Genomic DNA, 113,589 nt, shown 5'->3' on the forward strand with positions numbered 1-113,589 from the left:
AAACCAAAGTACCGTACAAACAGTGAAGCTGACACTCCATCATCGGCCGAAGCCTAAGAGCGCGATATACAGACGTCCGTTCGCCGAAACAAACCAAACCGCCCGCATATCTCTTCAGATATTAGCAATGTCAAAGAGCAACCCAGAAGACAAACAACCAGACCAGTGCGCCCTAAACTACCGGCGCGCCCGCCCTGATATACCCCCGAATTATCCGCCTCGTCTGCGCCAGCCTCTCAACCAACCGCCCCGTCTCGCGTCCCAACATCCGCCTCAGCAGCGCCGGTGAAGGGGTATTTAGAGTCGACGCCAAAGGTCCGCAAGAGGAAAAAACCAGGAAAACGGAAAATTTGTCATAATTCCGTTAACTCGCTGAATTTAAATGATTTAAATCCCAAACATATCAGGGTACGATCGCCTTGCACCCGTCTGCCCCAATGTCCTGTGACGTACCTCGGACCTTATCCACAGGCTTACCCACACATGCCCCTGCGTCACCTTGAGGCCAGCGTGCGAGTCACCGCCCTTTCCAGACCGGATCGCGCTTTTCAGCGAACGCGCGCGCGCCCTCCATCTGATCTTCAGACGCGTACAGCACATCAACACTCGCCAATTGCCGTTTGGTGATCCGGTTCATCATGTCCTGAAACGCCGTATCCTCGGACTCGCGCACGATGTCCTTTATGGCGGCGTAGACAAGCGGCGGCCCCGATGCCAACAGCGTTGCCATTTTGCGCGCTTCGACCATGAGTTCCGCTGCGGGATGGATATGGTTGACGAACCCCCAACGCGCCGCCTCTTCGACGTCAAGCCAGCGACCGGTCAACAACATCTCCATCGCGATGTGATAGGGAATGCGCTTGGGCAGTTTCACCGAGGCCGCATCTGCCACGGTGCCAGACCTGATCTCGGGCAGTGCAAAGCTCGCGTGGTCGGCGGCAAGGATGATATCGGCACTCAGCGCCAACTCCAAACCGCCACCGCAACAGATACCATTCACAGCGGCAATCACCGGTTTGTTCAGATCCCGGAGCTCTTGCAGGCCGCCAAAGCCACCAACCCCGTAATCGCCATCTACCGCGTCGCCTTCGGACGCCGCCTTGAGATCCCACCCCGGGCAGAAGAATTTGTCCCCTGCCCCAGTGATGATCGCCACACGCAAGTCGGGATCATCGCGGAACTCGCGGAACACCTCGCCCATCGCCCGGCTGGTCATCAGATCGATCGCGTTGGCTTTGGGACGGTTCAGCACCACTTCGAGCACATGGCCGTCCCGTGTCACGTGTAAAGGACTGTCCATCATCGCTCCTCCCGGATCAGTGCATCTGCCACCACCGCGCGGGTCGCGGTGACGATCAGCGGATTGATTTCAATTTCGGCGACCCGGCCTTCTTGCGCAACCACGTAGTCTTGCACGCTCATGATCGCCGCAATCAGTGCCGCGCGGTTGCCGGCTGGTTTGCCGCGGTAGCCGTGAAGCAGCGGCGCGATACGCAACCCGTCCAGCGCGGCACCGATCTCGGTCTTGGTGGCAGGAACCAACAGATGACACGTGTCCCGCCACAGCTCGGTCAACACGCCCCCTGCCCCAAGGGTCAGCACATAGCCATGTGCCGGATCGGCGACGATGCCCACCAGAATTTCGACGACACCGTCAGATATCATCTCTTCCATATAGTAGGTGTCACATGGCATCGCAGACGCAGCCTTTCTGACCGCGTCCGCACTATGCAGGTTCAGCATGACGCCACCGACATCCGATTTGTGCGCCACGCCCCGCGCTTTCAGCACCACAGGCAGCATGGGCTCGGCCAGACGTCCCGCTTCTTCGGGTGAGGTCGCAAGCGCATGGTGCGGTACGTCCAGACCGCAAAGCGCCAGGATGGCTTTCGCTTCGGCCTCGTCACGCATGGTTGTATCGGTGTGCGACGCGGGTTGTGGGATCGCACGGTCTGTGTCGGCGGTTTGGCCTGGTTGGTAGAGTCCCGCCAACGCATCAAGCGCAGCATCCATACCGTGCAACGGAAGGATACCTGCCTGCATAAGCCGCGCGGACTTATCTTCGGGTAAGGATTCAGACAACGATGTGAGAAGTGCGATCCGTTTGCCGGTTCGCTGGCGCGCCATGATCGCAGCCTCCTCGACACAGTCCCATGCATCGGTCTGGCACCGATCCTGTCTGGGGAAATCCACGACAATCACCGTGAGCGTCGCAGGACCGGAAGCCATAATCGCGTAGACCTCGGCCATCTTGGCCGCGTCGTTCCAGATGAAGGTGTGATAGTCGAGCGGATTGGCGCGGGTGACCAACGGGCCGAGCACCGCTTCAAGTGCGCAATCCTGCGCCTTGGTCAGTGGCGCAAAGGTCAGCCCGCGAGCATCGCCGCCATCGGCCATCAGACTCGCCTCGCCACCAGAGCAGGACAAAGACGCAATGGCCCCCGGCGTGGTTGGCCCATAAAGATGTGCGTGTTTCAGCGCTTCGATCAGCGCATCGAGCGACCGCACTCGCAGAATGCCCAAGCGGTCGAACAAGGCACTGGCCCCGACATCAGACCCGGACAGCGACGCCGTGTGCGACAGCGCGGCGGTTTGTGCGGCCTCCGACCGCCCGGATTTGAGCGCGACAACGGGTTTGCCAAGAAGGTGCGCTTCTTGCATCAGAGATTGCAGCGCCGTGAGATCACCCACCCCTTCGATATGCAGACCAAGAGCAGTGATCCTTGGGTCTTGGATCAGGGATTGCGCGATCTGGCTCAAACCCGTCTGGGCTTGATTTCCGGCTGTACCGACGAATGCGATGGGCAAGCCGCGCCGTTGCATCGACAGATTCAACGCAATGTTGGAACTTTGGGTCAGGATCGCCACACCGCTTTCTACGGGAATCAATCCGTGCACATCCGGCCAAAGCGCCACTTTGTCGAGCGCGTTGACGAAGCCGTAGCAATTGGGCCCAACAATCGCCATGTCACCCGCCGCCGCAAGCAAGGCCGCGTTCAGCTCTGCCCCGTCGCCGGTTTCGGCAAAGCCGCTCGCAAAACACACTGCGCCACCGGCCCCCTTGACGGACAGATCACGCAGGCAGTCGATGGTGGCGGTGCGATTCACCCCGATGAAACAGGCGTCCGGTGCGGCCGGTAGATCCGCAATACTTCGGATCGCACCTTCGGCATTTGGGTGCACATGCCAGACCGGGCCATGGAACCCGATCCTGTCGAGTGCGCCAATGACCGACCGGCACCACGCACCGCCGCCAATCACGGCAACGGAGGCCGGACGAAACAAACGGTTCAGGTTACCCATCACGATGCGTAACCCCGTCGTGGCGTTACCGTGTACGGAAACGGCTGGGGCTCTGCCCCAGACCCCGAGGTATTTTGAGCCCAAAGAAGCATGGCTTTACGCACCCAGAGGCCGCAGCAAATCACGGCTGATGATGTGGCGTTGGATTTCAGACGTGCCGTCCCAAATCCGCTCCACGCGCGCATCGCGCCAGAAACGCTCAATGGGGTAATCGTCCATCAACCCCATGCCGCCATGGATTTGCAACGTCGCATCCGTAACGCGCGCGAGCATCTCGCTTGCATAGAGTTTTGCGCTGGCGATTTCACGGTTTGCCGGCAGGCCCTGATCCAGCCGCCAAGCCGCGGACAGCGTCAGCCAATCGGCCGCGTCGATTTCGGTGATCATGTCAGCGATCTGAAAGCTGACCCCCTGGAACTTGCCGATCTGCTGGCCGAACTGTTTGCGCTCGGCGGCGTAGGACAGCGCATGGTCGAAGACGCGCCGCGCGCGCCCGACGCTCATCGTCGCCACGGTGATTCGCGTGGCATAAAGCCATGTGTTCATCACTTCGAAACCGCCATCCACCTCTCCGAGCACGTGCGCATCGCTCAGACGGCAATCGTCGAATTCCAGAATGCAATTCTTGTAGCCGCGGTGGCTGACGGATTTGTACCCGTCCCGCACGGTGAACCCGGGATGACCACGATCAACAAGGAAACAGGTGATCCGCTTCTTCGGTCCCTTCGGGGTCTCATCAACTCCGGTCGCCACGAAGACGATGAAGAAATCCGCGTGATCCGCGCCCGAGATGAAATGTTTGGTCCCATTGACCACCCAATCACCACCATCGCGCCGGGCGGTGCAGGCCATGCCGCGCACATCCGATCCGGCCTCGGGTTCTGTCATGGCCAGCGCGTCCATCCTTTCGCCGCGCACAGCAGGCAGAAGGTAGCGTTCTTTCTGGTCCCCCTCGCAGGCCATCAGGATGTTCTGTGGCCGCCCAAAGAAATGCGTAAGCGCCATAGACCCGCGCCCCAGTTCCCGTTCGACCAGCGCGAAATCCAGATGGCCAAGGCCTGCGCCGCCCACCTCTTCGGGAAAGTTGCAGGCATAGAACCCAAGGTCGATCACCTTGCGCTTGATCTCTTGCGCCACGTCATGCGGCACCTCACCCGTTCGTTCCACCTCGGTCTCATGCGGATAGATCTCGCGTTCGACAAAGTCGCGCACGGTGGAGACGATCATCTCCTGTTCGTCACTCAGCCCGAAGTTCATTGAGACACCTCTGCATGCGATGCCGCTAGCCGCTCCACCGCCTCCAACACCTGCGGCAGCGGCGAACAGGAGCGGCGGGTCTCAAGCGACACGTGAAGCAGGAACTGGTCGCAGGTCGCCAAGACGGCCTCGTCTGACGCCCGGTGCATCTGGTGCCACAGCTTGAGCTTTTTCCCCTGCCCGATCACCACCCGCGTGGTGACATAGATGTCTTCGCCTGCATGGGTCTCATTGAGGTACTTGATGCTTGTCTCAGCGGTGAAATAGCTGTTGCCCGCCGCGATATAAGCCCGATCGGCGCCAATATGGGTCATCAGCTCTTCGGACGCATCGCTGAACAACTGGCCATAGCGGCCTTCGTTCATGTGGCCGTTGATATCGGTCCAGTCGACAGGCACCACGCGGCGCACGGTGACGAGCGGCACACCGTCGCCCAACGGCCCCCGCAACGCGGTGTCGTGGTCGAGGATCAGCTTGCCCGCCGCCGCCCCCTGCTGCTTCAACGCTCGCAGGATGACGACAAGGTTGTTGTCCCTGAGACGCTCCAGATCACGGATGCCCATATGGCCAGACTGCGCGTCTGACTGGCCTGCGATCAGGTCGACCAGCTCATCCGTGAATTCGGGCACATCGGTCAGTTTGGTCCACGGCCATTGCAGACATGGCCCGAACTGCGCCATGAAATGCCGCATCCCGGCCTCACCACCCGCCACGCGATAGGTCTCAAACAAGCCCATCTGTGCCCAACGCAGACCGAACCCGTAGCGGATCGCGTTGTCAATCTCTTCGGTGGTGGCGATGCCGTCTTTGACCAACCAAAGCGCCTCGCGCCAGACCGCCTCGAGGAAACGATCAGCGATATGGGCGTCGATCTCGGCCCTGACGTGCAACGGATACATGCCAATCTGTGTCAGTATGTCCTTGGCGCGATCGACAATCTGGGCATCCGACGCAGCACTCGGCACCAGTTCGATCAGCGGCAGCAGGTAGACCGGGTTGAACGGATGCGCGACCATGATCTGGCCGGGGCGCGCGGCGCCCTCTTGCAACTCAGACGGTTTGAAGCCGGAGGTCGAGGAGGCCAACACCGCGCCTTCAGGACAAGCCCCCTGTATCTCCCCGATCACCTTATGCTTGATGTCCAGCCGTTCGGGCACGCTTTCCTGTATCCAGTCGGCACCCCTCACCGCCTCGGCCACGGTCGCGACCATCGTGATCGCCCCGCGCACCGGCATCGGTGCCTCATAGAGCATTGGCAGCACCCGTGCCGCGTTGCCCATCACTTCGCCCATCTTGCGCTCTGCCTCGGGGTCCGGGTCAAAGACACGCACCTCCCAACCCATCAAAGCAAACCTCGCGGCCCAGCCGCCGCCAATCACGCCACCGCCGATGATGGCCGCTACCCTGGTCATGGTGTCAAAGTCTCCGTATGTCCGTCGATGGCCACGATTTGGCCTGAAATCCGTTTCGCTTGCGGCGAGGCCAGCCACGACACCGTGTCCGCCACATCCTCTGCCGTCACCCAAGAGCGCAGTGATACACCTTTGACGTAGAGCGCGCGCACCTCTTCATGGGTCTTGCCCGAGGCCTCGGCCTCCATTGCCACCACCCGGTCCATCCGGTCGCCTTCGACCGCACCCGGGCAGATCGCGTTGACGCGCACGCCCGCCGGACCAAGCTCCATCGCAAGGGTTTTGGTCAGGCCGACAATCCCCCATTTCGCCGTCGCGTAAGGAGAGCGCAGCGGATAGCCGAACTGACCGGCGGTCGAAGAGGTCAGCACGATCAACCCCTGCCCCGCCGCTCGCATCCGACGCGCGGCCCAGCGGCAGGTGAGGAAGGTGCCCGACAGGTTCACCTCAACACAGCGGTTCCAGTCGGTAAGGCTCAGGTCTTCGATCCGTCCGGCAGGCCCACCGATCCCGGCATTGGCGCAAACGACATCGACGTGGTCCCATCCCGCGTCGATCTGATCGAAGAACGCTTGCATCTGCGCCTCATCGGTCACGTCAGCCACGCAGGCGATCTGGTCGGGATGCGCTTTTGCAAAACCGGCCACCGCGTTCGGATCGGCATCACAGATCGCAACCCGGTCACCTTCGGACAGGAACCGTTCGGCCATGGCCCGACCAAGGCCCGATGCCCCGCCGGTGATGACGACATGCCTCATAGCCGCGCCGCCACGGCTTGGGCCATCGCCGCTCCCATCGCATGGTGTGAGGCCACATCCCAATGAACGCCGTCATCGGGCGACACGGTGACCACTGATCCTGCATCGAAGAACCCGACACCCTGCCGCGCTGCCGCCGCGGCGATAAACCCGGTTAAATCTTGCTGCCGGTCTTCGGCCCCGGCAAACACGTCCTTCAACACGCCCGCTTCCCGGACAGGCACCGGTGAAACTAGAAGAATGTCTTTCACCACGCCTTCAGCGCGTGTGGCGAGGACCATCCGTTCCAGTGAACGCGATATTTCGAAAGCGGTCACTGAAAACCGATGCTTGAGGTCATTGGTCCCAAGCATCAACACCATCAGGTCAATCGGCGCATGGGTTTGCAAGATTGCAGGCAACACGGTGAGACCATTGCGCATTCCGCCTTCAACGATATCGTCATGTACTGTTGTCCGGCCCGGCAGCCCTTCCGAGATCACCTGATGGTCTGGACCCAGCGCCTTGGACATCACATCCGGCCAGCGATCGCCCGACGCATGCCGCGCAAACGCGCCCAGCTTTTCCAACGGGGTTGTTCCGTGGGTATTACTGTCTCCGTAACACAGGATAACCGCCATATCAGCCTCGCGGCGCACGTTTGGTGAGGCCCAGCTTGTCCCTTACGGCCTGCGGCCCCATGATCCGAGCCCCCATGCCTTCGATCACACCGACGGCCCGTTCAACCAATTGCGCGTTGGTGGCAAGCACACCCTTTTCCAGCCAGAGGTTGTCCTCAAGCCCCACCCGAACATGACCACCCGCCAGAACCGCAGCCGCGGCATAGGCCATCTGGTTCCGCCCCAACGAGAATGCACTGAAGGTCCAATGATCCGGCACGTTGTTTACCATCGCCATAAAGGTATTGAGATCATTCGGCGCGCCCCATGGCACTCCCATGCAAAGCTGCACGAGCGCGGGGTCGTCAAGGATACCTTCCTTGACCAACTCCTTGGCAAACCAAAGATGCCCGGTGTCGAAAGCTTCGATCTCTGGCTTCACACCCAGATCAGTCATCATCTTGCCCATCGCCCGCAACATGCCGGGTGTGTTGGTCATCACATAATCGGCTTCCGCGAAGTTCATCGTACCACAGTCGAGGGTACAGATCTCGGGCAGGCACTCCGCGATGTGCGCCACGCGTTCTTCTGCGCCCACCATGTCAGTGCCATTTGGATTGACCGGCAATGGCGCGTCGGTGGAGCCGAATGTGATATCGCCGCCCATTCCCGCCGTGAGGTTCAGCACAACGTCCACATCCGCGTCACGGATGCGATCTGTCACCTCGCGATAATACTCAACCTTTCGCGACGGCGCACCGGTCTCGGGATCGCGGACGTGACAATGGACAATCGCAGCACCCGCCTTGGCGGCCGCAATGGCGCTGTCTGCGATCTCTTTCGGAGAGCGCGGGACATGTGGGCTTCGGTCCTGCGTACCGCCCGACCCGGTGACGGCGCAGGTGATAAAGACCTCTTGTGTCATGGCTAGCGGCATGGTGATCCTCCCTCGCGTTTGGCCAGAGTTTGGCACTGGATTTTCCATCAACCATGCGGATACGGTCAGCATCATGCAAAACCCGCCAGATTCCTCTGCCGCGCGGTTGAAAATCGGGTTCCTGCTGATCGACCGGTTTTCTAATCTGTGCCTGTCCAACGCGCTCGAGCCCCTGCGCGCAGCCAATAGCTTTGCTGACGCGCCGGTTTATTCATGGGCCTTTTACAGCCTCGATGGTGATGCGGTGCGATCAAGCTCGGGGATGGCGGTTTTACCAAATGGTAAAATCGGCGATCTCACCCGCGTGGACCGGCTCTATGTCATTGCGAGTTATGGACATCTTGCCAATGACACCCCCGCAACGCGGCGCGCTTTGCAGCAGGCGGACCGGCGCTGTGGTGCGATGTTCGGGCTGGATGCCGGGGCATGGCTGATGGCGTCGGCGGGGTTGCTTGCGGGGCGGCGGGCGACGGTGCATTGGGATCTGCTCGACGCTTTTTCCGAGCGATTTCTGGATGTTGACGTCGAACAAGCGCTCTGGGTCGAGGATGGCGATGTGCTCACCTGCGCGGGAGCGTCCGCGACGTTGGGGTTGAGCCGTCATCTGATCGCGCGGGATGTGGGGGCGGCGGTGGCGTTGGATGTGGATGCGCTTTTTACACCGCCGGTACGGAGCGATGCACTGCCGTCGATCCGCGATCCGCTGCTGACAAGGGCGACGCGGATCATGCGAGAGAACATAGAGCAACCGATTGATATACATGACCTTTCCGCGCGCCTGAACACCAGCCCGCGCACCCTCACACGGCGCTGTCAGGGGGTGTTGGGGATGACGCCGGGGCGGTTGTATCGGCATATTCGGTTGAGTGTGGCGAAAGCTTTGGTGGAGGGGTCTACGGCGAGCATTGCGGAGATTGCGGTGCGGTGTGGGTATGAGGACCCCACGGCGCTGACGCGGGCGTTTCGGAAACGGTTTGGTTCCGCGCCGCGGGCGTTTCGTGGCGAGACTGCCAACAAGTCGACCTAAAAACGCCTTAATTTCAGAACACTAAGGCCTCCTGTCAAAGCGCCTGGGGAGGCTTTATGCGACATTATCCTGACCTGCAAAACGCAGGTCACACCGATCAACGTCGGGCAAAACTGTTTGAATTGCACCGTCAGGAACAGCTTCAGACGGGGTCTGGACGGACGTATCCGGCACCGGAAATGCAGCGTCCGGACATTGCGCTGGCGCTTCGGGAACGGGCGATCCGTACGCTTCGACCCCGCGATCCGTACAATTCATCCGTACGGTAGAGGCCCTTCCGTACGGTTCATCTGTACGGTTGGACCCGTTTCGTACGGTTGACCCACAAAACTGCTGTGAACCGTACGGTTCAGCCTTTGAACCCGGTCGCGACGACGAATTTTTCGGAACTGTCGGACCGGGACGCGGGCGGCTTGACGTTCACCACTTTGGTGAAGCGCTGCTTGAGAAGCTGCTGCAAACTGCCCTCTGCCCCGCCGGCCAGAACCTTGGCGACGAAGGTGCCGCCCTCTTCAAGCACGTCGAAGGCAAAGTAGGCGGCGGTTTCGCACAGGTGGATGATGCGCAGGTGGTCGGTCTGTTTGTGGCCCGAGGATGAGGCGGCCATGTCGGACATGACGACATCGGCCTTGCCACCCAACCAGTCCTTGACCTGATCATCCGCGCCTTCATCTAGGAAATCGAGCTGGTGCAATTCGCAGCCGGCAATCGGCTCCATCTCTTGCAGGTCGATGCCAAGGACGGTGCCGATCTTCTTGCCCGGCTTTTCGCCAAGCGCGTTCACCCGCTTGACGGCAACCTGACACCAGCCACCGGGGGCAGCCCCCAGATCGACGACGCGGGCACCGGGGACGAGGAAGCGGTACTTTTCGTCCAGTTCGAGAATCTTGTAGGCGGCGCGGCCCCGGTAGCCTTCGGCATGGGCGCGCTTGACGTAAGGATCGTTCAACTGCCGCTGAAGCCAGCGGGTCGAGGACAGCTTGCGGCCCCGGGCGGATTTCACCTTGACCTTGAGGTCCCGCTGTCCGCGCCCGGAGGTGTTCTTGCCGTCCGGGGTCTTGCCGGTTGGGGTCTTGGCCATGTCTGCGCCCTTTGTGGTGGTTTGGAGGGCGGTGTAGCATGGGTTTGGGGGAAGGTCATGGGGGTTGGTTGCGGAGGTGCAGATCACGTGAGAACTTATTGGTGCATGCTCGCACGCACCCTACGTTTGGCATGGGTTTTTGGGCATGGTGGTGCGTGCGAGCACAGACCCTTCGCGTTGTAGGGTGCGTGATTTCACGCACCATTTTCATGTCATGTTAACCGTGCGCGTCGATGGTTGGAGCATGTCCAATTATCGTCGCCCCAGACTCGCGGGCATCCCGATCTTCTTTACTGTGGCTCTCGCAGATCGGCGGAGCAATTTACTTGTTCAAGAGATTGACCTTTTGCGCCAAGCGGTGAGACTCACAAGAGCCGAAAGGCCTTTCGGAATAGATGCCTGGGTCGTCCTGCCCGATCACTTGCATTGTATATGGCGACTGCCCGACGGCGATACCGACTATCCAACGCGATGGCGGCTGATCAAGTCCAGGTTCTCACGCGAGGTTCCGCTGGGACCTGTTCGCAGCAGCCATGTCAAACGGCAAGAACGCGGCGTATGGCAACGCCGATATTGGGAACATCACATTCGCGATGAGACGGATTTTGCTGCGCATGTGCTATATTGTTGGCTCAATCCGGTGAAGCATGGTCTGGTGGACAGGCCGGAGGATTGGGTGTTTTCGAGCTTTCGGCAGGACTATTTGATTCCGGGATGACTGGTGCGTGCGAGCACGCACCCTACAGATTTAAGCTTATTGGTTGCATTCGCACAAATACCGGCAATTCTGGAAAGGTGAAAATGCGATCACGCTTGAAAAGCCGGAACCCAATATGAATAAAGCTTTTGCCACAGCGGCCTGTTTGCAAGGATTTAGATGCGGCATGCTGGCCGTTTTGCTTGTTGCGCTTCTATCTCAGGGAACGAAAGCTTTCGCAGGTGATTGCATTGAAAGCAACATGCCGGAAGTCATCCACGAATTGTCGTCAAACATTCTGGACGGAAATTATGGCGATTTCTTTGACAACCTTTCAAAACCGGCAATTGTTGGCGGGCAGCTGGATTACAGCGCAGACGACATATCATTGTTGACGTCCGCGTTCCCAAACGGTTTCTCAGACTGTTTTGTGATGTTGGATAGATCGCAGAATCCAAGCCACCAACAGGTCCTGATCGCGTTTTTTGGCAAGGGTTTCGGACTATTTCTGTATCTTGAGGCTTTTCGTCCCAACGATACGTGGGAGATCTGGGACTACCGGTTGTCGACGTCCTTTGAAGAGGTAAGGGCGCTGTTGAATTGATCCATACGGAGGTGCGTGCGAGCACGCACCCTACAGATTAAACCGATTGTAGGGTGCGTGATCTCACGCACCGCACTCTTCACGCCCTTCACCGAGCACTTGTCCGCCTCTCCCATTGCTGGACCAGACCGAACTGGACGCCCTGAACCACACAGTGAAAGGCCAGCGTCCGTCCGGGGTGGGCGCTGCGACGGTGGAGCGAGGCGCTCCGATTGGCTCAGAATGACGCTTCTTCGGCGTAATGTTGGTGCAGAAGCGCCCGCCCGGGGGGCGGACGGGCGCTGGCCCGTTCCGGGCTGGGGGGTGACCTCTTGGGTTTGGGTTGGGTGCGTAGCGTGCCGGGCTGAAGCCAGGCCTACGGGTTTGGTGAGGGATTGCCGTGCGGATGCCCGGCCTACGGGGTCAGGCGCGACGCCATGCGCTCGACCGCCTCTCCCATTGCTGGACGAGGCCGTATTCGATGCTCAGCATCACTCCGGTGAAGGCCAGCGCGTAGGCCATGACGGTCGCGGTGTCGAAGAGCTGAAAATAGAGGTGGATCTGGAAGCCGACGCCGTTGGAGCGGCCGAGGAACTCGACCACCAGCACGATTTTCCAGATCACGGCCAGCCCGTTGCGGGTGCTGGTGGCGACGAACGGCCCAAGCTGGGGCCAGATGATGTGACGCAGGCGGGTCATCGGCGTCAGGCGGTAGACCTGCGCCATGTCGCCCACGCCTCGGTCGAGCGTGCGGACGCCCTCTCGGATCGTGACGGTGACCATGGCGGTCTTGTTGAGGGCGACGGCGATGATGGCCGCGACTTCGTTCAGGCCGATCCAGAGGTAGCAGAGCACGATGATCACCAGCGCGGGCAGGTTCAGAAAGACGGTGACCCACGGGTCGAGCCACATGTTGAGCCGCTCGGACCGGCCCATGGCGAGGCCGAGCGCCATGCCGACCGTCATGGCGAGGGTGAAGGCGAGTGCCACGCGGCGCAGGGTGTTGGCCATGTGGTACCAGAGCGCGCCGGAGGCGCTCTCGTCGGCGATCTCGTGCCAGACGGCCCATGGGGTGGGCAGGATGTCGGCGTCGTTCATCGCCCAGGCGCCGAGCGTCCAGGCGGCGATCAGCAGGGCGAGCGAGATCAGGGTGACATGGGGTGGTGCGCGCATGGGGGGAGCATAGGGGATTCTGTGGTGGCGTGGCTGTTGGACGAAGGTCCAATAGGGCTGCGCGGGCGGCGCTTTTATGGTCGCGGTCATGGGAAGATTCCGTTTTATTCTTGCCGCAGTTTTGTGGTGTGTGAGCGCAGTTTGCGCGGTTGCTGAGGTTTTGTCGGAAGACGAGATCGCGGGGCAGATTTACGCACCGATGAGCCTTGGGGCGCTGATCTCGGACAATGGGGTGTATGAGCTGCTCAATTCCGGCGGTGCGCATGCAGGCTATGTGTTCCAGACCGAGCCGATGGCCCCCCTGCCCGGCTTTTCCGGCGCGCCGATCAATGTGCTGGTGGTGCTGGATCCGGACGGGCGGTTTCTGGATGTGCAGCTGTTGGACCATAACGAGCCGATCTTTGTGTCGGGTCTGGGTCAGGCGCCGTTTCATGCGTTCTTCGAGCAGTATCGCGGGCATTCGATCAGCGACTCGCTGGTGGTGGGCACGCCGTATGGGGGCGCGACCGGTGGCGGTGGGTTGATCTATCTGGATGGTGTGACGAAGGCGACGGCGTCGATCCGGATCGCGCACGAGTCGGTGCTGGCGGCGGCGCTGCAGGTGGCGCGGGAGAAGATGCAGGGGATCGCGTCCGGGCCGCCTGCGTATCCCGATCCCGAGTATGTCGAGGTGCTGAGCTGGGACGATCTGGTGACGCAGGGGCTGATCACGCGGCGGGTGGCCACGAATGCCGACGTGCAGGCGCTGTTTGCGGGCACGGTGTGGGAGGATGACGACTCGGAGGCGCTGGATGAGCCGGACGCGCCCTACCTTGATCTGTGGATCGCGGATGTGGGGCCCTCGTCAATCGCCCGCGTGCTGCTGGACGCGGACACATTGGAGGAACTGGACCGGTTCATGTCGATCTCGACCTTCGACGAGCCGATCCTTGTGATCGAAACGGCGCGGCACGGGTTGGTGTCTGAAGATTTCGTCCGCAACACCGCGCCCGACTGGATCGGGGCGGAACAGGACGGGTTCCCGGTGGCGTTGCGGGATGCGGATCTGTTTGTCGAGTTGAGCGACGCGGTGCCGGACGACTTGCACGATGGTGTGGCGATGATCCTGCGCACCGACCGGCGGCTGGGGTTCGATCCAACGCGGGACTGGACGCTGAGTGTCGACGCGGTGCGGGAACACGGGATGTTCCAGCCCGAGATAGGATCGGTGCAGCTGACCACGACTCATGTGACCGATGACAGGTTCTTTGCCCGCCCGGTGGTGGTGGAAAAGCTGCCGCCTTGGAAAGAGGCGATCCTGAACCGGCAGACCGATCTGATCGCTCTGGCGGTGGTCCTTGCGGGATTGGTCGCGCTGCTGTTGGGGGCGCAAAGCTGGCTGGCGGGATTGGCCGCGTTCACGCCGGTGCGGTTGGGCATCCTTGCCGGTGTTCTGGGCTTTGTCGGTTGGTGGGGACAGGGGCAGTTGTCCATCGTCACCCCGCTGGCCGCGTTGCAGACCTCGATGGCGGGTGGGTCGTATGCCTTTTTGCTTTACGATCCGTTCTCGCTGCTGATCTGGGGAGCGGTGATCGTGGGCTTCGTGCTGTGGGGGCGGGGGCTGTTCTGCGGCTGGCTTTGCCCGTTTGGCGCATTGCAGGAATTCGCGCACCATCTGGGACGGCTGATGCGCCTTCCGAAGATCGAACCAAGCGCGCGCTGGGATGCGCGGCTGAAATCTCTGAAATACGTGGCTTTGGCCGGATTGGTTGCAATCACGATCTTCGCCCCCTCCTACATGGATAAGGCAGCAGAGATCGAACCGTTCAAGACGGCGATCACCACATTCTTTGTGCGCGAATGGTATTACGTCGCCTATGCCGGGCTGTGGCTGGTGCTGGGGATGTTCGTCTTCAAAGGGTTCTGCCGCTACCTTTGCCCGCTGGGGGCACTGATGGCCATCGGTGGCGTGCTCCGTCTGCGCCGGTGGATTCCGCGCCGTGAAGAATGTGGATCGCCCTGCCAGCTGTGCCGCGTCAAATGCAACTACGAGGCCATCGCGCCAAGCGGCAAGGTCCAATACTCCGAATGCTTCCAATGCCTTGATTGCGTGACCATCCATGATGACGCGGATCAATGCGTGCCCTTGATCCTCAAGGGCCGTGCTGCGCGTCGTGCACCGCGCAATCTGGGCCATCCCAACACGGTGCCTGCCGAATGAAACGACGTCGCTTCCTGACCCTTGCCGCTGCTTTTGCCTGTGCCCCTGCTCTTGCACAAGCCGACACGTGGTCGGGTCAGGCGCTGGGGGCGGATGTGTCGGTGACATTGCACGGGCCACGCGAGATGACACAGAAGGCGCTGGCGGATGTGCCACGCCTGCTGGTCAATTTCGAAGAAGCGTTCAGCCTGTTTCGCCCGACCTCACATCTGAGCCGGCTCAACATGATGGGACGGCTGCGCGATCCAAATGCCCTGATGCGGACGCTTATGGTACGGGCGGATGAGGCCCATCGCCTGACCGGCGGGTTGTTCGATCCGACGGTCCAGACGTTGTGGGAGGCGCTTGCGCGCGGGCGGGACACCGCGCCTGCACGGGCTGCGCTTGGGTGGGATCGCGTGCGCTTCTCGGACCGGATGATTGAACTGCAGACAGGTCAGGCGCTGACCTTCAACGGGATCGCGCAAGGCTTTGCGACCGACGTGATGCGGCTTTTGCTGCGCAAACATGGCGCTGAGACAGCGCTTGTGAATATCGGCGAACACGCTGCGATGGGTGGCCCCTTCACATTGGGCATCGAAGACCCGACACATGGCCATCTGGGTACAAAAGAGTTGCGCGATATGACCATCGCCACATCCAGCCCCGCCGCGATGTCACTTGGAACCCGTGCGCATATCCTTGGACCACGCGGTGAAACGCCGATCTGGTCCACGGTCAGCATCGAAGCCAAATCAGCCACGATGGCGGATGCGCTGTCGACGGCGGCCGTGTTCATGGAGCGGGACGCGCTTGAGCGCTTGAAGGTTGCCGCAGGGTTGCACCGCGTCACGCTGGTCGACGCGGATGGCAACATCCAGACCGTCTGATCTTCTCTGTTTCAAAAATACCTCGGGGGTGCGGGGGCGTCGTCCATAGGGCTTGAACCAATGGCGCCTCAACGGACGACCCCCGATTTTGCGTCAACGCAAAATCACGATGCGTCGACGCATCGTGCGCCCCAAACGAAAAAGCCCCGGTTTGAAAACCGGGGCTTCGTCAATTCGCGTCGTCAACCAGATCAGCTTGCGGCGGCAACCGCGCGCTTGGTCATGACGGCGACCAGATGCGCGCGGTATGCGCCCGAGCCGTGCAGGTCCGAGATCATGCCATCGCCCGACGGTGCCGCAGGCACCGCGTCCGCCGAGAAGTTCGACGAGAGCGCCGCTTCGGCCTCGGTCCAGCGGAAGACACCCTCTTCGGACGCGCCGGTGACCGCGACACGAACGCCGTCCGCGTATTTGGCGACAAACACCCCGACCAGCGCAAAGCGCGAGGCGGGCTGTTCGAACTTCATGTAGGCGCTTTTCTCAGGCACCGGGAAACGGACCTCGGTGATGATTTCACCTTCGTTCAGAGCTGTGGCGAACATGCCCTGAAAGTAGTCATCCGCCGCAATCGAGCGCGTGTTGGTCACAACAGTTGCACCTGATGCAAGAACCGCCGCCGGATAACAGGCAGATGGGTCGTTGTTGGCCACACTGCCGCCGATGGTGCCACGATTGCGGACCGCCGGGTCCCCGATATTGCCAGCAAGCGCTGCGAGGCCCGGATAAGCGGACGCCTCTTTTGCGACGGTGGCGTGGGTTGTCCCGCCACCGATGCAGAGCGCGCCGTCATCATTGGTGCAGACACCTTTGATTTCGGCGATACCCGACAGGCTGACCAGCACGGACGGGGCCGAGAGGCGCTGTTTCAGGGTCGGGATCAGGGTCTGACCGCCGCCCAGAGGCAGCGCTTCATCTGTCGCGCAGGCTGCCACTGCGTCTGCCACGGAAGTGGGCCGTTGAATGTCAAAGCTATACATGTGCTCAGCCCTCCTTATTGGCCGTTCATCGCTGCCCAGACGCGCGAGGGCGACACGGGCATATCGATATGGGAAACGTGGGTGTGACCACCCGAGTGCAGCGCGTCGATGACCGCGTTCACCACTGTGGGGGGTGAGCCGATCGCCCCTGCTTCGCCGCAGCCCTTCACACCCAGCGGGTTGTGGGTGCATGGGGTCTGGCAGGAATGGTCAACGACGTAGCTGGCCATATGCGGGATATCGTCCGCACGGGGCATGGCGTAGTCCATGTAGGACGCTGACAGAAGCTGGCCGTTTTCGTCATAGGCGCAGTTTTCCAAAAGCGCCTGACCGATGCCCTGGGCGATCCCGCCATGGACCTGGCCTTCGACGATCATCGGGTTGACCACGTTGCCGAAATCATCCGCCGAGACGAATTTTTCGATGGTGACCTTACCGGTTTCGGGATCAACTTCGACCTCGCAGGCATAGGCGCCAGCCGGGTAGGTGAAGTTGGCCGGATCGTAGAACGCGGTTTCTTCAAGGCCCGGCTCGATGTCTTCGAGCGGGTAGTTGTGCGGTACATAGGCCGCCAGTGTTACATCGCCCCAAGCAACCGACTTGTCGGTGCCTGCGACGGTGAACTGGCCGTCCTTGAGTTCGATATCGCTGTCGGACGCTTCGAGCAGGTGACCGGCGATCTTCTTGGCCTTGTTGATGATCTTTTCGGTCGCCCGCACCATCGCCGATCCGCAGACCGCCAGCGAACGCGAGCCGTAGGTGCCCATGCCGAAGGGGATCTTGGAGGTGTCGCCGTGGACGATGTCGATCATGCTTTCGTCAATGCCGAGCATTTCGGCCACGACCTGCGGGAACACAGTTTCATGCCCCTGCCCGTGGCTGTGTGCGCCGACCATCACCGAGATGGAGCCGGTGGCATTCACCCGGACGGTGGCGGCGTCATAGAGACCGGCACGTGCGCCGAGCTGACCCACGAGGTTCGACGGCGCGATGCCGCAGGCCTCGATGAAGCAGTTGACGCCGAGACCACGGAGCATGCCCTTGGCTTCGGATGCCTTTCGACGCGCCGCAAAGCCGCCGATGTCCATCAGCTCTTCCATCTTGGCCATGGTCGCTTCGTAGTCGCCGGTGTCGTATTCGACGGCGACGGGCGTGGCGTAGGGGAATTGCGTGATGAAGTTCTGACGGCGCAGGGCGATCGGATCGACGCCCAGTTCGCGGGCGGCCATGTCGATGACACGCTCAAGCTGGAACGTCGCTTCGGGGCGACCGGCACCGCGATAGGCGTCAACCGGCACGGTGTTGGTGAACACCGCCTTAACGTTCACCTGAACGGCGGGCGTCTTGTAGTTGCCTGCCATCAATGTGCCATGCAGCCATGTCGGGACCGACGAGGAGAATGTGGACAGGTACGCGCCCATGTTCGCCTTGGTGTCGGTGCGCACGGCAAGGAAGTTGTTGTCCTTGTCGAGCGCCAGTTCGATCTTGGTCACGTGATCGCGGCCATGCGCGTCGGACATGAACGCCTCGGAGCGGGTCGAGGTCCACTTGACCGGGCGGTTGCAGGCCTTGGCGGCGAAGGTGCAGAACGCTTCTTCGGCATAGTGGAAGATCTTGGTGCCGAAACCGCCACCCACATCAGGGGCCACGACGCGCAGCTTGTGCTCGGGGATGCCCAGAACAAACGCACCCATCAGCAGGCGGATCACGTGCGGGTTTTGGCTTGTTGTGTAGAGCGTGTAATCGCCACCAGCGCGGGAGTAGTCACCCACGGCAACGCGCGGCTCCATCGGGTTGGCGACGAGGCGGTTGTTCACCAGTTCCAGCGTCGTCACATGCGCCGCGCTTTTGAACGCGGCATCGGTGGTTTCGGTGTCGGTGCCGAACTGCCAATCGTAGCAAAGGTTGTCGGACAGATCGTCATGAACCTTGGTGGCACCGGCCTCGAGTGCCTTGCCCATGTCGACCACTGCAGGCAGTTCTTCGATGTCGAGAACGATGGCTTCGGCTGCCGTGCGCGCCTGTTCGAGGCTGTCAGCGACAACAGCGGCAATCGGATCGCCCACGTGGCGCACCTTGCCTTGTGCCAAAACCGGGTGGGCCGGTTCCTTCATCACTTCGCCATGTTTGTCCGTCACCTGCCAGCCGCAGGGCAGACCGCCCACACCTTCGAAATCCTTGCCGGTGAAGATTCGGACAACGCCCGGCATGCCTTCGGCTGTGCTGGTGTCGATGCTGTTGATTTTGCCATGCGCCAAATCGGAACGCAGGAAGTGCACATAGGCTTGGCCATGTACGTTGATGTCGTCGGTATAATTGCCAGCGCCGGTCAGAAAGCGGACGTCTTCACGCCGCTTCGGGCTTGCGCCAATGCCATGATCCTTCGGCATAGTGGTATTCCTCCCTAGGAGCGGTGCGTGCAAGCACACACCCTACAATTGTGGATTATTCAGCCGCGACTGCGGGCACGTCCTGACCGGACGCCGCCATGATGGCGCGCACGATGTTATGGTAGCCGGTGCAGCGGCAGATATTGCCTTCGAGGTAATCCCGCACTTCCGCCTCGGTCGGCTTGGGATTGTCCTTGAGCAGTGCGGCAGCCGACATCACCATGCCCGGCGTGCAGAAACCGCACTGAAGACCGTGATAATCCTGAAACGCCTGCTGGATCACACTGAGCGATCCATCCGCGTTTGCCATGCCTTCCACTGTCTTGACCTCGGCGCCATCGGCCTCGGCCGCAAACATGGTACAGGATTTCACAGCTTCGCCGTTCACATGCACGACGCAGGCCCCGCACTGGGACGTGTCGCAGCCGACATGGGTTCCTGTCAGGCGCAAATCCTCGCGCAGGAATTCGGTCAAAAGCGTGTTGCCCTTGACCTCGCCGGAGACGGTCTTGCCGTTCACCGTCATTGTTACCTTTGTCATCTAACTCCTCCCGTGGGTATTCAATTTCAACTGTGTTGCAGAAGCCGGCTGCGATCAAGAAACGAGTTTCTTGAACCAGCCCTTTTTCTTTTCGCCGCCGTCACCGTCAGCTTCGGGGGCATCGTCGCCACCCTCTTGCGGGCCCTCAACGGCGGATTGGAAATTGCTGAAGAACTGGTCTGCCATTTTCTTGGCGAACCCGTCGATGATGCGACTGCCAAGTTGCGCCAGCTTTCCGCCGACCTTGGCATCCACATCATAATGCAGCTCTGTGCCGCCTTCGACCGGGACCAGCTTTACATCGGCACCGCCCTTGGCAAAGCCAGCCGCACCGCCCTTGCCTTCCCCAGTCAGGGTCAGCGATTGCCCCGGCACCATCTCTGACAGAACGACCGTGCCTTTGAAGGTCGCCTTAACAGGTCCAACCTTCTGCACGACTGTCGCCTCGAACCCGTCATCGGCGGACCCGCTCATCTCGGTGCATCCCGGTACGCATTGCTTGAGGACTTCAGGATCGAGGATCGCCGCCCAGACCTCTTCGGGGCTGGCAGCAATCGTGCGGGAATCGGTCATATGCATGGGTGTGATCCTTCTTTGATGGTCAGCCTAGGGGGTTGGACCCCCGGGGCATATAAGACCAATGGCTTAACATATCGGTGAAAACTATCTTTCGGGGGCCTGATGGGTCAGGCCATAGCTTTCGAAAATCGCGGCGATGCGCCCATCCGACAGAGCAGAATAGATCGCATCATCCACAGTGTAGCTCAATCCACGGTAGGCAAAGTGGCTACCCGTGCCGAGGGTCCATTTCGACTTGGCAAAACCGGGCAGCGGCGGCTGGTGTATCGCCACCCCGTCACCCGCGCTGAATTCAAGCTGTGCCAGGGGGCCCATGGCCGCCATCACCTCACCCGCATTCAAAGCCGCCATCGCGTCCTGCATCGTGGGATACCGGCGCACACCTTGGGCCAATTGACCGCCCGCAAAGCTGGTCAGGTAGAAATCCGAAATAGAGTCGTTCTCGACCGCCACCGTGTCAAACCGGAAATAGGCCGGAACCGGCCCCCCATCGGGATACTCGGCTTCGGAATAGGCGATGGCAATGCTTTCGGTCATGTACTGACCGGTGAAGACCACCTGCTCTACCCGGCAGTTGAAGGCACTGTCATAGGGCACGCGCAGCATGACGTTCGACACGGCGCCATCGATCAACGGTCCCTTCCAAACATGGTGCCGCAAGTCGGCTTCGAGGTTTTCCCCCGCGCTGATGAAGTTGAACCGCGGCTCAACACCAAGGTCCTCGGCGATGATCCGGGCAATATCGACGTCAACGCCGCGCGGCTGGCCTGCATCATCCCAGCTGTAGGGGGGATAATCTTCGTAGACCGCGAACATGATAAACCCGCGATCCATGATCTGATCTATGTCCTGCCCGACGATGTCCCGGCTGGCATTCTGCGGTTTGGCCTGTGGGACGTAATCGGCACAGGGATCGCTGGCCAAGACGGGCGACGCCATGGCCAGCAGGGTTGCGGTAAATGAGGCGCGAACCAGAGTGCTCATTGTGTCAGTGTGCCGCTGACAAACCAATCGTCAAGGCCTCGGCTGCGCGGCCATAAGCCTCTTGTGTGCCGTCGATCAGGTTGGCGGCACGGAAGGCGGCGCTGTCAGCGACAGGTGCACCGGACAGGGTTTCGATACCCGCCGCGATTTCTGTCAGCCGCGACTTGAGCGCGTCTGCATCTGCACTGGACGCATCGGCCGCATAGCCGGTGATTTCGTCACGCAACGCCTTCAGCTCGTCCGACACCTCTTCCATCGACGCATCATCGGGTCGGGTTTCGATATAGGTCCGGATTGCCCAGGCGGCGTCCTGCCCCAGAAGTTCGCCGAATGCCGGCATTTTGGTTGTCCCGTTCTGGGTATAGCCGTCACGGAAGCGCTCCACATACCATTCGTCGCCATACTCCTCGGCTTCGAGGAACCGCAGATCCGGTGCAAGACCACCCGAGATCACCTCAAGACCATGGCAGCGGGCGCAGTTCTGGTTGTAGCCCGAAGAACCGATTTCCACCGCACGCAGCCAGACCTCGTCACCGACCAGTTCGGCGCGATAGGGGTTTTCCGTCAGCCAGTCTTCGCCGTTCTCGGGAAGACCGGTGGTGTCTACAGCCTGCGGGGCCACGTCACCATGCGCGTATACCAGGCTGGCTGCGGCGGTCAGCGCCAGAGCAGCGCAGGTTGTTTTGAAAAATGTCGCGGTCATGTTGGTCCTCCTCAGGCACAGTCTTGTGTCTTGCCGGATGTGTACCGACGCACGGTGGGTGCGGGTATTGGACTTTCGTGGCGCGGAACGGGCTTTTTGGCCAAACGGTACGGGACAATGGTCGTATTTTCGACGGTTCGATGGCCCGACTAGAGTTCGTCTGGGAGGACCAAGTCCATGTTCAAGACACGTTTGACCTGCGCGATTGCATCGGCAGTTGCGCTGTGCCTCGCCAGCACGGCCACCGCACAGGTCGATGTCGTGATCCATTACCTCAAGCAGGTGGTCGACGCACCTCCGACACTGTCCAATCTTGATCCGATCCCAGAAGATCTGGGCATTCGTGGCGCGGAACTGGGTGCGCAGGAAAACAACACCACCGGCAAGTTCTTGGGCCAAACCTACAGCCTGATCGTGACCGAGGTTTTCGAGGGTGAGGATTTTGCCGAGGCCGCGCGCGCAGCGCTTGGCGAGACCGATCTGCTGGTGCTGGACGCACCGACAGCGCAGCTTCTGGCGGCGGCCGACCTGCCCGAGGCGAAGGCGGCGCTGCTCTTTAATGCCGGTGCCGCAGATGTCGCGCTGCGTGATGAGACCTGCAGCGCCCGGGTGCTGCACACCCTGCCCTCGTACGCGATGAAGGCCGATGCTCTGATGCAGTTTTTCGTGACCCGGCGCTGGGACGAGATCGCGCTGATTGCAGGTGAACGTCCCGAGGATCAGGCCTGGGCCGAGACGCTGGAACGCTCGGCTCGCAAGTTCGGGCTGAAGTTCGGCGCGCGCAAGACCTGGGCCTTCGATGCCGACATGCGCCGGAACGCAGCACAGGAAGTGCCACTCTTCACCCAGGAACTGGGCGATTATGACGTCCTTCTGGTGGCCGACGCGGCGGATGATTTCGCGCGCTACATTTCTTACAACACCTGGCGCCCGCGCCCGGTGGCCGGATCCGAAGGGGTGCGCGCTGTCACATGGCACCGCGTCGTCGAACAATGGGGCGCAGCGCAGTTGCAATCGCGCTTCACCAAACTGGCGGACCGTCCCATGCTGGACCGCGACTACGCAGCATGGGCCGCCGTCAGGGCGATCGGAGAGGCCGTGACACGCACCGGTGCCGCGGACGCAGAAACCCTGCGCAGCTTTATGCTGTCCGACGCGTTCGAACTCGCGGGTTTCAAGGGAAGCCCCCTTACATTCCGCACATGGAACGGCCAGTTGCGCCAGCCCATCCCGCTGGTGCATGAACGCGCGCTCGTCGCACAGGCCCCGCTCGAAGGCTTTCTGCACCAGCGCAACGAACTTGACACTTTGGGTCTCGACCAACCCGAAAGCGGCTGCACCGCGTTCGAGAACTGACCTGCCTCTTCATCTTGCCCGGTAAACTCCGGGGGTTCGGGGGCTGGCCCCCGATCCGCCATCCACCAAAAGGACCGACACCAATGAAACTGCCGATCCTCACCACCCTGACCGCCGCCTTGCTGTCCACGACCGCATTGGCCGACGAGATCTGGGTCACCAACGAAAAAGACGACACGATCAGCGTGATCGACATCGAAACGATGGAGGTGGTTCGCACCATCGAAACCGGAGAGCGGCCTCGGGGGATCACCTTCTCCAAGGATTTCTCGGTGGTCTATATCTGCGCCTCCGACAGCGACGCGGTGCAGGTGATGGACCCTGAAACCGGCAAGATCCTGCACGACCTGCCCTCGGGCGAAGACCCGGAACAGTTCGTCCTGCATCCAGACAACCGCCACCTTTACATCGCCAACGAGGATGATGCGATCACCACGGTCGTCGATACCGAAACCCGCACGGTTGTGGCGCAGATCGACGTCGGCATCGAACCCGAAGGCATGGCGGTGTCGCCCGATGGCAGGATCGCCATCACCACATCTGAAACCACCAATATGGCGCATTGGATCGACACCGAGACCCAGACGCTGTTCGCCAACACGTTGGTGGATTCCCGGCCGCGCCATGCAGAATTCATCAAAGAGGGCACCGAGCTTTGGGTCAGTGCCGAAATCGGTGGCACAATTTCGGTATTTGACGTCGCGACGCAAACCGAAAAAGCCAAGATCGACTTTGACATCGACAACATCCACCCCGACCGGGTGCAGCCGGTGGGGTTTGAATTCACTACGGGTGACAGCCATGCCTTTGTCGCGCTAGGGCCGTCGAACCATGTAGCAGTCGTCAATGCCGAGACCTATGAGGTGGAAGAGTACATCCTCGTCGGTCGCCGGGTCTGGCATCTTGAATTCAACCGCGACCGCAGTCTGATCTTTACCACCAACGGCGTCTCCGGGGATGTGACCGTTGTCGATGTGGCCAGCCGCAAGGCCCTTAAGAGCATCAAGGTGGGTCGCTTCCCATGGGGGGCCGCGTTTCGTCCAACAGAGTGAGCCATACGCGAACGCTGCCGTCCTTCATTTCTTCAGGAGACTGACATGAAACCGTTTCTTACCGCCCTTGGCCTTGCCATTCTGACACCCGCCCTGTCCTTTGCCGATGGCGCGCCGCGCGACCAATGGGGGCGCGCGGGCATTCTGTCCTCAGCCAACAAGGCCGATCTGCCGCCAATCACTCTGAGTTCGGGCATGCCATTGGCAGAGGCACCTTGGGTGCTGACCTCGGGCACCTATTACGAGTTCGAGATCGAAGGTGACGGGTCGGCAGAGCTGGCGCTGGAAGGCTCCGAGTTCTTTCGGGCCATCTGGATCGACGAGATCGTCGTGAATGATCTCGAGATCCGCCCCCTCGGCCTGAACTCGATCGAATTTGACGATGCCGGGACGATGGAGATCGGCTTTGTCGCGATCAAGCCCGGTACTTACTTCCTGCGCATTCCCGGATCGACCGGAGAGACCCAGCGGCTGGACATCACCATTGAATGACGCAAGGCTTTTTCTGCGGCGCTTCCGATGCGTCGACGCATCGTGATTTTGCGTTGACGCAAAATCGGGCGCGCTGCCCAGAAGTATTTTGGAACCAGAGAAGATTGGACGGGTCACGCGGATGAGTTTGCAGGTTTCTGATCTGTCGTTTTCCTATGGACCCAAGACCGCTTTGGACGGCGTGTCCTTTTCGGTCGGGCACGGGCAGTTTGCGGCCTTGCTCGGCCCGAACGGCGCTGGAAAATCGACGCTGTTTTCCCTGCTGACGCGTCTTTTCGTGACACAGGGTGGAGCAATTTCAATCGCCGGACATGATCTGAAGGCTGCACCCTTGGCAGCGATGGCGGATCTGGGTGTCGTGTTTCAGCAGACCACCTTGGATCTTGACCTGACGGTGCGACAGAACCTACGCTATTTCGCGGCGTTGCACGGGATCTCGGGGCGGGACGCCGACAATCGGATCGACACTGCGCTGGACCGATTGGGTATGGCAGAGCGCGCAGGCGAAAAGGCACGCGGGTTGAACGGCGGACACCGTCGGCGGACCGAGATTGCGCGGGCGCTGTTGCACGATCCCAAGGTGCTGTTGCTGGATGAGCCGACAGTGGGACTGGATGCGCCCACGCGGGCGGGCCTGACGCGGCATATTCACGACCTGTGCACCGAGACCGGCGTAACGGTGCTGTGGGCGACCCATCTGACCGACGAGGTTCTGGACACGGATCAGGTGATCCTGCTGCATCGCGGGAAGGTGCTGGCGGATGGGCTGTGCGGCAACCTGTGCAATGAGCGCCCCTTGCCCGACTACTTTGCGCAGATGACCGGGGCACTGGCATGAAACACGCGCTCATCGCGATGCGGGCAATCGTGCTGCGCGAGGCCTTGCGCTTTGTCCATCAACGCGAGCGGTTTGTGGCGGCGCTCGTGCGCCCTCTGGTGTGGCTTCTTGTATTTGCGGCGGGCTTTCGGGCCGCATTGGGTCTGTCCATCACGCCGCCTTACCAGACCTACATCACCTATGAGACCTATATTGTGCCGGGGCTTTGCGGAATGATCCTGCTGTTCAACGGGATGCAGTCCAGCCTGAGCCTCGTCTATGATCGCGAGATGGGGTCGATGCGCCTTTTGCTGACGGCGCCGCTGTCGCGGGTGTGGCTTTTGTTCAGCAAGCTGTTGGGCAGTACGATCATATCGATCCTGCAGGTTTATGCTTTTTTGTTGGTGGCGTGGCTGTTTGATATCACCTTGCCGGGCTGGGGGTATCTCGCCGCCCTGCCCGCGCTTTTGCTGGCGGGTCTGATGCTGGGGGCGTTGGGCTTGGCGCTGTCGAGTTTCATCAAGCAGTTGGAGAATTTCGCCGGGGTGATGAATTTCGTGATCTTCCCGATGTTCTTTTTATCCTCGGCGCTTTACCCGCTGTGGAAGATGGCGGAGAGTTCAGAGCTGTTGCACGATATCTGCGCAGCCAATCCGTTCACCCATGCGGTCGAATTGATCCGCTTTGCGCTGTATGTCGAGGTGAACGGCATGGCGCTTGTCTGGACGGCGTTGGCGACGGCTGTGTTCATGGCGCTTGCGGTCTGGGGCTATGACCCGGCGCGCGGGATGATGACCCGAAAGGGGTGATCTACGACCATAGCAAGGGTGAATTCCGGCGCATCTTACGCTAGGCTTGGAATATGAAACAGTTTCTGATCCCGCTGAGCTGCGCCGTTGCGCTGAGTGCCACCGCCCTCTGGGCCGAGCCTGAGGACGATGATCCCGGTGGCGTTCTGAACCCGGACGAGATGACATGGCATTCCATGCTCGACCGCGCCGAGAAGGGTGAGACGGGCATGGTGTTGTGCTCGACGGGGTATATGCTCACCAAGTCGGGCGATCATGCCACGGCGCGGGCCTTGTTCGAGAACTGCGCCAACGCGGGCTATACCGGGGCGATGACATGGATGAGCCAGCTGGATAACAATGGGCTTGGCGGTGACTACGACCCGGATGCCAGTGCGGCCTGGGATCAGCAGGCAGCGGAACTTGGGGATCGGGTGGGCAAGTTCAACCATGGTCTGAACCTGATGCGCGGGCATGGCATCGCCAAGGACGAGGTTCTGGGGCGGCGTTATGTCGATGAGGCTGCGTCGGACGGGCTGGAGATCGCCAAGCGGTTGCAGGGCGCGGGCTACGACCTTGATGAGGTCACACCGGATGCGGACAACTGGAAATACGCGCCGTTGTTCTAAGCTTGGCGTGGTTTGAGCTTTGCAGGTTGGCCTGAGAGTTCAAGGATCCGCGTGGCGAGGCGTTCGGCCTCGGGGATCGCGTGGGTGACAAGAAGCGTGGCGACCGGGTGGTTGTCACGCAGGCGTTCGAAAAGAGTCATCATCTCGTCCGAGAGATCAGCGTCGAGGCTGACGAAGGGTTCGTCCATCAGCAATACATCGGGTTTTCCCGCAAAGGCGCGGGCAAGCGACAGGCGGCGTTGCTGACCGAGGGAGAGTTGATCGGGAAAGGCGGTGCCGCGACCGGCGAGGCCGACTTCTTCCAGTGCGATGTCGATCTCCGCAGGCGTCAGGCCCAGCGTGATGGCAAGGTTGTCGGCCACGGTGCGCCAGCGCATCAAAGTGGGTTCCTGAAACACCATCGCCAGCTTATCGGGGCGACGGACATGGCCGTCGTAACGATGTTCCAACCCGGCAATGATGCGCATAAAGGTGGTCTTGCCGACGCCCGAGGGCCCGGTGATGGCGATGGTCTCGCGAGGAGCCAGCCTCAGGTCGAGCGCCCCAAGCACCTGTTTGTCACCAAAGCGCATCCCGTCGAGGGTGACGGTCAAGACCGGCGAAGACGCGTCCGCCGGTTTGAGGGTGTCGCGATTGCTCACGAGTTTGAGGGACGATGTCGCAACCAAGGTCAGCTTCCGGGCTGGACAAAAACGCCTTCGGGCAATGTCGTGACAGCGCCAACCAGCTTTTCACCACCAAGTTCGGCCATAAGGGCCAGCATCCGTGCAGCAGCATCTTCATCGACAGGCTGATTGGCGGGGATGCCCGCGATGAACCCGGCCTTGAGCGCCGCGAACTCTGCATCAGACTTCGCGTTCATGCGCGGGCGAAGGCGGTCCCATTCAGCGTCAGAACTGACAAGCAGTTCCTTGGTGGCGCGGCTGGCGGCGGCCAGACCTTCGACCAGTTCGGGATGGTCGCGCAGCATTTCTCCGCGCATCACATAGCCCAACAGCGGTGTTTCGGGATCAAGGCCCAATTCGCGCGCAGCGTCATCGACGGTGATCAACGGTGTCATGCCGCCTGCTTCCATCTTGGCGAGGAAGTGCCAAAAGTTGATCGCGCCATCAAGTTCGCCCTGCAAGCCCGTCTTGAAGATCAGCGGCGGTGCGCCAAAGACCTGTTCGGTCTCGGTCACGAGATCCATACCGTGCATCTTTTCGGCATAGGCACGTAGGATCAGCCAGCTTTTGTCGAGCGGTCCACCGGCAATACCGATTTTACCGCCCTTGAGGTCAGCCAGGGATGTTGCGGTGCTGCCTTCGGGGATCAGCAAAGCGCCTACGGCTTTGGAATATGGAACAAAGATGTAATCCTTACCCTCGGCCCGCTGACGCGCGACCCAAAGCCAGTCGGACACGATCACATCCGCCTCGCCCCCCTGAAACGCGACCTGCGCGGCAGAGCCGCCCGCGACGCCCTGAACCTGAAGGTCGAACCCGTTGGCCGTGTCAAAGCCGTTGTGTTTGATGCTGTCCAATTCCCAGTTCACGGTGCCGAATGCAAGAACGGCAGCGCGCAAAACGGGGGTTTCGGCAAAGGCTGCGCCCGCGCACAGAAGCAGCGCGGCTGAGGTCGCGCGGATGGTGGAGAAAAAGCTCATCATGTCCTCCCAGAATGATTGCAGACACAGTAACAGCCGCTTTTCCTGCGGAAATACGACCAAAGGATGTGGGCCAAGGTCGTATCTCTTGATGTGGATCATATTGGCGGATTTCAGGCGTTCTTACGTTGGGGCATCAATTTGAAGGAGACCACCCATGACACGTTTTGCCTTTGCCGCCGCAGCCTGTCTCTGCGCCCTGCCCGTCACTGCCAGCGAGATCACGTTCGAGCAGGTCAAGATCGACGCTGGCAAGACGTTGTTCGAAGCAGAGTGCCGTAGGTGCCACGCGGTCGAGCCGACCGACGCCTCTTACGGCCCACCTTTGGAGAACATCGTCGGACGTGGTGCCGGGACGTATGAGAATTACGATTATTCAATTGCGTTAGAGGCCTCGGGTATCGTCTGGACCCCGGCTGCGCTGCGCGCGTGGATGGAGGACAATGACGGCTTCATGCCGGGCACCAAGATGCGCCATGTCGGCATTGAGGACCGGACGGTGCAGGATTTCATCTTGTCCTACCTCGTGTCGATCACCACGCAGGACAATTCGGCGATTTCGAAGTGAGGTTGATGCGCCAGGAAGCCGCTTACGCGGCGCATGGCGATGTGAACCATTACTGAGGGCAGGATAAAGGTAGCGTGCGTGAGTTCGCGCACCTTTTTCCCGTATCGGGCGATGTGTGCTACTCTTGCTTTATTTGATCGGCAAACTGCGCTATGGAACTGAGGCTTTTGCGTGTGCTTGATAAGTGATACGATCTCGGTCGGAAAACGAAGCATGTCGCGGATGAAGAGCGCCATATTTATAGTAAGTATTTAATTTTGAAGTTGTTTTGAGGATTTGCATTATGTACCCGCAGCCTTTGGAAATCACTGGTCTCGCCGGTTCAGTCGGCTTCGGCGGAATGAATCGGCATGGGGATGTGTCGCAAGTTACTGATTTGATAAATCTTAATCTTGTTTACAAAGATGCCTACAGAAATGCGTGTGCCGCACAGGGCCTTCTGGATGTTATTGGCGAGTTGAAGCCGGATACCCCCGAATTCGCTCCTGGCGGAGGGGGGCAGTATGACTTGTCGAACCTGAACGAAGCGATCCGCCAGTTTCGGATTGTTGGAATGGGACGGAACGCAAGCTGGGCCGATGCCCGAGTCGACCCAAATGGGCAAACTTGGAAATCACTCTTGGGTACGCTGTCTTCCGGACACATTGCGCCCAATTCATTGCCTGCACCCACAGGGCGCGCGCGTGGAATTCACAACGGTTTTTCCATCTATAGTCAGGGTGATTTCCGTGAACTCTTGGGTCATCGATGGGACTCAAACAGTGACGATAGAGTTAACCAGTATGACGCTTGGGCACATTTAGACGAAAAAGGGTGTTGCCTCACAGTAATCACCATGGCAGCGACAAAACTGGGAAAACCTCAGTCCTGTTGGCCCAAAGGACTGTTGCCAAAGAACTTATCGCCGTCTGATGTGAACAAGATCGCTCTGAATAATCAGGGCTATAGCGAATTAGGTGGATTGATTACGACCCGGGTGCCCATGCTGCTTGGGATGCAGGCAAAGCGCTACGGTTCCCATTACAAAGACCCACTTCCTTTACCGGTTAGCGGATTTATCGACGGTATTCTGAACGCTGGGCACGCTGTAGCGGCGCATGTAGACTACTCAGGTTCTTCTCGCGGAGATCATTGGGTCCTGATAACGAACAAAGTACAAAGTGGTCTGAAGGCTTACGAAGCGATTGATCCATCCGGTGGCTATGTTATGGGGTTTTCAAAAAACTTAAATGCCCGTGAGTTGGCATTTAAAAACAAAGCGGAGACCCGTGATGCTGAGATCACGGCAATACAGGAGGCCAATAAGACGGCCAAAAGAAAGAAATGGGTTCCAAAACCATACGATTTTCAGATGGGGCACCTTTGGGGGATAGCCGCGCCAAACGCTTCGCATAATCGCAAGGTGAAACAAAACAAGTACCGTCTCGTTGGTTTGATCACTTTGTTGAGGACTGACTGAGCAATAAAGCTGGTGAAGTGGTGCGTTGAAGACCACATTTTTTGCGGAGATGACGCGAACTGCTTTACTCTAGGCTTGTTGCAGTTATGTGTCTGATCTTTCTTCGCGCTGCACCTTCGCCTTCCGACCCTGCACGGAACAGCTTTACGTTTGTAGAGCACATGCTCAGACAACACTAGAGCCCGAAGCGGTCGACCAAGCTACCTATTTCGCAGCAAACCTCGCATCAGCGCCACTGCATTGTAAATGTCAAAGAAACTTGCATATTTCAGCCTCGCCAGCGCGTAGCAAATACAACGCCTTACACCTGCCAATATCCCGGAGCAAAACTCGAGAGGTTCTGACAGATACTCGAACACTTCGCCTTTCAGATTGTAAGGCCCTGACCAACGCTCGCGCAATCCCCTCGAATCGAGCCCGTCGTAATACGACCAAAGTCCTGTCAACCTCCCAATGGTCTTACGACACAAGTCGCGTACAACACGCAATCGTTATCCCTATACTGCCTGTCAGCCGTCCACATGCGCCCCCTGTGCATCTGGATACCCGCAACTGAAGTTCATGGGAGGAATACGAATGAACAGATTTGTTGCCGCCGTTACAGCCAGCATACTCGCCGCGACCGGTGCGTTTGCGCAGGGTGTGACAGAAGACATGCTGGCCAATGACCAGACGATGACCAATCAGGTCGTCACCAACGGGATGGGGCGGCATTTGCAGCGCTACTCGCCGCTGGAGACGCTGAACAAGGACAACGTGAAGAACCTTGTTCCCGCTTGGGCGTTCAGCCTTGGTGGCGAAAAGCAGCGCGGACAGGAGACGCAGCCGCTGGTTTATGATGGCGTCATGTACATCACCGGGTCGTATTCGCGGCTTTATGCGGTGGATGTGAACACCGGCGAAGAGCTTTGGCAGTACGACGCACGTCTGCCCGAAGGTATCCTGCCCTGCTGTGACGTGATCAACCGGGGTGCCGCTTTGGCGGGCGACAAGGTGATTTTTGGCACGCTGGATGCGCGGATTGTGGCGCTCGACGCCAAGACCGGTGACGTGGTCTGGCGCGACCAGATCAATGATTACAAGGCGGGTTATTCCTACACGGCGGCTCCGCTTGTGGTGGGTGATCTGGTGATCACCGGCAATTCGGGCGGTGAATTCGGCATCGTCGGCACGGTTCAGGCGCGCAACGTCGAAAACGGCGATCTTGTCTGGGAGCGTCCGGTGATCGAAGGCCATATGGGCATGCTCAATGGCGAAGAAAGCACCATGACCGGCACGCTCAACGCGACATGGCCGGGCGATATGTGGAAGACCGGTGGCGGTGCCACATGGCTTGGCGGATCCTATGATGCCGACACCGACACGCTGGTGTTCGGCACCGGCAACCCGGCCCCTTGGAACAGCCACCTGCGCAATGCGGGCGAGCCAACCGAGGGCAACACTGGTGACAACCTTTATGCCGCCAGCCGTCTGGGCATCGACCCGGCGACAGGTGAGATCAAGTGGCACTACCAGACCACGCCGCGCGAAGGTTGGGATTATGACGGTGTAAACGAAGTGGTCGCCTATACCGACCGCGACGGCAACATGCGGTATGCCACTGCTGACCGGAACGGGTTCTTCTATGTTCTGAACCGCGAAGACGGTGCCTTTGTCGATGCCTACCCGTTTGTTAAGGACATCTCGTGGGCCAGCGACATCGGTGATGATGGACGCCCTGTGTTTATCGAGGACAACCGTCCCGGCGATCCTTCCGCCTCGGCTGATGGCAAGAAAGGCGACGTCGTGTTCTCGTCCCCGGGCTTCCTTGGTGGCAAGAACTGGATGCCGATGGCGTTCTCGCAGCGCACTGGCAACTTCTATGTGCCGTCCAACGAGTGGGGCATGGACATCTGGAACGAGCCGATCACCTACAAGAAAGGTGCTGCCTATCTGGGGTCCGGCTTTACCATCAAGCCGAACTACGAAGACCATATCGGTTCTTTGAAAGCCATCGATCCGGACACTGGCGAATGGAAGTGGGAATACAAAAACGACGCGCCGCTTTGGTCCGGCGTGATGACCACAGCCGGTGGTCTTGTGTTCTTTGGAACGCCCGAAGGCAAGTTCATGGCACTGGATGACGAAACCGGTGAAGAGCTGTGGTCCTTCCAGACCGGCTCGGGCATCGTGGGTCAGCCGATCACTTGGGACCAAAATGGCGAGCAGTATGTCTCGATCATCTCGGGTTGGGGTGGTGCGGTTCCGCTCTGGGGGGGTGAGGTGGCCAAGAAGGTCAACTACCTGAACCAAGGCGGCACGCTCTGGACGTTCCGCCTGCCGAAAGAGCTGGCAGCGGCGAACTGACTTTTACCAATCGGTAAAAAAGAGCGGCGCGCCTTCGGGTGCGCCGTTTTTCGTTGGGGGTTGCGCGGCGAATGGCGAGAGTTAGCCCTGTTTACCGAATGCTGCGAGGTGCACCGACGTCCATTTTCGGCTTCAATTGCGCCAGAGATGTTCAACCGATAAACTATAGTCCTGATCACGCAACTTGGGGGGTGATGTGACTGGACTTGGGGAAACGGACTTTATTGAAGCTGGCACTGGGCCAAAGGTGATCCTTATTCATTCCAGCGTTGCCGGTGCGCGGCAATGGGGAGGATTAATGAACGCTCTTGCCGATAGGTTTCACTTTATTGCAATCAACCTGTTTGGATACGGCGCTACCAAGCCGTGGTCAGAACGAAAAACACAGACACTGGAAGACCAAGCCAGACTGTTGGCACCCTTTGTTCCAGATGACGGAAGCAAGTTTTCGATAGTGGGTCATTCCTTTGGCGGAAGCGTCGCGATGAAAGCTGCCGCTATGTTCAAGATCCATGTTGATCGTCTGGTATTGATTGAACCCAACCCGTTTTATCTCTTGCAACAAAATGGGCGCGATGAAGCTTTTCAGGAAGCATTAAGTCTGCGGAACACAATCAAACAATGTGGAACCGACGACACTTGGCCCATAGCCGCTGAGGTATTTGCGAATTATTGGACCGGCGCGGGAAGCTGGAACGCCATGCCAGAAGAGCGACGCGTGAAATTCACCTCAGCATTGGAGCCTAATTTCCATGAATGGGGTTGCGTGATGAACGAAGAAACTCCGTTGTCTATTTGGCAAGCCGAACTGCCGGACAAGACGACAGTCGTTTCTGCGGCGGACACGGTTCGCACAATCGATGAAATCGTTTCGTTGATGAAGCAGAGCGCTGCTCAGTGGCGGTTTGAAAAAATTGAACGCGGCGGACACATGGCGGCAATGACAAAGCCTGACCTAATCAACCCCATCATAGAGAACGCGCTGGCGAGCTAAACGTCACAGCGTCTGAGAAAACCCAAGGCGACGGTGCTCGCGCCACATCGTGGAAGCTGCGCGATTAGGCAAAGCAGTCATTTGATCGGCTCCTCCACGCGGTAGCTCTGTACCGCACAGCCGACCTTCCGCTTCTTACCCTCGCCCTTTCCCCAAGTGCTTTTTCAACGCGCCTGCGTTCTTTTCGCGGCGGCCTTTATAGGGGTTCTTGTCGCCCTGCCCGCGCAGCGTCAGGCGGATCGGTGTGCCCGGCATGTCGAAGTCCTCGCGCAGGCCGTTCACCAGATAGCGCTTGTAGCTTTCGGGCATCTTGTCGGGGTGCGAGCACATCACGATGAAGCCCGGCGGGCGGGTCTTGGCCTGGGTCATGTAGCGCAGCTTGATCCGCTTGCCCTGTGGTGCGGGCGGCGGGTGCTGTTCCAGCATTGCGGCCAGCCAGCGGTTCAACTGGGCGGTTGTCACGCGGCGGTTCCAGACGGTGTGGGCCTTGACGATGGCCGCTTGCAGGCGGTCAAGGCCGCGTCCGGTCTTGGCAGAGACGGTGACCAGCGGCGCGCCGCGCAGCTGCGGGAGGAGGCGTTCGAACTCCTCTTTCAGCATCTTGAGCTTGTCCTGCTTGTCGTCTTCCGTGTCCCATTTGTTCACGGCGATAACCACGGCGCGGCCTTCGCGTTCGGCCAGATCGGCGATGCGCAGATCCTGCGATTCAAACGGGATCGCGGCATCCAGCAGGACGACGACAACCTCGGCGAATTTGACCGCGCGCAGACCATCTGACACGGACAGTTTTTCCAGCTTTTCCTGCACCTTGGCCTTTTTGCGCATGCCTGCGGTGTCGAAGATTCGCATATGCGTGCCATCCCATTCGGTCTGAACGGAGATGGCATCGCGGGTGATTCCCGCCTCGGGGCCGGTGAGCAGACGGTCTTCGCCAAGGATCTTGTTGATCAGCGTGGATTTGCCTGCGTTGGGGCGACCTACGACGGCGATCTGGAGCGGCTTGGCCTTGGTGATGGCGCGGGGCGCATCCGGGTCTTCATCGTCGACATCTACTTCGGTTTCGGGCGCATCCGCTTCAGCGCGTTTGTCGAATTCATCGGCCAACGGTTGCAACATCGTATAGAGATCCGGCATGCCTTCGCCGTGTTCGGCAGAGATGCGGAGCGGTTCACCCAGACCCAGCGCGTACGCCTCGAGAACGCCGGCTTCTGCGGCATTGCCTTCGGCTTTGTTGGCTCCAAGGATCACGTGGGCCGCGCGTTTGCGCAGGATTTCTGCCAGAACTTCGTCGGCGGGGGTCACGCCCACACGGGCGTCAATCAGGAACAGGCAGATGTCGGCCATGTCCACCGCGCGTTCGGTGAGTTTGCGCATCCGGCCCGGCAGGCTTTCGTCTGTCGCCTCTTCCAGACCAGCGGTGTCGATGACGATAAAGCGGAGATCACCCAACCGTGCCGCCCCTTCGCGCAGGTCGCGTGTGACGCCGGGCTGGTCGTCTACCAGTGCCAGCCGCTTGCCGACCAACCGGTTGAACAGAGTCGATTTGCCGACATTGGGTCGACCGACGATGGCGAGGGTGAAAGACATGGGCGCACAGGACTCCGGTTCAGATCAAGCCGCCCGCCTAGCCTATTTCCCGCGCCTGTGGAAGGGGTCAGCGATAGGCGTGCAGAACACCGTTCGTCGACACGACATAAAGCGTGCCATTCGCAACAACAGGGCGGGTTGTGGCACCTCCGCGAATCTCGGTCTGGCTGACAAGATCACCCGAGGCCGGATCGAAGGACCGCAGGAACCCGTCTGACGACGCCACGATCAGACGTCCACCCGCGAGGACGGGACCGTGATTTGCAAATGCAGCATCGCGTCGACGCTGCGGACGGCGCACCGGTTCGTAGCCGGGAAGATCAACCGCCCAGATCTGCCGACCATCGGTTGCATCGAGCCTGATCAATTCGTTCAGGTCCGACACGAAGTAGACGGAATTGCCAGCAGGCCAGACCGGGTCCATCGCGCCGTGTTGCGCTGTCCACAGCCGTTCACCAGAGTTCACGTTCAATGCGACCACATTGCCGGAATGGTTCCCGGCATAAACGGTGGCACCGTCGATGACGGGATAGCCGGTGATGTCGTCGACCAGCGAAATGGCAAAGCCCTTGCGTGCGCCAACGATATCGGCGCTCCAGAGACGCAGACCACCTTGGCGGAACGCGCCCTGCACAGCACCGCTGCCAAAGGCAAAGACCACATGGGTGTTGTTGACGGCGGGCGGTGCGGCGCCTGCGACGTTGCCGACATCGCCCAGACCGTCCGATTGCCAACGCACGCGACCGTCCTCGACTTCGATCGCCCATGCCGTGCTGTCGCCTGCGGTCACGTAGACCAGACCGCCGAATACCGTCGGTGCCCCGGTGGCCGTCGCTTGCAAGCGCTGAGTCCAAATCTCTTGCCCGCTTGCCGCATCAAGCGCGGTGAGCGTGCCGAAACCGGAGGTGACATAGAGACGGCCATTATCGTAGGCAAGCCCACCCGCCAAAGCCTGAGATGCGTCGTCGCGCAAGGGCGCAAGGTTGTAGGACCAGAGCGCTTCACCACTGGTTGAAGTGGCAGACACCCTGCCCTCACTGTCAATCGTGTACACACGGCCATCTGCGACAACTGGATCGGTGATGATCCGGGCACGACGTTTGTCGCCCTGTCCGATGGAGGTGGACCAGACCGGGGTCAGAGTGTTGGACAACGCCGCGTGCGTGGTGCGCACGGACGGGCTGACATGGCTTTGGGGCCAAGCCGCGTTGTTCGTGGCAGCCGGCAGATTTGCCGCAAGTGTGATGTTCTCGAGCGCTGCTGCATCGGCGTTCGCAGGATCCTGCAGAACTTCGCGGACGCCTAGACGTTCACCCGGCAGGATGATTTCGCGATCCGTACACCCGGCCAAGACTCCGGTTGCGATCACGCTGGCCAAAAGGAATTTAACTTGCACTGCCCTGCCCTCGTCTTTTTGTCGTGTCGGACCGCTCCGGCCCTCCGATCAGGACGCCTCGATCTCGCCCCCTAGCGCCACAATCAACTGAGAAGCCCGTCGGCGCAAGCCTGCTGTCAGTTCCGAATCCGCCAGAATGCTATTGAGCCGCGTCAAAGCGGCCTCGGTATCGCCCGCTTCGATCTCGATCAGGGCCAATTGCTCTTCGGCAAGAAGGCGCAGGGGCGCACCCGGGGCCGCCATGGCTTCGAATGCGACGCGGCGTTCGTCGGCTCCAAGCGGGCTTTCGGGGCGGGTCAATGCCTTGAAGCTTGCGATCTGGCGGTAGATTTCGGGCAGATCGCCGTCGGTCGCCGCGGCACTGAGGCGGTCAGCCGCAGCGCTGCCATTGCCATCAAGTGCTTCTTCGGCGGCGATCAGCATATCGAGCATGGCCGCGCCTTCTGCAGTGGGGGCGTCAATCTGGTCGAGTGCGTTGACCCGGTCTGCAGCTTCGTCGTTTTCCAATGCCGCGAAAATGGCATCGCCAAAGGATTGTGCCTTTGCGGTTTGGGCTGCGCGCGTGTATTCGCGGTAGGCGGTTCCGCCGACCAGCAACAGAACGGTCAGCACCGCAATCCAGCCGTAGCGGCGCATCAAGCCGAAAAGCCGGTCACGGCGGACCTCTTCGGTCACCTCTTCGATAAAGCTGTCTGTGTCGCTCACCCGGAAGCCCCCTTTGACGTGCGCCTCTTGTCGGACGCGCGTGGATTTGGCCTCTCTTATCGTGATGAGACGCAGGTGCCAAGTCGGGGTTTTGGCCCCATTTCGTCCCACCATCGGTCGGGACGACGTGCAGCGCGCCCAATTCTGCGGCATAAATGCTCCAGCCGCCCCAAGGGAAACTAAACCAATCGGTTCAGCTTGAAAAAACTTGGCGGCAGGATTAATCTAAACTGATTAGTTTACCGTATTAAATTTGTCAGCTGACGAGTTCGGATACGGCTCAGACTTCCGGGGCGTCAGCGCCCGTATAACGATAGGCAGGCAGGACAAGGTTCGTCTGATGCGCATAGTTCCCCTGATCACCGCATGTCTGGTGGCGCTTGTTTTGTTTGGTCTCGTGATCGAGCGCGAACGCTTCTTCGCCTTGGTGTCCGACCTCAGCCCACGCTCTGAGACACCCGCGCCAGATGCGCCCGTGGCCAGTGCGCCTGCACCGGAAGTCGCGCCTCAGGCGGGCGCCGTTGAAGACGGAGTGATCCGGGTGATGGCGAAACGATCCGTGGCACGGGAGGTCGGCACACAAGTCCGGCTGCGCGGCGAAACCGAAGCCGCGCGTCAGGTGTCCGTCGTCTCTGAAGTCAGCGGCAAGATCGTGTCACAGCCCTTGCGCAAAGGCGCGTTTGTTGAGGAAGGCCAATTGCTGTGCTCGGTCGATCCGGGCACGCGGCAATCTGCATTGGCCGAGGCGACGGCGCGTTTGGCAGAAGCGCAATCACGCCGGCCAGAAGTCGAGGCGCGTATTCCCGAAGCAAAGGCTCGCGTAGCCGAGGCGAAGGCGCGGCTTGAAGAGGCGCGCATCAACGCCACTGCTGCCGAAAGGTTGAGCCAAGACGGGTTTGCCAGCCAGACCCGAGTCGCCAATACCGAAGCCTCGGTGCAAAGCGCCCAGGCTGCGATCACCACGGCAGAAGCTGGCCTCAAGGCCGCCGAGGCCGGTTTGGACGGTCTGAGCGCAAGCATCGAAACGGCACAAGCCGCGGTGACACGCGCGCAGACCGATATCGACAGGCTCGAGATCACAGCACCTTTTGCCGGCGTGCTTGAAACAGATACGGCGGAATTGGGCAGCCTTCTGCAACCCGGTGGGCTGTGTGCCACGGTGATCCAACTTGACCCAATGAAGGTCGTCGGTTTTGTGCCGGAAACAGAAATCAGCCGCGTCGAAGTGGGCGCTTTGGCCGGTGCCCGTCTGAACGAAGGCCCGGATCTGCAGGCGCGCGTGACATTCCTGTCTCGCTCGGCCGATCCGACAACCCGCACCTTTCGGGTCGAGCTCACAGTGCCGAACCCCGATCTGGCGATCCGTGACGGGCAAACCGCCGAGATCCTGATCCAATCACAAGGTGTGATGGCGCATGTGTTGGCCTCGTCCTCGTTGACGCTGAGCGACGACGGCACGCTGGGAGTTCGGATCATTGACGCCGAGAGCGCAGCGCAGTTCGTGCCCGTCATGGTGCTGCGAGATGCACCCGAAGGTATTTACGTGACAGGTCTGCCCGATCAGGTGGACGTAATCACCGTGGGGCAGGAATTCGTCACTGACGGCGTGACTGTCGACCCCAGCTTTGAAGAGGTCATCCAATGACCGGGATCGTCGATTGGGCTGCCGAACGCGCCCGCATGGTGCTGGCGTTCATTGTGCTGTCACTGGCGATCGGCACCTATTCGTATGTCGGCCTGCCCAAGGAGGGCGAACCGGATATCGAGATCCCGGCGCTGTTCGTGTCCACCGTTTTTCCGGGGATATCAGCGGCAGACAGCGAAACGCTGCTTGTCAAACCGATGGAGACCGAACTGGCCGATCTGGATGGGCTGAAGTCTTTGTCAGGCACGGCCGCCGAAGGCTATGCCGGTGTCGCGCTGGAATTCGAGTTCGGCTGGGACAAGACACAGGTCATGGCGGATGTGCGGGACGCCATGAACAAGGCGCAGTCCAAGTTTCCCGCAGGCGCAGAACAATATTCGATCACCGAGATCAACTTTTCCGAATTCCCCATCGTCATCGTCAACCTGACCGGCCCGGTGCCCGAACGGACGATGGCGCGGGTGGCGAAGGATTTGCAGGATCGGCTTGAATCGCTGGATTCCGTGCTTGAGGCGGGGATTGCGGGCAACCGGGACGAAATGCTGGAAGTGGTGATCGACCCGCTGAAACTGGAAAGCTACAACGTCACCGCAAGCGAATTGATCAGTGTTGTTCAGAACAACAACCAGCTGATTGCAGCGGGCGAATTGCGCAGCGATCAGGGAAGCTTTGCAGTCAAGATCCCATCGAGTTTCGACGACCAGCGTGATGTCTACGACCTACCCGTCAAGGTAAATGGCGACCGCGTGGTCACTTTGGGGGATCTGGCGACGATCAACCTGACCTTTGAAGACCGGATGGGCACGGCGCGGTTCAACGGGGAAAAAACGCTGGCGCTGCAAGTGGTCAAGCGCAAGGGCTTTAACCTGATCGACACCGCCGATGCCGTGAAGGCCGAAGTGGCCGCCGCCGAGGCGAACTGGCCACCTGAATTGCAAGCGGCTGTGACCGTGGGCACATCGAACGACCAGTCCCGGATTGTGGACAGCATGGTCAAACAGCTTGAAGGCTCGGTTCTGACGGCCATTGCGCTGGTGATGATCGTGGTGCTGGCCGCGCTCGGTTTGCGCGCGGCGTTGCTGGTGGGGTTCGCAATCCCGACCTCGTTCCTTTTGTGCTTTGTATTCCTGTCGACCATGGAGGTCAGTATTTCGAACATCGTGATGTTCGGCTTGATCCTAGCGGTGGGGATGCTGGTCGACGGGGCTATCGTGGTCGTTGAATATGCCGATAAGCGCATCAGCGAAGGCTCGGGCCCGATGCACGCCTATGTCGAAGCGGCCAAGCGGATGTTCTGGCCGGTGGTCAGTTCCACGGCAACGACGCTTTGTGCCTTCCTGCCAATGTTGTTCTGGCCGGGCGTGCCCGGCGAATTCATGGGTATGCTGCCAGTCACTCTGATTTTCGTGCTGTCCGCCTCTTTGGTGGTGGCGCTCGTGTACCTGCCCGTAATGGGCGGGGTGACCGGACGGTTCTCGCGGATGCTGGACCGGGCCTCGCAGGGGCTAAGGGCAAATACCTCATGGCTGCTGCGCGCCGCTATGGTGCCTGTGGTGCTGGGGATGCTGTTCATTGGCGCATTGTTGCTACTGGATCCCGCGTTCCTTTTCCCCCCAATTGCCGATGGCATTGCCGCACATGTTCCGGGGATCATACTGTTTCTTCTGGGGTCAGTGCTGGCCTCGATCGTGTTGGACGCGGCGTCGATCAAATGGAAACGCAAGCGGGTCGAGGGGCGACGCAAGCGCACGGTTTTCGGCTATTTCATCAAATTCATCGCGGGCAACCCGATCATGCCCATCGTGGCAGGTGCCGGTGTTTTGGCCTTCGTGTTCAGCGTGTTCACTTATTTCGGCGAGAACAACAATGGCGTGGAGTTCTTTGTCGAATCCGAACCCGAACAGGCCATCGTTTATGTCCGCGCCCGCGGCAACCTGAGCCTTGCGGAAAAAGACGCCTTGGTGATGCGGGCCGAGGATATCGTGCTGGCGCATCCCGGCGTAAAGAACGCCTTTTCCTTTGCCGGTGAAGGCGGGTTGAACACTGATGCCAGCGGCGCTGCCGTGCCCAAGGACACCATCGGTCAAGTCCAGCTAGAGACCATCCCGTGGGAAGACCGCGCGGACCGCCCTGATCTGGACGGTGATATCGTGCTGGCCGAATTGACCGAGCAGTTGAAGGTCATTCCCGGTGTCGAGATCGAAATCCTCTCGCAGAACCGAGGCCCCGCCAGCGGCAAACCGGTGCATTTGCGACTCAAGGCTGATGACTGGGACACGCTGCTGGCCTCGACCGCACTGGCGCGCGATAAGTTCGATACGACTGCAGGCCTTACGCTGATCGAAGACACAATGCCCCTGCCCGGCATCGACTGGCAGATCGACGTCGATGTCGAAAAGGCCGGGCGCTATGGTGCCAACGTGGCTGTGGTCGGCGCGATGGTGCAATTGGTAACGCGGGGCATCCTGCTGGACACGATGCGCGTGGACAGCTCGGACGAAGAGATCGAGATACGGGTGCGTTTGCCCGAAGAAGATCGGTTCCTATCCACGCTGGACACGTTGCGTGTGCGCACAGCAGACGGGCTTGTGCCGCTGTCGAATTTCATCACCCGCCAGCCGGTGGCCAAGCTGTCCGAGATCAACCGTGTCGATCAAAAGCGCTATTTCGACGTGAAGGCCGATGTGCTGCCAGGCTTGTTCAAGCTGGTGACAGACGGAACGGACGGCGCAACCACCTTGGCCACTCTCAAGGAGACCGAAGGCGGACCTATCGTCGGGCCGAACGGCACAGGCTACGCACTGTTTGAATCGCCTTCTGTCACAATAGCCGAAGCAACCTCGGCCATCGAAGACGGCGCGCGGGTGGTTCCGATCAATGCGAACGAGCGCATTGCCGAGTTGACCACATGGCTTGAAGCCAACCCCCTGCCCGGCATCGACTGGGAGTGGACCGGCGATCAGGAAGAACAAGCCGAAAGCCAAGCCTTCCTTGGCAGCGCATTTGGTGCGGCGCTTGGGCTGATGTTCATCATCCTGCTGGCGCAGTTCAACAGCTTCTACAACGCGGTTCTGGTGCTGCTGGCGGTCGTGCTATCCACCACCGGGGTTCTGATCGGGATGCTGGTCATGGACCAGACCTTCAGCATCATCATGACGGGCACCGGAATTGTCGCCTTGGCGGGGATCGTGGTGAACAACAACATTGTTCTGATCGACACCTATCAGGAATATTCCCGCTACATGCCACGGATCGAAGCGATTGTGCGCACCGCCGAGGATCGTATCCGTCCGGTGCTGCTGACCACCATCACCACGATGGCAGGACTTGCGCCGATGATGTTTGGCCTCAGTCTTGATTTCTTTGGGGGTGGCTATTCGATCGACAGCCCGACCGCATTGTGGTGGAAACAGCTTGCGACTGCGGTTGTGTTCGGATTGGGCATCGCCACGGTTCTGACGCTGGTCTTCACCCCGTCAATGTTGGCGGCGCGCGTCTGGTTCAGCACCTATGCGCTGTGGTTCTTCCGTCTTCTGGCGCGTCTGGGCGGCGGCAGCGCAAGCCGGGCGGGACGCGATTGGGCGCTGCAACGGGCCGCACGCAAACTGAAATCGCCGACGATTCTTTGGGATGACGGCGAATCACTTAGCGACTCAGACTATGAAGATGGGTCCACAGGGGCACCTGCGCTGGAAGATCTGAAGCGTGTTTTGCAGCGTTCCCATGCGAATGAGGGGACTCCACCAGTGCGTGCCGCTGAATAATGTGGCAACACTGAAGAGTTGTGCTACACTATCTTTAGAAGAGTTGAACATTGTTTCCCGATTGTGAACCTAAACGGGGCACCGTTTGGTGATTATGGCTTTTTTGTGTTAGGCAGAACCACTGTTCTTTAGGAGGTACTCAAATGTCATGGATGGATAGAATCCGCATCTTTTACGGTGGAGGCAGCACACCTAGCGCGTCGTCCCCTGTTCCGGAAATCGATGCAAGCAGCGGTGCACTGGCCTTGGCCGTTGTCGCAGCTGCTATGCTGTTGGCCTGGGAAGTCCGTCGTCGCAAGCGCGCCTGACGGATCCTCTTGGGAACACAGGCATCCGGCGTTCTCGTCGGATGCTTTTTTTGTGCCCTAAGATGATCCCCGTCAGATAAGCGACCACTGGCCCGTCGCTACAGCCGCTGCCGCAATCAGAACGTTCGCAACGGCATGCGCGACAATAGCATCAAACAGCCTGCCCCGTCTGAGCAGAACAAGCGCGAAGATGACCCCGGCCAAAGCCGCCGCTAAGGGTCGGGAATGCAGCGCTGCAAATCCCGCCGTTGTCACCAAGATCGCCGCACCACGGCGCCACAGGGTTCCATCGTCGATCAGGCTGAAAAGATACCCTCGGAAAAACAGCTCCTCCACGATTGGCACCAAAATGGCGGTCCCGATCACCCGAAGCACAACCCAAAGTGCCAGCGCCAATGTCGAAAATTCGGCAAGCGACTCGTAAGGCTCTGCCGGTTCGGCGGTGACGACCCAGCCTATTGCGATCACGACCCCGGCCCCGATCGCGATCAGATCGATGTCTCGCGTCAGTGCGAGAACAGGTTTGCGGAACACCCACAATGCGAGGCTCATGGCCACAACCTGAACGCCGTACCAGACCTCGGGGGTTTGCGAGAAGGTGTGCACAAAAAGCGCCGACAGCATGAAAGCAAGGAACGGAACAATGAACGCTGTCGCCGAGTCTTCCCTTAAAGGAGGACGATCCACGCGTGTCACGGTCTCTGGCGACGTGCCAAGGCCCGGCAGCACGTTGACCACCGTGAGGATCAAAAGCGCCAGCAATGTGAAGGACAGCCATCCGGCAAAGCTGTGGAAGCCGTTGACCGCCAATTCGGGCGACACATAAGCCCCGATCAGGATCAGCACGCTGATCCGCACGATATTGAGCAAGAAGCTCAGCAAAAGCGCAGCGGGCCAGACGATAAGCCAGAACCGACCCATGCGCAGGTCGTCCTTCATCATCAGGGCATAAATACCCATGAATGCAGTGGTGAGCGCCAGACCTTCGATCCCGGAACAGGACTCCGCCACCTCGACAAAGAAGTCGAGGATGCCGATCGTTTCCGCCTCTGGATTGACGAAGACCTCGTTTCCGAGCACCGCAAGGACGACCGCCACGCCGTAAAATGTCACCAGCTGCAGGGTCTCAAACCAGTTCCACGCCAGACTGATCGCCCATGCCAGTGACGGGATCAGCAGCGCAATTGCGATGGTCGGCGCAAGAATGCGCGCATGGGCTGTCCACAGATCGCGCCAGGCGCTGAATGGCATCAGCCAAAGCACCGCGCCCACCAGTGCCACGATACCGCCCAAGGCCAAAGCTGACAGGAAGGCTTCGGCGTATTCGACAAACTGTCCCTGAGACAACAAAAGCGTTGGTGCCGCGATCAGGGTGAGACCCGCAATATGCACCAGCCCCCACCTGCGCGACGCAGCGCTGGCAACGGACGCGCGCTGTACCAGATCGCCACGCAGGGACGGCTGGAAGAACAACAAGAGCGCAAACCCAGCCGCGAGACACAGGCCAAGTACCATGCCCAGACGGATGCCCCGACACAAAAGGAAGAGATCGGTCTGGCGGCATTCGAAATCGCTGAACACCTGATACAGCGCAACGATAGCGACCGCTTCGAGCAGCAACAGCACCTGTGAAAAAATCAATCGTGACATCGTGACAGTTTGCTCTTCAACCGCGGAACCGTGCAAACCATGATCTTTTCAACTGGCGGTTTTGTGACCACGATGTGGTCATTCGCCGTCCTCTTTCGGTCAGGCCGCCTCTTCTTCCTGCATTTGCCGGTTCCAAAGCGTCGCATACCGCCCGTGGCTGGCCAATAGGCTGTCATGTGTGCCCTCTTCCACAACCTGCCCGTTTTCCAACACCACGATGCGATCCGCGTCGGCAATGGTGGACAGTCGGTGGGCGATCGTGATCACGGTGCGCCCTTCACCTGCAAGCTTGAGTGCGCCCTGAATTGAGGCTTCGGTTTCGGAATCAAGCGCGGATGTCGCCTCATCGAGGATGAGGATCGGCGGGTTCTTGAGAAGCGTGCGCGCGATGCCGACGCGCTGCTTTTCACCACCCGAGAGTTTCAATCCGCGTTCCCCTACCATCGTTTCGTAGCCTTCGGGCAGCGAAAGAATGAAGTCGTGGATCTGTGCGGCCCGGGCGGCAGCGATGATGTCATCTTCGGTGGCATTGGCCCGGCCATAGGCGATGTTGTAGCGGATGGTGTCGTTAAAGAGCACCGTGTCCTGCGGCACCACGCCGATGGCGTCGTGCAGGCTGTCCTGCGTCACGTCGCGTACGTCCTGCCCGTCGATCCGCACCGCGCCATCGGTCACATCATAGAAGCGGAACAGCAGCCGCCCGATGGTGGACTTGCCCGAGCCGGAAGGCCCGACCAGTGCCACGTTTTCGCCTGACCGAACATTGAGCGACACACCCTTGAGGATCGGGCGTGCGGGGTCGTAGCCGAATTTGACAGTATCAAACTGCACAGCGCCGTGTGACACCTTCAGCTCCGGCGCGCCGGGCTTGTCTGAGACTTCCTGCGGCTGTTCCAGCAGGTCGAACATCTCGCCCATATCGACAAGCGCCTGTCGGATCTCACGGTAGACCGTGCCAAGGAAGTTCAGCGGCATGGTGATCTGGATCATGTAGGCGTTGACCATCACGAAATCGCCCACGGTGATCGTGCCGGCCTGCACCCCGAACGCAGCCATCACCATGACCGCCACAAGACCGGAGGTGATGATCAGGCTTTGGCCGAAATTCAGCATGGCAAGCGAGGTTGCGGTTTTGATCGCAGCCCCCTCATAGGCTTCCATCGAACTGTCGTAGCGGGCGGCTTCGCGGGATTCGGCCCCGAAATACTTGACGGTCTCAAAGTTCAGCAGACTGTCGATGGCCTTTTGGTTCGCATCCGTGTCCTGTTCGTTCATTTCGCGCCGCAGGCGAACGCGCCATTCGGTGACCTTGAAAGTGAACCAGACGTAAATCGCGATTGTGACCAGAACGACAGCCATATACCGGATGTCGAGCAGCCAGAGCAGAACCAACGAGACCAGCAACAGTTCGAGGATCAGCGGGCCGACACTGAACAGCATAAAGCGCAGCAGAAAGTCGACGCCTTTGACCCCACGTTCGATGATCCGGCTTAACCCGCCGGTCTTGCGGGTGATGTGATAGCGCATCGACAGGCGGTGAATATGGGTGAAGGTTTCCAGCGCCAGCATCCGGAGCGCACGTTGACCAACCCGGGCAAACACCCCGTCGCGCAATTGCTGGAAGCCCACGTTCATCAGGCGCGAAAAGCCATACGCCAACGTCAGGCCAACACCGCCCAGCACAAGATCAGAGGCCTGCCCCGATAGCGCATCAACCGCTTTGCCGAAAAGGAGCGGTGCGAGCATGTTGACCAGCTTGGCCAGCACCAGACTCACCAGCGCAATTACGACGCGACGTTTGACCCACGGCTTGTCATCCGGCCAGAGATACGGGCCAACCTTACGGATGGTGCGCAAGCCGGAGCGGCGTTCATTTGCGGCCAGTTCGGCGTCGGTGGTCGTGTCGGCGGGCATGAGCAGGTCTTTCGTCTTGTTCGACGCCCTGACTTAGCCCGCCCTGCCCTGAAGGACCAGTGCTCACCGTGCCTTGAAGAGGCCACCGAGGATGCCTCGGACGATCCGCCGCCCCGTTGCGCCCTTGAGTTCCTTGACGACCACATTGGCGATGGCTTCGCCAAGGCTTTCGTCCTTGCGACGGCTGCGACTGGTGCGGGTGGGCTGTGACGTCGACCGCCCCACACGGGTGCCGGTATAGCGCCGACCGGCATTGTATTCGCGCATTGCCGCGTCCAGTTCGGCTTCTTTCTGTTCTGCTTCTTCGGCGGCAGCGGCGGCTTCGGCTGTCCGTTGAGTAAGGATCTCGAAAGCGGATTGCCGGTCCAGACGCTGGGTATATTTGTCACCAAGATCACTGGCACCCATGATCCCGCCCCGCTCTGCCGGGGTAATAGGCCCAAGCTGCGACGAGGGCGGGCGGATCAGCGTGCGTTCGACAATGCCCGGTATGCCTTTGCGCTCCAGCATCGAGGTCACAGCCTCACCAACACCGACTTCGCGGATTGCCTGTTCGGTGTCGAAAGACGGGTTCTCGCGATAGGTTTCTGCTGCCATGCGCAGTGCCTTGCGATCGCGCGCAGTGAAGGCACGCAGCGCGTGCTGTACGCGGTTGCCGAGCTGGCCAAGGATATCTTCGGGAATGTCATCCGGGTTCTGGGTGATGAAATACACACCAACGCCCTTGGACCGGATCAGGCGCGCCACCTGCTCCACCTTGTCGACCAAGGCTTTGGGGGCATCGTCAAAAAGCAGGTGTGCTTCGTCGAAGAAGAAGACGAGCTTGGGCTTCTCCGGATCGCCCACCTCGGGCAGTTCCTCGAAGAGTTCAGACAGCAACCAAAGCAGGAAAGTCGCGTAAAGCCGTGGAGACCCCATAAGCTTGTCTGCCGCAAGGATGTTGACTTGCCCCAGACCGTTGGGATCAGTGCGCATCAGGTCGCGCAATTCCAGTGCGGGCTCACCAAAGAAATCTGCGCCGCCTTGGTTCTCGAGCACCAGCAAACGGCGCTGGATCGCGCCTACCGATTGGACCGCGATGTTGCCATAGCGAAGTGACACCGTATCCCGGTTCTCCCCCAGCCAGACCAGCATGGATTGCAAATCCTTGAGGTCGAGCAAGGGCAGTCCTTCCTCATCCGCCACGCGGAAGGCGATGTTCAGGATGCCCTCCTGTGCTTCGGACAGTTCCAGTAGCCGTGAAATCAGAAGCGGTCCCATTTCCGCGACAGTGGTGCGGATCGGGTGTCCCTGATCACCGAACAGATCCCAGAATGTGACGGGAAAATCTCGGTAGGTGTAGTCCTCAAAACCGATGGTCTTTGCCCGGTCGGTAAAAGGTTGATGCAGCTTGAAATCGGCGCTGCCGGGCTTCGCAAGGCCAGAAAGGTCGCCTTTGACGTCAGCCATGAAGACCGGGACACCTTGCGCAGAAAACCCTTCTGCGAGGATCTGGAGCGTGACGGTTTTTCCGGTGCCGGTGGCCCCCGCAACCAGACCATGCCGGTTGGCGTAATCCAGTCTGAGCCATTGCTTCACGCCATAGCCTTCCCCACCGCCACCAACAAAAATACCGTTTTCCATATTTTAGCCCCGCCACAAACTTTCAAAACCTGAACATACTAATTTAACATATTGCCGCCAGTCTGTTTTCGTTCGCGATCGAATTCTCCCTGTCGATCCGGACGAACCTCCCTGTTGGACTGGCCACGCCGAATGGCGTGGCCTTTTTTTTGTGAATTCACGATTGAATTTTGCCTGTTGACGCTGTGGATTTCATTTCGTAGCGTCACGGCGATAATAGTCGGCCGGTCCGACAGGGAGCAAGAAAGGGGAGATGCACCACTGCGTCTTCCCTTTTTATTTCAGCGCCTTGAATGTTGACCTTAACACTGAACATGAACCCGAAAATGGCCAGCCGCGCCGCGGGAAAGGCGCAAGAATCCGCCGCCTCCCTGTGCATAAGTTTGTGTTTTGGCCTGACACTGTTCGCCGCCCGTGATAACGCACGAACAAACATGACCGACGCTTCGGAGAGGACTTTATGACCAACCCCCTTTTGCTTCTGACGACGATTGCAGGCCTCGCATTTTCCAGCGCCGCATTGGCGCAGGAAACCACGGCACCTGAAGGCACCGAAGCACCGACGGCCAATGCCGACCTGTCGGTTCTTGATACAGGCGAGCCGGTGGTCGATCAAAACGCCGACGACAACACCTATGTCAAAAACACCCACGGTGACTGGGCGGTTCAATGTCTGCGGGTTCAGGAAGGTCCCGAGCCTTGCCAGATGTACCAATTGCTGCGTGACCAAAACGGCGGCAGCGTGGCCGAGGTCAGCATCTTCCGTCTGACAAATGGCGGTCAGGTCGCGGCCGGCGGGACATTCGTTGTACCTTTGGAAACGCTGCTGACCGAAAAGCTGAATGTACGCGTCGATTCCGGTCAGGCCAAGCGGTACGACTTTTCATTTTGCACAAATGTCGGCTGCTACGCCCGCGTCGGGTTTACCGCCGAGGACGTGGCTGCGTTCCGTCGTGGCAATGTCGCGAACGTGATGATCGTGCCCGCACTGGCACCCGATCAGCGCGTGACTGTGACGATGTCGCTGTCCGGCTTTACGGCGGCCTATGACGAAATCACGGCTTTGGAAGAGCAGCGCCAGTAACGCAGGTTTCCGGAAAACATCACGCGGGGGTGGGATCTGCCGATCTTGCCCCCGTTTCTATTTCAGACCATCCAAAACCGCCAAGGCAGCCCGTTCACCGGGGGGCCGCCCCCCTTTGCCCAACCGCTCCATCGTCAGAGCCATTGCCGCTTTCTGTTGCTCAGGCGCATCCAGAACGGCCGAGACAGCCTTGGCAATCTTGGTGGGCTCGCAGTTTGCACCGATGAATTCGGGAATGACGCGGGTGTCGGACACAAGGTTGACCAAAGTCACCGTGTCCACGCGCAACATCCGCCCTATGATCTGCCGCGAAAGCCAGTTCATATCATAGGCAATCACCATCGGCGTGCCCGATGCGGCAAGCTCGAGCGAGACTGTGCCAGACGCCGCAACGGCCACATCGGCTGCAGCAAAGGCGGCCTGTTTCGTTGCCATGCCAGACTTGGAAGGGTCAATTATGATCGGTTTGACCGACCAATTGGCGACCGCTTCGGCCACAACAGACGCCACGTTCGGGGCTGCGGGTAGAACAAAGCGCAGGTCGGGATGGCGCACGTGCAGTTCAGCCACCACATCCGCGAAGATCGGCAACAGCCGTGAAACCTCGCTCCGACGCGACCCCGGCAGGATCAAAGCCAAAGGCGCGGTTCCAATGTCAAACTGGGCGCGGAAAGCGGATACGTCGTCAGAGGTCGCAATGGGATCGGTGACAACCGGATGACCGACGAAGTCGCAGCGCATCCCAGCGGCTTCCATGTAGGGCGGCTCAAAGGGCAAGAGCGCAAGAACCTGGTCGATATGTGCCGCCATCTTTTTCGCGCGCCCCGGACGCCACGCCCAAACCGTCGGCGCCACGTAATGCACCGTTCGGATATCGCTGCGCGCCTTGACAAGTTTGGCCACGCGCAGGCTGAATTCCGGAAGGTCGATGGTGATCAAAACGTCTGGTTTAGAGTCCAGCACAGCGTCTGCAGTCTGGCGGATGCGCGCTTTAAGGTGACGGTATTGCGATAAGATTTCGGTGATGCCCATGATCGATATTTCGTCCATGGGAAACAGGCTGTGCAGCCCCTCGGCGATCATCCGGTCGCCACCAATGCCTTCGAAGATCACATCGCCTGCATGTTCACGCAGCCCCGTCATCAGCGAAGCACCCAGCTTGTCGCCCGAGGCTTCTCCGGCAATAACGAAGACCCGCATCAGCCGCCCTTTTCCCGCACCCAAAGGAACAGACCCAAAGCATCGCAGCGCGCCACGGTTCGTGCACGGTCGAGGATCATCACGCCCCCCTCTTCGATCACGATGCCTGACAACCCGGCGGCGGCCACTGCATCCGGTGTCCCTGCCCCGATCACCGGCAGATCCGCGCGACGGTCCTGCGCCGGTTTCGGCGCTTTGAAGAGAATGCCGCCATCGTCAGCCGAACTTCCCCCGGTCAGCCAATCGGTTGCATCCCCCAGCAGCCCACCAAACATATCGCTGGCGGCATTAATCGGATTAGAAAGAAAACCCCCGCTTCCCGCCAGCCGATCGCGCGCCAGACGCGTGAGCATGGCGTCGGTGCCTGCTGCGTCCTCACGCGCCAACACGCTGTCGCCGCGCACCACACAGGCCTGACCGGCGTCGCGCGCGCCCATTGCAGCCACGGTGCGTTCGCCCATACGGGCCTCGACCGCGTTCTGCGGCGCGTAGGTCTTGAGCGTCAGAACCCCTGCAACTGGCAGCAGAACCGGCACCAAATCATCTACGGCAGCAATAGATAGCCCGGCTTCTTCGAACAGTTCCATCACGATCCTCAATGCACCATCATCACCCGAGGTCAGCGCGGTTTGCAGGCGGGGCACCAAGGGGGCCGTCTTTGCATCCAGACGTGTAGGATCAATCGGAGGACGCCGAATCGCCCCGCACAGGCACACCTGTTTGACACCACGCGACTTGAGCGTGTCGAGCAGGCTACCGAGTGTTTCCAGATGGAAGGTCAGATCGGCGGTCAGCCCATCGGGCTCAAACCCGTGTAACACGCAGACCAGCGGGCGCGGGCTTTGCGCATCGGCGACGATACGCGGCAACCGTCCCTGCCCGCAGATCAGCGCCAGCGTCATCGTTCAGCCCGGCGTGAGGAAGGACCGGTTAGTCTCTCCCAGAATGAAGTCAACGATGTGGTGGACGTATTCACTGTCAGTTTCTTCGCCCAGACGCTTGGCCCGCTCCTGAAACGCGCCTTCGCCCTGTGCCAGCATTTGGAAGGCCGCCCGCAGCGCTGTGATGTCGGCACGGCTGACACCCTTGCGCTTGAGGCCTACAAGGTTCAGCCCATCCAGCCGCCCCCGATCGGCCTGCACAAGGCCATAGGGGATCACGTCATTCGTCACCATCGTTACCGCACCAATGATCGCTCCACGACCGATCCGCACGAACTGGTGGACGCCCGAAAGGCCGCCGACGATCACATCGTCTTCCAGAACGCAATGCCCCGCCAAGGCCGCGCTGTTGACCACGATAACACGGTTGCCGATCTGCACATCGTGGGCGACATGGCAGCCCGCCATAAACAGGTTGTCGTCCCCCACGCGGGTCACACCGCCACCGCCTTTGGTGCCGGTATTCATCGTCACGTGTTCGCGGATACGATTGCGCGCACCGATAACAAGGCTGGTCTTTTCGCCATCAAACTTGAGGTCTTGCGGGATCTCTCCGATGACGGCGAAAGAATAGATCTCGCTCCCTTCACCGACTGAAGTCTGGCCAGCGACCACAACATGGCTTTTTAGAACCACATTATTGGCCAGCGTGACTTCCGGGCCAATATGACAGAACGGGCCGATGACGCAGCCATCACCGATCTGCGCGCCCTCTTCGATCACGGCACTGGGGTGAATTTGGGCTGTCACGCGGGCAGATCCATCATCGCCGAAAATTCGCATTCCGCGGCCATTTCACCGTCAACCGTCGCCACACCGCCGAATTTCCAGACCTTGCCACCAGGCTTGCCGCGCAGGGTGGTCAGTCGCATCTGTAGCTGATCGCCGGGGATCACCTTGCGGCGGAATTTGCATTTGTCGATAGCCATGAAATAGATCAGCATTTCCTTGTCCGCGAGGTCGAGTGCAGTGCCCACCATCACGGCGGCGGTCTGAGCCATCGCTTCGATGATCGTGACACCCGGCATGATCGGGGTGCCCGGAAAGTGACCCTGAAAATGCGGCTCGTTCATCGTGACGTTCTTGATGCCAAGCGCAGATTGCGTGCCGTCGATTTCTTCCACGCGGTCTACCAGCAGGAACGGATAGCGGTGTGGCAGGATGCGCTGGATCAATTGGATATCTGCACGAAGAAGCGTGTCGCTCATGGGGCGTCCTTTTATGCTCTTATTGGACTTTGAGTACCAATCCCAATGCCGGGGGGCAAGGTTTCAGGGGCGCAGGGGCAGGATCTCGGCCCCCTCGCCGAATTCGGCATTGACCCGCAGGATCGCCTGTTCAGTGATATCAACGGAATCTACGCTAAGAAGAACCACGCGCCTGTCCAGAACCGCAACAGCCCCGCTTTCGACCATCACTTGCAGCAGGATCGGCTGGGCCGCCGTCAGCAGGGCGCGACGGGCCTCTTCGTTGCGCGTGCCAACGGCGCGTGCCTTTTCGTCCTGTTCGCGCCGCAGGCGTTGGACTTTTTCGTCAAAAGCTTCGGCGCGGGCGCGAAATTCCGTGGGGGCCAGAGTGTCGCGCAATTCGGTGAGTTCGCGTTCTTCTGCTGTCAGTTCGGCCTCTATGCTGCGGTTTTGGGCTGCAATCTCAAGGCTTTCTTCCTCAATCTCACGGGCGATCCGCTGGCCAAAGTCGCTTTGGGTGTAAAGCGCCTCGGGCGCCACGGTTAGAATAAGGCTTTGCACCACACCAACATTCGACAGCCCGCCATCCTGCTGGGCCTGACCTGTCGAGGCTATGCAAAGAAGCGCCCCGAAGAGCGCTCCCAATGCTGTGCGACGACTATGAGCCATTTAGAACTGCGTGGAAATCGTCAGGTCGAAGGTCTGTTCTTCGTCGAACTTTTCCTTGCTCAACGCTTCGGAGAAATTGAACCGAAGGGGACCAAGTGGCGTGGTCCAGAACAGCGACACCCCGATCACGTGGCGGGCGGTAAAGTCTTCATAAAGGACATTCGCGTTGGCTTCTTCCAGCCCCCAAAGGCTGCCAACGTCATAAAAGACGCCAGCCGACACGCCGTATTCTTCGGGCAACGGCAGCGGGAATTCCGCTTCGAACCGGGCGACAGCAAAGTAGTCGCCACCCAGCGGGTCGTTGACATCACCCGGACCGACTTCGCGTGGGCCGATGCCACCGCCTTCGAAACCGCGCATCAGGTTCGATCCCAAAGTGAAACGATCAGTCACGCGGGAAGACCCTTCGGAATAACTTAGCGCGCCAGCTTGCAGCGTAGCCCGCAGCGTGACCTCGTCATTAAGGATCTTCGTCTGCGCCACAGCGCGTAGGGTAGATTCGACATAAGTGCTGTCACCGCCCAGACCTGCAAAGTCCTGACCGAATTCCAGCAGTACACCAGCGTTCGGGTTCAGACCTGTACGGCGGGTGTCATAGCTGTAGCGGTATCCGATATAACTGTCCCACACATCACCGCGCGCGGCCTCGGCGGTGATGATCTCACCGACGGATGAATTGAGGTTGGTGATTTCGGAATATCGCGCACCGTAGCGCAGGTTCAGGCGACCGTTCTCGGACACCGGGAAAGTGAACCCGGTCGAGAAATTACCGATGGCCGTGTCATACTCTGCGTTGGAATTGTCGGTCTCAAGGTAATTGAGGCTGAAGTTGAACGCGACATCGCGGCCAAGGAACGCGGGTTCAGTGAAGCTGAAACTGTAGTTCGACGAGTCGACACCCGTGGTCACCCCAAGGGAAAGTTGCTGGCCCCGACCAAGAAAATTGCGTTCGCTAAAGGTGATCGCGGCCCCAAAGCCACCGCTGGTGGAATAGGAACCACCAAAGCTGAGCGAGCCAGTGGGACGTTCTTCGACGTCCACGTCGATCACGACCTGCTGCGGCGTAGAGCCTTCACGGGCTTCGACATTGGCATCGCCGAAGAAACCCAATGCGCGCACGCGTTCGGCGCTTTCGCGGATTTCGCGCGGATTGAACGGGTCACCTTCGACCACGCGGAACTGACGGCGCACAACGCGGTCCAGCGTGGTCGTGTTGCCTTCGATGTCGATGCGTTCCACAAACACGCGTTCGCCTCGCGTCAGCAAGAATTCCACGTCCAACGTCAGATCGCGATCATTGCGAGTCACGCGTGGCTCTACCCGGACAAAGTTCAATCCTTCGCGGATCGCCAGACGTTCGAGCCGCGCGATCTCGGTTTCCACGGCGGTCGGCGAGTAGGTGCGACCAGACCGCAAACGAATGGCACGCTGGAACACATCCGGGTCCACTTCGGCCAGATCGGATGTCGCGGTGACGTCGCCAAAGTTGAATTGCTGCCCCTCTTCGACGTTGAAGGTAATGAAATACCCGTCCCGCTCTTCGCTGAGCTCGGCATTTACGCCCGTGGTACGAAAATCGACATAGCCTCGCGACTGGTAAAAGTCGCGCAGCACCTGACGGTCGAATTCGATCCTGTCTTCGATAAAGGTGTCGGACTGGATCAGCGCGCGAAAGATGCCCGCCTGCTTGGTTTCGAGTACGCGGCGCAGACGACGGTCGCTGAACACCTGGTTGCCCGCAAAGCCGATGCGTTCGATCTCGGACACGCCACCTTCGAACACTTCGTACACAAGATCGACCCGGTTGTCGGATCGCCGGATGACCTTGGGCTGCACACGGGCCGCGATGCGCCCCTGCTGAGAATAGGCTTCGGTGATGCGGGCCGCGTCTGCCTCGGCGGTGGCAGGGCTGAAGACGCGGCGGGATTGCGACTGGATAATCTGTGCAAGCGTTTCGTCGTCCAGACGCTCGTTGCCTTCGAACGCAATGCGATTGACCGTCGGGAATTCCACGACACGCACAACAAGAGTGTTGCCACGTGGCTCTATCTCGACCGTTTCGAAAAGCCCTGAGGCGAGGATCCGCTGATAGCCATCATTCAGCGCGGCCGCAGAGACCGGTTCGCCACGGGCAACGCCAAGATAGCTGGCGATAGTTCCAGCCTCGATCCTTTGGTTTCCTTCGACAGAAATCGCGTTGAAGCGGAAATCCTGTGCCAGCGCCATATTGGGCGCAGACAGAACACCGACGGTTAACGCCATCGTTGTCGCTAGTAGAAATGGACGGATCGACGATTTACGCGCTGATTGCCGCGTTACCTGCTCGCCTGTTTTATGTGTCATTGTTGGCAACCTACTCAGACATCCCTTTTGGAACGTGAGTACCCAGATTGCCCTAGCTTGTCAAAAGCGCAGAGGCCGGTTTGTTCAATACCCGACAGGATGTGTCATCGCGTCAATCATCAAGGTGCCCAGATACGCCCCAAGGAACAGCGATGCGCCAATCGCAAACACATAGATCAGGCGGTCCCAATTGATCGAGACCAGAAGACTGAAAGAGCGATAACCGTCTTGAATCGTTTGCATGGCACACCTCGGATAGATAGTTCCGGGCTTTGGAATGATGGGGAAATGTGTCAGCAATCAGGCGCAAACCGGGGCATTTCTGTGAAATACACCCGGTTTGCAGCTAAAAATCAGGGGCAGAAAAGGTCGTTCGATAGCGCAAAAAGCATGAGCGACAGCAACAGCGTCAGACCAATGGCCATCAAAACACGCAACGCCTTATCGCTGGGCGGACGCCCGGTGACAGCTTCGTAGGCGTGAAAAACAAGGTGACCACCATCGAGCACGGGAATCGGAAACAGGTTCAGCAGCCCAACCGCCGTGCTGAGAACAGCGATGAACCAGATAAAGCTGGTTGTCCCCTGCGATGCCATCGACCCGGACGTTTCGGCGATTCCAATCGGCCCCGACAGGTTGCAGGTGCTGATCGCTCCGGTGATCATGTACCACAGGCCGGACAATGACCCGTCGATGATCCGACCCGTCTGCTGAACGCCCGACAGCAAAGCGCTGAATGGTCCGGTCATTTCAGTGGCGGGCTCAAAAAACATGCCGCCGACGATGCCGATCCGGTAGTTGGTCTCAAACGTACCATCGCTCTGTGGCTCATCAGTGCGCCGGGGCGTCATTTCCAGATCGCGGATGTCGCCATCGCGCCAGACCTCAAGCGTCAATGTTGCGCCTTCCGATCCTTCGACCGCCGCGCGCAACTGTTCAAACGCATAGATCGGCGTGCCATCGACGGACACGATGATGTCCCCGGCACGGAACCCCGCATCATCCGCCGCCGAGCGTGGGATGATCTGCGTTGCTACGGGAGGATAGACATAAGGGCCTTCGACAACCAGACTGCTGTCGCCCCTCTGTACGGTGTAGTTCAGATGTTCCTGAACCGGCAGATCGTCGAGAAAGGACTGAAAGCTCGAGGATTCGCCATATGCGGGCAGCACAACGCCTTCGATCTCGAGCAATATATCCCCGACCTGAAGCTCATTCTGGGCCGGAACCGCGCGCAGCTCACCCACCTTGACCGGGTCGGTCACTTCGCCGCGCAGCATCAACACGCCAGTGAAAATCAGAATAGAGAGCGCGAAATTGAACATCGGGCCTGCCGCAACCGTTGCGGCGCGCGCCCAAAGCGGTGCACCGTTCATCGTCCGCCGCCGCTCTGCATCGGACAGCTTTGACATTGCCTCGTCGTCTTTGCCACCAGAGGCGTTGCTATCACCTTTGAATTTGACGTAGCCCCCCAAAGGCAACAGCGCGAATTGCCACTTGGTGCCGCGTTTGTCGACCCGCGAGAACAATACCGGACCGAAGCCAAGCGAGAACACATCGGCGTCGATGCCCGACCAGCGACCGACGATGTAATGACCGTATTCGTGAATGGCCACGATGATCGATAGCGCGATCACAAAGGCCAAGAGGGTCCAAATCAAACTACCAAACTGCGGCAGCAACGCTGCAATATCCAAGGCTCAACCCTCTAATTCGTTCATGATCTCGTCTGCTCGTACACGTGCGAGATGGTCTAGCTGCATCACGTTATCAAGTGTGATGGCGGCATCAATATGACCGGGATGGGTCGAAACTCTGCTCAAGACCTCTTCCACGACCACTGCAATTTGCTGGAATCCAATGCGTTTCGCAATGAACCCGTCCAACGCCCGCTCCTTGGCCGCGTTGAAGCAGGCCCCTGCCAATCCGCCCATTGCCATCACCTCGCGCGCGAGGCGCAAGGCAGGCCAACGCGTTTCGTCTGCGGGCCGGAAGGTCAGCTGGCCAAGCTTGACCAGATCCAGACGCTCGACCGGCAGCGATTTGCGTTCTGGGTAGTGCAACGCAAAGCCGATGGCATGGCGCATATCGGGCGGACCAACATGGGCCATCAACGCACCATCACGGAACCCGACCAAAGCATGGATCATGGATTCAGGATGAACAACGGCTTCAATTCTTGCCGGGTCAATTTGAAAGAACTCTTTTGTTTCAATCAACTCCAGCGCTTTATTAAACATGGACGCACTGTCGATGGTGATCCGCTGACCCATATCCCAGTTGGGGTGTGTTGCAGCCTGTTCGGGCGTCGCATTGGCCAGGTCTTCCAAAGGCCAATCGCGGAATGCACCGCCCGACGCGGTAATGATGACACGCTCGACGGCGCTCATGTCTTCGCCGATCAGGGCCTGAAACACCGCCGAATGTTCGCTGTCCACCGGCAGGATAGACGCTCCATGCGCCTTGGCAGTCGAAAGCATCAACGGCCCCGCGCAGACCATGCTTTCCTTGTTGGCAAGAGCGAGGCTTGCCCCCTGTTCCAGCGCCCGCAATCCCGGTGCCAGCCCCGCCGCGCCGACAATCGACGACATCACCCAATCCGCAGGTCGGTTGGCCGCTTCGATCAAGGCAGCAGGTCCGGCAGCGGCTTCAACGCCCGAGCCATCCAACGCCGCCCGCAAATCATCGAGACGCGCAGGATCAGCGGTAATTGCGATTTCGGCGCCAAAGGCGATGGCGTCTCCCGCAAGCTGTGCGATGTTCTGATCGCCAGTCAGCGCGACGACCTGATAGGCGTCACGGTCCCGACCTATCAGGTCCAGCGTGTTTTGTCCGATAGAGCCAGTGGCCCCAAAAATCGTGACCCGTCTCATTGGGTCCCCGGCGGAAATCCGACAAGCTGCCCGGCGATCACAATGAACAAAGCCGCCCCAAGCATGCCGTCAAACCGATCAAGAAGTCCCCCGTGACCGGGGATCAGGCGCGAACTGTCCTTGACCCCTGCCCGGCGCTTTATGGCGCTTTCGGCAATGTCGCCAATCTGGCTGGCCATGCTGACGGCGATACTGACCCCGATCAGGCCGATGCCCGCTTGCGTGTTGCTCGCGAAGAGCACTGCAACCACTGATGACCCTGCCCACCCTGCAACTGTCCCGGACCATGTCTTCTTCGGGCTGACACGCGGCCACAGCTTGGGTCCGCCGATCAAACGTCCTGCGAAATAACCTGCGATGTCGGTGACCACCACGACCAGCAAAAGCCAGACCATCCAAGTCAGGCCGAAGTCATCGCGCAGGGACATCAATCCATAGCCGGCAAGCAGGATAAACGCGGTAAAGACCGCATAGGTCACACCGCCCCGCTCCATGCGCCCCAATCCCAGCATCGACGGCATCAGCAATAACGGCAGCGCAAACGAGGCTGGCAGTTCGATCGCAACCATTGAAACCAACGCCGACACGACGGCAAGGATCATCGGGGACTTGCTGCGCGCGGTGTCCAGCATCGTCACCAATTCCCAGACCATGAGGCCGACAACGATGGAAATCAGACCGTGAAACCAAAGACCACCCAGCCAGACACCCAGCACGCCGATGCCAACCATCGCCACGGCCGAAATCAGCCGCGGTGCAAGGTCGTCCCACTTGCCTGAAGTCATGCCACCACTGCGCCGAAACGGCGTTCACGGGTGCCAAAGCCACCAACCACCGACCGGAATTCGTCAGCGGTGAAATCGGGCCAGAGCGTATCGATGAATTCGTATTCCGAATAGGCTGATTGCCAGAGAAGAAAGTTCGAGATGCGGGCTTCTCCGCTGGTGCGGATTACAAGGTCAGGATCAGGTAAAACACAGGTATCCAAATATTTTGGCAGCGTTTCTTCATCCACATCGTCCGGATTAAGCCGCCCTTCAGCCACGTCACGGGCCAACCGCTTGGTGGCGCGAGCCACCTCGTCGCGTCCCCCGTAATTGATCGCAATGGTCAGATTGACCGTCCGGCAATGCGCCGTCAGCGCCTCAAGCTCGTCCATCATCGCGACCAGTTTCTGGTCCAGACGCACGCGGTCGCCAATGAATCGGACGCACACATCGTTCGCCTTGAGCGCCTTTGCCTCGCGCGTGATGTAGCGGCGAAAGAGGTTCATCAGCCCTGAGACTTCGGACTGTGTGCGCTTCCAATTCTCGGTCGAGAAGGCAAAGACCGTCAGGTAATCCACTCCGAGATCTGGACACGCTTCGACAATCTCGCGCACGCGACGCGCGCCTGCCTGATGCCCGAACAAACGCGGTCTGCCGCGCTGGGTGGCCCAGCGACCATTGCCATCCATGATGATCGCCACATGGCGTGGACCGTCATCTTTTGCTGAGGGCTGGGGATTCACCATCTTGAAGGGGTCCTTGTTGTGCCGGTCTCAGACCTGCATGATCTCTTCCTGCTTTGTCTCCAAAGCAGCATCGACCTTTTTGATGTAGGCATCAGTGAGTTCCTGAACTTCACCTTCCCAGAACTTCTGATCATCTTCAGAAAGGCCGTCCCCCTTGGCCTTTTTGATCTGATCCATGCCGTCACGGCGGATATTGCGGACCGACACACGGGCGTGTTCTGCGTATTGACCGGCAACTTTGCCCAATTCGCGGCGACGCTCTTCGTTCAGTTCCGGGATCGGCAACATGATGATCGTGCCATTCAGCTGCGGATTGATGCCCAGACCACTTTCACGGATTGCTTTTTCGACCTTTCCGACCAGACCCTTGTCCCACACGTTGATCGTTACCATGCGCGGCTCGGGCACGTTGACAGTGCCGACCTGATTGATGGGTGTCATGCTTCCGTATGCGTCCACCATCACGGGTTCCAACATGGACGCACTGGCGCGGCCGGTGCGGAGAGAAGCGAATTCCGTGCGCAGGTTCGCCATCGCGCCATCCATGCGGCGCGTGAGATCGTCGGTATCGAGAATGAAGTCGTCTGCCATATGGCCCTCAAGAGCGGTTTTTCTGCTTTGCTTCGGGTTCTAAGCGACGCGTGCCCGAAAGTATAGCACCTTGCGTCACTGTGGTTTATTCACGCACCGCGCTGTGACGGTTTGGTCAAGCCGCCTCGCCTGCCCCCGCTTTCGATCCGCCATGCACCTTGGTGTAGGTGCCATCACCGGCAAGGATGCCGCGGAACCCGCCCGGTTCATCAAGCGAGAACACGATGATCGGCAGGCTGTTGTCACGCGCAAGCGCAATGGCTGAGGCGTCCATCACCTTGAGGTTTTTTTGCAGCACCTCGTCATAGGTCACGGCGTCATATCGTTTCGCGTCAGAATTGGTGCGCGGGTCTTTGTCGTAAATCCCATCTACGCCATTCTTGCCCATCAGGATCGCTTCGCAGTTCATTTCATTTGCACGCAACGCAGCCGCCGTATCCGTGGTGAAATACGGATTGCCTGTACCGCCCGCAAAGACGCACACCCGCTTTTTTTCAAGATGGCGAACAGCGCGGCGTCGGATATACGGCTCGGCCACTTCATCCATGCGGATGGCCGAGATCACGCGGGTGAACACCCCCTGCTCTTCCAAAGCGGACTGCATCGCCAGCGCATTCATCACCGTGGCAAGCATGCCCATGTAATCCGCCGTCGTGCGCTCCATTCCCTGTGCGCTGCCTTGCAGCCCCCGGAAAATGTTCCCGCCGCCGATGACCATACAAATCTCGACACCAAGGTCGTGAACCGATTTAACTTCTTGTGCGATGCGTTGGACCGTTGGCGGATGCAGCCCATAGCCCTGATCCCCCATCAGCGCCTCGCCCGATATCTTGAGCATCACGCGTTTGTATTTCGGATGAGGGGTCTGGGTGTCCGCCATGTTGCGCTCCGTTTCGACGAGAGTCTAAAGTTGCGTGCAACCTGTCGGAAAACCGGCTTAGGGGCAAGGCGAACTCGCCCAATCCGGCAAACACGCCGCAGGGCAGACCATCTTGAAGGGACGGCAACAGTGAACCAACGCGTGTCAGACCGGATCGCAGCGATGGATCCGACCAGACCGGTGCTGATTGCAGGTCCGACCGCCAGCGGCAAATCCGAACTCGCGCTACGCATCGCTGAAACCCAAGGTGGTGTGATCGTCAACGCAGACGCCATACAGGTTTATTCGGACTGGCGGATACTTACGGCACGCCCATCGCTGGGGGACGAAGCCCGCGCGCGTCATGCGCTTTATGGACATGTGGCGGGCGACAGACCCTATTCCGTCGGTGATTGGCTAAGAGACTTGGTTCCTCTTTTAAAAGGTGGCGAACGCCCGATCATCGTAGGTGGAACGGGGCTCTATTTCACCGCACTCACCGAAGGCTTGGCGCAAATCCCCGCAACACCGGATGACATCCGCAACACAGCCATGCGACGGATCGAGACCGAGGGTCATGCGTCGCTTGTGGCCGAGCTTGACGCAGAGACCCGCAACCGTATCGACACCGCGAACCCGATGCGCGTGCAGCGCGCGTGGGAGGTGCTGACCAGCACCGGCAAAGGGCTGGCCGCATGGCAGGACGAAACCGATCCGCCACTCTTGCCGCTTGCGCATGCGACAGCCTGTGTCGTGACTGCCGACAAAGACTGGCTGACCCCAAGGATCGAACGCCGGTTCGATCAGATGCTTGCAACCGGAGCGCTGGAAGAGGCGCGGGCAAACCGCCCGACATGGTCGCCTTCACTTCCCTCGGCAAAGGCAATTGGCGCGGCTGAATTAATGGCAGTGATCGACGGCACAATGACTCTCTCCGAGGCGCGCAATAGATCGACTGTCCTCACACGGCAATTCGCCAAGCGGCAGCGCACTTGGTTTCGTGCCCGGATGCGCGACTGGGAGCAGGTTGACGCAAGGGAACTGTGACAGGTTTTACCACCTGTCTTGGGCCATTCGTTCCGTGATGTCGCATTAGGCCAAGCCGGGTGTCGCAATCAGACCTCAAAAGGTCTAGTCTGACGATTGACGGGGCCAGTCCGTTAAGGCGCTATGTAAGAAAACAACGAGCGCCGACCTCGGTCTCGGAAAAACAGCGCAGCATTCAAGCGCGCACATAACAAACGTGTCACAGGGAGAATCAGATGACGCACACCATGCAGACCAAAACACTGCACCCAGCGGCCAAGCTATACGCCGACGAATACAAGGCCGGCCTATTGGACCGCCGCGAATTCCTGACGCGCGCGACCAGCCTTGGCGTCACGGCCGCCGCAGCTTACGGTTTGATCGGACTGTCCCAGCCGGTTCAGGCGCAGACGGCAAATATTCAACAAGGTGGCACACTGCGCATTCAGACGCTGGTCAAAGCCATGAAAGACCCCCGTGCCTATGACTGGTCCGAAATCGGCAACCAGTCGCGCGGTTTCCTGGAATACCTTGTCGAATACCAGAACGACGGCACATTCCGTGGCATGCTGCTGGAAAGCTGGGAGGTCAGCGACGACGCCAAGACTTATACCCTGAACGTCCGCCCCGGCGTAACGTGGAACAACGGCGATGCCTTCACCGCTGCAGATGTGGCGCGCAACATCACCGGCTGGTGCGATTCCGCGATGGAGGGCAACTCCATGTCGGCTCGGATGGGTGGTCTGATCGATGCGAACACAGGTCAGGCCCGCGACGGCGCGATCGAAGTTGTCGACGACCTGACAGTGCGCCTGAATCTGTCAGCACCGGACATTGCGATCATCGCGAACATGTCGGACTACCCGTCGGCCATCGTGCACGAGAGCTATGACGGCGGTGACGTCTATGCAAACGGCATCGGCACCGGTCCGTTCCGGCCTGTGTCCATCGAAGTGGGTGTGAAAGCGGTCATCGAACGCGCCAGCGATCACACATGGTGGGGCACTGAAGTGCTTGGCGGACCTTACCTCGACCGGATCGAATTCATCGATTACGGCACCGACCCTGCCTCTTGGCTGGCGGCGGCGGAATCGGGTGAAGTCGATCTGCTGTATGAATCGGTTGGCGATTTCATCGACATCCTCGATGCCATCGGTTGGTCGAAGACGGAAACCGTGACGGCGGCAACTCTGGTGCACCGGTTCAACCAGCAAACCGAAGTCGATGGCCGTGTGCCTTATGCCGACCGCAACGTGCGCGTCGCTTTGGCGATGATGGTCGACAACGCAGTCTGTCTTGAGCTTGGCTACAATGGCCGTGGTCAGGTGGCTGAGAACCACCATGTCTGCCCGATCCACCCCGCCTATGCAGATATCGGTCCGGCACCGTTCGATCCGGCGGCAGGCAAGGCGATGCTCGACGGTACCGATTTTGCCGATTACGAGCACGAGCTGATCACTCTGGACGACGATTGGGAACGCAACACCGGTGCCTCGGTGCGCGCGCAGATCGCGGACGCTGGCGTGAACATCAAGCACACGGTTCTGCCGGGGTCGACCTTCTGGAACGACTGGACCAAGTTCCCGTTCAGCGCGACCACGTGGAATCACCGTCCGCTCGACGTGCAGGTTCTGTCGCTGGCCTACCGCTCGGGCGAAGCATGGAACGAAAGCGGCTATGCCAACCCCGAGTTCGACGCTCTGATGGCCGACGCCCTGTCCATCGCAGATGCCGAAAAGCGGCGCGAGGTGATGGCGAAGGTGCAGCAGACCCTGCGTGATGATGGTGTGATGATCCAGCCGTTCTGGCGGTCGCTCTATAACCACCACAACGGCAACGTGGTGAACGCAGAGAAGCACCCGTCGCACGAGTTCCATCTCTACAAGTTCGGGTTCGCGGCCTGATCCCATGCTCTGACACCGCCCTCCTGTTCGTCAGGGGGGCGGTGGCCCAAGAGACCCCACGCTCTGCGCGCCCTTGCGTGGACATGATGAGGGAGACCCACCCGACATGGCTTTTTTTCTGCTCCGACGCATCGGAACGATGCTTCTGACAGCACTTTGTTTGACCTTCATTGTTTTCTGGCTCACCAATCTCGCCCCGAACCTCGAAAAACTCGCCAAAAACCAGGGCAACGTCCGGATGACGGACGAACAGGTTACAAGCTTTCTTCAGGATCGCGGCTACGCCCAACCCCTGCCCCTCAAATACGCGCAATGGCTTGGCGTCGCCCCCGGCTGGGTGATCGAAGGACGGGACGGGACAACGCGGTCGCGGTGCAATGGTGCGCTTGAAAACGGTGTCATGCCCGAGGACGGGCGCAGTTTTTGCGGAGTTCTGCAAGGCGATTGGGGCTATTCAACTGTCTTTCAGGACGGTGTCGGTTCGATCATCGCCACGCGGTTGGGCCTGACCGGCAAGCTGATGTTCTGGGTAATGATGGTCATGGTGCCCGGCGCACTGATCATTGGCGTGCTGGCCGGCATGCGCGAAGGCAGCCGCACGGATCGGTCGCTCTCCACTGTATCGATCATCACGACGGCCACACCCGAATATGTCTCTGGCGTCGTATTCATCGCTGTCTTTGCCTCGACCGCGTTCGGCTTGCGATGGTTCAATGGGTCGGCCACCAGCGCGATGGAGAACGCGACCTTTGAAAACTTTACCCTGCCCGTCATGACCATCGCGCTTTACGGCATGGGCTATATCGCCCGTATGACCCGCGCGTCGATGGCCGAGGTGATGACGGCGCAATACATCCGCACCGCCCGCTTGAAGGGTGTCAGCTTCCCGAACATCGTTCTCAAACACGCTTTGCGGAACGCGCTGATCGCGCCGTTCACGGTGATCATGCTGCAATTCCCGTGGCTGCTGAATGGCGTGGTGATCGTCGAGACCCTGTTCAACTACAAGGGCTTCGGCTGGACGCTGGTACAGGCGGCCGGGAACAATGACATCGAATTGCTGCTGGGTGTTTCGGTCGTATCGGTCTTCGTGGTGCTGATCACTCAGCTCATTTCGGACATCGGCTACGTGTATCTAAACCCGCGCATCAGCGTGTCCTGAGCGGAAGGAATAGCAAAATGGAACCGCTCAACTGGTTTGAAATCACCACTCGCGTCCTCATTCAGTTCATGCCCGTCTGGGTTTCGCTGATCTCACTCTTCACCCTCTCGTTTGTCTACAAGCGGCGACTGGGCCTTTATGGCAAGCTTTTCGACAGCACCATCGGCATGATCGGCTTTGCGCTGGTGATGTTCTGGGTGTTTACCGGCATCTTCGGGGCTTTCGACCTGATCATCACCCATGATCCGCTGTCGCAGGTGTCGAGCATGAAGAACAAGCCCCCCGGAACGGCGATTATGGGGGTCGAGGACGGCCAGTATCCCTATTATCTGTTCGGTGGCGACAATCTTGCTCGCGACGTGTTCAGCCGCATGGTCAAAGGCGCGTGGGTGGTGGTGCAGATCGCGCCCCTTGCCACGGTCTTTGCGTTCATGGTCGGGATCACACTGGGCCTGCCTGCGGGCTACTATGGTGGACGTCTCGATACGTTCCTCAGTTTTCTGGCGAACCTGATCCTTGCCTTCCCGGTGATCCTGCTGTTCTACCTGCTGGTCACGCCCGAGATCGTGGACACAGGCATCCCCAATTACATGGCGATGGTGTTGTTCATCTTCCCGATCATCTTTGTCGGCGTGCTGCTCAACTCGCGCTACCGCACACAACCAAAGGTCCGCACGCCGCTGCTGATCTGCGTTCTGGGAGTGATGGGATGGCTGTACCTTTCGCTGATCTCGCAACCGGGAACAGCGCTGACCCTGCTGCCGGATGCGGTGGATTTGTTCAACCTGCAAGGCGGCATTCTTGTGGTGTTTGTGTCGGTGGTCTTCGTCAACTCTCCCACTGTCTTCCGGATCGTGCGGGGCTTGGCCATGGACATCAAGACCCGCGATTACGTGGCCGCCGCCCAGACGCGCGGCGAACGGCCATGGTACATCATGCTGTGGGAGATCCTGCCCAATGCGCGCGGGCCGTTGATCGTCGATTTCTGCCTGCGGATCGGCTACACGACGATCCTTTTGGGCACTTTGGGGTTCTTCGGTCTGGGCCTGCCGCCGGAAAGCCCGGATTGGGGCACCACGATCAATGACGGGCGTCGGTTGCTACAGATATACCTGCATCCGGCAATGGTCCCCGCCTTTGCGCTTTTGAGCATGGTTTTGGGGCTCAATTTGCTGGCCGATGGTTTGAGAGAAGAAAGCTTGCGCGATTGATGAAAGGAGGACTGGGGGCTCTGCCCCCAGACCCCCGGAGTTTACTTGGCAAGATGAAGAGGGACGCAAGTCTCCAGCTCCGACAGGGAGAGAAGACATGAAAGACAGCTACGACGGCCCCATTCTCGAGATAGACAGCCTGTCGATTTCCTTTTTCACGCGGTTGCGGGAAATCCCGGCGGTGATGGATTTCTCCGTACGGGTCATGCCGGGCGAAGCGGTTGGCCTTGTGGGCGAGTCGGGCTGCGGTAAATCCACTGTGGCACTTGGTGTGATGCAGGATCTCGGCAAGAACGGGCGCATCGTCGGCGGGTCGATTAAGTTCAAGGGGCGCGATCTAAGCGCAATGAGCCAGGACGAGCTGCGCAAGATCTGCGGCTCGGAGATTGCCATGATTTATCAGGAGCCGATGGCGTCGTTGAACCCGGCGATGAAGATCGGACGGCAGTTGATGGAAGTGCCAATGATCCATCGTGGGTCATCCGAGAAAGAGGCTTACGCGCGCGCGCTGCAGGTTGTCACCGATGTAAAGCTGCCCGACCCCAAGCGCATTCTGGATGCCTATCCGCATCAGCTTTCGGGCGGGCAACAGCAGCGCATCGTGATCGCCATGGCGCTGATGGCCGAGCCGTCGTTGCTGGTCCTGGACGAGCCGACAACCGCGCTCGACGTGACGGTTGAGGCGGCGGTGGTCGAATTGGTCAAGGAGCTGGGCAAGAAATACGGCACGTCGATGCTGTTCATCAGCCACAACCTTGGTCTGGTGCTGGAGACCTGCGACCGGCTTTGCGTGATGTATTCCGGCGAAGCGGTGGAGCGTGGGTCAATCAAGGATGTGTTCGACGAGATGCAGCACCCCTATACGCAGGCGCTGTTCCGGTCGATTCCCCTGCCCGGCGCCGACAAGAACGCGCGTCCCTTGCGCGCGATACCCGGTAACTTTCCCCTGCCGCATGAGCGGCCCAATGGATGTAATTTCGGGCCGCGGTGTGATTACTTCGAGGCTGGCCGCTGCGATGCGGGCGACATCAAGATGTTCGATGTTCCGGGCAACGAGCGTCACGCAACGCGCTGTTTGCGGTTCCAGGAGATCGACTGGCAGGCGCCGATGGTGGCGGGCGATACGACGCAGAAATCAGAACCGGGTCGGGTTGTTCTCAAGATGGACAACCTCAAGAAGTATTACGAGGTGGCGGCCAACGCACTCTTCGGAAAACGCGGCGACACCAAGGTGGTCAAGGCCAACGAGACCCTGAGTTTCGAGGCGCGCGAGTCCGAGACATTGGCCATTGTCGGTGAATCAGGTTGCGGCAAGTCGACCTTTGCCAAGGTGCTGATGGGGCTCGAGACTGCGACGGACGGACAGATCCTGCTCGACAATCGCAACATCGAATCCACCCCGATTGAAAAGCGCGACACCCAGACCATCGCTGATGTGCAGATGGTGTTCCAGAATCCGTTCGATACGCTGAACCCGTCGATGACGGTGGGACGGCAGATCATCCGCGCGCTCGAGGTGTTCGGGATCGGCAACAGCGACGCCGAGCGGCGCGAGCGGATGCTGGAACTTCTCGACCTCGTGAAGCTGCCCCGCGCCTTTGCCGAGCGGATGCCACGTCAACTGTCAGGCGGCCAGAAACAACGTGTCGGCATCGCCCGCGCCTTTGCCGGGAATGCGCGCATCGTGGTGGCGGACGAGCCTGTCTCGGCGCTGGACGTGTCGGTACAGGCGGCGGTCACAGACCTGCTCATGGAGATCCAGCGCGAACAGAAAACCACGCTGCTGTTCATCAGCCATGACCTGAGCATCGTGCGCTATCTGTCTGATCGCGTTATGGTTATGTATCTTGGCCATGTGGTGGAACTGGGCACGACCGATCAGGTCTTTGCGCCGCCCTATCACCCCTATACGGAGGCGCTTTTGTCGGCAGTGCCGATTGCAGACACGCGGGTGACGAAAAAGCACATCGTATTGGAAGGCGACATTCCCTCGGCCATGAATCCACCGCCCGGCTGCCCGTTCCAAACGCGGTGTCGCTGGAAATCACAGGTTGCAGATGGTCTGTGCGAACGGGAAGTCCCGCCCCTGCGCCAGTTGGGGGATGGGCATCAGGTGAAATGCCACCTAAGCGATGCGGACCTTGCGAGCATGGAGCCGGTTATCCAGATCGCTGCTGAATAACCGACCAGCTTGCCTCGTGGTTCCGTATGATCGGAACCGTGTCAAAATGTCGTGCAACACACTGGGTCAGCCCAACAGGGCTGGCCTGTCTGTGCTGTTGGATCAGTTGGTCAGGAAATCCTGCGCGGTCAGGACGGCCGCGCCTGTTGCATCGGTCACGGCCTGTGTGTTGTCGGCAAGACCGACATAGGTCAACATCGCCATGCCCACGACTGCAGCAGTCAATACCACCCAATCGACGGTCACCGCACCCGACTCGTCCGACTGAAACCTGTTGATGAACTCAATCATGCTACTCTCCATACTCCCCGCCTTGGCCCGCCCTTCGAGCGGTATCTGATCCGGGTACAGTTCCACGTTTTCTGACATTGTTTTGGAGGTTGAATGGGGCAGCAGTTTGACCGAAATGAAACCGTTTTGGTCGCAACGAGGAAAAGATTTACCCAAAATCGGGGCCGGATTGCCGCAATTCCCCGGCTGCGAAACAATCGGCGTCAAGTGTCTGAATTGACGAGACTTACCGTCCCCAGATTTTTTTGACGTAGTTCCGGGTTTCGCGGAATGGCGGAATACCCTTGTGCTTTTCGACTGCACCGGGTCCAGCATTGTAGGCAGCAAGCGCCAAAGGCCATTGGCCGAACTTGCGGTACTGTTCTTTCAGATAGCGCGCACCACCATCGAGGTTCTCGGCGGGGTCGTTAGGATTGACGCGCAGGTCTTGTGCTGTGCCGGGCATCAGCTGGGCCAGACCGATCGCTCCCTTGTGGGACCGCGCGTTTGGATTGAAATTGCTTTCCTGTTGCACAAGACGCAGGAACAAATCTTCCGGAATCCCGTGCCGCCGGGCGGCATCGCGCGCCATGCCCGCGTATTCCCCGACATATCGACCACGATATTTCGGAACCGGACCGTCTTCTCCGGCATCGCCCCATTTTGTCGGTGTCACGACCTTGGGCGGCTGCAAACGCACCGAGCTTTTGTATTGCTGGGCAGCCCGCGAATCCAACACTTTGGTTTTGCTTGAAAAAAGCGTCACACGGCTTTTTGAAGACAGCACCTCGGCGCTTGCGGCTCCTGCACTCATCATTACGGCCACACACACAACCGCAATAAATCTCGGTCTTGCTGTTCGCATAAATGCTCACGTCCCACATTGAGATTTTGCAGATGTATAGTCGGGAATCGCAGATCACACCAGCCTTGGTTGCTCATCATTTGTTAACCACAAGCTGATGGAGTGACAGCGACGCCATGCGCCAATAGCGGATGGCAATCCGGCAGAGCGCTGGTGTAGGGTCATGGAAACGGCGCGTGGCGTCACAGATTCGAATTCTAGATGGGGGAAACATGGCCGGATCAGTCAACAAGGTCATCATCGTCGGCAATCTCGGCCGCGATCCGGAAGTGCGGACATTCCAGAACGGCGGCAAAGTCTGCAACCTGCGGATTGCCACGTCCGAGAACTGGAAAGACCGCAACACGGGCGAACGCAAGGAACGGACCGAATGGCACAGTGTTGCAATTTTTTCCGAACCGCTGGCGCGGATTGCAGAACAATACCTCAAGAAGGGCTCCAAGGTTTACATCGAAGGCCAATTGGAAACCCGCAAATGGCAGGACCAGTCCGGTCAGGATCGCTACACGACAGAAGTCGTGCTGCGCCCGTATCGCGGTGAGCTGACATTGCTTGACAGCCGCGATGGCGGCGGCGGCGGCGGTGTCTATGGCGGCGGCAGCAGCGGTGGCGATTATGGTGGAGATTACGGCGGCGGCTATGGCGGCAACGATTATGGCGGCTCCAGCGGCGGAGGTGGTGGCGGTGGCCCCGCCCGTGCCCCAGCCCGCGATATCGACGACGAAATCCCGTTCTGACAAGAAAGCGCCCCAAGGGGCGCTTTTTTATCGCTCGGACAAGGCATCCTGCAACAGCGCCAGCACCGTATCCGACGGAACATCCGAGGTGACGAAAGCGTCGCCAATGCCGCGCGCCAGGATAAAGCGCAATTGCCCGTCGATCACCTTTTTGTCCTGCCCCATAAGGTCAAGCAGCGCGTGAGCATCCGGCAGGTCACCGTCGATATCGGCGAGCGTGACCTTCATTCCCATGCTGCTGAGCATTTCGCGCACACGGCTCGGCTCTTCTTGGGAACACAGGCCCAGACGCGACGACAGCTCAAACGCCAAAGCACAGCCAATGGCCACGCCTTCTCCGTGCAGCAAACGCTCGGAATACCCGGTGGCTGCTTCGAACGCATGACAGAACGTGTGCCCGAGGTTCAACAGCGCGCGGTCGCCCTGTTCGGTCTCATCTCGTACAACGATCTCAGCCTTCATCTCAACCGACCGTTTGACGGCATAGGCCAGCGCATCGGGATCGCGCGCGGTGATGCGGGCGGCGTTCTGGTCTTGCCAGTCGAAAAACGCGGCATCGCCCAGAAGGCCGTATTTGACCACCTCGCCATAGCCCGCCAGAAAATCGCGCGTGGGCAATGTCTGAAGAACCGAAATATCCGCCAGCACCAGCGCGGGTTGGTGAAACGCCCCGATCAGGTTTTTGCCTTGAGGCGCGTTGATCCCCGTCTTGCCGCCGACAGAGCTATCCACCTGCGCCAGCAACGATGTGGGAATCTGCACAAACCGAACCCCACGGCGCAGCACTGCAGCGGCGAAGCCGACCAAATCACCAATCACACCACCCCCGAGGGCAATGACAACATCGCGGCGTTCGATTTTCTGTTCCAGCAGCCATTCCACGCATCGTTCGAACTGCGGCCAGCCCTTTGTGCTTTCCCCTGCAGGAAGCGTCAGACTGACCGAAGCAATACCCTCCGCGGTCAGTGCCGCCTCAAGCGCGGCAAGATGCAACGGAGCGACATGCGCATCGGTCACGATTGCTACACGTGGACGTTTCAGCAGCGGCGAGATCTCGACCCCGGCACGGGCAAGCAAGTCAGAGCCAATGCGCACGTCATAAGCACGACCGTCCAAAGGAACGTGTACGGTTTCGATCATGCCTGCACCTCCAATACATCCGGGCGCGTCTTCAGCGCCTCGATCACCCGTTTTGCCATCTCATCAATCGACAGCCCCGGTTCGGACACAACGCTCAGATCCGCCTTGGCGTAGATCGGCACGCGTTCGTTATAAAGTCGGGTCAGCGCGCCAAGAGGATCCGGCACCCGCAACAACGGTCGCGTGTCCTTGTGGCGTACCCGGTGCCATAGAAGATCCAGATCGGCGTTCAGCCATACCGCAACCCCCTCCTTCGAGATTATCTCGCGGTTCTCGGGGGCCATGTATGCCCCGCCTCCGGTCGACAACACGCCCTTTTCCCGTTCAAGCAGGCGCGAAATGATCTGACGCTCTTTGATGCGAAAGAACGGCTCTCCATCACGTTCGAAAATCTCGGGGATGGTCATATTGGCCGCTTTTTCGATTTCGGCATCCGAATCAAGAAAAGGTGCGTGCAACATAGCGGCGACCGCCTTGCCGACAGCTGTTTTCCCCGCTCCCATCATGCCAACAAGAACCACAGTTTTCTTTAGTCTTGCCTGCATTGCCCCCGAGTGACCCCTTGTATCTCGGCCAAGTGCCGCCAATTTTTTGACATCCGCCGTTGAATGACGTGATCTTGGGTGGAATGCCAGTTATAACTTGGAAAAAATCAACGAGGCAGGGCAAGGGTCTACATGGGGCGCATCATCAAATGGCTGATCTATCTGGGCATCCTCGGCGCTTTGGCGCTTGTGGCATATGCCTATGTGGGGCCGTATTTCGGCGCGGATTTCTCGCCGCCGCAAACGGAAGTCAGACAACCCGTGACGCTGGATGCGAATTAAGTCGATCCTCTTGATTCTGGCCAGCACCGCCTGGCCCGTGTTTGCTCAGGACCAGCAGCAGGACCAACCGCTGTCCGCGATCGACTGGTTGACGGTGCAGCGCATTGCGCCTCCGCTTGTGGTGCTTCCGGATCAAAACCCTGTGGCCCAAAGCGCGGCAGTGCCCGATATCGACGTGCAGCCGCTGGACGCGCCCGGCATCAGTGGCGTTGGGTTGCTGCCAAGTTCGGTGACCGGTTTGCCGCCAAACCTGTGGCGTGGCAGCGACGAGGCCACAATCATCACAACACTCGACCGGTTGCAGACCCGTCGTCCTTCAGTTCCCGCGCTCACCGGTCTGCTGCACATCCTGATGCTGGCCGAAGCCGATCCCCCTTCAAGTGCCACGGGCGACGCGCTGCTGCACGCACGGGTCAACCTTCTGCACCAGCATGGCCTTGTCGCCCCGGCAGAAGCCTTGATGGAGCGCATCGGCACATTGACGCCCCAGCTCTTTGATCTCGCTTTCGATCTGGCGCTTCTGACCGCATCTGACGAGGCGCTGTGCGCCCTTCTGGGCGATATGCCCAACCTAACCACGGACCTGCCCACGCGCATCTGGTGTGCTACCCGAAGCGGTGACTACCCGCACGCGATGACGATTTACCAGACCGGTGTCGCCTTAGGCCAGCTATCTGACCTTGATACGGAACTGCTGCTGCGGTTTCTGGATCCGGAATACAGCGAAGACGTGGCCCCGATGCAGCCTCCAGTGCGCCCGACGCCACTGCAATTTCGTCTTTTCGAAGCCATCGGCGAGGCGCTGCCCACAACCCCGCTGCCACTGCCCTTTGCCGTGGTCGAACTCTCGGGCGATGCCGGGTGGCGCGCGCAGCTTCAGGCCGCCGAACGGCTGGCCCGCGTGGGCGCAATCGACGCCAATCAGCTACTTGGTGTCTACACCGCCCAGAAACCGGCCGCATCGGGCGGCATCTGGGACCGTGTCGCCGCCTTGCAGAAGCTCGAAACCGCGCTTGGCTCGGGGAATGCTCCAGCCATATCTACCGCGCTGGAACAGGTCTGGCCGCAGATGCGCGCCGCTGGTCTGCTGGTGCCCTTCTCGCACCTCTTTGCCGCGCAACTGCAGGACATCCCCTTGGGCCAAAGAGCGCAGGATATCGCAACGACCGCCGGGCTTCTGACCGACAGCTATGAGACGGTGGGACAGAAGCTTGCAAACAGTCCGAATGCGCGGCTGGCGTTTCTTGGATCGTTGGCAACCGGCACCCCACAGGGCAGCATTCCTGCCGGTCTGCCCCATGCATCAGCCTTGGCCGCCGCATGGACAGCGTCACCACAAGCCCCTGCCATGCTGGCCGGACTGCCTGCAGAAAACCGGCTCGGCGAAGCGCTGCTGCACGCCATCCAACTGTTCGAAAGCGGGGCCGCCGGTGATGACGCAGACCTGACCGACGCGCTCCGCGTCTTGCGTGCCTTTGGTCTGGAAGACACCGCCCGCCGGGCTGCTTTGCAGCTTGCCATCCTGGATATGGAAGGCGCACGGCGATGAGCGACCGCCACTGGATTGCCGCCTTTCTGGATGCGCAAGCTGCCGAACGCGGTGCCGCAACAAACACCCAACTCGCCTATGCCCGCGACCTTGCTGATTTCACCGACTGGTTGGCGCAGAGGGGGACATCCCTCAACACCGCCCAGAAGCCGGATGTAGAAGGCTACCTGATCTACTGTGACGCGCAGGGTTTGGCGAAATCGACTCGTGCGCGGCGCCTCTCTGCGATCAAACAACTCTACCGGTTCTGTTTCGAAGAAGGCTTTCGCGAGGACAACCCTGCAGTGCAGATCAGTGGACCGGGCCGCGACAAACGCCTGCCCAAGACGCTGTCCACCGAAGAAGTCGACCGCCTTCTCAACGCAGCCGCCGCTCATGGCCGCAACCCAGCCGAACGCGAGCGCAACACATGCCTTATGCAATTGCTCTACGCGACTGGCATGCGGGTGACTGAATTGGTCTCTCTGCCGTTGTCGTCTGCAAAAGGCGACCCAAGAATGCTGCTGATACGTGGCAAGGGCGGCAAGGAACGGATGGTGCCGCTGTCCCCCCCGGCCCGCGCTGCCCTGCGCGACTGGCTGAAGACCCGTGAAGCGATGGAAGATACAGCCCGCGCCGAAGGCAAACCGACCTCGACCTTTCTCTTCCCATCACGCGGCAAATCCGGCCACCTGACGCGCCACGCGTTTTACGTGCTGATCAAAGATTTGGCCGTCGAAGGCGGGGTCTCTCCCTCCAAGGTGACGCCACACACGCTGCGCCACGCCTTCGCGACCCATCTTCTGGCCAACGGCGCCGACCTGCGCTCGATCCAGACCTTTCTGGGACATGCGGATGTCTCCACCACCGAGATTTACACACACGTTCTTGAAGAACGGCTCAAGGAGCTGGTGCTGGATCACCACCCATTGGCCCGCGACTGAACCGTGGCTCTTGAACGCCAGCGGCACTGACCCCATAACCCACTCAAGTTTTCAAAACGTTGGATCACATGGAACCCGCACTCCCCGCGGCAGACGCCGCTTTCTGGATCACGTCGGCAGCCATCCTTGGCCTTCTGGTGCTGTCCGCCTTTTTCAGTGGCTCTGAAACCGCGCTGACCGCCGCCTCGCGCGGCAAATTGCGCTCGATGTCAGACAAGGGCTCCAAAGGGGCGGACCGCGCGCTTCTGATCACCGAAGACAATGAACGTCTGATCGGTTCGGTCCTTCTGGGCAACAACCTCGTCAATATCCTCGCCACATCGCTTGCGACGGCCCTGTTCACGCGACTTTTCGGCGAATCCGGTGTGGCTTTGGCCACGCTGGTGATGACCGTGCTGGTTCTGGTCTTTGCCGAAGTGCTGCCCAAGACCTATGCCATCACCAATCCCGAAACGGCCGCCAGCCGCGTTTCGCCGGTGATCCAGCTGGTGATCACGGTGTTTTCCCCCATCGTCAGCGCGGTTCGGGTACTTGTGCGCGGTGTGCTCAGCATATTCGGCGTCAAAACCGACCCGGACAGCCATATTCTTGCCGTGCGCGAAGAAATCGCGGGTGCTTTGCAACTGGGCCATTCCGAAGGCGTGGTCGAAAAGGAAGACCGCGACCGTATTCTGGGTGCGCTCGACCTGAGCGAACGCACCGTGGAAGAGATCATGCTCCACCGTTCGGGAATCGAGATGATCGACGCCGACAATGATCCTCAGGACATCCTGCGTCAGTGTCTGGAATCGAACCACACGCGCTTGCCGGTCTTCCGCGGCGATCCTGAAAACATCATTGGCGTCGTTCACGCCAAGGACCTGTTCCGCGCGATGTACCTGTTCATGCAGGAAAGCGACAAACCCGCAGAAGCGATGAGCAGCTTCAAATTCGCCGATGTCGCGATGAAGCCGTACTTCATCCCAGAAAGCACATCGCTTGACGATCAGATGCGCCAGTTCCTGCGCCGCAGGACCCATTTTGCGCTTGTTGTGGACGAATACGGCGCCCTTCAGGGCCTGATCACCCTCGAAGACATCCTTGAAGAAATCGTGGGTGAAATCACAGACGAATTCGACCCGGACGGCGACCATCCGGTCAAGGCTGATGACGATGGCAATTACTGGATCGACGGGGCCATGACGATCCGGGATGTGAACCGACAGCTGGACTGGACGCTACCCGATGACGAGGCGAATACGGTGGCCGGTCTGGTGATCCACGAAGCCCAGATGATTCCAACGATCGGCCAATGTTTTAGCTTCCACGGATTCCGTTTCGAAGTGGTCGCCCGCGAGAACAACCGCATCACAGCTCTCAAGATCCGGCCATTGGCGATGGAGTGAAAAGAGCGCGCCAAAACGCGTCCACGCGTTTTGGCGTTTTGGCGTTTCCGTTGACGGAAACGGTTGGCGGTCGTCCATTCGTTCGCCATTGGCGCAAGCCCGATGGATCGCACCCCCAATACCGCCAAGGCATTCGACACCTAAGAAAGCTCAGGCGCGAAGCCGCGTTCCCTCCGGATCAAATGGAGGTTGATCGAGGATGATTGCGCGATGTGGACGGCCCAGAACCATCACCTCGACTGTGTCGCCCACAGTGGCGTTCTTGACATAGGCAATCGCAAGTGACTGGCCCACATGGTAGCCATAGGCGCCTGAACTCACGCGACCGATGCCCAGCCCATCTTTGAATATCGGCTCACCTCCTGTTGCGTCCGCGTTGGACTCATCAGTGTCCTCGGCGTTCAAAGCCAGAAGCACCATCTGTTCCCGCGCGGGTTTGGTCATGTTCGCTAGCGCCGCATCGCGGTTCAGGTAGGACTTGTCGGATCGGCACAACCGGTCCAGCCCGCATTCCTGTGGCCAGTATTCAGGGCTGTATTCGCGGCCCCAGGACCCATACCCTTTTTCCAGTCGAAGGCTCAACAGCGCCCGGCTCCCAACGGGGATCGCGCCCACCTTTTGTCCCGCCTCTAGAAGCGCGGCATAGAGCGTGACCTGATCTTCAGAGCGGCAGTGCAGTTCCCACCCCAGATCGCCGGTAAAGGACACCCGCAAAGCCATGACCTCAACTCCGGCGATCTCGATCCGCTTTGACCGCATGAAGGGCCAGTTTTCGGTATCAAGCGACGTGTTGGTCAGGCGCTGAAGCAGGACGCGAGACTTCGGCCCCGCCACGTTGAACCCGCACCAGGTGGTGGTCAGGCTTTCGAATGTGGTTTCGGCAGGCAGCAGCACCGCGTCATAGAAGCGTTTTTGATAGCGTTCGGCCATGCCAGAGCTGACAATCCAGAACTCGTCTTCAGCCAACCTTGTAACCGTCGCATCCCCCGCGATCCCGCCGCGCTTGCCGATCAACGGAGTGAGGCACGACCGGCCAACCTCTTGTGGCATGTGGTTGGCGAAGACTGCATTCAGCCAATCTTCGGCCCCCGGCCCCGTGACGCGGTATTTGGCGAAGTTGGAGATGTCGATGATCCCGGCAGCGTCGCGCAGGGTGCGCGCCTCATGGCCCACCACGTCCCACCACGGCTGACGCGTGAAGCCCGCGCTATCGGGCACGTCCTTTGAATAGTAAAGCGGATGTTCCCAGCCGTAATTCAATCCAAAGACCGCCCCCATCTCGCGCTGCACATTATAGACAGGGCGTGTGCGCACCGGGCGTCCGGCTTCGCGTTCTTCGCCGGGGAAATGGATTTTGAAGCGGTGCGCGTATTGATCGCCCACGCGCGCCTTGGTGAATTTGGCATCCGCCCAATCGCCGAACCGCGCCACGTCCCAGGCGAACATGTCGTACTGCATCTCACCTTCTATGATCCATTGCGCCACCATCAGGCCCATGCCGCCGGATTGCGAAAAGCCGGGGATGATGCCGTTGCAGCAGAAATAGCCCGGTTTCTCGGGCACCGGGCCCAGCAGCACATTGCTGTCCGGCGACCAGATCATCGGGCCATTGATCACACGTTTGATCCCGGCGCTGCCCACGACAGGCACCCGGTCGATGGCGCGCATCATGTTGTCTTCGATCCGTTCCAGATCATCGGCGAACAGTTCGTGGCCGAAGCCTTGCGGCGTGCCGTCTTCGGCCCAGAAGCGCACGTCTTTCTCGTAGGCCCCGACCAGCAAGCCCTTGCCCTCTTGCCGCAGGTAGTATTCGCCGTCCCGGTCCGCAACGGAGGGCAGACGTCGGTCCATCGCTTCGATCTCGACGATGGCTTCGGTGACGAAGTACTGGTGCTCGGTGGGCAACAGCGGCAGTTTGATCCCCGCAAGTGCGGCCACCTCGCGGCCCCAGAGACCAGCGGCGTTGATCACCCAGTCCGTACGGATATCGCCCTTGGGCGTACGGACGATCCATGTGCCGTCGGATTGCTGGTCGGTTGCTGTGACCGGAGTAAAGCGATGGATCTCTGCGCCTTTCTGGCGCGCTCCTGCGGCATAGGCGGCGGTCACACCCGACGGGTCCACATTGCCGCCGTCGGGTTCGTACATGATGCACCGGATGCCATCGAAATTGACCAGGGGGTGTAACGCCTCGGCCTCAGTTCGGCTCACCTCGTGGAAATTCATACCGTAGAGTTTCGCCTTGGCTGCTTGCAGGCGCAGTTGGTGTTCGCGCGCTTCGGTCTGGGCAAGGTAAAGCGATCCAGGCTGGAACACACCGCAGCTTTGGCCGGTCTCGGCCTCGAGCTGGTTGTAGAGGTTCATCGTGTAATGCTGAATCCGGCTGATGTTCGTGCTGTCGTGCAGCCCGTGGATATTCGCCGCCGCGTGCCATGTAGAGCCGCTGGTCAGCTCGTCCCGCTCCAGAAGGACAACATCGGTCCAGCCCAATTTTACCAAATGGTATAAAATCGAACAGCCAATGACTCCGCCTCCGATGACAACGGCTTGGGCATGGGTGCGCATGGCGGCTTCCTTTCGACAGACTTCCCCGAAAGTAACCACGACGCGCCCCCGACCAGATAGTCTTAAGACGACATCACGTGTCGGTTCCGCACAAACCCTGCGTGTGACGGTTTTTCTATGCACCCGACTTTTTGTTGTTAGGCTGACGCCATAGCGAACGCACGGGAGCCGCATGATGGCACATATGAAACACCGCCTGCATCACAGCACTGATCGGATGACGATGCACATCTGCACAATCCCATCTGCCACGGTCACCCAAGCCTTGGCGGCAGCTGGTGCGGATTCCGTGATCATCGACATGGAACATGGGGCCATCGGCTATACTGAGGCCCATGCCATGATCGCCGCGACTGCAGGCACCAATTGTGCGCCTTTGGTGCGCATTGCCGAAGCCGACGCGCGGTTGGTCAAGCGCGTGCTGGACCTTGGCGCGGAAGGCATCGTCTTTCCGCTGATCCGAACAGCCGAGGACGCGCGGCGTGCGGTGGCCTCCATGCGCTATCCGCCCAACGGCAATCGCGGGTTTGGCCCGTTCATCGCCCAATCGCGCTGGGGCACGGCACTGACCGAATACCCGGCCAAGATGGAAGACAATCTGACCTGTTGCCTGTTGGTCGAAACTGCCGACGCGGTGGCCAATATCGACGAGATTTGCGCAGTCGAAGGGATCGACCTGCTTGTGCCTGCAATGTTCGATCTGTCCACCGATCTGGGTCTCATGGGCCAGTTCGATCATCCCGATCTTCTTGCCGCAATGGGTAAGGTCGAAGCGGCCGCCAAGGCCGCCAATATTCCTCTGGGAAACGCCGCACTGAACGAAACGCAAGCGCGGTCGTTGTTTGATCGCGGCTACCGCGTGATTGCGGGTTTCGATGTTTTGTGGCTGCGCGAGAAAACGATGCAAGCCCAAGCATGGTGTGCCGACTGACATAGAAAGACCCAGAAGAACGACAGGATATGTCGCTTTCGGGCTGGACCTATACCCCGCGCACTTCATTCTCGGCGAAAAGCGGATCAAGAGGATTGAGTCGATGAAAACGCAGGCGCGTGTGGTGGTGATCGGCGGCGGGGTCGTTGGGGTTTCAGTGCTTTATCACCTGACCAAGCTGGGCTGGTCGGACGTGATGCTGGTGGAACGCTCGGAACTGACAAGCGGATCGACATGGCATGCGGCAGGCGGGTTCCACACGCTGAACGGCGACACCAACATGGCCGCCCTGCAGGGCTACACGATCCGGCTTTACAAGGAACTCGAAGAGATAACGGGCATGTCCTGCGGGCTACACCATGTGGGCGGCATCACGCTGGCCGACAACCGCGACCGGTTCGACATGCTGCTCGCAGAGCGGGCCAAGCATCGCTACATGGGGCTGGACACGCAGATCGTCGGCCCCGAGGAAATTGCCAAAATCGCGCCGATCACCAATCTGGATGGTATCCTTGGCGCTTTGTACGATCCGCTGGACGGGCATCTGGATCCGTCGGGCACAACCCACGCCTATGCCAAGGCCGCGCGGATGGGCGGGGCGACGATCGAAACCCATGTCATGGTAAAGGAAACCAACCAGCGGGCAGATGGCACGTGGGATGTGGTGACCGACAAGGGCACGATCCGTGCCGAACATGTGGTCAATGCCGGTGGTCTTTGGGCGCGCGAAGTGGGCGCGATGGCGGGCGTCTACCTGCCGCTGCATCCGATGGAGCATCAGTATATCGTCACGGATGAGATCGCCGAAATCTATGAGCGCGACAGCGAACATCCGCATGTCATGGACCCGGCGGGCGAGTCCTATCTGCGGCAAGAGGGGCGCGGGCTGTGCATCGGGTTCTACGAACAGCCCTGCCGCCCTTGGGCGGTGAGTGGCACGCCCTGGACCTTTGGGCACGAACTGCTGCCTGATGACTTTGACAAGATCGAGGACAGCATTGCCTTTGCCTACAAACGCTTTCCAGTGCTGGAACGCGCGGGCGTGAAATCGGTGATCCACGGGCCGTTCACCTTTGCACCCGACGGCAACCCGCTGGTCGGCCCTGTGCCCGGCTTGCGCAACTATTGGTCAGCCTGTGGCGTCATGGCCGGATTCAGCCAAGGCGGCGGCGTCGGTCTTATGCTGGCGCAATGGATGACCGAAGGCGAATGCGAACGCGACGTGTCCGCGATGGACGTTGCCCGCGTTGGTCGTTGGATCACGCCCGGCTACACCCTGCCCAAGGTGATCGAGAACTATCAGAAACGCTTTTCTGTCAGCTACCCGAACGAGGAACTGCCCGCCGCGCGGCCCCTGCGCATGACACCGATGTATGATGTGTTCGACAGCATGGGCGCGGTCTGGGGTGCGCAGTATGGGTTGGAGGTAGTGAACTACTTTGCCGCCCCTGACGAGCCGCGGTTTGAAACCCCGAGTTTCCGCCGCTCCAACGCGTGGGACGCCACCGCGCGCGAGGTGAAGGCCGTCCGTGAAGCCGTTGGAATTAATGAGGTTCAGAACTTCGGCAAATACGATGTGCAAGGCCCCGGCGCGCGCGCATGGCTTGATCGGATCATGGCGGGACGAGTGCCGCAACTGGGGCGGTTGTCGCTCTCACCGATGCTGTCCCACAAAGGCCGTCTGATCGGGGATTTCACCATCTCCTGCCTGTCAGAGACGCATTTCCAACTCACCGCAAGCTACGGCGCACAGGCCTACCACATGCGTTGGTTCCAGGCGAACCCGCCCCTTGATTCCGACGGCGATGTGACGCTCGACAATGTCTCGGACCGGCGCACCGGATTTCAGATCGCAGGTCCCCGTGCCCGCGACCTGCTGCAGGCCGTCGCCCGCGAAGACGTGAAGGACATGCGCTTTCTCGACGTGCGGCACCTCACCATCGGCCTGTCCACCGCCATCGTGCAACGGGTCAGCTATACAGGCGGTCTGGGATACGAGATTTATGTGGACGCGATGGAACAACGTGCGCTGTGGGATGTCCTGTGGCAAACAGGCCAACCTATGGGGATCACACCGTTCGGGATGCGCGCGATGATGTCGCTGCGGCTCGACAAGTTCTTTGGGTCGTGGCTGTCGGAGTTTTCGCCCGACTACACGCCAGCCGAAACCGGGATGGACCGCTTTATTGCATGGTCAAAGAACTCTGATTTCATCGGGCGCGCGGCGGCTGAAGCAGAACGCGCCACCCCGCCCGACCGGGAACTTTGCGCGTTCGAGGTGGCGGTGACCGACGCCGATGTGAACGCCTATGAGCCGATCTGGATCGACGGCACGGTCCAAGGGTTCTGCACCTCGGGCGGCCATTCGCACCATGCGGGAAAATCCATCGCACTTGGCCTGATCCCGCGCAGTCACGCGACCGAAGGGCAAACGGCGCAGATCGAAATCCTTGGCGAGATGTGTGACGCCACGCTCATCACCAAACCGCTCTACGACGCTGACGAGGAACAGATGCGCGGTTAGACTGGGGGCATGACCCATATAACATTCGTGATTCCCGCCGCCGGAGCCAGCCGCCGGATGGGCGACCGAGACAAGCTGCTTGAACCTGTGGACGGGGTGGCCCTTTTGCGCGGAGTGGCCGCGCGTGCTTTGGCAGTCAGCGACGATGTGATCGTCACCCTGCCCTCTGACTCCCATCACCGTGCCGAGGTGTTGGAAGGCTTGGCAGTACGGCAGATCCCGGTGCCCGATGCAGCCGACGGAATGTCCGCCTCATTGCGTCATGCCACAGCAGCGGTGCCAGACAATGCCGAGGGGGTTTTGGTCCTGCCCGCAGACATGCCGGACCTGACGGAAGATGACCTGCGCCAAGTCATCCAGGCCTTCGAGGATGCCAGTGGCGAATTTCTGGTACAGGCCACCGGGGCAGATGGCACGCCCGGCCACCCGGTGATTTTCCCAGCCGACCTGATGTCCGAGTTCAAATTGCTGACCGGCGACGCAGGCGCGCGGACGATTCTAAAGGCCAACCGGCACCGTTTGATTCGAATAGCCCTGCCCGGCGAACATGCCCTGACCGATCTGGATACACCCGATGCGTGGATCCTCTGGCGGGCTAACAACCCAGATCGGTAAATGTGGATAAGTTTGCGGATAAAAAAATGGGACGGCTCTCCCCTGCCGTCCCATTCTGTCCAATCGCTGCCACTTTCGGGCGCAATCGGCTGTGTAACTGCTGCGACTTTCGTCGGTAGCGGAGACACTACTCAAGAAAGACTTCAAAGCAAGACAAAATTGCCAGAATTGTGAACATGAGCCACCTTGAACGCAGGAAAGCAGAGATCAGGGAACCCGCCACTCTCCGATCCAGTCGTCATTCGCCATAAAAACAGCGCGTCTGTGCGGGTCGATCAACTGCATGAGCTCAATCGATTCGATTCGGCAGGTCAGTACCGTGAACCAGTCGAAGCTTGCCAGTTTGGCATAGGCATGTGCGTTAGGAATCGGTGTGCCCGGGGCCGGGGATGCACCGTAAGCCATGCGCGATCCGTCTGGCACGTTCTGCCAGCGGTCGGCGACATCCCCGCCTTGCAAGATCGTGACGCGTGTGGACAACCGGATTTGCAGCTTGGCCCTGTCATCCCAGACCATCAATTGCGCCCGCGAATTAGACCGCAGGGATGTGACCTTGTCAGACCCACCATCGGTATGAACCTCAACCGTGCCATCGTGGCGGTTGGCTCCTCGAAGGACGACCGTACGCGCTTCGGGTGCGCCATCGGGAGACACGGTGGCAAAGACCGGGTGCCGCGCAGCGGCGCGCCGGTCTGCCACCCCGCGCGTCAGCCGCTGCCAGCCGAGGTCCAGAAAGGCAACAAGGTCGTGTGGGTCACTCATAGCCTGTCATCTCCAGATAGCCGCGACCGGTATGTGATCCTTCGACCGTCACCGGCCCTTCCCAATACGGGATCGACAGCGCCATCCAGGCATTGGAGTTGAGTGCGGTTACCGTTACGTCAACGCCTTTGTCCGGCAATTGCACCGCCCACCGGGTCGGCACGTCGCGTCCCGAAACTTCGGACCAATCAAGCGGCTGGGCTGCAAAGGCGCCATCTGCATAGGATGTGGTGATCCCATCCGCTGCAATCCACGTGGCCGAGGAAAAGGATGCGCCATCATCCTCGCGCAGCAAAAAGCCCATTAGTTTGTCGCCCGTCGCGAAGGACAGCGAAAACCAATCCCAGCCGGATTGGCTATCTGCCAAGGGCTGGGACGACCATTCCCGGTCAAGCCACGCCGCACCGGTGACAGGCACATCGCCTTGCGGCAGAGTCAGCGTGCCCGAAACCTCGTAGAAGGGTTGCGAATAATAGTAGCTGGCCTGTCCCTGTGCGGACTTCACGGAAAATCCCTTGTCACCATGAAAGATCAGCGGGCCATTGGCCGTAAGCCCCAAGTCGTAGGCAAACGCGTCCCCCCGCGCGGTGAGGGTCAGGTCGTCAAAGGACGGCCCCGCCATGCGCCAATCGTCGATCCAGGCCTCAAAGGGTTGCACCTTGACCCCGGCCTGACCAATCCCGCCCCGTGCGATGCGTTCGGCAACGAGGTGCGTATCGGGTGTGGTCACAGCGGCATGGGCGAACCAGACCTGCGGATCAGACCAGCCTTCGCGGGTTTCGGGGGCAAGCGCAGACCGAAAGAGCGTCCATTGCACACCGTACGCCGTACCGTCCGGCCCCGTTAGGTTGGCGGTCAGGTACCACCATTCGATCCGGTAGTCGGGATGCGCGCCGTGGTCCTGCGGGAAATCGAATACCGAGTTTGGCGTCGGCACCGCAAAGCCCTCGGCATCGGTGCCGAGCCCTGCAAATCCCTGTGCCATCGCCTGAACGGGCAGCCATAGGATCAAAAGAAACGCCCTACCGATCATTGGCGAACACCTTGAGCAAGTCAGACGGCGGCGTTCGAGCCAGACGGATCGCAGGCCAGAGGGCGGCCAGCGCAGCGGCGAGCAGAGCAAAGAGTGTGAGCACTGCGTAATGGCCGGGGAACAGGTAAAGCGGCAGTTTCCAGCCAAACGCCTCGACATTCACGTAAGACAACAGCACCCAAGCCAGCATCAGACCCAGCGGGATTGCCAGAACAGTTGTCACCATCGCCAACACTACCGCGCGCAGCAACTCCAACTGCCCCAGCCTGCGCCTTGTCAGCCCCAATGCCCATGCCGGGGCCAGTTGCGGCACACGGATTGACGCGAGGGTCAGCAGGCTCATCAAAATGGCAAAGGCGGCCACAGCCAGCGTCAGTATGTTCAACGCCCCCGTGACAGTGAAGGTGCGCTCAAACACGCCCAAAGAGAACGCCTTGATCCGCGACTGGTCCGTGATCGCGCTTTCGGGAATGCCGTGTTCCTCGGTCAGCACATTGCGTAGAGCGGTTGGATCATTTGACCGCACCCCGAAAGAAAGCGGCTGCATATCCGGGTAGAGATTGCGAAACAGCGGCTCTGAGATCAACGCCTGTCCCAAAGGATTGCCGTAATCAGCCACGATGGCCGCGATGGGCAGGCTCAGACCCGGCGCAACGGTCACCAGATCATCTGTCCAAATCCCGGCGCGACGGGCCAGCTGTTCGCTCACCACCACCGCGTTGCCGGTTTCGACACGATCCCAAACATCCTCAGCCTCGTCGAGGAACAACCAGTTCTCGCGGTAGGTGGGGCCGACGCGCACGCCGAACAAGTCAGTGGGCCCCCCGGCGATTTCAGTCTCGACCGACAAAAGCGGCAAGACTTCCTGCGCCTCTGACAAAAGGATCGCTTCCAGATAAAAGCTTTGTGCCGGGTCTTCGATGCGAATGAACAGCTCAGGCGCCAGCCGCTGGTCAAGGAAATCAACAAAGGTCACACGAAAGCTCGACACCATGGTCGAGACACCGACATTCGCCGCCGTCGCCAGCAACAATGCCATCAATGCAAGGCTCATCCCGGGCACTTGTTGGCGGGTGTCTGCCCAGAACCACTGCCACATCGCAGAGCGCGCCTGACCGTCAGCCAGCATAACCGCACTGCGCAAGAGAAGTGGCAGGATCAGCGCCGCGCCGATCAACAGGCAGGCCAGAAGGGCAAAGGCCAGCGTCAACCCCTGCCCCCAGATCGCGATGCCAGTCCCGATCACCAACAGCGCCAAAGCCACAGCGCCCAGCCGACGCGCGGTCTCACCCGAGGCCACGGCCCAAGCGCGGGGGCGCGCGCTGGCCAGAAGCGGCATCTGCGCGATGTTCCACAACGCGCCCGAAGCGGCGAACCCGGTGCCCAGAACCGCGATAGCCATACCCGAAAGCCACCATTCAGGGCGCAATTGCAGCGTGCCGGCGACAGATGCACCGTAGAGCCCTTGCAGGGTCGCTGCGACATTGGGCAGAAGCACTGCGGCGATGACATAACCCAAGGCTACGCCGATCCCGCCTGCCAGCACTGCAAACACAACCAGTTCCGAGATCATCAATCCGATCAACGTGGTCAGAGGTACTCCCAACGCACGCAAAGTGCGCACCATGCTGCGCCGCTGTTCGAAAGCAAGACTGATTGTGCCGTGCACGATAAAGATGCCAACGGCGAAGCTCAGCAAACCAAAGGCGGTCAGATTGAGGTGAAAGCTGTCGGTAAGCCGATCCGCACCGGCGTCCTGCGCGGGCTGGCGCACCAAATCCGGTGCTACTGCGGCGATGTCTGGCAGGCCCAAGGGTTGCGTGGGCGCGATGATGAGGCGGCTGAGTTGGTTGTCGGCATCAAGCAGGGTTTGCGCCACGCCGATATCCGTCAGCGCCACACCCGGCGCTACGGATGGGTCGGTGATGACCCGCTGCGCAACCACACCGCTCAAAGCCGCTGCCACATCGGGCGCTGCAAACAGCACACCGCGGGTCAGGAAATCGTCGAGGTTGGAGTCTTCCTGCATCCCCACCGGGGCAATCGTGCCCGGCGCGGTCAGCGGATCGACGCCCACCACCCGCACGCGGCCTTCTTCGGTGCGCACACGACCTTCAAGCACAGGTGACACCTGCCATCCGGCACGGCGTAAGGCGATATAGGTGGCTTGGTCGATCTTCTCTCCACTGCGGGGCAGAAGCTGGTCGAACTGACCTTCGCCCAAGGTGGCGGCGGCGGCATCGTAGCTGGCGCGTGCCTCGGCGTTGATGGCCTGAACCCCGGACCAAAGCGCCGTGGCCAGCGCCAATCCTGCAATCATTGCAAAAAACTGCAATCGGTTGCAGCGCCAATGAGACAACAACGCAGTCAAAGCTGTCGCGATCACACCACGTGTCCCTGACTGAGATTCACATGCCGCTCCATCCTGCGGGCGACGCTGTTCGAATGGGTCACCATCAAAAGTGCGGCACCGGTCTCGCGCACAAGGCGCAGCATTTGGCCCAAGACTTCCGATGCCGTGGCCTCGTCAAGATTGCCGGTCGGTTCATCCGCCAAGACCAGCTTGGGGCGTGCGGTGAGCGTCCGGGCAATCGCCACGCGCTGCTGCTGACCTCCGGACAAGGCTTCGGGATACTTGGCCAGATGTTCGGTCAGGCCTAACGCCTTGGACAAACGCGCAGCATGGTCGGCATCAAACGCCTTAGCCAGACGCGCCTGAAAGGCGATATTCGCCTCAACGGTCAGTGACGGGATCAGGTTGAACTGCTGGAAAATCACGCCGACATCGCTGCGCCGCAAAGCCGCGCGATCGGTGTCGCTCATCGTGGTGATCTCGCGGCCCGCAACCGTGATCGAACCGCTGTCCACGCGATCCAGCCCGCCGATGAGATGCAGAAGCGTGCTTTTTCCAGAACCGGACTCGCCAGTCAGAGCCAAAGTCTCGCCGCGCTCCAGCGACAAAGACACGCCGCGCAGCACAGGGACATCGCCCTCCGCTCCGGGAAAGGATTTTGTCACGTCATGAACAGTCAACACCATGCGCCTGAGCTATCACGCGGACGGGAAAGGAAAAGCCCGGAGGCACAAAAAGCACCGCCGCACTTTGCCGCGTGTGATCCGGGTGCTACCTCGGTTCCCATGAGTGCGTTCATCCTATCCCCAGATACAGTCTGGAACCCCAAGGCGCTTGCGACCGGATCTGTCCCGCGCAAGGTGCTGCATCGTATTGCGTTCCTGCCCAAAGGCGGCGGGCTTGGTCTGAACCTAAGGGTCATCATGGAGAACGAACCGCTCCGCTATTTCATCGCGCTGTCGCCTTTCGTGATCGCCATGTTCATCTGGCGCGATCTGGCTTTGCCGATTTCGCAGGCTCCGGTGGCGATGATCATCGTGATCGGGTTTTTCGAGATGAAGGTGCTGCGGGTCTCGGCCGAGAAGCGCAAGACATTGATGGACGAGGACGAAGCGGCGCGGGTGCTGGATACGCTGAGCTACCGCGCGCGACGCGTGTTGACCAAGCTGGCGGCGCTGCGGGGGCAGACCAGCGGCGAGGTGATGCTGGTGGTCGAGCAATCCGAATTGGCCCATGTGACACCCTTGACCCTGGTGTCTTTGCAGACCCGCGATGGCAAGCCACGCATCCTGTCGTTAACGCCAGAGGAGCGGGAGCTGATCGCGGCAGAGCTGTTTGACGAAGAGTTCACGGAACGCCTTTTGCACACCGCCAATCTGCGCGAGGACGTGTATCTGCGATCGGTCAGTTTTGACGCGCGGGGCGTGTCGGGTCATGCCCGCTTAGCGGCCCTGCTGGACAGCCCTGCACCGAAGGAGGCCCCGGTATGAGCGTGAACGCCCAGACCTTGTCCGCGGGTGATGCACTGGAAGTTCTGCGCGCGGCATGGGAGGCGCAAGACAGCGGGGCGTTGACCACGTCATGGATGCTGCATGGCAAACCCGGCGTCGGCAAAACGCAGCTTGTCCAGACACTTGCGTCCCAGATCGGCGCGGACCTTTACGACATTCGCCTGACCACGATCGAACCCCAAGACCTGCGAGGGTTGCCCTATTACGATCACGAAACCCACAAAACGCTATGGTATCGGCCCGAGGATTTGCCGGATCAACCAGACCGGCCTGCCGTGCTGTTTCTCGATGAATTGACTGCCGCATCGCCCTATCTGCAACCAACCGTCTACGGCCTTTTGCAGGAACGCCGGGTCGGGCGGCATACCCTGCCCGATAGCGTGTTCATCATTGCGGCGGGCAATACGGTCGAGGATGGTGCCGTGGCCTATGAGATGGGCACCGCCCTGTCTGACCGTCTGGTGCATTTGCATGTCACGGCAAATGCCAAGGACTGGCTGGAACGCTATGCGGTGGACCAGTCGCTGCACCCCGCTGTTACGGCGTTCCTGAGGTCGCGCCCGGATCTTCTGGACACCACAGAAGACAGCCTGCGGCGTGGCGAGATGATCGCCTGCACTCCCCGGTCATGGGAACGGGTGAGCCAGATCATGCAGGCCGTTCCCGACCGCCGCATCCGCGATACAATGGTGGCAGGGACCATTGGTGTTGCCCCGGCTGCCGAATTCGCCCGCGTGGCGGATGAGTTGGACGCGATGGTGACGGTACAGGACTTGCTGGCCGCCCCCCGCGCGCAACGGGTGGATTTGTACCCCGACACATTAAACGGGTTGGTCGGGTTGATCTATGGGCTGGTGGCACAGACCGAGGCTGACACGATTGCGGGCGTGATCGACGTTATGGCGGATATCCGAACGCTGAAATCAGATCGGGTTCAGGCGCTTCCCTTGGGCGAGTTGTCCAGCTTTGGCTTCGAACTATTGATCCGCAAGGCACTGGCGCAAGGGTTGCAAGAGGCGTTCCGGGGCTCCGAGGCCTATGCTGACTATGCACAGGCGCGAGCCGAGACCGGGGCGCTTTAATCCGGTGTCGGGCCAGCACAGCCGACGCGCACGAATGGCCCTGATCCAAATGGGCGATGTTGATCCGGCGATTGCAGCGCTGGCGCTGTGGTGCACCCATCGCGACCATGAAGGTCAGACGGAAACCAATGGAGATACAATCTATTATGGCCCGTCCTTCACGCAACTCTCGCCACCGGAACAGATCGGCCTGACTGCGCATCACGTATTGCACGTTGCACTGCGCCATTCGGCGCGACAGGCTGAGATGGCGTCGCGGCTGGGGCGTGGGTTCAAACCAAGGCTCTACACGCTCGCGGCGGACGCGATGGTCAACGAGGCACTGCTGGCCGGTGGACATGCGCTGCCAAGGCCAGCGGTGCGGGCGAAAGAGTTGATCGACCTGCTGCCCGGACTTGAAACAGTTGCGCCCGACATTCTTGCCGATTGGGACACGGACCGTCTGTATCACGCGCTGGCGGCCCCTTTGGAGGGAGACCCGTCACAAGTGAACCCCGCCATCGAAGACTATATGATCAAACGCAAATTCGCGCCGGACCTGACCAGCAAAGGATTTTTTGAGACGCAAAGCGATGTCTGGGCAACGCGTGTCGAACAGGCGTTGGAATTGGGCCAGTCTGCTGGGATCGGCATCGGCCCGGTGCTGATCCGGTTCGGTGATCTGCCAGACTCGCAAATTCCCTGGGAGCGGCATTTGCGGCGTTTGCTGCTCAAAGCCGTGAGCGACGTGCCGCGCCTGTCACATAAACGACCCGCCGCACGTTGGGTGGCTCAAGAGGCGTTGGCACGCCCCAAAGGTGCGCAATCCCCGGCCTTTCAGCCGGGCCTTGCCCGAGACCTGCGCCGCCCCCGCATTATTCTGGCGCTGGATACGTCAAGTTCGGTCACGGACACGCAGCTTGATCTTTTTGCAGCCGAGGTTCTTGGGATTCAGCGACGCAGTGACGCCGAAATGCATCTTTGGGGCTTTGACACGACGCTTCATAGCCAGACTCGGTTGGCGAATGCAGACGCGCTCAATCGTCTTGATATCCGACGTGGTGGCGGCACGGATTTCGCACCAGTATTCGAGGCCAGTCAAAACCTTGATCCCTCGCTTCTCATCGTGCTGACCGATCTTGACGCGCCCCCGCCCGCCCCGCCCCGGTATCCGGTGATCTGGGCAGTTCCCACCCCCGTCACCCGGGCTCCGGCCTTTGGCACGCTGCTGGTTATGGCGCGGTAGGACGGAATTGTGCCAAATCCTTTGCCGGATGCCGCGCTGGGGCGTAGCATGGGCAAAAGGGGCGTAACCGATGGAGGGGACGATGATCCGCGCAAGTCTAGCAATCGCTGCGATTACCTTGTCAGGCATGGCCGTGGCACAAGAGGCCAACGTTACCATGGGACGTCAGATCGCCGAGGAGTATTGCGCGACCTGTCATATGGTGGACCCCGGCGGCCCGTTCAAACAAGAGCCCCCCAGCTTTGCCGCTATTGCTGTCTACCGGTCGCCCGAGCAGATCCGTGCACGCATCATGCAACCGATCCATTCGGATATGCCGCGCTATAGTGAGTACATGATCGGCGGCAATATAGACGACATGGTTGCCTATATCGCTTCACTCGAGGAATGAGCGCGGCGCGAAATTCGCGCCGCGCCCGTCGCTCAAGCAATGGCCGGTGGGTCCAGTACACCGATCACCTGAACAAGGAATTCACCCAGTTCGGGGTCGAGTGCCGTTTGATACTGGGTATCTATGGCAGCAAAGGCTTCGCTGATGCTGTCTTGCGTTCCGTCGAACAGGGCCATTGCGGCTGTTGCATTGTCCACGTTTGACATGCCGAGATGTACGGCGAAATACGCGCCAATATCTACCTTGTTCTCTAGATATGCCCGGTCCAGCAATTGCTGATCGACAAAGGCCTGCCCCTCTTCCGGTTTCAATTCGGATTTGGCACCACGTAGAACCTCAAGAATGAACTGATCGCGGGACACGCCTCCTCCATCCAGCAAACCTACCCAGAAGTCGATGCCCCCCTGATCCGGCGTGCGTCCCAGTACGTTGTTATAGACCGATGTCGCGAATTCCGTGTTCGAGGTCCCATCAGGATAGGTTGCACGTGTCTCGGTTTGATCCACGAATAGCGACGCCATTGTCTCTAACGTGGTGCCATTGGCAAAGGCGGTACCCCAGAAGTTCAACCCGACCGCATCCGGCGCACGGTTGAAATACGCGATGTAAAGTTCGATGAAGCTTTCGAAATCCTGCGCCGACAGGCTGGCCACCCCACCGAATTGCTGGAGGTTGAACGGACCATCCTGTTCATCCACCGTGAAATCCAGAAACTCGATATTGATCAGGGTATCCGTGCCGTTCACATCCGGCCTGCGATCGACCAGCCGTGTTTCCCCCGGTTCAAGAACAAGCGTGTAGGCGAATTGCGGACCCGAGAAGATCGCCGTGTCGATACCCGGACCACCGTTCAGCACGTCGTTTCCGCCAAGACCGGTTACGGTGTCATTCCCATCCAGCGCACTCAGGGTTTCGGCCCCCGTGCCACCGGTCAGGAAATCTCGACCGTTTGTCGGTGACGTGCTGTCGGGGATGAGTTCAAGCGACGCAATCGTGCTGTTCGTCAAACCGGTATCCGCTTCCGAATACGTGCGAGGTGTAAGTCCATTCTCCGCCAGTGTCACGTTGCTGATCGGAAGAAGTGCTAAGCCTTCTGCCGGGTCTTCGAAGGTAATAAGCAGATCGGTGGTCAAGTTAGGGATCGCAGTTGCCACGAGTTGCGAATAGCTGGGGGGCAAATACGTGGTGTCGATAAAGTCTGCAACGCGACTTCCCTGCGCGTTCAGGTCAGCGATTACATCATTTGCGAGATTGATGAACTCTGCCGCGATCTTGGGTGTGGCAAAGGATGTGCCGAAACTGGTGCCCCAATCCGCGCGGCTCACCACGCCGTCCCCGGCCATATCTACATTCGGCAGGCTTTCGAAGGAGGAGAGCAACAATTCGCCATTTTCAGCCACGTTCCACGCGCCCACGTTGATGACGTTCTGATAGACGCTGCCCCAGTCGACACCCTCTTGTCCTTCGTTTGCTGAGGCCTGAAAGATCGGCACCTCAAGCAACTCGAAGTAGTCCAGTGTGTTCAGCTCGGCCTCATCGACCGTGTCCCCCCCCAGTGACACCGTGAGTGCCGCCGGCAGATAGGTGATATCGGACGCGGGATTAAACGCCGCGTCAAAGGTCGTGAGAAAATCAAAGACAACAGCGATCATCGCAGGTTCGATGTAGTCGACGCCATTGAAGGTGGTGGTGACGTCTTGGAACGGCAACAGGAAGTCCGCACCAATGTCGATGGCGATGATCTCGGTTCGCGTCGGATCGATCAAACGTTGCGTAATGGCCTCGATCACCCAGTCGCCATGCGCCGGTTCATCCTGCAGCGTAGGTTCGACCCGTGAAAAATCGAAGAGCGTCTGGGCAACCGCTTCCTGTCCGTTGAACTGAACGGTGGCTTCTTCCTTGAAGTCTAGATCGCGTTCGAAACTGTATTCAAAGTCGTCGGGTGTGACGCGATAAAATCCACCCGTGGGATCGGTCAGCGTGGTTTGGGTTTCATCAATCATGCCCAACCCGTTCGACACGTCGTCATAAAAAGTGACTTCGTCCAAAAAACCATAATCGAACAGAGTTACGTTCGAGTACTCGAAAACACGCTCGGTAAACTCGTCGAGCACAATAATCAGTGTTTTATCCATTGAACTTACTTTCCCCCAAAGATCGCACGACGCCACGTCAGCGATGGAAGTCAGTTTGGCGAAACGCGGCTCTGCATCAACTATTTTTCAGTCCAATGCGCTGCGCATTTCATGGAAAACAGAAAGTACTGCCGCAATGCGCGTCGAATGAACGCGGCAGACAACCTGAACCGGCAAGGAATAAGGTTATTAAAGTGGTGCCCAAGGCAAGAGGTTGTGATCCTCCTACAGGCACTTCTTCAGCCGGTATCCCCAGCAAAACAACGGCTATCGCGGTGGACCACCCGGCGTCAAGAGGCACCAGATGGTCTACGGTTTGGTCTACGGTGACCTTGCAGTATCCGTCAGCATTTGTCATTCGGCCCTCACCGCTGGAAGGACGCCCGACAGACTGACGCGGTTGACGAGGAAGCTGCACAGTGAGGGGGCCGGGGTCAGTGTCACCACCGGGGGGAAGCGCGAACGCCCAACCATTAGGTAAGGCGCTCACATTTTTGTAACTCAAACATCCGCGATGAAGCTGGCCCCCTCAACCGGACTGAAGGGCTGGGGTTTTCTCGCAAGGGCATTTCGGTGGCGGTGATTGCCGGTGGAGACTTCCTCCATCCCCAACCTGTCCAGTTCGAGCTTGTAGGTCTCGTGACGACGAACGCGCTTGTTGAAGTTGGAGGTGTCGCTGATCCCTAGAGTATCCCTGAGGTTGAACCGCCCCGGGTTTACCGGAGAGTTTCTGGTTCAATAGTTAGGCTGCTTTTTCGTCAGCGTTCAAGCTTGCGTAGAATGCCTCCTCTGCTTCTTGTGGCGTGATGTAACCGACGGCGCTGTGAAGGCGGGTGTTGTTATACCAGTCGACCCATTTCAGAGTTTCCCATTCGACCTGACCGACCGACTTCCAGGGGCCGAGGAACTTGATGACCTCGGTCTTGAACAGGCCGATGATGCTTTCGGCGAGGGCATTATCATAGGAATCGCCGACGCTTCCGACCGAGGTATCGATGCCGGCCTCTGCGAGCCGCTCGGTGTATCGGATCGACAGGTATTGGCTGCCACGATCACTGTGATGGATCAATTTGTCAGCCTCAGACGGCGCCCTCTGGCAGATGGCCTGGTTCAGGGCATCCAAGACGAAACCAGTCGTCATCGAGGTCGAGACCCGCCAGCCAACGATCTTGCGGGCGAAGACGTCGATGATGAAAGCCACGTAGACCATTCCTTGCCAGCTGGAAACATAGGTGAAGTCGCTGACCCAAAGCTGGTTTGGCATGTCCGCCACGAAGGCTCGGTTTACCTTATCGTGCGGGCAAGGTTGTGCCGTATCGGGGTTGGTGGTGATCACCTTCTTGCCCCGCACAACGCCTTGTAATCCCATGACCTGCATCAACCTCTCCACCGTGCAGCGGGCGATATCATGGCCACTGCGGCGTAGCTGGTGCCAGACCTTGCGCGCGCCATATCGGCCCCGGCTGCCCTCGAAGGCCTGCTTGATCGCAGCCATGTCCAGCTGATCCTGCCTGGCCCGGTCCGATGCCAGATCCGGATCACGCTCCACGGCCTTGAAGGCGTAATAAGTCGATGGTGCGATCCCCAGAACCCGGCAGATCGGCCCGACACCATGGACACAACGGTGATCATCAATGAACGCGATCATTTGCGGAATGGGCGGTCGAGCTCCGCCGCTGCGAAATATGCGCTGGCCTTCTTCAGGATCTCGTTGGCCTGGCGCAGTTCACGGACCTCACGCTCAAGTTCCTTGATCCGATCCTTCTCGGCACTTGTCAGACCGGCCCGCTGCCCGGCATCGCGTTCGGCCTGCTGACACCAGACCCGCAGACTGTCCGGCGAACAGCCAAGCTTCGGCGCGATGGCCTTATAGGCGGCCGTATCGCTGGAATAATCGGTACGGTTCTCTCGAAACATCCGAACACCGCGTTCGCGAAGCTCGGCCGGATAGGCGGGGGTGAATCTCTGCTTTGTCATAGGGCTCATCCTTTGAGTGTTTTACTCTCCGGTAAACCCGGGGCGGTTCAGGTCGCTGTAGAGAAGGACCCCATCGGGGCTGTCGGCGAAGAAAGCCTTCACCTTGGCCACAGCATCCGCCACCTGTCCCGTCAGTTTCCTCTTGGCTGGGTCCCATGGAAACGGCGGTGCAAAATTAGGCCATGGTAGCGGCGGGATAGTCTCGCTGCGGGCGGAGTAAAATCCTGCCACTTTTCCCTTCTTGCATCGGCAGGGAGGGCGGGGAGATCTATACCGTGGAACTTTACAAGAAGGTTCGCTTGGCGTGTTCCGAGGGCATGAGCGCGCGGGCGGCGGCGAAGCATTTCAACATTTCGCGTGGGACGGTTGATAAGATGTTGGCCTTTTCGGTGCCGCCTGGCTACCGGCGGGACAAGCCGATCAGGCGGCCGAAGCTGGACGGGTTCACCGAGTTCATTGACGCCTGGCTTGAAGCCGACAAGGTCGTGCATCGCAAGCAGCGTCATACGGCCAAGCGGATATGGGAACGGCTTCAGGCCGAGCACGGCTTCACCGGAGGCTATACGATCGTCAAGGATTACGTGCGTGATCGCGAGCGGCGGACCCGGGAGATGTTTGTGCCGCTGGCTCATCCGCCGGGCCATGCTCAGGCCGATTTTGGCGAAGCGGTTGTCGTCATCGGCGGTGTCGAGCAGAAGGCGCACTTCTTCGTCATGGACCTGCCGCACAGCGATGCCTATTTCGTCCGGGCCTATCCAGCGGCGACGGCGGAGGCCTGGATAGACGGCCATGTCCGCGCGTTTGACTTCTTCGGCGGGGTGCCGCAGTCGGTGCTCTACGACAACGACCGCTGCCTGGTGTCGAAGATCCAACCGGACGGCACGCGCATCCGCGCCGCGCTGTTCAGCGGCTTGCAGTCGCATTACCTGTTTCGGGATCGCTATGGTCGGCCCGGGAAGGGGAACGACAAGGGCGCTGTCGAGGGGATGGTCGGCTACGCCCGCCGCAACCACATGGTGCCGATCCCCCACTTTGCCAGTTGGGACGATTTCAACGCAGACCTTGAAGGGCAGTGCCGCGCACGCCTGACGCGCATTCTTCGGGGTCACAAGGAGACGATCGGTGAGAGGTTGCAGCGCGATCTGGTCGCGATGCGCCCCCTGCCTGCCGCCCCGTTCGACGCCTGCGACCAAGCGGGCGGCAGGGTCAGCTCGCAGTCTCTCGTGCGCTATGACACCAACGATTACTCGGTCCCGGTCGCCTATGGCCACCAGGATGTCTGGATCCGCGGCTATGTCGATGAGGTCGTGATCGGCTGTCGCGGGGAGGTGATCGCCCGACACCCGCGCTGTTACGATCGCGAGGACATGATCTTTGATCCGGTTCACTACCTCCCGCTGATCGAGCGCAAGATCAATGCCTTGGACCAGGCCGCACCCTTGGCGGAATGGGACCTGCCCGAAGAGTTCCAGACTTTGCGCCGCCTGATGGAGGCGCGCATGCTCAAGATGGGGCGCCGCGAGTATGTGCAGGTGCTGCGTCTGCTCGAGACCTTCGAGATGGATGACCTGCATGCCGCCGTGAAGAAGGCCCTGAAGCTGGGCGCGGTCGGCTTCGACGCCGTGAAGCACCTCGTGCTTTGTCAGGTGGAGAAGCGCCCCCCGAGGCTTGATCTCGATGTCTACCCCTACTTGCCGCGGGCGAATGTCGAGACGACGCGGGCGGCCAGCTACATGGCCTTGATGTCGGAGGCGGCGGAATGACCGAGGCCCCGAAGATCCTGCTTGCCCACCATCTGAAGACGCTGAAGCTGCCCACATTCTTGCGGGAGCACGAGAAGGTTGCGCGTCAATGCGCCGCCGAAGGACTGGACCATGTCCAGTTCCTGTCGCGCCTCGTGGAACTGGAACTCATTGACCGCGAGCGGCGGATGGTCGAGCGCCGCATCAAGGCCGCGAAGTTCCCGGCCACCAAAAGCCTCGACAGCTTCGACTTCAAGGCGATCCCGAAGCTGAACAAGATGCAGGTGCTGGAACTGGGGCGTTGCGAATGGATCGACCGGCGTGAGAACGTGATCGCCCTCGGGCCCAGCGGAACCGGCAAAACCCACATTGCACTGGGCTTGGGACTGGCAGCCTGCCAGAAGGGCATGTCTGTCAGCTTCACCACCGCCGCCGCGCTGGTCAACGAGCTGATGGAGGCGCGAGACGAACGTCGGCTGCTGCGCGTCCAGAAGCAGATGGCTGCCGTGAAGCTGCTGATCATCGACGAGCTCGGATTCGTGCCCCTGTCCAAGACCGGCGCCGAGCTGCTTTTTGAGATGATCTCCCAGCGCTACGAGCGCGGCGCCACGCTGATCACCAGCAATCTGCCCTTCGATGAATGGACCGAGACCTTCGGCACCGAGCGGCTGACCGGCGCGCTCCTCGACCGGTTGACCCACCACGTCAACATCCTCGAGATGAACGGCGAAAGCTATCGCCTCGCGCAAAGCCGCGCACGCAAGCCCGGCGAAAACATCAACTGATCCAAAGCCCAGACTTGGACCTGACGGTCCAAGGCGGCCAGTCACCCGCCAGCTACATGGAGAGCGCGGCTGACTGGCCGCCGCTCATCACCCGCGTCCCGCGTAAACCCAAAGTGGCCCAGTTTTGCGCCGCCCCGTGGCCTAATTTTACTCCGCCGTTGACAGCAGCTTGCATGAAATCGCCACGGGTCATCCCAGCGGCTTCAGCGAGGCGCATCCCAGTGTCCGACACCAGCGCCACAAGCCAGCGGAGGTCGTCATCACGTTCGCGACACTTGGACTGCACCGCCCGTAGATCGTCGATTGTGAAGGGTGCCCGATCCGAGACCCCTGCCTCCCGATCATAGTAGACACCGTTGAACGGGTTGTTCAGAGAGAGACCCTGTTCGCTTGCTGCGAAGTTGGTCACGGCTCTGACCGTCCCAAACACCCGCGTCATGCTGCTTCCTGCCAAACCTCTTGCAATCAGTGCATCACGGAACGCGTTCGCGTCCGCCTTGGTGTAGGCTTCGAGGTGTTTGTCACCGCAGGCGTCGATGACATACCCACAAGCCCTCTCTGCAGCCCTCTGGAAGGTGGCTGGACGGTTCTTCCCTTTCTGTTGCAAGTAGATACCTACGGCTTCGGACAAAAGCACAGATGACGAAGTGACGGTGAGTTGAGGCGCGTTGCTGCCTCCACCAACAGCTTGCCCCATTCTGAGCATATGGTGACCCGGCAGGTCAGCGTCACGCGAACGCAACAGATACCAGTACTCATCGAGCTGTTCAGCGGCTTTTCTGGCCCGCGCTTCAGCGACCTTAGGTGATTTGGTGCGCAAAGAATACGCGATCCGAGGGGAGGAATAGTGGTGCTTCAGCTCTTTCGGGATGCGTCTGCTGAAGTAGAATACCCCGTCTTTGGTGAAGGTGAACGGGCGTGAAATGGTCTCCGACATGGTCTACGGCTCCTAGCTCAAGTTGAAAGCTGGAGGGATACCAATGGGTTAGCTGAGGTGGTGGTGCCCAAGGCGAGACTCGAACTCGCACGCTGTTGCCAGCGGGGGATTTTGAATCCCCTGCGTCTACCATTCCGCCACTTGGGCCACGCGCAATCCCTACCCAAGCTCATTCCGCTCGTCCAGCGCAAAAACGCATTTCCATGCTGTGGACTTGACCCGTCCTGCGGCGCGTGATCTTAGCCCTGCAACCCGTTTCCGGAGCCGTTATGTTGCAGCGTCTGTACCAGTGGACCATGTCGATGGCCGACCACCCTCGGGCCCTATGGGTGCTTGCTGTCGTGGCCTTTGTCGAAAGCTCGGTCTTTCCGATTCCTCCCGACGTATTGATGATCCCGATGATCCTCGCACGGCCCTCGCGAGCGTGGGTGATCGCGTTGGTGGCCACGGTGTCTTCGGTGCTGGGTGGAATGCTGGGTTACGCGATTGGGTATTTCTTCTACGAGGCCCTGGGCGAGCCGATTCTGAGCGCGCTTGGCAAAGCCGATTCGATGGCGGAATTCAATGATCGCTTCAACGGCGTTGGCTTCTGGGCGGTGCTGATCGCGGGCGTGACGCCGTTCCCGTACAAAGTCATCACCATCATGTCGGGTTGGACGGCCATGCCGTTGACGACCTTCGTTGTCACATCCGTGATCGCGCGGGCCTTGCGCTTCTTTGTTGTAGCGGGTTTGTTGCGCGCATTCGGCGCACCGGTCAGAGCCTTTATCGAAAAGCGGTTGGGGCTGATGTTCACACTGTTTGTCGTGGTTCTGCTTGGAGGCTTCTACATGGTAAGATTCCTGTGACACTGAACCGTCGGATGCTGATGCTACTGGCTGCAGGCGGATCGCTTGCTTTGATGCTGGGCGCTTTGGCATTTCAGCACATTGGTGGTCTGCCCCCCTGCAAGCTGTGTATCTGGCAGCGTTATCCCCATGTCGTGGCGATTGCGATCGGGGCGGTTGCATTGCGGTTCGGTAACGCAGCGCTGGCATGGTTGGGCGCGCTGGCGGCATTCGCCACGGCCGCGGTCGGGGCCTATCACACCGGAGTCGAGCGCGGCTGGTGGGAAGGTCCGACTACCTGTTCTGCGGGTCCTATCGGCGGGCTGTCGACGGATGAGTTGTTCGACCAGATCATGAATGCACCTTTGGTGCGCTGTGACGAGGTGCCTTGGGAGATGTTCAGTCTGTCGATGGCCAGCTGGAACATGGTGATTTCACTGGTGCTGATGGCCCTGTGGATCGCGGCAGCACGCAAGCCTGCCTAGGCCCCGCTTTTCCGGGTCGACAGCAACAGCGACGTTTCTGACTGAGATATCCCATCGAATTTGCGGATGCGGGACAGCACGTCGTCCAGCGCTTCGAGCGTTTCGGTGCCCAGTTCTGCGATCACGTCCCAGCGCCCATTGGTGGAATGCAACGCCCGCACTTGCGGCAACGCCGTGAGCTGACGGATAACACGGTCCGTCCCGCGCCCTTCGATGCCGATCATCATCAATGCACGCACCGGATCGTGGGCCACGTCTTCCTTGAGGACAACGGTGAACCCCACCACATCCCCGGAGGCTTGTAAGCGGTCCAGCCGCGATCGAACCGTGGCGCGGGATAGATTGAGCGTTGTGGCCAGATCCGACACTGATGCACGGCCATTGTGGCGGAGGACTGAGATCAATCGTTTATCAGAGCTGTCCATTTCGATCCAAAGCCTTATCAAAGTGATTATTAGTATTTCAAATTGATCACTTTGGCCAGTTCCTGGTTACCCGATCTGCATTCTATACCCCGTTCAAAGAGTATAAGGACAGGATTGATGCAGTCACAAAACATCGTATTGGTCGGCGCGCCGCTTGATTGCGGCAAGGCCAGCAAAGGTTGCCTGATGGGCCCCGACGCCTACCGCACAGCCGGGATCGCGAGCGCCTTGACCGCACTTGGGCACCGCGTCACCGATCTGGGCAATGTCGCGCCGGATGCCAATGACATCGCCGAACGGGACGGTTTGGTAAACTTGTCGGAAACCATCGGCTGGACCACGGCTTTGATGCGCACGGCGCAGGATGCGATGCAGCAAGGGTTGCCTATCTTTCTGGGTGGCGATCACGCGCTGTCGCTGGGCACCGTGCCCGGCGTTGCGGCGCATGCAGAAGCCGAGGGCCGTCCGCAATTCGTGCTGTGGCTGGATGCGCATAGCGATTTCAACACGCTTGAAACCACAGCCTCAGGCAACCTGCACGGCACTTCGCTGGCCTACGCCACCGGGCAAGGCGGGTTTGACGGCTTCCCTGCCCTGCCCGCCATCGTGCCGCCCAGCCAAACCTGCATCATCGGGTTGCGCTCTGTCGATCTGCCAGAACGCGAGCTGATGGCGGGCACAGGTGTGCGCGGCTACGACATGCGGGCCATCGACGAATCCGGTGTGGCTGCCTTGCTCAAGCCGTTTTTGGCGGATGTCGCCAAGGCGGGTGGCGCGCTGCATGTATCGCTGGATGTGGATTTTATCGACCCGGCCTATGCGCCTGCCGTGGGCACCACGGTGCCCGGCGGCGCCACGGTGCGAGAAGCACATCTGGTGATGGAAATGCTGTGCGACAGCGGACTGATGACCTCGCTTGATCTGGTGGAACTGAACCCGATGCTCGACGAACGCGGGCGCACGGCGCAATTGATGGTCGATCTTGCCGCGTCCGCACTGGGCCGCCGCATCTTTGACCGTCCCACCCCGCGCATGATCTGAGGAGGTCCGCATGCAACCGTCAGACAAGGCTTTGGTGCCGTTTGTATCCGTCGACCACATGATGCAACTTGTGCATCGCGTGGGGTTAGCCGAAATGATCCGCCATATCGCCGACGCTATCGAAGAGGATTTCCGACGCTGGGAGAGTTTCGACAAAACACCCCGCGTCGCAGCGCATAGCCCCGTAGGTGTGATTGAACTGATGCCCACCGCGAATGACACGCTTTACGCGTTCAAATACGTGAATGGACATCCCAAAAACACATCCGAGGGGTTACAGACCGTGACGGCCTTTGGGCTGCTGGCGGATATGGACACGGGCTACCCGGTTCTTTTGTCCGAAATGACCCTGCTCACCGCGCTGCGCACCGCCGCGATGTCAGCTGTCGCCGCGAAGCACCTTGCCCCCAAGGGCGCGACCACAATGGCAATGATTGGCAATGGCGCGCAGGCGGAGTTCCAGAGCATCGCGATGCAGGCCATCTGCGGTATCAACACAGTGCGACTTTACGACAAGGATCCCGCAGCGACGTTGAAATGCGCGGCAAACCTCGCAGGCACCGGGTTGTCTGTTGTGTCCTGCAAAACCGCCGAAGAGGCCATCGAAGGCGCACAAATCCTGACGACCTGCACCGCCGACAAGCAATACGCGACGATCCTCACAGACAACATGGTCGGCAGTGGCGTGCACATCAACGCTATCGGCGGCGACTGCCCAGGCAAGACGGAACTGGCCGCTGCCATTCTGCATCGATCATCGATTTTTGTGGAATACCCACCACAGACCCGCATTGAGGGCGAGATCCAGCAGTTGGACGCAGACCATCCGGTGACAGAGCTGTGGCAAGTGATCGCTGGCACGGCAGCCGGCCGCCGCGATGCGCGCGAAATTACGCTGTTCGACAGCGTCGGTTTTGCCATTGAGGATTTCTCGGCCCTGCGAGTGGTGCATGACTTGACCCTCGAAACCGGGTTGAACCTGCCGCTGGACTTGTTGGCGGACCCGGACAATCCGCGGGATCTGTACGGTATGCTGATGCGCGCCGCTGGGTGAGCGGGACGGATTTTCGAAAATCCGTCCCAAGCCCTTTCGAAAGGGCTTGCCCGCCTAGAGGTAATCGGAGCGCTGCAAGCCGTACTTGGCCATCTTTTCGTTCAACGTTCGGCGTGGCAGGCACAGCTCGTCCATCACCGACGCAATCGAACCGCGATGGCGGCGCATGGTGTTGTCAATCAACATGCGTTCAAATGCTTCGACATATTCCTTGAGCGGCTTGCCTTCGGTGGTCATCACCGGCTGCATCTCGTCATGGTCGGACATCAGCAACGATGCGATGGTGCCCGTTCCGCGACGCGATTGCAGCACCGCGCGTTCCGCAAGGTTGATCAGCTGCCGCACATTTCCGGGCCATGGCGCTTGCAGCAACTGCGCCGCTTCCTGCGCGCTGACCTGCGGGGCTTCACACCCATATTCATCCGCGAACTGATCGGCCAAAGCGGTGAACAACGTCAGGATATCCTCACCCCGATTGCGCAGCGGCGGCGCAGTAATCTTGAGCGCGGCGAGGCGATAATAGAGGTCCGGGCGCAGCGCATCTTCGCAGGTGCGCCCCTCGTCCTGAAGGTTGCAGATGGCGACGATGCGGGTTTCCGGCGGGGTGCCCTGATCGTTGATCATGGTCAGCAACCGCGCCTGTGCGGCGTCCGACAAGGCCTCGATGTCTTCCAGCACAAGCGTGCCACCTCGGGCCTCTTCGACCGCAGGCAAACGATTGTCCTCGGGCAACATCGGACCGAACAAGCGCTGGATCAACATGTCCTGATCCATCGCCGCACAAGAGATCAGAACGAATTTCTTGCCAGCCCGGCTGCCCACTGCGTGCAGCGCATGCGCCACCAATGTCTTGCCTGTGCCGGTTTCACCGTCGATCAGCACATGCCCATCGGCCTGCCCCAAATCCAAGATGTCTTCACGAAGCCGCTCCATTGCGGGGCTGGACCCAATCAGCTTGCGCATCATCTGGCTACCATCGCCCAGCTCGCGACGCAGCGCCCGATTGTCGAGCGTAAGGCGGCGCGCGTTAGTGGCTTTCTTCGCCAAGTCCGACATACGGTCCGGATTGAACGGCTTTTCGAGGAAATCAAAAGCCCCGATGCGCATCGCTTCCACCGCCATCGGCACGTCGCCATGTCCCGTGATCATGATCACCGGCAGCGCCGAATCCGATCCCATCAGTTTGCGCAACAGCTGGATGCCGTCCATGCCCGGCATCTTGATGTCGGAAATCACGATGCCCGGATAATCCGCACCAAGCGTGCCAAGGGCCTCTTCGGCGCTGGCGAAGGTTTCGGTGTCATAGCCCGACAATGCCAGCCATTGGCTGATCGACTGGCGCATGTCCTTTTCGTCGTCGACAATGGCAATCTTCATGGCTTTTCCCATAGGGGTCACTCCGCCGCCTGCGTTTGGTCGTTCAATATCGGCAACTGCATTTCGAACACCGCGCCACCACCTTCAGCGTTGCGGGCCAGCAGCCGTCCCCCAAGGTCGTTGACGATCCCCGAGGAAATGGCAAGACCCAGCCCCACGCCATCACCCGCTTGCTTGGTGGTGTAGAATGGCTCGAACAGCGCATCGAGGTCTTCGATCCCGTGCCCGTTGTCCCGAATGGTGAGCGTTGCGGTCTCACCACTGGCGAGGATAATCTCAAGCTGCGGGTCCGAGACGGTCTTGGTGGCATCCAGCGCGTTACGCAGGAGGTTGATCATCACCTGCTCGATCCGCATCCGGTCACCCATCACCAACACCCGATCTTCAGGTAGAATTTTGGTGATCTTAACCTTGCGGGATTTCAGCTGCGGTTCCATCATTGACAGGCTGGAGGCCAGCGCATCGCCCATATTCACTGGGGAAAACGCCTCTTGGCCCTTTCGTGCGTAGCTCTTGAGCTGGCGTGTGATGCCCCCCATCCGTTCAATCAGATCGTCGATCCGGCTGAACGCGGCCTGCGCCTCCTCGGTTCGATTGTGGCGCATCAACAGTTTGGCGCCCGCCAGGTAGGTCTTCATCGCTGCCAATGGCTGGTTCAGTTCGTGACTGACCGCTGCCGACATCTCGCCCAAAGCAGCGAGTTTGGAGCTTTGAGCGAGCGTCTGTTCTGCCACGGCAAGCGTTTCCTGCACGCGTTCGCGTTCGGCGATTTCCCGCTGCAGCCTCTGGTTCAATGCGCGAAGCTCTGCCGACTCGCGCTGGAAAAGCGCCATGCGCAACGCCGTCTTGCGGCTGAGCGCATAGAAGGCGAGCGCCAGCAGAATCGCGAATCCCATGATTTCGAGCGCCAGCACCGCGTTGACCCGTTCGCGCACGCTGGAATAGGTGGTGAAAGACACCATGTTCCAGCCCCGGAACGGGATACGGCCCTCGATGCGCATCACCGCCTCACCCTGAAAATAGGCATCCGCAGGCAGCGCGGTCCAATCCGCGGTGGCGCGGATCGCGCGTTCGATAGCACTGTCTGCGGGTTCGCGTTCCAGCGCCGTGGCCACGGTCTGTCCACGCCAACGCGGCTCGGTGGCAAGGATGATCTCTCCCTCGCTGTTGGTCACGAGCACCGCATCGGAAATCCCTGCCCAAGCGCGTTCGAACTTGGCAAGATCGACCTCGACCACAATCACGCCGATGGATTGGCCCTGACTTTCGATGCGGCGGGAATAGCTGAAATTGTAGCTGCCCACCTCTTGGCGCTGCGAGGTAAAGACCGTGGCATTGGACCGAAGGGCTTCGACGAAATAGCCCGCACTGCGGTGCTGTTCGCCAAGGCGTTCGCGACTGGTTGCCGCCACGGTACGGCCATCGCGGTCGAGCAGCATCAAAGAGGCCGCGCCGATCTCATCCACAAACGAGATCAGGCGTTGCGAGCTTTGAGAGAAATCGCCGGAATTCAACGCCCCGATCAGGGCGGGGTCCCGGGCCAGCAGCTGCGGCACGATCGCATTTCGCCGCAACTCGGACACCAGGTTGCCGGAATAGAGCGCCAGTCGAAGCTCCGCGCGATTGCGGGTGCTTTCGGTGAATCGGTCGGTCAGAAAACGGTTGGTGACAAAGACCGTGGCGACCGCAACAGCCGTCAAGAGCATCAACGCAACACGTACCCGCCAGGACAGAGACCCTGTCCGGGTGGTGTCTCGCATCACTGAAGCGCGTTTGGCCATTGTGGCAGGATATGCAAATCCACACCGCCTCTCAAGCGGCGCCGCGTCACGGATGCGTCAACAGGCACTATACCGCCGCAAGCGCGCTTGCGATGCAGGTGAACATGGCTTTGCCGTCGGTGCCGCCATGCTTTACATCAGCCGCCCGTTCTGGATGCGGCATCATGCCAAGCACACGCCGGTTGGATGACAGGATACCGGCGATGTCCGCAGTCGATCCATTTGGATTATCGGCATAGCGGAACGCGATACGATCCTCATCCGTAAGCTGCGCCACGACGTCGTCCGACGCGATGTAATTGCCATCGTGATGCGCGATCGGAATGTCGATCTGTTGGCCAACCTGATAGCCGCCTGTAAACACGCTCTCTGCTGTGCCCACAGTCAAAGGCTCTGTGCGACAAATGAACTTGAGGCCAGCGTTGCGCAGCAAGGCCCCCGGCAGCAGGCCGGTTTCAGTCAGGACCTGAAATCCATTGCAAATGCCCAGAACAAACCCACCACGGTCCGCATGTGCTTTGACCTCGGCACAAATCGGTGAGTTGGCGGCAATCGCGCCGCAACGCAGGTAGTCACCAAAGGAGAACCCGCCCGGAATGCCGATCAGGTCGATCCCTGATGGCAAAGAGGTGTCCTTGTGCCAGACCATTTCGACCTGACATCCCGCCTCGCGGAACGCCACGGCCAAGTCCCGGTCGCAGTTCGAACCCGGAAATACAACTACCGCCGCGCGCATCAGCTCATCTCGATCTGATAGCTTTCGATCACCGTGTTCGCGAGCAGCTTTTCACACATCTCGCGCACAGTGTCTTCAGAGGTGCCATCGGCCAGATCAAGCTCGATCACTTTGCCCTGTCGCACCTTGTCGACACCGCCAAAGCCCAGCCCGCCAAGGGCGTGCCGCACCGCTTCGCCCTGCGGGTCCAGCACCCCGTCCTTCAGCATCACATGCACCCGTGCTTTCATGATCGTCTCCGCCTTGTCCGGGGGCGCGACCGTCCCCCTTCTTCTTTTTCCAAATATGCAAATACGACGCCCATCACGGGCACCGTGTCAGTTGATCAGCTTCGGCTTTTCCATCGGCGTCGCGTTCTGCGGCATCACACCCAGACGCCGGGCCACTTCCGTATACGCATCGGCCAGATTGCCCAAATCGCGGCGGAACACGTCCTTGTCGAGCTTGCGCCCGGTCTCGATGTCCCACAGACGGCAGCTGTCGGGGCTGATCTCGTCTGCCACGATGAGACGCTGGAAATCGCCATCATAGACGCGGCCGATTTCGATCTTGAAATCCACCAATTTGATTCCCACGCCGTACATCAAGCCAGACATGAAATCGTTGACCCGCAGCGCAAGGCTCAGGATGTCGTCCATGTCCTGCTGGCTGGCCCAGCCAAAGGCGGCGATATGCTCTTCGGTGACGAGCGGATCACCCAGCTTGTCGTCCTTGTAGCAATACTCGACAATCGGACGCGGCAACGGCGTGCCTTCTTCGATCCCCAGACGCTTGGCCATCGTGCCAGCGGCAAAATTGCGCACAATGACCTCAAGCGGGATGATTTCGCACTGGCGCACCAATTGCTCGCGCATGTTCAAACGTTTGAGAAAGTGGGTCGGGACTCCGATAGAGTTCAGGCCCACCATAAAGAACTCACTCAGACGATTGTTGAGCACGCCCTTGCCGTCGATCACATCGCGCTTCTCCGCGTTGAAGGCCGTCGCATCGTCCTTGAAATACTGGACAATCGTGCCCGGCTCGGGGCCTTCATACAGGATCTTGGCTTTGCCTTCGTAAATCTTCTTGCGACGGGCCATGTGGGGTCTTTCTATCAATGCGCCGGATGGCACGAAAAAGAAGTGCGCATCACCGTCCACACTTGCAAAAAACGGCTGCGGTTGAGTGCCTCTTAGTGCATGCCGGGTCGTGCCGCAAGCAACGCAACGACTTGAACCGCCCGTCGCGTCGGGCCATACCTAAGCCAACAGGAAACACATCCCCGGGAGAGCACCCTCATGTCGACCTTCGATGATCGCGAAAACGCGTTTGAGAACAAATACGCACACGATGCGGAAATGCAGTTCAAAGCCGAAGCCCGCCGCAACAAATTGCTGGGTCTCTGGGCCGCTGATTTGATGGGCAAGTCCGGTGACGCAGCCGCCGAATACGCCAAGGAAGTGGTCAAGGCGGATTTCGAAGAAGCCGGGCATGAAGACGTGGTTCGGAAAGTATCCGGCGATCTTGGCGGCAAGGCCAGCGACGACGAGATTCGCGCCAAAATGGCGGAACTGCTGATCGAAGCTAAAGCGCAGCTTATGAAGGAGGTCTGATCCTTCGGATCAAGACTACCACGCGCCCGCTTGTCGGGCGCGTTTTCTTTTGCCCTAGTATAGTCCGAGGTCGCATGTCGCATATCGTTCTGGTCCGCCACGGACAGGCCAATACCGGCGCCCGCGACGAGGGTGACTACGACCGTTTGAGCCCGCTTGGCCACCAGCAATCGGGCTGGCTGGGCGACCATTTCCGCCAGAAAGGTGATGTCTTCGCCCATATCTGGACCGGCACGCTACGCCGTCATGTAGAAACAGCGGATGGAATCGCCGCCGATACGACGGGCGCCATCACCCGCGACGAACGGCTGAACGAGTTGGAGTATTTCACGCTCTCGCAGCTTTTGGCGGATCAGCATGGGATCACGCTGCCGAACAATCGCGAAGGATTTGTGCGCCATCTGCCCTGCCTGTTCGGTCATTGGCGGGACGGCAAGCTTGAAGGGGCGCCAGAACCTTTTGACCATTTCGAAAACCGGGTACGCGATGCTTTGGAAGAAATCAGCGCGCAGCCCGGCCGGTCGCTTGTCGTGACATCAGGCGGGCTGATCGGGATGGCGATGCGTTTGACACTGGGATTGGACATGCCCGCCTTCTGTAACGTGTGCCTGTCCATTCAGAACACGTCCGTCAGTTCGTGGCTGCCGCTTGAGGGCCAACTGGCCCTCTCCCAGTTCAACGCGCTACCTCATCTGGACACGCCGGAACGGCTTTTTGCCCAGACGCATATCTGACGCTGACTGTTGGAAATGAGCACGCTGACGCGCGCACAGGTTATCTCGGTCCTCGCGCTGCGCATTGCGGCCTCGAATTTGCCTCCGGCGGAGGTATTTTCAGCCCAAAGAAGCATGGGACAGGGCTTTTGTCCGCCGGTTGCGCTGGCTAGGGTGCACCGAGTCGGAATGAGGGGACGTGGATGACCCATCTGTGGGTGCGCGCGGAAAGTCGCGAAAACGAAGAGCGCGTGGGAGTATTGCCCGAGGGCGTCGCGGCCCTGTTGGCTGACGGCATTAAGGTGACTGTAGAAGACAGCCCCACACGCGTCATTCCAACGGCTGAATATGAAAAAGCCGGAGCCACAATTGTACCGGAAGGCAGTTGGATCGATGCGCCAGAGGATGCGATTATTTTCGGGTTAAAAGAATTACCGGATAATGGAATAGCGCTGCGCCACCGGCACATCATGTTTGGTCACGCTTATAAAGGCCAGCCTCCGGGGCAGCGTTTGCTCGCCCGGTTCAAAGCGGGTGGCGGTGTTCTTTACGACCTCGAATATCTGGAAAACGCCGATGGCCGCCGGGTTGCCGCTTTCGGCTATTGGGCGGGATATGCAGGAGCGGCCGTGTCGATCCTCGCTTATGCGGCACAATTGGCAGGCGCGCCCTGCCCGTCCGTCTGCACATGGCCGTCGTCCGAAGCGATGCGCGACGATGTGAAAACCGCACTTGCGGGAGCCACGCCGAACGCGATGGTAATCGGCGCGCTTGGGCGGGTCGGAACCGGGGCCAGTGACTTGTGCGAAGAGGTTGGATTGCCGGTAACCAAGTGGGATATGGCAGAAACAGCCCATGGCGGCCCTTTCCCGGAAGTGCTTGATCACACTCTGTTTTTCAATTGTATTTTGGCACGCCCCGGCACACCGGTCTTTGTGCCGTCCGACGCGTGCGACAGGTCGCGCAGCCTGCGGGTGATTGGCGACATAGCCTGCGATCCCGACAGCGATTTTTCTCCGATCAAGGTCTATGACCGCGTCACAAGCTGGGATGCGCCCGTCTTGCGGGTTTGTGATGCACCACCGCTGGATGTGATGGCGATCGACAACCTGCCCTCATTGATGCCGCGCGAGTCCTCCGAGGATTTCGCAGGCCAGCTTCTGGCGCATCTCAAGACCCTTGCCGAGATTGACCAAGGCGTCTGGGGTCGCGCGAAAACCTATTTCGACACGCATATCCAGGAGGTGACAACATGACAGTTCATTGGTGTGGCACAGGTCTGTCTTCGGTTCCCGGCCTACGGCGGTTGATCCACGACGGGCAGCCTGTGACGGTATGGAACCGCACGGTCGAGAAAGCCCGCAAGGCGGTGGGTGACCTGATCGACGATATCCGGGTATTCGATCCGGCAGCCTTGGCCGATACGGTCAAACCGGGCGATGTGGTGGTGTCGATGCTTCCGGGGGACTGGCATGTGCAACTGGCGCAGATGGCCATCGACCGGGGTGCGCATTTTGTGTCGTCCTCTTATATCGCGCCCGAGATGCGCGCGCTTGACATTGCTGCCAAAATGGCCGGGGTGGCGCTGGTAAACGAAGTTGGGCTGGACCCGGGCATTGACCATCTGATGGCGCATCATCTGGTTGCAGATTACCGTAAGAGTGCCGCGTATGATGCTGAAAATGTTATTTCTTTCAAATCTTACTGTGGTGGCGTCCCAAAGGTTGCCAATGCGTTTCGCTACAAGTTCAGCTGGGCGCCCGTGGGTGTTCTGAAAGCGTTGCGGTCGCCATCAAAGTCGATCCGACATTACACAGAACTGGAGGTCAAACGTCCTTGGGACGCGATCACCCGCTATGACGCGCCGTTGCCGCAGCCTGAGGCCTTCGAGGTCTATCCAAACCGCGACAGCCTGCCGTTCATGGCGGATTACCGGTTCGAACCCACTTGGCAGGTCAAAGAATTCGTGCGCGGCACGCTGCGTCTGAACGGGTGGGCCAATGCATGGGCGGATATCTTTTCTGAGGTTGGGACGGCGAGTGATGACCGGCTGGCCGAAATGGCGGCAGAGCTTCTGGAGCAGAACGCCTACGGCCCCGACGAGCCGGATCGCGTGGTTCTTTGCGTCGATCTGCTGGCCGAGAAAGACGGTCGCTCCTTGTGGCACAAGACGTATGTGATGGATGCGTGGGGCGATGCGCGCGGAACAGCGATGGCGCGGCTGGTGTCAGTGCCGGTGTCTTTGGCCATCGAAGCCGTGCTCAATCGCGAAATCCCGGCGGGGGTCAGCCCGGCGCCCCATGATCCTCGACTGGTAGAGCGTTGGTTGGAGGAAGTTCAGACGCTGGCGCAGCATCTTATGGTGGTGGACCATCTGAGCTAAGCGGCAAGGCGCTTTGAAGCGCCTTGCCAACACTTCAAAGCCCTTGGGTGCACTTACTCGCCAAAAACGCGGGCGAAGATCGTGTCGACATGTTTGGTGTGGTAGCCAAGATCGAATTTCTCTTCGATCTGCTCTGGGCTGAGCGCTTTGACCACATCCGGGTCGTTCAGCAGCTCTTGTTTGAAATCGGTCCGGTGTTCCCAAACCTTCAACGCATTGCGCTGTACAAACGTATAGGCGTCTTCGCGGCTGACACCGGCTTGGGTCAGCGCAAGCAGTACCCGCTGCGACATCACCAGCCCCGGAAATTTGTTCATGTTGTCCAGCATGTTTTCCGGGAAGATCAGCATCTTGTCGATCACACCCGTCAGTCGGGCCAAAGCAAAATCCAACGTGATTGTGGCATCAGGCCCAATCATTCGTTCAACCGACGAGTGCGAGATATCGCGCTCATGCCAAAGTGCCACGTTCTCCAACGCAGGGATCACGGCAGCGCGCACCATGCGGGCAAGCCCCGTCAGGTTCTCAGTCAGGACCGGGTTCTTTTTGTGCGGCATGGCAGAAGACCCCTTCTGCCCCATCGAGAAAAACTCCGCCCCTTCAAGCACTTCGGTGCGCTGCATGTGGCGGATTTCGATGGCGACGTTCTCGATGCTGCTGGCGATCACTCCCAAGGTGGCAAAGAACGCCGCATGGCGGTCGCGTGGGATGACTTGCGTGCTGATCGGTTCCGGCACGAGGCCCAGCTTGTCGCAGACATGTTCCTCGACGGCGGGGTCAATATTGGCAAAGGTGCCGACAGCACCGGAAATCGCGCCTGTGGCGATCTCGGCGCGGGCATCGCGCATCCGGCTTAGGTTGCGGTCCATCTCGGCGTAAAAGCGGGCAAAGGTCAGGCCCATTGTCGTCGGTTCCGCATGGATGCCATGTGACCGGCCGATGCGCACCGTGTCTTTGTGCTCGTAGGCGCGGCGCTTGAGGGCTGCCAGCAGGTCTTCCAAATCCTTGATCAGAAGGTCGGACGCACGGACAAGCTGCACGTTGAAACAGGTGTCGAGCACATCCGAAGATGTCATGCCCTGATGCACGAATCTCGCCTCTTCCGATCCGACATGTTCTGCCAGATGGGTCAGGAACGCGATCACATCGTGTTTGGTCACTGCTTCGATCTCGTCGATACGGGCGACATCGAACTCGACATCCTTGGCCTTCCAGACCGCTTCAGCGTTTTCGCGGGGGATCACACCCAGATCGGCCATCGCGTCGCACGCGTGGGCCTCGATCTCGTACCAGATGCGGAACTTGGTCGCAGGTTCCCAGATGGACACCATGTCAGGACGGGAATAACGGGGGATCAT

The 113,589-nt window shown here is 59.8% G+C and carries 103 protein-coding genes, 1 tRNA gene and 1 other annotated feature; of the genes, 47 read left to right on the plus strand and 57 right to left on the minus strand.

Annotation, left to right across the window (positions count from 1 at the left end; translation table 11 throughout):
* Window positions 1-517 precede the first annotated feature (517 nt).
* The 7 genes from ACK3EW_RS09570 to bcoG all read right to left on the minus strand — a co-directional run bounded on the left by ACK3EW_RS09570 (window position 518) and on the right by bcoG (window position 8,266).
* Window positions 518-1,303, minus strand: a complete 786-nt coding sequence (locus ACK3EW_RS09570; protein WP_493809384.1) for a carnitinyl-CoA dehydratase — start codon at window positions 1,301-1,303, stop codon at window positions 518-520.
* A complete protein-coding gene (locus ACK3EW_RS09575) occupies window positions 1,300-3,303 on the minus strand; it encodes an acetate--CoA ligase family protein (RefSeq protein ID WP_493809385.1) in 2,004 nt (667 codons plus the stop codon). Before ACK3EW_RS09575 ends, ACK3EW_RS09570 begins: the two co-directional genes overlap by 4 nt.
* Window positions 3,304-3,399: 96 nt before the next feature.
* Window positions 3,400-4,560: an acyl-CoA dehydrogenase family protein gene (locus tag ACK3EW_RS09580; RefSeq protein ID WP_493809386.1), complete on the minus strand. Its 1,161-nt coding sequence runs from the start codon at window positions 4,558-4,560 to the stop codon at window positions 3,400-3,402.
* Entirely contained in the window at window positions 4,557-5,972 is a 1,416-nt protein-coding gene (locus tag ACK3EW_RS09585; RefSeq protein WP_493809387.1) for a carnitine 3-dehydrogenase, read from the minus strand. The genes ACK3EW_RS09580 and ACK3EW_RS09585 overlap by 4 nt, the downstream gene beginning before the upstream one ends.
* Window positions 5,969-6,730, minus strand: a complete 762-nt coding sequence (locus ACK3EW_RS09590; RefSeq protein WP_493809388.1) for an SDR family oxidoreductase — start codon at window positions 6,728-6,730, stop codon at window positions 5,969-5,971. The genes ACK3EW_RS09585 and ACK3EW_RS09590 overlap by 4 nt, the downstream gene beginning before the upstream one ends.
* Window positions 6,727-7,350, minus strand: a complete 624-nt coding sequence (locus tag ACK3EW_RS09595) for a GDSL-type esterase/lipase family protein (RefSeq protein WP_493809389.1) — start codon at window positions 7,348-7,350, stop codon at window positions 6,727-6,729. The genes ACK3EW_RS09590 and ACK3EW_RS09595 overlap by 4 nt, the downstream gene beginning before the upstream one ends.
* A 1-nt stretch (window position 7,351) precedes the next feature.
* Complete coding sequence (bcoG, locus tag ACK3EW_RS09600) at window positions 7,352-8,266, minus strand: 3-dehydrocarnitine:acetyl-CoA trimethylamine transferase BcoG (protein WP_439121367.1); 915 nt, start codon at window positions 8,264-8,266, stop codon at window positions 7,352-7,354.
* On the opposite strand from bcoG, the gene ACK3EW_RS09605 reads away from it, so the two are divergent.
* Window positions 8,253-9,293, plus strand: a complete 1,041-nt coding sequence (locus ACK3EW_RS09605) for a GlxA family transcriptional regulator (RefSeq protein ID WP_493809390.1) — start codon at window positions 8,253-8,255, stop codon at window positions 9,291-9,293. The genes bcoG and ACK3EW_RS09605 overlap by 14 nt on opposite strands.
* A 56-nt stretch (window positions 9,294-9,349) precedes the next feature.
* Window positions 9,350-9,562: a hypothetical protein gene (locus ACK3EW_RS09610; RefSeq protein WP_439121365.1), complete on the plus strand. Its 213-nt coding sequence runs from the start codon at window positions 9,350-9,352 to the stop codon at window positions 9,560-9,562.
* Window positions 9,563-9,642: 80 nt separating this feature from the next.
* Here ACK3EW_RS09610 and ACK3EW_RS09615 read toward each other — a convergent pair whose 3' ends face one another.
* Complete coding sequence (locus tag ACK3EW_RS09615) at window positions 9,643-10,374, minus strand: RlmE family RNA methyltransferase (RefSeq protein WP_493809391.1); 732 nt, start codon at window positions 10,372-10,374, stop codon at window positions 9,643-9,645.
* A 244-nt stretch (window positions 10,375-10,618) separates the two neighbouring features.
* Between ACK3EW_RS09615 and ACK3EW_RS09620 the strand changes: the two genes are divergently transcribed.
* Window positions 10,619-11,092: an REP-associated tyrosine transposase gene (locus ACK3EW_RS09620; RefSeq protein ID WP_493809715.1), complete on the plus strand. Its 474-nt coding sequence runs from the start codon at window positions 10,619-10,621 to the stop codon at window positions 11,090-11,092.
* Window positions 11,093-11,207: 115 nt separating this feature from the next.
* Window positions 11,208-11,675, plus strand: a complete 468-nt coding sequence (locus ACK3EW_RS09625; RefSeq protein WP_493809392.1) for a hypothetical protein — start codon at window positions 11,208-11,210, stop codon at window positions 11,673-11,675.
* Window positions 11,676-12,077: 402 nt separating this feature from the next.
* Here ACK3EW_RS09625 and ACK3EW_RS09630 read toward each other — a convergent pair whose 3' ends face one another.
* On the minus strand, window positions 12,078-12,917 hold the full coding sequence (locus ACK3EW_RS09630; RefSeq protein ID WP_493809393.1) for an ABC transporter permease: 840 nt from the start codon (window positions 12,915-12,917) through the stop codon (window positions 12,078-12,080).
* On the opposite strand from ACK3EW_RS09630, the gene ACK3EW_RS09635 reads away from it, so the two are divergent.
* Both ACK3EW_RS09635 and ACK3EW_RS09640 read left to right on the plus strand, forming a co-directional pair.
* Window positions 12,916-15,027, plus strand: a complete 2,112-nt coding sequence (locus tag ACK3EW_RS09635) for a 4Fe-4S binding protein (protein WP_493809394.1) — start codon at window positions 12,916-12,918, stop codon at window positions 15,025-15,027. The two genes, ACK3EW_RS09630 and ACK3EW_RS09635, sit on opposite strands and share 2 nt — an antisense overlap.
* Entirely contained in the window at window positions 15,024-15,896 is an 873-nt protein-coding gene (locus ACK3EW_RS09640; RefSeq protein WP_493809395.1) for an FAD:protein FMN transferase, read from the plus strand. Before ACK3EW_RS09635 ends, ACK3EW_RS09640 begins: the two co-directional genes overlap by 4 nt.
* A 191-nt stretch (window positions 15,897-16,087) precedes the next feature.
* Here the strand turns inward: ACK3EW_RS09640 and ACK3EW_RS09645 are convergent, their stop codons facing one another.
* From ACK3EW_RS09645 to pedF, 6 genes are all read right to left on the minus strand, one after another.
* Window positions 16,088-16,873 carry an FAD binding domain-containing protein gene (locus ACK3EW_RS09645; protein WP_493809396.1) on the minus strand — a complete coding sequence of 262 codons (786 nt, stop codon included), beginning with the start codon at window positions 16,871-16,873 and terminating at the stop codon, window positions 16,088-16,090.
* 14 nt (window positions 16,874-16,887) lie between these two features.
* Complete coding sequence (locus tag ACK3EW_RS09650) at window positions 16,888-19,263, minus strand: xanthine dehydrogenase family protein molybdopterin-binding subunit (protein ID WP_493809397.1); 2,376 nt, start codon at window positions 19,261-19,263, stop codon at window positions 16,888-16,890.
* A gap of 55 nt (window positions 19,264-19,318) precedes the next feature.
* Window positions 19,319-19,804, minus strand: coding sequence for a (2Fe-2S)-binding protein (locus ACK3EW_RS09655; protein WP_085630931.1), 486 nt, complete (start codon window positions 19,802-19,804; stop codon window positions 19,319-19,321).
* Window positions 19,805-19,858: 54 nt separating this feature from the next.
* On the minus strand, window positions 19,859-20,383 hold the full coding sequence (locus tag ACK3EW_RS09660; RefSeq protein ID WP_439121121.1) for an SRPBCC family protein: 525 nt from the start codon (window positions 20,381-20,383) through the stop codon (window positions 19,859-19,861).
* 84 nt (window positions 20,384-20,467) lie between these two features.
* Window positions 20,468-21,367: a substrate-binding periplasmic protein gene (locus ACK3EW_RS09665; protein WP_439121122.1), complete on the minus strand. Its 900-nt coding sequence runs from the start codon at window positions 21,365-21,367 to the stop codon at window positions 20,468-20,470.
* 4 nt (window positions 21,368-21,371) lie between these two features.
* On the minus strand, window positions 21,372-22,070 hold the full coding sequence (pedF, locus tag ACK3EW_RS09670; RefSeq protein WP_085630937.1) for a cytochrome c-550 PedF: 699 nt from the start codon (window positions 22,068-22,070) through the stop codon (window positions 21,372-21,374).
* Window positions 22,071-22,247: 177 nt separating this feature from the next.
* On the opposite strand from pedF, the gene ACK3EW_RS09675 reads away from it, so the two are divergent.
* From ACK3EW_RS09675 to ACK3EW_RS09700, 6 genes are all read left to right on the plus strand, one after another.
* Window positions 22,248-23,426 (plus strand): ABC transporter substrate-binding protein, encoded by a 1,179-nt coding sequence (locus ACK3EW_RS09675; RefSeq protein WP_493809398.1) that lies wholly within the window; start codon window positions 22,248-22,250, stop codon window positions 23,424-23,426.
* A gap of 83 nt (window positions 23,427-23,509) precedes the next feature.
* On the plus strand, window positions 23,510-24,478 hold the full coding sequence (locus tag ACK3EW_RS09680; protein WP_493809399.1) for a YVTN family beta-propeller repeat protein: 969 nt from the start codon (window positions 23,510-23,512) through the stop codon (window positions 24,476-24,478).
* A 45-nt stretch (window positions 24,479-24,523) separates the two neighbouring features.
* A complete protein-coding gene (locus ACK3EW_RS09685; protein ID WP_493809400.1) occupies window positions 24,524-24,970 on the plus strand; it encodes a hypothetical protein in 447 nt (148 codons plus the stop codon).
* A 121-nt stretch (window positions 24,971-25,091) separates the two neighbouring features.
* The gene (locus ACK3EW_RS09690) at window positions 25,092-25,808 is read left to right on the plus strand and encodes an ABC transporter ATP-binding protein (RefSeq protein ID WP_493809401.1); all 717 of its coding nucleotides are present in this window, start codon (window positions 25,092-25,094) and stop codon (window positions 25,806-25,808) included.
* A complete protein-coding gene (locus ACK3EW_RS09695; protein ID WP_493809402.1) occupies window positions 25,805-26,596 on the plus strand; it encodes an ABC transporter permease in 792 nt (263 codons plus the stop codon). Before ACK3EW_RS09690 ends, ACK3EW_RS09695 begins: the two co-directional genes overlap by 4 nt.
* Window positions 26,597-26,649: 53 nt before the next feature.
* Window positions 26,650-27,204 carry a tetratricopeptide repeat protein gene (locus tag ACK3EW_RS09700; RefSeq protein ID WP_493809403.1) on the plus strand — a complete coding sequence of 185 codons (555 nt, stop codon included), beginning with the start codon at window positions 26,650-26,652 and terminating at the stop codon, window positions 27,202-27,204.
* Here the strand turns inward: ACK3EW_RS09700 and ACK3EW_RS09705 are convergent.
* Both ACK3EW_RS09705 and ACK3EW_RS09710 read right to left on the minus strand, forming a co-directional pair.
* Window positions 27,201-27,872, minus strand: coding sequence for an ABC transporter ATP-binding protein (locus tag ACK3EW_RS09705; RefSeq protein WP_493809404.1), 672 nt, complete (start codon window positions 27,870-27,872; stop codon window positions 27,201-27,203). The two genes, ACK3EW_RS09700 and ACK3EW_RS09705, sit on opposite strands and share 4 nt — an antisense overlap.
* A gap of 2 nt (window positions 27,873-27,874) precedes the next feature.
* Window positions 27,875-28,852, minus strand: coding sequence for an ABC transporter substrate-binding protein (locus tag ACK3EW_RS09710; RefSeq protein ID WP_493809716.1), 978 nt, complete (start codon window positions 28,850-28,852; stop codon window positions 27,875-27,877).
* A gap of 154 nt (window positions 28,853-29,006) precedes the next feature.
* Between ACK3EW_RS09710 and ACK3EW_RS09715 the strand changes: the two genes are divergently transcribed.
* The 4 genes from ACK3EW_RS09715 (at window position 29,007) to ACK3EW_RS09730 (ending at window position 34,216) form a co-directional block, all read left to right on the plus strand.
* Entirely contained in the window at window positions 29,007-29,417 is a 411-nt protein-coding gene (locus ACK3EW_RS09715) for a c-type cytochrome (protein ID WP_493809405.1), read from the plus strand.
* Window positions 29,418-29,700: 283 nt separating this feature from the next.
* A complete protein-coding gene (locus ACK3EW_RS09720; RefSeq protein ID WP_493809406.1) occupies window positions 29,701-30,876 on the plus strand; it encodes a hypothetical protein in 1,176 nt (391 codons plus the stop codon).
* Between the two features lie 576 nt (window positions 30,877-31,452).
* Complete coding sequence (locus ACK3EW_RS09725; RefSeq protein WP_493809407.1) at window positions 31,453-33,222, plus strand: PQQ-dependent methanol/ethanol family dehydrogenase; 1,770 nt, start codon at window positions 31,453-31,455, stop codon at window positions 33,220-33,222.
* A gap of 196 nt (window positions 33,223-33,418) precedes the next feature.
* A complete protein-coding gene (locus ACK3EW_RS09730; RefSeq protein WP_493809408.1) occupies window positions 33,419-34,216 on the plus strand; it encodes an alpha/beta fold hydrolase in 798 nt (265 codons plus the stop codon).
* Between the two features lie 135 nt (window positions 34,217-34,351).
* Here ACK3EW_RS09730 and der read toward each other — a convergent pair whose 3' ends face one another.
* From der to ACK3EW_RS09745, 3 genes are all read right to left on the minus strand, one after another.
* Window positions 34,352-35,803 carry a ribosome biogenesis GTPase Der gene (der, locus tag ACK3EW_RS09735; RefSeq protein ID WP_493809409.1) on the minus strand — a complete coding sequence of 484 codons (1,452 nt, stop codon included), beginning with the start codon at window positions 35,801-35,803 and terminating at the stop codon, window positions 34,352-34,354.
* Window positions 35,804-35,870: 67 nt separating this feature from the next.
* A complete protein-coding gene (locus tag ACK3EW_RS09740; protein ID WP_493809410.1) occupies window positions 35,871-37,199 on the minus strand; it encodes an outer membrane protein assembly factor BamB family protein in 1,329 nt (442 codons plus the stop codon).
* Between the two features lie 48 nt (window positions 37,200-37,247).
* The gene (locus tag ACK3EW_RS09745; protein WP_085630967.1) at window positions 37,248-37,904 is read right to left on the minus strand and encodes a hypothetical protein; all 657 of its coding nucleotides are present in this window, start codon (window positions 37,902-37,904) and stop codon (window positions 37,248-37,250) included.
* 340 nt (window positions 37,905-38,244) lie between these two features.
* Between ACK3EW_RS09745 and ACK3EW_RS09750 the strand changes: the two genes are divergently transcribed.
* The 3 genes from ACK3EW_RS09750 to ACK3EW_RS09760 all read left to right on the plus strand — a co-directional run bounded on the left by ACK3EW_RS09750 (window position 38,245) and on the right by ACK3EW_RS09760 (window position 43,621).
* Window positions 38,245-39,549 (plus strand): efflux RND transporter periplasmic adaptor subunit, encoded by a 1,305-nt coding sequence (locus ACK3EW_RS09750; RefSeq protein WP_493809411.1) that lies wholly within the window; start codon window positions 38,245-38,247, stop codon window positions 39,547-39,549.
* Window positions 39,546-43,313, plus strand: coding sequence for an efflux RND transporter permease subunit (locus tag ACK3EW_RS09755; RefSeq protein WP_493809412.1), 3,768 nt, complete (start codon window positions 39,546-39,548; stop codon window positions 43,311-43,313). The genes ACK3EW_RS09750 and ACK3EW_RS09755 overlap by 4 nt, the downstream gene beginning before the upstream one ends.
* Window positions 43,314-43,456: 143 nt before the next feature.
* A complete protein-coding gene (locus ACK3EW_RS09760; protein ID WP_493809413.1) occupies window positions 43,457-43,621 on the plus strand; it encodes a VPEID-CTERM sorting domain-containing protein in 165 nt (54 codons plus the stop codon).
* Between the two features lie 72 nt (window positions 43,622-43,693).
* Here ACK3EW_RS09760 and xrtE read toward each other — a convergent pair whose 3' ends face one another.
* The 3 genes from xrtE to ACK3EW_RS09775 all read right to left on the minus strand — a co-directional run bounded on the left by xrtE (window position 43,694) and on the right by ACK3EW_RS09775 (window position 48,808).
* Window positions 43,694-45,271, minus strand: coding sequence for an exosortase E/protease, VPEID-CTERM system (gene xrtE, locus ACK3EW_RS09765; protein WP_493809414.1), 1,578 nt, complete (start codon window positions 45,269-45,271; stop codon window positions 43,694-43,696).
* Window positions 45,272-45,370: 99 nt separating this feature from the next.
* Window positions 45,371-47,185, minus strand: coding sequence for an ABCB family ABC transporter ATP-binding protein/permease (locus ACK3EW_RS09770; protein WP_439120642.1), 1,815 nt, complete (start codon window positions 47,183-47,185; stop codon window positions 45,371-45,373).
* A gap of 63 nt (window positions 47,186-47,248) precedes the next feature.
* The gene (locus tag ACK3EW_RS09775; RefSeq protein ID WP_493809415.1) at window positions 47,249-48,808 is read right to left on the minus strand and encodes a helicase HerA-like domain-containing protein; all 1,560 of its coding nucleotides are present in this window, start codon (window positions 48,806-48,808) and stop codon (window positions 47,249-47,251) included.
* A gap of 460 nt (window positions 48,809-49,268) precedes the next feature.
* Here ACK3EW_RS09775 and ACK3EW_RS09780 point away from each other — a divergent pair, with 460 nt between their 5' ends.
* A complete protein-coding gene (locus ACK3EW_RS09780) occupies window positions 49,269-49,892 on the plus strand; it encodes an invasion associated locus B family protein (protein ID WP_493809416.1) in 624 nt (207 codons plus the stop codon).
* 57 nt (window positions 49,893-49,949) lie between these two features.
* Here ACK3EW_RS09780 and lpxB read toward each other — a convergent pair whose 3' ends face one another.
* From lpxB to pyrH, 13 genes are all read right to left on the minus strand, one after another.
* Window positions 49,950-51,092: a lipid-A-disaccharide synthase gene (gene lpxB, locus ACK3EW_RS09785; protein WP_493809417.1), complete on the minus strand. Its 1,143-nt coding sequence runs from the start codon at window positions 51,090-51,092 to the stop codon at window positions 49,950-49,952.
* Window positions 51,092-51,994, minus strand: a complete 903-nt coding sequence (locus ACK3EW_RS09790) for an LpxI family protein (protein WP_493809418.1) — start codon at window positions 51,992-51,994, stop codon at window positions 51,092-51,094. Before ACK3EW_RS09790 ends, lpxB begins: the two co-directional genes overlap by 1 nt.
* Before the next feature lie 3 nt (window positions 51,995-51,997).
* Window positions 51,998-52,783 (minus strand): acyl-ACP--UDP-N-acetylglucosamine O-acyltransferase, encoded by a 786-nt coding sequence (gene lpxA, locus ACK3EW_RS09795; protein WP_493809419.1) that lies wholly within the window; start codon window positions 52,781-52,783, stop codon window positions 51,998-52,000.
* On the minus strand, window positions 52,780-53,241 hold the full coding sequence (fabZ, locus tag ACK3EW_RS09800; protein WP_085630989.1) for a 3-hydroxyacyl-ACP dehydratase FabZ: 462 nt from the start codon (window positions 53,239-53,241) through the stop codon (window positions 52,780-52,782). The genes lpxA and fabZ overlap by 4 nt, the downstream gene beginning before the upstream one ends.
* A gap of 63 nt (window positions 53,242-53,304) precedes the next feature.
* Window positions 53,305-53,889: an OmpH/Skp family outer membrane protein gene (locus ACK3EW_RS09805; protein WP_085630991.1), complete on the minus strand. Its 585-nt coding sequence runs from the start codon at window positions 53,887-53,889 to the stop codon at window positions 53,305-53,307.
* A complete protein-coding gene (gene bamA / locus ACK3EW_RS09810) occupies window positions 53,890-56,232 on the minus strand; it encodes an outer membrane protein assembly factor BamA (protein WP_493809420.1) in 2,343 nt (780 codons plus the stop codon). It lies immediately after the preceding gene.
* An 84-nt stretch (window positions 56,233-56,316) separates the two neighbouring features.
* Window positions 56,317-56,475, minus strand: coding sequence for a hypothetical protein (locus tag ACK3EW_RS09815; RefSeq protein ID WP_171046105.1), 159 nt, complete (start codon window positions 56,473-56,475; stop codon window positions 56,317-56,319).
* 110 nt (window positions 56,476-56,585) lie between these two features.
* A complete protein-coding gene (gene rseP, locus ACK3EW_RS09820) occupies window positions 56,586-57,929 on the minus strand; it encodes an RIP metalloprotease RseP (protein ID WP_493809421.1) in 1,344 nt (447 codons plus the stop codon).
* Between the two features lie 3 nt (window positions 57,930-57,932).
* Entirely contained in the window at window positions 57,933-59,105 is a 1,173-nt protein-coding gene (gene dxr, locus ACK3EW_RS09825; RefSeq protein ID WP_493809422.1) for a 1-deoxy-D-xylulose-5-phosphate reductoisomerase, read from the minus strand.
* On the minus strand, window positions 59,102-59,890 hold the full coding sequence (locus tag ACK3EW_RS09830; protein ID WP_493809423.1) for a phosphatidate cytidylyltransferase: 789 nt from the start codon (window positions 59,888-59,890) through the stop codon (window positions 59,102-59,104). The genes dxr and ACK3EW_RS09830 overlap by 4 nt, the downstream gene beginning before the upstream one ends.
* A complete protein-coding gene (gene uppS / locus ACK3EW_RS09835) occupies window positions 59,887-60,618 on the minus strand; it encodes an undecaprenyl pyrophosphate synthase (protein WP_493809424.1) in 732 nt (243 codons plus the stop codon). Before uppS ends, ACK3EW_RS09830 begins: the two co-directional genes overlap by 4 nt.
* Before the next feature lie 27 nt (window positions 60,619-60,645).
* Window positions 60,646-61,209: a ribosome recycling factor gene (frr, locus tag ACK3EW_RS09840; RefSeq protein ID WP_085631003.1), complete on the minus strand. Its 564-nt coding sequence runs from the start codon at window positions 61,207-61,209 to the stop codon at window positions 60,646-60,648.
* Window positions 61,210-61,324: 115 nt separating this feature from the next.
* Window positions 61,325-62,089: a UMP kinase gene (gene pyrH / locus ACK3EW_RS09845; protein WP_085631005.1), complete on the minus strand. Its 765-nt coding sequence runs from the start codon at window positions 62,087-62,089 to the stop codon at window positions 61,325-61,327.
* Between the two features lie 162 nt (window positions 62,090-62,251).
* Here pyrH and miaA point away from each other — a divergent pair, with 162 nt between their 5' ends.
* From miaA to ACK3EW_RS09870, 5 genes are all read left to right on the plus strand, one after another.
* Window positions 62,252-63,115: a tRNA (adenosine(37)-N6)-dimethylallyltransferase MiaA gene (gene miaA, locus ACK3EW_RS09850; protein WP_493809425.1), complete on the plus strand. Its 864-nt coding sequence runs from the start codon at window positions 62,252-62,254 to the stop codon at window positions 63,113-63,115.
* A gap of 215 nt (window positions 63,116-63,330) precedes the next feature.
* Complete coding sequence (locus ACK3EW_RS09855) at window positions 63,331-64,998, plus strand: ABC transporter substrate-binding protein (protein WP_493809426.1); 1,668 nt, start codon at window positions 63,331-63,333, stop codon at window positions 64,996-64,998.
* A gap of 106 nt (window positions 64,999-65,104) precedes the next feature.
* Window positions 65,105-66,160 carry an ABC transporter permease gene (locus ACK3EW_RS09860; RefSeq protein ID WP_493809427.1) on the plus strand — a complete coding sequence of 352 codons (1,056 nt, stop codon included), beginning with the start codon at window positions 65,105-65,107 and terminating at the stop codon, window positions 66,158-66,160.
* A gap of 17 nt (window positions 66,161-66,177) precedes the next feature.
* Window positions 66,178-67,371: an ABC transporter permease gene (locus ACK3EW_RS09865; protein ID WP_493809428.1), complete on the plus strand. Its 1,194-nt coding sequence runs from the start codon at window positions 66,178-66,180 to the stop codon at window positions 67,369-67,371.
* Between the two features lie 97 nt (window positions 67,372-67,468).
* A complete protein-coding gene (locus ACK3EW_RS09870) occupies window positions 67,469-69,553 on the plus strand; it encodes a dipeptide ABC transporter ATP-binding protein (protein WP_493809429.1) in 2,085 nt (694 codons plus the stop codon).
* A gap of 102 nt (window positions 69,554-69,655) precedes the next feature.
* On the opposite strand, the gene ACK3EW_RS09875 is transcribed toward ACK3EW_RS09870, so the two are convergent.
* Both ACK3EW_RS09875 and ACK3EW_RS09880 read right to left on the minus strand, forming a co-directional pair.
* Window positions 69,656-69,844 carry a hypothetical protein gene (locus tag ACK3EW_RS09875; RefSeq protein WP_493809430.1) on the minus strand — a complete coding sequence of 63 codons (189 nt, stop codon included), beginning with the start codon at window positions 69,842-69,844 and terminating at the stop codon, window positions 69,656-69,658.
* A gap of 226 nt (window positions 69,845-70,070) precedes the next feature.
* Window positions 70,071-70,640: a lytic transglycosylase domain-containing protein gene (locus tag ACK3EW_RS09880; RefSeq protein ID WP_439120754.1), complete on the minus strand. Its 570-nt coding sequence runs from the start codon at window positions 70,638-70,640 to the stop codon at window positions 70,071-70,073.
* A gap of 260 nt (window positions 70,641-70,900) precedes the next feature.
* Between ACK3EW_RS09880 and ssb the strand changes: the two genes are divergently transcribed.
* Window positions 70,901-71,425, plus strand: a complete 525-nt coding sequence (ssb, locus tag ACK3EW_RS09885; protein ID WP_493809431.1) for a single-stranded DNA-binding protein — start codon at window positions 70,901-70,903, stop codon at window positions 71,423-71,425.
* 27 nt (window positions 71,426-71,452) lie between these two features.
* On the opposite strand, the gene aroB is transcribed toward ssb, so the two are convergent.
* Together aroB and ACK3EW_RS09895 are read right to left on the minus strand one after the other, a co-directional pair.
* Window positions 71,453-72,565 (minus strand): 3-dehydroquinate synthase, encoded by a 1,113-nt coding sequence (gene aroB, locus ACK3EW_RS09890; RefSeq protein WP_493809432.1) that lies wholly within the window; start codon window positions 72,563-72,565, stop codon window positions 71,453-71,455.
* Window positions 72,562-73,110 (minus strand): shikimate kinase, encoded by a 549-nt coding sequence (locus ACK3EW_RS09895; RefSeq protein ID WP_439120757.1) that lies wholly within the window; start codon window positions 73,108-73,110, stop codon window positions 72,562-72,564. The genes aroB and ACK3EW_RS09895 overlap by 4 nt, the downstream gene beginning before the upstream one ends.
* Window positions 73,111-73,242: 132 nt before the next feature.
* On the opposite strand from ACK3EW_RS09895, the gene ACK3EW_RS09900 reads away from it, so the two are divergent.
* The 4 genes from ACK3EW_RS09900 to ACK3EW_RS09915 all read left to right on the plus strand — a co-directional run bounded on the left by ACK3EW_RS09900 (window position 73,243) and on the right by ACK3EW_RS09915 (window position 77,249).
* A complete protein-coding gene (locus ACK3EW_RS09900; protein WP_171046104.1) occupies window positions 73,243-73,392 on the plus strand; it encodes a hypothetical protein in 150 nt (49 codons plus the stop codon).
* Entirely contained in the window at window positions 73,382-74,941 is a 1,560-nt protein-coding gene (locus ACK3EW_RS09905; RefSeq protein ID WP_493809433.1) for a hypothetical protein, read from the plus strand. The genes ACK3EW_RS09900 and ACK3EW_RS09905 overlap by 11 nt, the downstream gene beginning before the upstream one ends.
* Window positions 74,938-75,864 carry a site-specific tyrosine recombinase XerD gene (locus ACK3EW_RS09910; protein WP_493809434.1) on the plus strand — a complete coding sequence of 309 codons (927 nt, stop codon included), beginning with the start codon at window positions 74,938-74,940 and terminating at the stop codon, window positions 75,862-75,864. The genes ACK3EW_RS09905 and ACK3EW_RS09910 overlap by 4 nt, the downstream gene beginning before the upstream one ends.
* Window positions 75,865-75,932: 68 nt before the next feature.
* On the plus strand, window positions 75,933-77,249 hold the full coding sequence (locus tag ACK3EW_RS09915) for an HlyC/CorC family transporter (RefSeq protein WP_085631027.1): 1,317 nt from the start codon (window positions 75,933-75,935) through the stop codon (window positions 77,247-77,249).
* A 150-nt stretch (window positions 77,250-77,399) separates the two neighbouring features.
* Here the strand turns inward: ACK3EW_RS09915 and ACK3EW_RS09920 are convergent, their stop codons facing one another.
* Window positions 77,400-79,814, minus strand: coding sequence for a GcvT family protein (locus tag ACK3EW_RS09920; protein ID WP_493809435.1), 2,415 nt, complete (start codon window positions 79,812-79,814; stop codon window positions 77,400-77,402).
* A gap of 175 nt (window positions 79,815-79,989) precedes the next feature.
* Between ACK3EW_RS09920 and ACK3EW_RS09925 the strand changes: the two genes are divergently transcribed.
* The 3 genes from ACK3EW_RS09925 to ACK3EW_RS09935 all read left to right on the plus strand — a co-directional run bounded on the left by ACK3EW_RS09925 (window position 79,990) and on the right by ACK3EW_RS09935 (window position 83,884).
* Window positions 79,990-80,745: an HpcH/HpaI aldolase family protein gene (locus ACK3EW_RS09925; protein WP_493809436.1), complete on the plus strand. Its 756-nt coding sequence runs from the start codon at window positions 79,990-79,992 to the stop codon at window positions 80,743-80,745.
* 103 nt (window positions 80,746-80,848) lie between these two features.
* A complete protein-coding gene (locus ACK3EW_RS09930) occupies window positions 80,849-83,269 on the plus strand; it encodes a GcvT family protein (protein WP_493809437.1) in 2,421 nt (806 codons plus the stop codon).
* A gap of 9 nt (window positions 83,270-83,278) precedes the next feature.
* Window positions 83,279-83,884 (plus strand): nucleotidyltransferase family protein, encoded by a 606-nt coding sequence (locus tag ACK3EW_RS09935; RefSeq protein WP_493809438.1) that lies wholly within the window; start codon window positions 83,279-83,281, stop codon window positions 83,882-83,884.
* A 207-nt stretch (window positions 83,885-84,091) separates the two neighbouring features.
* On the opposite strand, the gene ACK3EW_RS09940 is transcribed toward ACK3EW_RS09935, so the two are convergent.
* The 4 genes from ACK3EW_RS09940 to ACK3EW_RS09955 are packed head-to-tail and all read right to left on the minus strand — an operon-like array spanning window position 84,092 to window position 88,718.
* Window positions 84,092-84,646 (minus strand): pyridoxamine 5'-phosphate oxidase family protein, encoded by a 555-nt coding sequence (locus ACK3EW_RS09940; RefSeq protein WP_493809439.1) that lies wholly within the window; start codon window positions 84,644-84,646, stop codon window positions 84,092-84,094.
* Window positions 84,639-85,679, minus strand: a complete 1,041-nt coding sequence (locus ACK3EW_RS09945; protein WP_493809440.1) for a lipocalin-like domain-containing protein — start codon at window positions 85,677-85,679, stop codon at window positions 84,639-84,641. The genes ACK3EW_RS09940 and ACK3EW_RS09945 overlap by 8 nt, the downstream gene beginning before the upstream one ends.
* Complete coding sequence (locus ACK3EW_RS09950; RefSeq protein ID WP_493809441.1) at window positions 85,669-88,065, minus strand: ABC transporter permease; 2,397 nt, start codon at window positions 88,063-88,065, stop codon at window positions 85,669-85,671. The genes ACK3EW_RS09945 and ACK3EW_RS09950 overlap by 11 nt, the downstream gene beginning before the upstream one ends.
* The gene (locus ACK3EW_RS09955; protein WP_493809442.1) at window positions 88,062-88,718 is read right to left on the minus strand and encodes an ABC transporter ATP-binding protein; all 657 of its coding nucleotides are present in this window, start codon (window positions 88,716-88,718) and stop codon (window positions 88,062-88,064) included. The genes ACK3EW_RS09950 and ACK3EW_RS09955 overlap by 4 nt, the downstream gene beginning before the upstream one ends.
* Before the next feature lie 99 nt (window positions 88,719-88,817).
* On the opposite strand from ACK3EW_RS09955, the gene ACK3EW_RS09960 reads away from it, so the two are divergent.
* The 4 genes from ACK3EW_RS09960 to ACK3EW_RS09975 all read left to right on the plus strand — a co-directional run bounded on the left by ACK3EW_RS09960 (window position 88,818) and on the right by ACK3EW_RS09975 (window position 92,241).
* Window positions 88,818-89,522: a hypothetical protein gene (locus ACK3EW_RS09960; protein WP_493809443.1), complete on the plus strand. Its 705-nt coding sequence runs from the start codon at window positions 88,818-88,820 to the stop codon at window positions 89,520-89,522.
* Window positions 89,519-90,625, plus strand: coding sequence for an AAA family ATPase (locus tag ACK3EW_RS09965; RefSeq protein WP_493809444.1), 1,107 nt, complete (start codon window positions 89,519-89,521; stop codon window positions 90,623-90,625). Before ACK3EW_RS09960 ends, ACK3EW_RS09965 begins: the two co-directional genes overlap by 4 nt.
* Complete coding sequence (locus ACK3EW_RS09970) at window positions 90,591-91,850, plus strand: vWA domain-containing protein (RefSeq protein ID WP_493809717.1); 1,260 nt, start codon at window positions 90,591-90,593, stop codon at window positions 91,848-91,850. The genes ACK3EW_RS09965 and ACK3EW_RS09970 overlap by 35 nt, the downstream gene beginning before the upstream one ends.
* Window positions 91,851-91,932: 82 nt before the next feature.
* The gene (locus tag ACK3EW_RS09975) at window positions 91,933-92,241 is read left to right on the plus strand and encodes a c-type cytochrome (RefSeq protein ID WP_493809445.1); all 309 of its coding nucleotides are present in this window, start codon (window positions 91,933-91,935) and stop codon (window positions 92,239-92,241) included.
* Window positions 92,242-92,273: 32 nt separating this feature from the next.
* Here ACK3EW_RS09975 and ACK3EW_RS09980 read toward each other — a convergent pair whose 3' ends face one another.
* The 3 genes from ACK3EW_RS09980 to ACK3EW_RS09990 form a co-directional block, all read right to left on the minus strand.
* On the minus strand, window positions 92,274-94,376 hold the full coding sequence (locus ACK3EW_RS09980) for a DUF4214 domain-containing protein (protein WP_493809446.1): 2,103 nt from the start codon (window positions 94,374-94,376) through the stop codon (window positions 92,274-92,276).
* A 742-nt stretch (window positions 94,377-95,118) separates the two neighbouring features.
* Window positions 95,119-96,353, minus strand: a protein-coding gene (locus ACK3EW_RS09985) for an IS3 family transposase (RefSeq protein WP_493808251.1) whose coding sequence is annotated in 2 segments (ribosomal slippage) — window positions 95,119-96,053 and window positions 96,053-96,353 — 1,236 coding nt in all. Because the reading frame shifts where the segments join, the coding sequence is not laid out codon by codon here.
* Window positions 95,950-96,066, minus strand: a sequence feature (AL1L pseudoknot). Its footprint overlaps the gene before it by 117 nt.
* Window positions 96,354-96,374: 21 nt before the next feature.
* Window positions 96,375-96,584 (minus strand): hypothetical protein, encoded by a 210-nt coding sequence (locus ACK3EW_RS09990; RefSeq protein WP_493809447.1) that lies wholly within the window; start codon window positions 96,582-96,584, stop codon window positions 96,375-96,377.
* Window positions 96,585-96,619: 35 nt separating this feature from the next.
* Here ACK3EW_RS09990 and istA point away from each other — a divergent pair, with 35 nt between their 5' ends.
* Window positions 96,620-98,116: an IS21 family transposase gene (gene istA, locus ACK3EW_RS09995; protein WP_493809682.1), complete on the plus strand. Its 1,497-nt coding sequence runs from the start codon at window positions 96,620-96,622 to the stop codon at window positions 98,114-98,116.
* On the plus strand, window positions 98,113-98,880 hold the full coding sequence (gene istB, locus ACK3EW_RS10000) for an IS21-like element helper ATPase IstB (protein ID WP_493806540.1): 768 nt from the start codon (window positions 98,113-98,115) through the stop codon (window positions 98,878-98,880). The genes istA and istB overlap by 4 nt, the downstream gene beginning before the upstream one ends.
* Window positions 98,881-98,932: 52 nt before the next feature.
* Here the strand turns inward: istB and ACK3EW_RS10005 are convergent, their stop codons facing one another.
* Together ACK3EW_RS10005 and ACK3EW_RS10010 are read right to left on the minus strand one after the other, a co-directional pair.
* Complete coding sequence (locus ACK3EW_RS10005) at window positions 98,933-99,817, minus strand: DUF6538 domain-containing protein (protein ID WP_493809448.1); 885 nt, start codon at window positions 99,815-99,817, stop codon at window positions 98,933-98,935.
* Window positions 99,818-99,878: 61 nt separating this feature from the next.
* Window positions 99,879-99,964: transfer RNA gene (locus ACK3EW_RS10010), tRNA-Leu, on the minus strand.
* 122 nt (window positions 99,965-100,086) lie between these two features.
* Here ACK3EW_RS10010 and ACK3EW_RS10015 point away from each other — a divergent pair.
* Complete coding sequence (locus ACK3EW_RS10015) at window positions 100,087-100,665, plus strand: YqaA family protein (protein WP_085631052.1); 579 nt, start codon at window positions 100,087-100,089, stop codon at window positions 100,663-100,665.
* 14 nt (window positions 100,666-100,679) lie between these two features.
* Window positions 100,680-101,129, plus strand: a complete 450-nt coding sequence (locus ACK3EW_RS10020; RefSeq protein WP_493809718.1) for a disulfide bond formation protein B — start codon at window positions 100,680-100,682, stop codon at window positions 101,127-101,129.
* Here the strand turns inward: ACK3EW_RS10020 and ACK3EW_RS10025 are convergent.
* Complete coding sequence (locus ACK3EW_RS10025; RefSeq protein ID WP_439120258.1) at window positions 101,126-101,554, minus strand: Lrp/AsnC family transcriptional regulator; 429 nt, start codon at window positions 101,552-101,554, stop codon at window positions 101,126-101,128. The genes ACK3EW_RS10020 and ACK3EW_RS10025 overlap by 4 nt on opposite strands.
* A 117-nt stretch (window positions 101,555-101,671) precedes the next feature.
* Here ACK3EW_RS10025 and rocF point away from each other — a divergent pair, with 117 nt between their 5' ends.
* Both rocF and ocd read left to right on the plus strand, forming a co-directional pair.
* Window positions 101,672-102,595: an arginase gene (gene rocF / locus ACK3EW_RS10030; protein ID WP_493809449.1), complete on the plus strand. Its 924-nt coding sequence runs from the start codon at window positions 101,672-101,674 to the stop codon at window positions 102,593-102,595.
* 10 nt (window positions 102,596-102,605) lie between these two features.
* Window positions 102,606-103,649, plus strand: a complete 1,044-nt coding sequence (gene ocd, locus ACK3EW_RS10035; protein ID WP_493809450.1) for an ornithine cyclodeaminase — start codon at window positions 102,606-102,608, stop codon at window positions 103,647-103,649.
* Window positions 103,650-103,703: 54 nt separating this feature from the next.
* Here the strand turns inward: ocd and ACK3EW_RS10040 are convergent, their stop codons facing one another.
* From ACK3EW_RS10040 to purC, 5 genes are all read right to left on the minus strand, one after another.
* Window positions 103,704-105,038: a sigma-54-dependent transcriptional regulator gene (locus ACK3EW_RS10040; RefSeq protein WP_493809451.1), complete on the minus strand. Its 1,335-nt coding sequence runs from the start codon at window positions 105,036-105,038 to the stop codon at window positions 103,704-103,706.
* A 5-nt stretch (window positions 105,039-105,043) separates the two neighbouring features.
* Window positions 105,044-106,786, minus strand: a complete 1,743-nt coding sequence (locus ACK3EW_RS10045) for a sensor histidine kinase (RefSeq protein ID WP_493809452.1) — start codon at window positions 106,784-106,786, stop codon at window positions 105,044-105,046.
* Between the two features lie 88 nt (window positions 106,787-106,874).
* Complete coding sequence (gene purQ / locus ACK3EW_RS10050; protein WP_493809453.1) at window positions 106,875-107,543, minus strand: phosphoribosylformylglycinamidine synthase subunit PurQ; 669 nt, start codon at window positions 107,541-107,543, stop codon at window positions 106,875-106,877.
* Window positions 107,543-107,773 (minus strand): phosphoribosylformylglycinamidine synthase subunit PurS, encoded by a 231-nt coding sequence (purS, locus tag ACK3EW_RS10055; protein ID WP_292267696.1) that lies wholly within the window; start codon window positions 107,771-107,773, stop codon window positions 107,543-107,545. Before purS ends, purQ begins: the two co-directional genes overlap by 1 nt.
* Before the next feature lie 87 nt (window positions 107,774-107,860).
* Entirely contained in the window at window positions 107,861-108,622 is a 762-nt protein-coding gene (gene purC, locus ACK3EW_RS10060; RefSeq protein ID WP_085631071.1) for a phosphoribosylaminoimidazolesuccinocarboxamide synthase, read from the minus strand.
* 198 nt (window positions 108,623-108,820) lie between these two features.
* Here purC and ACK3EW_RS10065 point away from each other — a divergent pair, with 198 nt between their 5' ends.
* The 4 genes from ACK3EW_RS10065 to ACK3EW_RS10080 all read left to right on the plus strand — a co-directional run bounded on the left by ACK3EW_RS10065 (window position 108,821) and on the right by ACK3EW_RS10080 (window position 112,231).
* Window positions 108,821-109,135, plus strand: a complete 315-nt coding sequence (locus ACK3EW_RS10065) for a DUF1476 domain-containing protein (RefSeq protein ID WP_493809454.1) — start codon at window positions 108,821-108,823, stop codon at window positions 109,133-109,135.
* Between the two features lie 74 nt (window positions 109,136-109,209).
* Entirely contained in the window at window positions 109,210-109,869 is a 660-nt protein-coding gene (locus tag ACK3EW_RS10070) for a histidine phosphatase family protein (protein WP_493809455.1), read from the plus strand.
* Between the two features lie 182 nt (window positions 109,870-110,051).
* Window positions 110,052-111,104, plus strand: a complete 1,053-nt coding sequence (locus ACK3EW_RS10075; RefSeq protein ID WP_493809456.1) for a saccharopine dehydrogenase — start codon at window positions 110,052-110,054, stop codon at window positions 111,102-111,104.
* Window positions 111,101-112,231, plus strand: coding sequence for a saccharopine dehydrogenase family protein (locus ACK3EW_RS10080; RefSeq protein ID WP_493809457.1), 1,131 nt, complete (start codon window positions 111,101-111,103; stop codon window positions 112,229-112,231). Before ACK3EW_RS10075 ends, ACK3EW_RS10080 begins: the two co-directional genes overlap by 4 nt.
* A gap of 53 nt (window positions 112,232-112,284) precedes the next feature.
* Here the strand turns inward: ACK3EW_RS10080 and purB are convergent, their stop codons facing one another.
* Window positions 112,285-113,589 (minus strand): adenylosuccinate lyase, encoded by a 1,305-nt coding sequence (gene purB / locus ACK3EW_RS10085; RefSeq protein ID WP_493809458.1) that lies wholly within the window; start codon window positions 113,587-113,589, stop codon window positions 112,285-112,287.

The organism is Marivita sp. NO-S04 (assembly GCF_059070475.1).

What these genes read in the sequence shown, in the direction of transcription:
- ACK3EW_RS10025 (WP_439120258.1), bottom strand. Translation starts at nt 101,554, where the DNA reads ATGGACAGCTCTGATAAACGATTGATCTCAGTCCTCCGCCACAATGGC.
- ACK3EW_RS09830 (WP_493809423.1), bottom strand. Translation starts at nt 59,890, where the DNA reads ATGACTTCAGGCAAGTGGGACGACCTTGCACCGCGGCTGATTTCGGCC.
- uppS (WP_493809424.1), bottom strand. Translation starts at nt 60,618, where the DNA reads ATGGTGAATCCCCAGCCCTCAGCAAAAGATGACGGTCCACGCCATGTG.
- purQ (WP_493809453.1), bottom strand. Translation starts at nt 107,543, where the DNA reads ATGCGCGCGGCGGTAGTTGTATTTCCGGGTTCGAACTGCGACCGGGAC.
- ACK3EW_RS09645 (WP_493809396.1), bottom strand. Translation starts at nt 16,873, where the DNA reads ATGTATAGCTTTGACATTCAACGGCCCACTTCCGTGGCAGACGCAGTG.
- ACK3EW_RS09690 (WP_493809401.1), top strand. Translation starts at nt 25,092, where the DNA reads ATGAGTTTGCAGGTTTCTGATCTGTCGTTTTCCTATGGACCCAAGACC.
- ACK3EW_RS09635 (WP_493809394.1), top strand. Translation starts at nt 12,916, where the DNA reads ATGGGAAGATTCCGTTTTATTCTTGCCGCAGTTTTGTGGTGTGTGAGC.
- ACK3EW_RS09935 (WP_493809438.1), top strand. Translation starts at nt 83,279, where the DNA reads ATGACCCATATAACATTCGTGATTCCCGCCGCCGGAGCCAGCCGCCGG.
- ACK3EW_RS09610 (WP_439121365.1), top strand. Translation starts at nt 9,350, where the DNA reads ATGCGACATTATCCTGACCTGCAAAACGCAGGTCACACCGATCAACGT.
- ACK3EW_RS09910 (WP_493809434.1), top strand. Translation starts at nt 74,938, where the DNA reads ATGAGCGACCGCCACTGGATTGCCGCCTTTCTGGATGCGCAAGCTGCC.
- ACK3EW_RS09650 (WP_493809397.1), bottom strand. Translation starts at nt 19,263, where the DNA reads ATGCCGAAGGATCATGGCATTGGCGCAAGCCCGAAGCGGCGTGAAGAC.
- frr (WP_085631003.1), bottom strand. Translation starts at nt 61,209, where the DNA reads ATGGCAGACGACTTCATTCTCGATACCGACGATCTCACGCGCCGCATG.
- ACK3EW_RS09580 (WP_493809386.1), bottom strand. Translation starts at nt 4,560, where the DNA reads ATGAACTTCGGGCTGAGTGACGAACAGGAGATGATCGTCTCCACCGTG.
- ACK3EW_RS09640 (WP_493809395.1), top strand. Translation starts at nt 15,024, where the DNA reads ATGAAACGACGTCGCTTCCTGACCCTTGCCGCTGCTTTTGCCTGTGCC.
- ACK3EW_RS09865 (WP_493809428.1), top strand. Translation starts at nt 66,178, where the DNA reads ATGGAACCGCTCAACTGGTTTGAAATCACCACTCGCGTCCTCATTCAG.
- ACK3EW_RS09675 (WP_493809398.1), top strand. Translation starts at nt 22,248, where the DNA reads ATGTTCAAGACACGTTTGACCTGCGCGATTGCATCGGCAGTTGCGCTG.
- pedF (WP_085630937.1), bottom strand. Translation starts at nt 22,070, where the DNA reads ATGACCGCGACATTTTTCAAAACAACCTGCGCTGCTCTGGCGCTGACC.
- ACK3EW_RS09715 (WP_493809405.1), top strand. Translation starts at nt 29,007, where the DNA reads ATGACACGTTTTGCCTTTGCCGCCGCAGCCTGTCTCTGCGCCCTGCCC.
- ACK3EW_RS09775 (WP_493809415.1), bottom strand. Translation starts at nt 48,808, where the DNA reads ATGGAAAACGGTATTTTTGTTGGTGGCGGTGGGGAAGGCTATGGCGTG.
- purC (WP_085631071.1), bottom strand. Translation starts at nt 108,622, where the DNA reads ATGGCCCGTCGCAAGAAGATTTACGAAGGCAAAGCCAAGATCCTGTAT.
- ACK3EW_RS09770 (WP_439120642.1), bottom strand. Translation starts at nt 47,185, where the DNA reads ATGCCCGCCGACACGACCACCGACGCCGAACTGGCCGCAAATGAACGC.
- ACK3EW_RS09925 (WP_493809436.1), top strand. Translation starts at nt 79,990, where the DNA reads ATGGCACATATGAAACACCGCCTGCATCACAGCACTGATCGGATGACG.
- ACK3EW_RS10045 (WP_493809452.1), bottom strand. Translation starts at nt 106,786, where the DNA reads ATGCGAGACACCACCCGGACAGGGTCTCTGTCCTGGCGGGTACGTGTT.
- ACK3EW_RS09700 (WP_493809403.1), top strand. Translation starts at nt 26,650, where the DNA reads ATGAAACAGTTTCTGATCCCGCTGAGCTGCGCCGTTGCGCTGAGTGCC.
- ACK3EW_RS09855 (WP_493809426.1), top strand. Translation starts at nt 63,331, where the DNA reads ATGACGCACACCATGCAGACCAAAACACTGCACCCAGCGGCCAAGCTA.
- ACK3EW_RS09945 (WP_493809440.1), bottom strand. Translation starts at nt 85,679, where the DNA reads ATGATCGGTAGGGCGTTTCTTTTGATCCTATGGCTGCCCGTTCAGGCG.
- ACK3EW_RS09955 (WP_493809442.1), bottom strand. Translation starts at nt 88,718, where the DNA reads ATGGTGTTGACTGTTCATGACGTGACAAAATCCTTTCCCGGAGCGGAG.
- ACK3EW_RS09755 (WP_493809412.1), top strand. Translation starts at nt 39,546, where the DNA reads ATGACCGGGATCGTCGATTGGGCTGCCGAACGCGCCCGCATGGTGCTG.
- ACK3EW_RS09570 (WP_493809384.1), bottom strand. Translation starts at nt 1,303, where the DNA reads ATGATGGACAGTCCTTTACACGTGACACGGGACGGCCATGTGCTCGAA.
- miaA (WP_493809425.1), top strand. Translation starts at nt 62,252, where the DNA reads ATGGATCCGACCAGACCGGTGCTGATTGCAGGTCCGACCGCCAGCGGC.
- bamA (WP_493809420.1), bottom strand. Translation starts at nt 56,232, where the DNA reads ATGACACATAAAACAGGCGAGCAGGTAACGCGGCAATCAGCGCGTAAA.
- purS (WP_292267696.1), bottom strand. Translation starts at nt 107,773, where the DNA reads ATGAAAGCACGGGTGCATGTGATGCTGAAGGACGGGGTGCTGGACCCG.
- ACK3EW_RS09970 (WP_493809717.1), top strand. Translation starts at nt 90,591, where the DNA reads ATGCACAGGCGCGAGCCGAGACCGGGGCGCTTTAATCCGGTGTCGGGC.
- ACK3EW_RS09625 (WP_493809392.1), top strand. Translation starts at nt 11,208, where the DNA reads ATGAATAAAGCTTTTGCCACAGCGGCCTGTTTGCAAGGATTTAGATGC.
- rocF (WP_493809449.1), top strand. Translation starts at nt 101,672, where the DNA reads ATGCAGTCACAAAACATCGTATTGGTCGGCGCGCCGCTTGATTGCGGC.
- ACK3EW_RS09975 (WP_493809445.1), top strand. Translation starts at nt 91,933, where the DNA reads ATGATCCGCGCAAGTCTAGCAATCGCTGCGATTACCTTGTCAGGCATG.
- ACK3EW_RS09875 (WP_493809430.1), bottom strand. Translation starts at nt 69,844, where the DNA reads ATGATTGAGTTCATCAACAGGTTTCAGTCGGACGAGTCGGGTGCGGTG.
- ACK3EW_RS09575 (WP_493809385.1), bottom strand. Translation starts at nt 3,303, where the DNA reads ATGGGTAACCTGAACCGTTTGTTTCGTCCGGCCTCCGTTGCCGTGATT.
- ACK3EW_RS09965 (WP_493809444.1), top strand. Translation starts at nt 89,519, where the DNA reads ATGAGCGTGAACGCCCAGACCTTGTCCGCGGGTGATGCACTGGAAGTT.
- ACK3EW_RS10020 (WP_493809718.1), top strand. Translation starts at nt 100,680, where the DNA reads ATGCTGATGCTACTGGCTGCAGGCGGATCGCTTGCTTTGATGCTGGGC.
- ACK3EW_RS09630 (WP_493809393.1), bottom strand. Translation starts at nt 12,917, where the DNA reads ATGACCGCGACCATAAAAGCGCCGCCCGCGCAGCCCTATTGGACCTTC.
- ssb (WP_493809431.1), top strand. Translation starts at nt 70,901, where the DNA reads ATGGCCGGATCAGTCAACAAGGTCATCATCGTCGGCAATCTCGGCCGC.
- pyrH (WP_085631005.1), bottom strand. Translation starts at nt 62,089, where the DNA reads ATGGCGGACACCCAGACCCCTCATCCGAAATACAAACGCGTGATGCTC.
- ACK3EW_RS10065 (WP_493809454.1), top strand. Translation starts at nt 108,821, where the DNA reads ATGTCGACCTTCGATGATCGCGAAAACGCGTTTGAGAACAAATACGCA.
- ACK3EW_RS09805 (WP_085630991.1), bottom strand. Translation starts at nt 53,889, where the DNA reads ATGGCTCATAGTCGTCGCACAGCATTGGGAGCGCTCTTCGGGGCGCTT.
- ACK3EW_RS09930 (WP_493809437.1), top strand. Translation starts at nt 80,849, where the DNA reads ATGAAAACGCAGGCGCGTGTGGTGGTGATCGGCGGCGGGGTCGTTGGG.
- lpxB (WP_493809417.1), bottom strand. Translation starts at nt 51,092, where the DNA reads ATGCGGGTCTTCGTTATTGCCGGAGAAGCCTCGGGCGACAAGCTGGGT.
- xrtE (WP_493809414.1), bottom strand. Translation starts at nt 45,271, where the DNA reads ATGTCACGATTGATTTTTTCACAGGTGCTGTTGCTGCTCGAAGCGGTC.
- ACK3EW_RS09915 (WP_085631027.1), top strand. Translation starts at nt 75,933, where the DNA reads ATGGAACCCGCACTCCCCGCGGCAGACGCCGCTTTCTGGATCACGTCG.
- ACK3EW_RS09940 (WP_493809439.1), bottom strand. Translation starts at nt 84,646, where the DNA reads ATGAGTGACCCACACGACCTTGTTGCCTTTCTGGACCTCGGCTGGCAG.
- ACK3EW_RS09595 (WP_493809389.1), bottom strand. Translation starts at nt 7,350, where the DNA reads ATGGCGGTTATCCTGTGTTACGGAGACAGTAATACCCACGGAACAACC.
- istB (WP_493806540.1), top strand. Translation starts at nt 98,113, where the DNA reads ATGACCGAGGCCCCGAAGATCCTGCTTGCCCACCATCTGAAGACGCTG.
- ACK3EW_RS09685 (WP_493809400.1), top strand. Translation starts at nt 24,524, where the DNA reads ATGAAACCGTTTCTTACCGCCCTTGGCCTTGCCATTCTGACACCCGCC.
- ACK3EW_RS09750 (WP_493809411.1), top strand. Translation starts at nt 38,245, where the DNA reads ATGCGCATAGTTCCCCTGATCACCGCATGTCTGGTGGCGCTTGTTTTG.
- ACK3EW_RS09905 (WP_493809433.1), top strand. Translation starts at nt 73,382, where the DNA reads ATGCGAATTAAGTCGATCCTCTTGATTCTGGCCAGCACCGCCTGGCCC.
- ACK3EW_RS09620 (WP_493809715.1), top strand. Translation starts at nt 10,619, where the DNA reads ATGTCCAATTATCGTCGCCCCAGACTCGCGGGCATCCCGATCTTCTTT.
- ACK3EW_RS09960 (WP_493809443.1), top strand. Translation starts at nt 88,818, where the DNA reads ATGAGTGCGTTCATCCTATCCCCAGATACAGTCTGGAACCCCAAGGCG.
- ACK3EW_RS09870 (WP_493809429.1), top strand. Translation starts at nt 67,469, where the DNA reads ATGAAAGACAGCTACGACGGCCCCATTCTCGAGATAGACAGCCTGTCG.
- ACK3EW_RS09815 (WP_171046105.1), bottom strand. Translation starts at nt 56,475, where the DNA reads ATGCAAACGATTCAAGACGGTTATCGCTCTTTCAGTCTTCTGGTCTCG.
- bcoG (WP_439121367.1), bottom strand. Translation starts at nt 8,266, where the DNA reads ATGCCGCTAGCCATGACACAAGAGGTCTTTATCACCTGCGCCGTCACC.
- purB (WP_493809458.1), bottom strand. Translation starts at nt 113,589, where the DNA reads ATGATCCCCCGTTATTCCCGTCCTGACATGGTGTCCATCTGGGAACCT.
- ACK3EW_RS09720 (WP_493809406.1), top strand. Translation starts at nt 29,701, where the DNA reads ATGTACCCGCAGCCTTTGGAAATCACTGGTCTCGCCGGTTCAGTCGGC.
- ACK3EW_RS09710 (WP_493809716.1), bottom strand. Translation starts at nt 28,852, where the DNA reads ATGATGAGCTTTTTCTCCACCATCCGCGCGACCTCAGCCGCGCTGCTT.
- ACK3EW_RS09665 (WP_439121122.1), bottom strand. Translation starts at nt 21,367, where the DNA reads ATGAGCACTCTGGTTCGCGCCTCATTTACCGCAACCCTGCTGGCCATG.
- ACK3EW_RS09660 (WP_439121121.1), bottom strand. Translation starts at nt 20,383, where the DNA reads ATGCATATGACCGATTCCCGCACGATTGCTGCCAGCCCCGAAGAGGTC.
- ACK3EW_RS10080 (WP_493809457.1), top strand. Translation starts at nt 111,101, where the DNA reads ATGACAGTTCATTGGTGTGGCACAGGTCTGTCTTCGGTTCCCGGCCTA.
- ACK3EW_RS09615 (WP_493809391.1), bottom strand. Translation starts at nt 10,374, where the DNA reads ATGGCCAAGACCCCAACCGGCAAGACCCCGGACGGCAAGAACACCTCC.
- ACK3EW_RS09790 (WP_493809418.1), bottom strand. Translation starts at nt 51,994, where the DNA reads ATGACGCTGGCGCTGATCTGCGGGCAGGGACGGTTGCCGCGTATCGTC.
- ACK3EW_RS09920 (WP_493809435.1), bottom strand. Translation starts at nt 79,814, where the DNA reads ATGCGCACCCATGCCCAAGCCGTTGTCATCGGAGGCGGAGTCATTGGC.
- ACK3EW_RS09655 (WP_085630931.1), bottom strand. Translation starts at nt 19,804, where the DNA reads ATGACAAAGGTAACAATGACGGTGAACGGCAAGACCGTCTCCGGCGAG.
- ACK3EW_RS09860 (WP_493809427.1), top strand. Translation starts at nt 65,105, where the DNA reads ATGGCTTTTTTTCTGCTCCGACGCATCGGAACGATGCTTCTGACAGCA.
- ACK3EW_RS09880 (WP_439120754.1), bottom strand. Translation starts at nt 70,640, where the DNA reads ATGATGAGTGCAGGAGCCGCAAGCGCCGAGGTGCTGTCTTCAAAAAGC.
- ACK3EW_RS09585 (WP_493809387.1), bottom strand. Translation starts at nt 5,972, where the DNA reads ATGACCAGGGTAGCGGCCATCATCGGCGGTGGCGTGATTGGCGGCGGC.
- ACK3EW_RS09725 (WP_493809407.1), top strand. Translation starts at nt 31,453, where the DNA reads ATGAACAGATTTGTTGCCGCCGTTACAGCCAGCATACTCGCCGCGACC.
- ACK3EW_RS10005 (WP_493809448.1), bottom strand. Translation starts at nt 99,817, where the DNA reads ATGTCGGAGACCATTTCACGCCCGTTCACCTTCACCAAAGACGGGGTA.
- ACK3EW_RS10075 (WP_493809456.1), top strand. Translation starts at nt 110,052, where the DNA reads ATGACCCATCTGTGGGTGCGCGCGGAAAGTCGCGAAAACGAAGAGCGC.
- ACK3EW_RS09695 (WP_493809402.1), top strand. Translation starts at nt 25,805, where the DNA reads ATGAAACACGCGCTCATCGCGATGCGGGCAATCGTGCTGCGCGAGGCC.
- ACK3EW_RS09900 (WP_171046104.1), top strand. Translation starts at nt 73,243, where the DNA reads ATGGGGCGCATCATCAAATGGCTGATCTATCTGGGCATCCTCGGCGCT.
- ACK3EW_RS10040 (WP_493809451.1), bottom strand. Translation starts at nt 105,038, where the DNA reads ATGGGAAAAGCCATGAAGATTGCCATTGTCGACGACGAAAAGGACATG.
- ACK3EW_RS09760 (WP_493809413.1), top strand. Translation starts at nt 43,457, where the DNA reads ATGTCATGGATGGATAGAATCCGCATCTTTTACGGTGGAGGCAGCACA.
- ACK3EW_RS09680 (WP_493809399.1), top strand. Translation starts at nt 23,510, where the DNA reads ATGAAACTGCCGATCCTCACCACCCTGACCGCCGCCTTGCTGTCCACG.
- ACK3EW_RS09980 (WP_493809446.1), bottom strand. Translation starts at nt 94,376, where the DNA reads ATGGATAAAACACTGATTATTGTGCTCGACGAGTTTACCGAGCGTGTT.
- dxr (WP_493809422.1), bottom strand. Translation starts at nt 59,105, where the DNA reads ATGAGACGGGTCACGATTTTTGGGGCCACTGGCTCTATCGGACAAAAC.
- ACK3EW_RS09780 (WP_493809416.1), top strand. Translation starts at nt 49,269, where the DNA reads ATGACCAACCCCCTTTTGCTTCTGACGACGATTGCAGGCCTCGCATTT.
- aroB (WP_493809432.1), bottom strand. Translation starts at nt 72,565, where the DNA reads ATGATCGAAACCGTACACGTTCCTTTGGACGGTCGTGCTTATGACGTG.
- der (WP_493809409.1), bottom strand. Translation starts at nt 35,803, where the DNA reads ATGTCTTTCACCCTCGCCATCGTCGGTCGACCCAATGTCGGCAAATCG.
- ACK3EW_RS09895 (WP_439120757.1), bottom strand. Translation starts at nt 73,110, where the DNA reads ATGCAGGCAAGACTAAAGAAAACTGTGGTTCTTGTTGGCATGATGGGA.
- fabZ (WP_085630989.1), bottom strand. Translation starts at nt 53,241, where the DNA reads ATGAGCGACACGCTTCTTCGTGCAGATATCCAATTGATCCAGCGCATC.
- ACK3EW_RS09590 (WP_493809388.1), bottom strand. Translation starts at nt 6,730, where the DNA reads ATGAGGCATGTCGTCATCACCGGCGGGGCATCGGGCCTTGGTCGGGCC.
- ocd (WP_493809450.1), top strand. Translation starts at nt 102,606, where the DNA reads ATGCAACCGTCAGACAAGGCTTTGGTGCCGTTTGTATCCGTCGACCAC.
- ACK3EW_RS09605 (WP_493809390.1), top strand. Translation starts at nt 8,253, where the DNA reads ATGGCTAGCGGCATGGTGATCCTCCCTCGCGTTTGGCCAGAGTTTGGC.
- ACK3EW_RS10015 (WP_085631052.1), top strand. Translation starts at nt 100,087, where the DNA reads ATGTTGCAGCGTCTGTACCAGTGGACCATGTCGATGGCCGACCACCCT.
- ACK3EW_RS10070 (WP_493809455.1), top strand. Translation starts at nt 109,210, where the DNA reads ATGTCGCATATCGTTCTGGTCCGCCACGGACAGGCCAATACCGGCGCC.